Raw genomic sequence first — 115343 nt, 5'->3', positions numbered from 1 at the left:
CTGAGTGTGTGAACTTCCCGAGGAGAACCGTGGCTGAGACCACCGCCATCGCCGAGCTGGATGAGGACAACGCTCCCAGCTCCTACACCACAGAGACCGAGTCGGCGCCCGCCGGCGCCGGTCAGTCCCTCACCGCTCCGGGCGCCGGCCTCGGCCGCCGCAAGGAGGCCGTGGCGCGCGTGCGCCTGGTCCCCGGCACCGGCCAGTGGACCATCAACGGCCGCACCCTGGAGGAATACTTCCCCAACAAGCTGCATCAGCAGCTCGTGAAGGCGCCGTTCGTCTTGCTGGACCTGGAGGGCCGTTTCGACGTCCTCGCCCGCATCAACGGCGGCGGCATCTCCGGCCAGGCCGGCGCCCTGCGCCTGGGCATCGCCCGCGCCCTCAACGAGATCGACCGCGACGCGAACCGCCCGGCCCTGAAGAAGGCCGGCTTCCTCACCCGTGACGCCCGCGCCACCGAGCGCAAGAAGGCCGGTCTGAAGAAGGCGCGCAAGGCGCCCCAGTACTCCAAGCGCTGATCGCCTCCGATCGCCCAGCCAAGGGCGGTCATCGCAAGGACCCCGTCCCGCATGGCGCAGGACGGGGTCCTTGCGCATCCCCGTCCTCCCCCGACCCCGGCACGGCGGCCGGGAGACGGCGGGGGAGAGGGACCGCCGCGGTATCCTGGTGCGCGGCGTGCCCGCCCGGGCCCGCGAGGCGGTGTGGAGAGGGACCCGAGGATGGGCAGACTGTTCGGAACCGATGGCGTGCGAGGGCTCGCCAACAAGGAGCTGACGGCGGAACTCGCCCTGCAGCTGGGCGAGGCCGCGGCCCGGCGGATCGGCGGAGGACCGCGGGCGGACGGGTCGAAGCCGCGCGCGGTGATCGGGCGCGACACGCGCATCTCCGGGGAGTTCCTCGACCACGCCCTGGCCGCGGGGCTCGCCTCCGCGGGAATGGACGTGGTGCGCATCGGCGTCGTCACGACGCCGACGGTGGCGCATCTGACGGCCACGCAGGACGATGTCGACCTCGGGGTGATGATCTCCGCCTCCCACAACCCGATGCCGGACAACGGCATCAAGTTCTTCGGGCGCGGGGGCTTCAAGCTGGCCGACGCCGTGGAGGACGAGATCCAGGAGCTGCTGGGCTCCCCGTGGGAACGTCCCACCGGCGCCGACGTCGGCGAGGTCGACTATGAGGACGACTGGGCGGAGAAGTCCTACGTCACCCACCTGATGGAGGCGGCGGGAACGGACCTGCGTGGCCTGCGCATCGCCGTGGACTGCGCGAACGGGGGCGCCTCCTTCCTCGGACCCCAGGCCCTGCGCGAGGCCGGGGCGGACGTGGTCGTCATCAACGCCTCCCCGGACGGGCGCAACATCAACGCGCGCGCCGGCTCCACCCATCCCGAGCAGATCCAGGCGGCCACCGTCGCGGCGCGCGCCGACTTCGGGGTGGCCTTCGACGGAGACGCAGACCGGTGCCTGGCGGTCGACCGCGCGGGCCGGCTCATCGACGGCGACAAGATCATGGGATCCCTCGCGGTGTTCATGCGGGACGCCGGGACGCTCGACCACGACACGCTGGTGGTCACCGTCATGTCGAACCTCGGCCTCATCCTGGCGATGCGCGACGTCGGCATCCGGACGATCCAGACCGCGGTGGGGGACCGCTACGTCCTGGAGAAGATGCTCGAGGGCGGGTACGCGCTGGGCGGGGAGCAGTCGGGCCACGTCATCGCCCGCCACCACGCGACGACGGGTGACGGCGTGCTCACCGCCCTGCTGCTGGCCCGCATGGTCCACCAGACCGGGCGCGACCTGGGGGATCTCACGGCGTTCGTGCGCCGCCTGCCCCAGACGCTCATCAATGTGCGGGGCGTCGACAAGACCCGCGTCGCCGCGGACGGGCCCCTCTCCGAGGCCGTCGCCGCCGCCGAGCGGGACCTGGGGGAGACCGGGCGGGTCGTCCTGCGGTCCTCGGGAACCGAGCCCCTGGTGCGCGTCATGGTCGAGGCCCCCACCCAGGAGTCGGCCGACGCCGTGGCCTCCTCCCTGGCCGGCATCGTCAAGGAGCGCCTCAGCCTCTGACGGCGCGCCCCGGACGGGACCGCTCCCCGGTTGCGCTCACCTGTCCTCGAGGGTCGGGTCCGTGGGCAGGGGGATGCCGGAACGGCGGGGGGCCGGCGGGATCGGCACGGGCGCGCGTCCGCCGGACGGAGCGGGGGCCGAGCCCGACTGGGCCGGCTCATCGGCGGGGAGGGGCTCCCCGCCGTGCGACCCGCAGGCGGCGAGCAGAGCGGCCGCGATGGCCGCGCACGCCGCACCCGCGATCACGCACCTCCCGCGCCTCCCGCGTCCCGGCGCCATGGGACCTCCCTCGCCTCGCCGTCACTCCTTGCGCAGCCACAGGGTCTCGACCCGATGGTCGGGCCCCTTCGTGAAGACCATCGTCGCACGCGGGCGCGTGGGGAGGATGTTGTCCCTCAGGTTCGGGAGGTTGATGTCGTCCCAGTACCCCCGCGCCGTGGTGACGGCCTGGTCGTCGTCGAGATCCGCGTAGGTGCGGAAGTAGGAGTCCGGCTCGGTGAAGGCGGTCCGGCGCAGCTGGAGGAAGCGCCGGATGTACCAGTCCTCGATCGCCTGCTCGTCGGCGTCGACGTAGATCGAGAAGTCGAAGTAGTCGGAGACGACCACGCCGCTGCCCGGGCGGCCGCCGGGCCGCAGGTGCGGGGGCTGAAGGACATTGAGCCCCTCGACGATGAGGATGTCCGGGCGTCCCACGCTCATCCACCGCCCTGGCACGATGTCGTACACGATGTGGGAGTACACCGGCGTGCGCAGGCCCCCCCGCCCAGCCTTGACGCCCGAGAGGAAACGCAGCAGCGCCTCGCGGTCGTAGGACTCGGGGAAGCCCTTGCGCCCGAGGATCCCGCGCTGCTCCAGGACGGCGTTGGGGTGGAGGAACCCGTCCGTGGTCACGAGCTCGACCTGGGGCGTGCCCGGCCACCGGCTGAGCAGCAGGCGCAGCAGCCGTGCGACCGTGGACTTGCCCACGGCCACCGACCCCGCGATGCCGATGACGAAGGGGACGGGCGGGGAGGCCTGCTCCCCCAGGAACGCCCGCCGCTCCGCCGTGGTGCGCCGGCGCCCGTCGACATAGAGCTGGAGCAGAGCCGACAGGGGGCGGTAGATGGCGTCGACCTCGCGCATGTCGATGGGATCCCCCAACGAGGCGATGTCCGTGATGTCCTCCTGCGTGAGGGGGAGGGGAGTCCGGGAGGCCAGCCGGTCCCACTCGACGCGATCGAAGCGGACGAACGGGCCCGCATCGGCGGACGAGGGTGCAGGAGGGTCACACGTCACCCCGGTATTGTGCCGCACTTCGGGCGCCCCCGTTCCCGGCGGCCACGCGGCGCCCGCCCGCCGAGTCGCGACCGGCCCACCCCTCCGGTTGGAGCGAGGGCCGGACCTGTGCTGCAATGGCTGGCATGTGTGGAATCGTCGGGTACGTCTCCCGGACCTGTTCGCCGCGTCCCCTGCAGATCGTCATGGAGGGGCTCTCGCGCATGGAGTACCGCGGGTACGACTCCGCCGGGGTGGCGCTGGCCCACGAGGGCGCCCCGGGCGATCCGGACGGCCCGGCCACGGGCGGCCTGACCGTCGTGCGGGCCGTCGGCAAGCTGGCGAACCTGCGTTCGGCCCTGGAACAGGCCGACATGCCGCCCTCGCGCTCCGCGATCGGTCACACCCGATGGGCGACCCACGGCCAGCCCACCGTCGCCAACGCCCACCCCCATGTCTCGCGCGACGGCCGTCTCGCCCTGGTGCACAACGGCATCATCGAGAACGCCGACGCCCTGCGCGCCGAGCTGCGGGAGGCGGGCATCGTGCCGGTGTCCGACACCGACACCGAGGTCGTCGTCCACCTCCTGGACCTGGCCTTCCACGACGCGGGGACGCCCTCGTGGGAGGGGGATCTCCCCGGCCTCGGCGGGGAGGATCTGCGCACCGGCCGCGCGCTGGTGTCCGCGATGCTGGCCGTCACCCCGCGCCTTCAGGGCACCTACACCCTGCTCGCCCTCTCCGAGGAGGTCCCCGGGCTCCTCGTCGCCGCGCGCCGGTCCTCGCCCCTGGTCGTCGGCGTCGGGGAGGGGGAGAACTTCCTCGGCTCCGATGCGCTGGCCTTCGCCGAGCACACCACCGACGCGGTCGAGGTCGGCCAGGACCAGGTCGTGGCGGTGACGTCCGAGGGCGTCGTGGTCCTGGACCGCGGGGGCCGCCCCGTGGAGCCGCGCCACTTCAGCGCCGACTTCGCCCACGATCGCGCCGACAAGGAGGGCTGGCCGACCTTCATGGAGAAGGAGATCCACGAGCAGCCCGCCGCCATCGCCGCCACGCTGGCGGGCCGCTGCGACGCCGACGGGCGCCTCGCCCTCGACGAGGTCCGCATCCCCGAGGCGATTCTGCGCGGGGCCGACAAGGTCGTCGTCGTGGCCTGCGGGACGGCGTTCTACGCGGGCCTCGTCGCTCGCTACGCCATCGAACACTGGTGCCGGATCCCGGTCGAGGTGGAGCTGGCCAGCGAGTTCCGCTACCGCGACCCCGTCGTCACCGAGAAGACGCTGGTCGTGGCCATCTCCCAGTCCGGGGAGACCATGGACACGATCATGGCGATCCGCCACGCCCGAGAGCAGGGGGCGAAGGTCGTCGCCATCGTCAACACGCCGGGCTCGACGATCTCGCGTGAGTCCGACGCGGTGCTGCTCACGCACGCGGGCCCGGAGATCGCGGTCGCCTCCACGAAGGCGTTCACCGCCCAGATCACCGCCACCTACATCCTGGGCCTGTACCTGGCCCAGATCCGCGGCAACAAGTTCTCCGACGAGATCCAGGACTACATGGACAAGCTCGCCCTTGTCCCGGACAAGGTGCAGCGGATCCTCGACCGGGCCGAGTCCGTGCGCCAGGTCGCGCGGACGATGACCGGGGCGACGTCGGTGATCTACCTGGGCCGACACGTCGGCTACCCGGTGGCGCTGGAAGGGGCGCTGAAGCTCAAGGAGCTGTGCTACATCCACGCCGAGGGCTTCGCCGCCGGCGAGCTCAAGCACGGGCCCATCGCCCTCATCGACGAGGGGCAGCCCGTCATCGTCGTCGTCCCCACCCCCAGGCGTCCGGAGCTCCACCGCAAGGTCCTCTCCAACATCCAGGAGGTCCGCACCCGGGGAGCGCGCACCATCGTCGTCGCGGAGGAGGGGGACTCCTCCGTCGACGCCTATTCGGAGGTCGTCTTCCGGATCCCGCCGGCTCCGACCCTCTACCTGCCCCTGCTGGACGTCGTCCCCCTGCAGCTGTTCGCCTGCGAGCTGGCGGGCGCCATGGGCCACGACGTCGACCAGCCGCGCAACCTCGCCAAGTCCGTCACCGTCGAGTGAGCCGCCGCGCCCCGGCCGGGAGCACAATGGGAGCGTGATCCACGCCCTGCCTCCTCAGACGGTCCGCGAGGCGGAACGACGGGCCGTCGCCCGGGCTCCCCGGGACGCGCTGATGCTGCGCGCCGCCCGCGGGGTGGCCGACGCCGTGGAACGCCTGGCGGGCGGGCGCGTCGGGGAGGGGCCCGTCGGCGTCGTCGCCCTCGCGGGCGGCGGCGACAACGGCGGAGACGCGCTGTACGCGGCGGCCATGCTGGCCAGGGATGGGCTAGAGGTGCGTGCGGCCCTGCTCAGCGACCACCCCCACGCCCGAGCGCTCGCGGAGGCGCAGGCCGCCGGCGTCGACGTCCGCCGCCTCCCCCTTCCCCTCGACGAGGGCGTCCCCGGCTGGCTGACGGCGGATCTGTGGGTGGATGGACTGACCGGGACCGGGCTGAGGGGCCCCCTCAGGGAGCCGCTGGCCGCAGCCGTGCGCGAGCTCGGGCGGGCCGCCCGGCTCGCGGGCACGCGCATCGTGGCCGTGGACGTGCCCTCCGGCTCCGGTGCGGAGGACGGGACCGTGCCGGGCGCGGTGCTGCCGGCCGACCACACCGTCACCATGGGGGCCGTCAAGACGCCGCTGCTGCTGCCCCCTGCCGCCCAGTACGCGGGCTCCGTGGAGACGGTGGACCTGGGCCTCGACGCCGGCGCGTACGGGGAGGGCGCGCCTTCCGCGGAGGTGCTGCGCCCCGAGGCGTCGGACGTGTCGCTGATGCTGAGGGTCCCCGGCCCCTTCGACCACAAGTACACGCGCGGGGTGGTCACCGTGGCCGCCGGCTCGGACACCTACCCGGGCGCCGGAGTCCTGGCGGTCATGGGCGCCCTCGGAGCCGGGCCGGGCATGGTGCGCCTGGAGTCCAGTGGGAGGACCTCCCGCATCGTCCTCGACCGCCACCCCGGCGTGGTCACCGCGTCGGGGCGCTCCCAGGCGGCGGTGGTCGGCTCCGGCCTCGACTCCGAGATCGAGCACCGGGCGCTGTCGGTCGCCCGGCGGGCTCTCGGCCGCGGCATCCCGTTGGTGCTCGACGCCGGGGCGCTGGGGTTCGTCTCCGCGCTGAGGACGGATCCGGGGCCGCTGGCGGGTGTCGTCCTGACCCCCCACGCCGGCGAGGCCGCGACCCTGCTGGCGGAGCTCGAGGACCGGCCGGTCGAGCGGGACGACGTCGAGGCGAGGCCCCTGGCCGGTGCGCGGCGCCTGACGGAGCTCACCGGGGCCACCGTCGTCCTCAAGGGATCGGTGACGCTGGTGGTCGGCACCGACGGGAGGGTCTTCTCCCTGGAGGGGACGACCGGATGGGCCGGGGTCGCGGGCAGCGGCGACGTCCTGGCCGGCGTCATGGGCTCGCTCCTGGCCCAGCGCCGCGCGGAAGAGGAACGCGGAGGGGATCCCCTGGACGTGGCGCTCACCGCGGCGTGCGCGGTGTGGATCCATGCGGAGGCCGCCCGCCTCGCGGCCGGGGCGGACCCCGCGGGGCCGGCGCAGGCCCTGGGCGCGCCCATCCAGGCCGACGAATTGGCGAGCGCGGTCCCCGCGGTCATCGGCGGGCTGGTGCGCGTGGCACAGGAGGAGCGGCGCACCCGGCGCCGCCGGACCTGGGCTCAGACTCGCGACGAGGCGCCGTCCGCCCCGGCCGCTCGGCTGTAAGGTGACGCGGTGGCCGACTTCCTCATCGCGCTGGCGCCCTCGCTGATCTTCGGCGCCATGTCGCTGCTCCTGGTCGCCCTGGGAGGGAACTACCGGCAGCAGACGATGGGCGAGGTCACGGGCGCCCTCCTCGTCTCCGTGGTGCTGGCCCCCTTCCTCCACGTGGACTGGGACCTGCGCACCGTCGCGGTCTCCTTCCTGACGGGCGCGGTCCTGGGCATCGGGATCCAGTACCAGGTCCAGGGACTCAACCACGTCGGGGTCTCCCGCACGATGCCGATCTCCACCGGAGGGCAACTCGTGGGCATGGCGCTGGGCGGGATCCTCCTCTTCGGGGAGTGGCGCGGGCCGGGGGCGATGCCGGTCGGCATCCTGGCCCTCGTCCTGCTGACGGCCGGGGTGACGTGCACGACGTGGACGGAGGGCGCACCCGCCCTGGCGGGCGTGGACTGGGCCCGCGGGCGGGTGGACCTCGCGGTCTCGACCGTCTGCCTGGTCGGCTACCTGCTGGTCCAGCGCGCCTTCGGCATCGGCGGGGAGGAGGCCATGCTCCCTCAGTTCGCCGGATGCGTCGTCGCCTGCCTGATCCTCACCTCTCCGAGGCTGACGCCGGACCTCGGGGCCCGGGACACCCGCTGGTCCCGCATGACGGCGCGCCAGCTCGTCCCCGGCGCCCTGTGGGGCATCGGCGTGCTGCTCATGCAGACCAATGCGGCGCGTGTCGGGGTGGCCATGGGGTTCTCCCTGTCCCAGCTCGGGGTCATCATCTCCACCCTGGGCGGGATCTTCCTCCTCGGGGAGCGGCGCACGCCCCGGGAGCTTGCGGCGACCCTCGCCGGCGTGGTCCTGGTCGTGGCCGGCGCGGGACTGATCGGATGGGCGAAGGCGCTCGACGGCTGAGGGGCGGGGACGGCGTCCGGAGCCCACGGCGCGACCCCGGGGTGGAGCCGCGATCCCGCGGTGGGATACTGGGGCCCGTGAGCGCCTGCGACCCGATCACCTTCGGCATACCCGATCCGGCCCCCTCGGACTACCCCGGCCGGGCGGTCGTCGACGCGGGCGCCATCGCGCACAACCTCGCCGTGCTGCGCGCCGCCGCGCCTCACAGCCTGCAGATGGCCGTCGTCAAGGCCGGCGCCTACGGGCACGGGACGCTGCCGAGCGCCCTCGCCGCCCTCAGGGCCGGCGCCGACTGGCTCGGCGTCGCCCAGCTGGAGGAGGCGCTCGATCTGCGCCGCGGGCTCGACCAGGCCGGCATCCCCCGCCGACAGTCGCCGGTCCTCGCCTGGATCGCCCCCAGCGGCGCCGACTGGCGCGCCGCCATCGAGGCGGACATCGACCTGTCCGTGTCCTGGACGTGGGCCCTCCTCGAGATCGCCGCGGCGGCGCGGGCGGCCGGACGCCCCGCGCGCATCCACGTCAAGATCGACACCGGCATGTCGCGGGCCGGGGCCACCCTCCGCGACCTGCCGGCGCTCGCGGCCGCGGTCCGGCAGTCCGTCGACCAGGGGCAGGTCGAGCTCGTCGGCGCCTGGTCGCACTTCTCCCGTGCCGACGACCCGAGTCCCGAGGGGCGGGCCTCCACCGCCGAGCACCTCGCGATCTTCGAGGAGGGCCTCCGCGTCCTCTCCGAGGCGGGCCTGGCGCCCCAGATCCGCCACATCAGCGCGACCTCCGGCATCCTGTGGCACCCCGAGGCCCACTATGACCTGGTCCGCGCCGGGATCGGCATGTACGGCCTGAGCCCCGACCCCGCCGTCGCGACCGCGCGCGAGCTCGGGCTGCGTCCCGCGATGCGCCTGGAGGCGCCGCTCACCTCCGTGAAGGCCGTGGACGCCGGGCGCCCGGTGTCTTACGGCGGCACGTGGCGCGCGCCGGACCGGCGCTGGCTCGGCCTCGTCCCCCTGGGCTACGGCGACGGCATCCTGCGCGCGGCGTCGAACCACGGTCCCGTCACGGTCCTCACCGCCTCCGGGCCGCTGCCTACCCACGTGGTCGGGCGCGTGTGCATGGACCAGTTCGTCGTCGACCTGGGGCCCGTCCAGTCCGGCGAGGCCGTCCCTCCGGCGCGGGTCGGCGACACCGCCGTGCTCTTCGGCGATCCGCTCGTCACGCCGGGCGTCCCGATGGCCGACGACTGGGCCCGTGTCTGCGGCACCATCAACTATGAGATCGTCACGCGCCTGGGGGAGCGGATCCCGCGCGTCTGGACCGAAGCCGCGGTGGCGACCCCGCGGTTCACGGTCCGCGACGCCCGGCAGACCCGGGCCCTCGGGCAGGCGCTCGCCGCCCACCTGCGCGCCGGCGACCTCGTGATGCTGCGCGGCGAACTCGGAGCCGGCAAGACCACCTTCGCCCAGGGGATCGGGGCGGGCCTCCACGTCCGCGGGCGCATCGCGTCCCCCACCTTCATCGTCGCCCGCGTCCACCCCTCGCTCGTCGGCGGACCGGACCTCATCCACGCCGACGCCTACCGCATCACCGACCTGGACGACCTGGAGACCCTCGACCTGGACTCCACCCTGGCCGATTCGGTGACCGTCGTCGAATGGGGCGAGGGCAAGACGGAGGCCCTGTCGGAGGAACGCCTCGAGGTGGACATCGCGCGTCCCACCGGAGGCGAGGTGAGGCGCGGGCCGGATGCCGTCATCGACCTGGAGGACCTGGACGACGGGCTCCGGGAGATCTCCCTGCGCCCCATCGGCGCCCGATGGGACGGCGAGCTCGCGCACCTGGGCGAGGAGGCCCGGGCGCTCGGCGACTCCGTCGGCACGGCCGGCCGCGCCCCCACCGAGTAGGATCGGCAGCCGTGATCGGACTCTGCCTGGACACCTCATCCGCCACCTCCGTCGCCGTCGTGCGCGACGGACGGACCGTGGCCCGAGCCCGGAACGACTCCGCGCGCCACCACGCCGAGTCGATCGCCCCGATGCTGCGGGGCGCCCTGGACGAGGCCGGGCTCACCGGCGCGCTCACGCAGGCCGGGATCACCCAGGTCCTCGTCGGCACCGGGCCGGCCCCCTACACGGGGCTGCGGGCCGGTCTGGTCACCGCGCGTGCCCTCGCCCGGGCCTGCGGCGCGCCCGTGCACGGCGCGTCCAGCCTGGACATCCTGGCCCGTCAGGCGCTGGACGTGCTCCCCCCCGACGCGGAGGTCCTCGTCGTCTCCGACGCCCGACGCAGGGAGCTGTACTGGGCGCTGTACCGCGCCCAGGGCCCCGATGACGTCGCCGTCGTCTCCGGGCCGCGTGTCGACGCGCCCCGGCAGGTGGCCAACGCGCTGCGCGGCGCGGACGCCCTGCTGGTCTCCGGCGCCCCCCTGCCCGGCCATGCCCGCGAGGCGCTCTCCCAGGCGCCCACGGGGCCCGAGGTCGTTTTGGACCCCGCGGTCCTCGCCCGGCTGGTCGCCGCGCGGCTCGATCGCGGCGAGGCCGGCCGGCTGGGCACCGAACCGCTCTACCTGCGCCGCCCTGACATCCAGGGGCAGTCGCCACGCCCCCTGTGAGCGGCCCTGGTGCGGGCCCCGCGCCCGATGGTCCGGCCGCGCCGTTCGCCCTGCGCGCCCTGGGCCCCGATGACGCGGAGACGATCGCCGACCTGGAGGGCGAGGTCTTCGCGGAGGACCCCTGGTCGCGCGCGGCCGTGGAGGAGGAGCTGCGCGTCCCGGACCGCCGCTACGTCGCGGCCGTGGAGGGCGGGGAGGTCCTCGGCTATGCCGGGATCCGGCTGGGACCCGACGCGGACATCATGACGATCGGCGTGCGCGAGGGCCGGCGGGGCAGCGGCGTGGGGCGGGCGCTGCTGGCCGACCTCCTGCGCGCCGCGCGCGAGTCCGGGTCCCAGCGCGTCTTCCTGGAGGTCCGGCCCTCCAACGAGGCGGCCCTGGGCCTCTACGCCCGAGCCGGCTTCCGTCCGATCGGCCGCGTGCGCCGCTACTTCCGCAACCCCAGCGAGGACGCGGTGACGATGCGGCTGGACATCATGGGCGCGCGGCGGTCCTGACGCCTTTCCGGCCCCGGTCCGCCGGGCGGGGCCGCCCTCGTCGCGAGGCGGGCGGGGGAGCATGACGAAAGTCATATTCACAACGTGACGTTTGCGCAATTCTCGGCTCGGCACGGCGCCGGAGGTGACGCCGTGTCGCGAACGGGTCGGAGGAGGCCCGCACGATTCCGCATGCGGCGCCCCTAGCCGCCAGATGAGGCCCCGAAGTCCCACCGGGGGCCCCGGAGGTGCGGATACTGTGGGCCACATGGCCACATCCACAGTCGTGACGAAGAAGCGACGCGCCTGGACCACCACGGTCTTCGTCAAGCAATTGATGGCGATCTCCGGGCTGGTCTTCGTCCTCTTCCTCCTCTTCCACTCCTACGGCAACCTCAAGATGTTCCTCGGCCAGGAGGCGTACGACCACTACGCCGAATGGCTCAAGGGAGACGCGTTCGTCCCGATCTTCCCGCACGGCGGATTCATCTGGGTCTTCCGCCTCGCGATGGTCCTGTTCCTGGTCATCCACGTGGCCTCGGCGTTCATCGTGTGGTACCGGTCGAAGAAGGCGCGCCACACCCGCTACGTCATCAAGAAGAACGTCGCGAACTCCTACGCCGCGCGCACCATGCGCGTGTCCGGCGTGCTGATCCTCGCTCTCCTGGTCTTCCACATCCTGCACTTCACCACGGGGACCGTGAAGACGGGCTTCACCGCGGACTCGACGCCCTACGAGCGGATGATCGCCACCTTCCAGTCGCCGTGGATGGTCCTGCTGTACGCCGTGTTCGTGGCAGCGGCCTGCCTCCACGTCTCCCACGGGTTCTGGTCGGCGTTCCAGTCACTGGGATGGGTCCGCTCCAACACGCGGACGTTCATGGTGGTCCTGTCCGGGATCATCGGCGGGCTGATCTTCGTGATGTTCATGGCGCCGCCCGTCTCCATCGCGTTCGGGATCATCCCCTGAGGAAGGCATTGAGGAAAACAATGACTGACACACTCGTCAAGGGCCTCTACCGCGAGGGCGAGCCCATCGCCGACTCGAAGGCCCCGCTGGACGTGCCGATCTCCCAGTGCTGGGAGCAGCGCAAGTTCACCGCCGCCCTGGTCAATCCCGCGAACCGCCGCAAGCTGCGCGTCCTCATCGTCGGCACCGGCCTGGCGGGCGGCGCGGCCGCCGCCTCGCTGGGCGAGATGGGCTACAACGTCGACGTGTTCTTCTACCAGGACTCCGCCCGGCGCGCGCACTCCATCGCCGCCCAGGGCGGGATCAACGCGGCGAAGGACTACCGCAACGACAACGACTCCGTCTACCGGCTCTTCTACGACACGGTCAAGGGCGGGGACTACCGGGCCCGCGAGACCAACGTCTACCGCCTGGCTGAGGTCAGCGCGAACATCATCGACCAGTGCGTCGCCCAGGGCGTCCCCTTCGCCCGCGAGTACGGCGGGCTGCTCGACAACCGCTCCTTCGGCGGCGTGCAGGTCTCCCGCACGTTCTACGCCCGCGGCCAGACCGGCCAGCAGCTTCTCATCGGCGCCTACCAGGCGCTGGAGCGCCAGGTCGCGGCCGGCACCGTCACCGAGCACTCCCGCCACGAGATGGTGGAGCTCATCGTGTCCGAGGGCCGCGCCCGGGGTCTGGTCGCCCGCAACATGGTGACCGGCGAGCTCGAGACCTACATCGGCGACGCGGTGGTCCTGGCCAGCGGCGGCTACGGCAACGTGTTCTTCCTGTCGACGAATGCGATGGGTTGCAACGCGACGGCCATCTGGCGTGCGCACCGCAAGGGCGCCTACTTCGCGAACCCCTGCTTCACGCAGATCCACCCGACCTGCATCCCCCAGCACGGGGACCAGCAGTCCAAGCTCACGCTGATGTCGGAGTCGCTGCGCAACGACGGGCGGATCTGGGTGCCGAAGAAGGCCGAGGACTGCGAGAAGGACCCGCGCGAGATCCCCGAGGAGGACCGCGACTACTACCTCGAGCGCATCTACCCGTCCTTCGGCAACCTGGTGCCCCGCGACATCGCCTCGCGCCAGGCGAAGAACATGTGCGACGAGGGACGCGGCGTCGGCCCGAAGATCGGCGGCGTGGCGCGCGGCGTCTACCTGGACTTCGCCGAGGCCATCGGGCGGATGGGCGTCGAGAAGGTCTCCGAGAAGTACGGGAACCTCTTCGACATGTACGAGCGCATCACCGGCGACAACCCCTACAAGGTCCCGATGCGCATCTACCCCGCCGTCCACTACACGATGGGCGGACTGTGGGTCGACTACGACCTGGAGTCCAACGTCCCCGGGCTCTACGTCATCGGCGAGGCCAACTTCTCCGACCACGGCGCGAACCGCTTGGGCGCCTCGGCCCTCATGCAGGGCCTGTCCGACGGCTATTTCGTCTTGCCGAACACGATCAGCGACTACCTCGCCCACGCTTTCAGCCTGCCGAAGCTCGACGAGTCCTCCCCGGACGTGCTCGCTGCGCGCCAGGAGGCCCAGGACCGCATCGACCGCCTGATGTCGGTGGGCGGCACCCGCTCCGTCGACTCCTTCCACAAGGAGCTCGGACAGATCATGTGGGAGTACTGCGGGATGTCGCGCACCGAGGAGGGCCTGCGCACCGCCATCGACCTCATCCGGAAGCTGCGCGCGGACTATTGGAAGAACGTGCGGGTTCCCGGGAAGTCCGTGGGCGAGCTCAACCAGTCCCTCGAGAAGGCGGGGCGCGTCGCCGACTTCATGGAACTGGGCGAGCTGATGTGCGTCGACGCCCTGCACCGCGCGGAGTCGTGCGGCGGGCACTTCCGCGAGGAGTCCCAGACTCCCGAGGGTGAGGCCCTGCGCGACGACAAGGACTACCTCTACGTCGCCGCCTGGGAGTGGGCTGGAGAGGGGCAGTCCCCGATCCTCCACAAGGAAGACCTCATCTATCACAACATCGAGCTGAAGCAGCGGAGCTACAAGTGAACCTCACACTGAGAATCTGGCGTCAGAGCGGTCCGGAGGACCCCGGCGCCATGCACGAGTACCAGGTCCGCGGCGTCGCCGAGGAGTCTTCGTTCCTCGAGATGCTCGATATCCTCAACGAGGAGCTCTTCGCCCGCGGCGAGGAGCCCATCGCCTTCGACTCGGACTGCCGCGAGGGCATCTGCGGCCAGTGCGGCCTCGTCATCAACGGGGTCGCCCACGGGCCGCAGGTCACCACGACGTGCCAGCTCCACATGCGCCATTTCCACGACGGCGACGTCATCACGATCGAGCCGTGGCGCGCGGAGGCCTTCCCCGTCATCAAGGACCTCGTGGTCAACCGCTCGGCCCTGGACCGCATCGTCCAGGCGGGTGGCTACATCTCGGTCAACACGGGCGGGGCTCCCGATGCCCATGCGACGCCCGTCCCGAAGCAGGACGCGGACAAGGCGTTCGAGGCCGCCGCCTGCATCGGGTGCGGCGCCTGCGTGGCGGCCTGCCCGAACGCCTCGGCGATGCTGTTCACCTCGGCGAAGGTCACGCACCTGGGCCTGCTCCCGCAGGGCAAGCCGGAGAACTTCACGCGCGTGGTCGGCATGCTCAACCAGATGGACGAGGAGGGCTTCGGCTCCTGCACGAACATCGGCGAGTGCGCCGCCGTGTGCCCCAAGCAGATCCCGCTGGACGTCATCGCGACGCTCAACCGCCAGCTGGGCAAGTCCGTGCTCAAGGGGGTCTGACCCTCTCTCGCCGACGCCTCGGCCGGGCCCCGGAGCCGCCCCCCTTGGGGGAGGACTCCGGGGCCCGGTTCGCCGTCAGGAACCCTCGCGGGCAGCGATGCTGGGCCACAGCGCGGCGACGATCTGCTCCGGCCACGCGTCGGGCACGTCGCCGGTCAGGGCGTCCCGGATCACCATGGAACCGGTGATGGCGTCCAGGATGACGGCATAGTCCGCGTCGGCGCGGAAGACGCCGGAGCGCACGCCGCGCCGGAAGAAGCCGAGGATCGCGTCGTGCTGCGGGCGGACGAGCCGGTCGACGACGAGGGCGAGGAACGCCGAGTCGGCCGAGAGCAGCCGGCCGAGCCGGCCCAGCCCGATCCGGTCCTCGAAGAAGGCCTGGGCGGTCCGGATGATCTCGGTGAGTCCCTCGCGGCCGGGCGCCATGGAGGCGTCGATGCGGGTGACCTCGATCGTCTCGGCCACGCGCGCGAGCAGTTCGTCGCGGTTCGCGAAGCGGCGGTAGAGCGTGGTCTTGGCGACTCCCGATCTCTGCGACACCGATTCGATGGTGACGGCGTCCGTGCCGGATTCGAGGGTGAGGGCGAGAGTCGCCCGCGTGATCTTCTCGTCCGTGAGGCGGCGCGTGAGCGCCGCGTGTTCATTGGGCATGGTCCGAGCCGTCCTTTCCGGAGCAGTGTGACGGGGCCGGACCGGGCGGCCCGACCCCGTCGCCTCCGCGCGCACGCCGGAGGCGTCGCCCCAGCATAGGCATGCCCGCCGCGGTCTCATGCCTCCTTGTGCCGGTTCATCGACCAGGCCGCCAGGATGACGACCGCGAGGCCGAGGATCCACGCGGTCCATCCGGCCCCGCCGGAGGCGAACCCGGCGAACCAGGGCGAGAGGAACACGAGGGCTCCGGCGACGATCTGCGCCCATTCGGCCGCGGACGATGCGGCCGTGCCGAGGGCCCACAGTGAGACCACACCGATGACGATGCCGAGGGAGATCGCCCAACCGGCGGCGATGTCCGTGATGAAGAGGGGCGTGAAGGCGAGGAACACGCCGAGGACCAGGTTCACCCAGTCCTGCCACGTCTGCCAGGCGTGGGTGTTGGTGCCGGATGTCGTGGTGGTGGGCATTGTCGATTCCTTTCTCTATCGCTACGCATTCCGTAGCGCTACGAATATCGTAGCGCTATTGGGGGCGCGTCGGGCGATGCCGCAAGACGCGATCGGGAGACAGACCTCGGTCCCCTCTCCCGCGCGGCGGGGCGGGTAGGTTGGACGCGTAGAGAATCGACACGGACGACGCGTCAAGGAGAGAGCATGAGCCAGCAGGACCAGGGGCAGGCCGGAGCCGCCGAGGAACAGCCGGCTCCGCGCACGACCCGGTGGCGGGTCGGCACGGGGATCGGCATCGGGGGGCTGGTGGCCTTCGCCGTGCTCGGACTGGTCCTGGTCATCGGCATGTTCATGCCCGACTCCGAGATCGCCTCCTTCGCCGTCGGGCTGTTCCCCACGGCCCTGGGCGCGCTCGCGGTGGGGATCCTCGGAATCGCGGTCGCAGGCTTCCGTCGGCCCGGCTCCGGGGACGAGGACGCGGCCTGATCCTCCGGCTCCGGGGTCGGGGCGAAAACGGTGTTGCCCATCGGTCGCTCAGGGGCCCGTCGAGGGCCACTGTCACGCTCGCGTGGAGGGAGATGGCAGCGCACGGCTACTCGCCGGAGCTTTCGACGATGCCGGAGGATGTCTTCAGCATGTTCCTCGTCGAGGATCTTCTCCAGTCGGCATTCTCGGCGATGGCAGACGCCGACGAGGTATCGGCATGTGCCAGGGACCAGCCCAGGTAGGACAGATCGGTCGGGAAACCGTTGCCGACCTGCTTTCCACCGGAAGGCTTGGCATTTGTCCGTTGTCGGTTGAAGAAAAGGACTCGTGATCGAGGTGCTTCGGGTGGGAGCACGCACTCAGCGCGAGCGCACACGCGATGACGAGGCCTGTCGGGCTCTTCGCGGTCCAACTGTGGTTGCACTGAGTTCCCATGAGAGTTGGCTACGACGCCGCGATCGAAATGCCCGACGGGCTGACGACCCGGGGACTCCTGTCAAAAACATCGGCCTTCCTTCGTCGGCCTGGCCACCGATGAGGCCTGCGTACCGAGTCTGTCCTCCCGTCGTGTGAATCGAGGAGGCTGAGATGCTCGAACCGTCCGTCCTTTCGATTCTCTGCGGCGACGAGGACGAGGGCGTCGCTCTCGCCTCCGCGCTCCGACCGAACACACAGAGGGCGAGCACAAGGGGACGAACGCACGTGCCAGTGTGGTGGGAAAACGGCGGGGAGAGGGACTCCCCGCCCAGGGGAGCCCGACACCGCTGGATAGCACTTCGCCGTCTGCGCGCGGACGATCCCGTTTTTTGGGGCGCGCGCTGCCTGTACGAGCCGCGTCGAACACGCGGTGGCCTGCTGTCCTGGTGGTCTGCCGAGTGTCTCGATCGGCGTTTGGGAGGCTGTCGATCCTTGCCGTGCTGGCCGGTTAGCTACCCTTGCACTCCGGTGGCTAGGGTGACTATATTCGCGGGGCGACGAAGCCGATGCGCTACCGCGACCTCGCTTGCCTGTTGCGCGCCGCCGGGTTCGTGTCCCGCCAGGGGAAGGGGGATCACGAGGTCTGGTCGAACGGCTCGGTGTCGGTGTCGATCACTCAGACCCGAGAGATTTCCCCAGGACTCACGCAGAAGGCGCTCAAGGCGATCGAGAGGAGCAAGCAATGAGCAAGACGATCCGCATTACCGCGAAGCGCTGGGCGGGCGGCTGGGAACTGTGGAACGGCGACGACGTGTGGACACAGGTCGACGTTCTCAGCAGGGCGCGTCAACAGGTCGTCGACTACCTCGACACCGTCGAGGATGGGATCGAGCACTCCGGCTGGAGTATTGAGATCGTCCCCGATGTGGACGGTGTCGATGAGGCGTTGAGGGCCCGTGAGGCTGTGCGCGCCGCCGAGACGGCTCGCCGTGAGGCCGCCCGCCTGTCCAGTGACGCGGCCCGCCGCCTCCGCTCTAATGGCCTCTCTCTGGCCGACACGGCGGACATCATGGGCGTCTCCCGCGGGCGCGTCTCCCAACTGGTGAAGGCGAAGTAGCGCGCACCCGGCAGTGTCCGTGCCGAGGTCGGAGCCGACGTCCCCGATCCGGGGGATACCCCCTTTCCGTCCTCTCTGGCCGGACCGCATGAGAAGGCTGTCGGGTCGTGGACTGGTTCAAAATCTCCGGACTGGGACCTGTCGCCGTGGTCCCCGATGTCGTGCCTGTCGGTCGTGCCCACCAGAGTGGTGTCTCGTTAGCTCGGCGCTCGTGTCGTCGGATGTGGCGATGGCCACCGTGTGACCCTTCGAGGAAACTCTCACATCCCACTCGAAAGGCATCATCACGATGACCGTCGTTCCCAGTATCGACCCTGCCCGCTTCCTTGAGGAGCACCTGTCTCGGTCCTCAGTCTGTACGACCAGTAGAATCGGACGGGTGAGCGACTCCGACCCCCTGATCCTCGGCATCGAGTCGACGTGCGACGAGACAGGCGTGGGCCTCGTGCGCGGCGACGACCTCCTGGTCGACCGCACGGCGACCTCGATGGACCAGTACGCCCGCTACGGGGGGATCATCCCCGAGATCGCCTCGCGCGCCCACCTGGAGGCCTTCGTGCCCACGCTGGATTCGGCGCTGGACGAGGCCGGGGTGTCGCTGGGCGACGTCGATGCCATCGCCGTGTCCGCGGGACCCGGACTGGTCGGTTCCCTCACCGTCGGCATCTGCGCGGCGAAGGCCCTGGCGCTGGCCCTGGACCGGCCGCTCTACGGCGTCAACCATGTGATCGGCCACCTGGCCGTGGACAAGCTGGCCGAGGGCCCGCTCCCGGAGCACTTCATCGGACTGGTCGTCTCGGGGGGCCACTCGAACCTGCTGGACGTCCACGACATCGCCACTGACGTGCGCGAGCTCGGTGGGACCCTGGACGACGCCGCCGGAGAGGCGTTCGACAAGGTCGGCCGCCTCCTCGGGCTCCCCTACCCGGGAGGGCCCCATGTCGACCGGCTCTCCCAGCGGGGCGATCGCGAGGCCATCCGCTTCCCGCGGGGCCTGGCAGCGCCGAAGGACCGGGACCGCCACGCCTACGACTTCAGCTTCTCCGGCCTCAAGACGGCCGTCGCCCGCTATGTCGAGGGGGCCCGGCAGTGCGGGGAGGAGGTGAGCGCCGAGGACGTGTGCGCCGCCTTCTCGGAGGCGGTCAACGACTCCCTGACCTCCAAGGCGGTGCGCGCCTGCCAGGACACGGGGTGCGGCACCATCGTCATCGGGGGCGGATTCTCAGCGAATTCGCGCCTGCGGGCCCTGATCCGGGAGCGCGCCGACGCCGCCGGGCTCACGGTGCGGATGCCCCCGTTGCGCTTCTGCACGGACAACGGAGCCCAGATCGCGGCGATCGGCGCCGAGCTGGTCCGCGCCGGCGTCGCGCCCTCGGATCCGGGATTCTCCCCGGATTCGGGCATGCCGCTCACCCAGACCTGGATGGCTCCCCGCCCAGTGCCCGCCGCCGCGCCGAGCTGATCCGGGCGCCGCGGGGCACGGCTCTCAGGCTGGCGCTCCATGGGCGGATCCCGGAACCCGTGAGGGACGGGCGTTGAGGAACTCGGCGGGGTCCAGGGGGCGGTCGGCGCGCATCTCGGCGCGCATCAGCTCGACGACGGCGTCCAGGCCCGCTCGGCCCGCATGGGCGGCGACGTAGCGCTGGCGCTGATAGCCGGCCCCCATCCGCAGAATCGTCTCCACCCCCTCCAGCTCCCGTTCGCAGCCGAGGTCGCGGGCGACGGGCGCGAGCTCCTCGAGCATGCGCTCGACGGTGGCGACGACCGGCTCCTCCCGGCCCGACCGGTCCAGGATGAGCTCCGCGTCCATGCCGTAGCGGGCGGAGCGCCACTTGTTCTCCGCGACGAACCAGTCCGGCAGGGACGCCAGCCCCTCGTCGTCGTCGAGACGCCGGGAGAAGTACTCGACCAGGCAATGGGTGAGGGCCGCGAAGGCGCCGACCTCCTGGATGTTCGTCGCGGCGTCGAAGACGCGGTTCTCGACCGTCCCCCACTTGGGGGCCGGGCGGACGTCCCACCGGATCTCGTCGAAACCGCCGATCACGCCTGTGCGCGTCATGTCGTCGACGTATCGCTCGAGCTCCTCCCACTCGCCGAATTGGCGGGGGATCCCGGCGGTGGGGAGCTGCTGGAAGACCATCGCGCGGTTCGAGGCGTAGCCGGTGTCCTGCCCCGCCCAGAAGGGCGAGGAGGCTGACAGGGCCTGCATCTGCCCGAGACGGGTGACCAGGGCCGACTGGATGGGGAGGACCTTCGCCCGGTCCTCGACTCCGACGTGGACGTGGATGCCGTACAGCAGCATCTGGCGTCCCCAGTACTGGGTGCGCTCGACCAGCTCCTCGTAGCGGTGCGAGTTCGTCACCCGCTGGTAGGCCGGGCGCGCGAAGGGATGGGTGCCCGCCGTGGCCAGGTCGATGCGCAGGGGATTCGTGATGCCACGCAGGAAGGCACCCGTGCCCACGATGTCGTCGAGGCACTCGGCGACGGTGCGGCGGGCGCCCGAGGTGATCTCGATGGTGTTGAGCATCATCTCGCGCTGGACGAAGGGGTGGAGGGAGCCGTCGACGGTCGCGCGCTCGATGACGGCATCGGCCGCCTGGCGCAGGTCGTTGGAGTCCTGGTCGATGAGCTGGAGCTCCCATTCGACGCCGATGGTCGAGCGGGCCGAGGGGGTGAAGGGCAGAGCCATGCGAGGGTCCCATCTGCCGGCGTCGGGCGGTCCGCCGCGGGCGCAGCGGACCCAGGGCACCATTGTGTCAGTCATGCGGAGCCGACGAGCGGCATCTTCTCGCGATGACCGCGCGGTGGCGGCCGGCGACGCGGGTCGCGATGACGGTGGCCTCCCCGCTGCCCGTGAGCCGCAGACCCGCGCGGATCGCCTGGGGATCCACGTCCGCCCCGCGCTTCTTCACCTCGACGCGCCCGATGTCGAGGAGGGCCAGCGCCCGATCGATCGCCGCGATGCGCAGGGGGACGACGTCGAGGACCTCGAACCGGGAGGCGAAGGCGGTGCCGGGCAGGTCGTCGCCGGTCAGCCAGGCGATGCCCGGGGACAGCAGGTGCGCGTCCAGGTCTTCGGCCAGGCGGGCCACCAGGCCGGCGCGGATCACGGCGGGATCGGGCTCGGCGACCATCGACGCGATCGGACCGTCGGGGGCCCGTCGGACCTCGCTGCTTGCGCCGTGAGCTCGGAGGTCGCGCGCATCACCTTCGGCGGCGCCCCCGTCGCCCGTCCGGGCCTCCCTCAGAATGTGGGAGCGTCCCGAGCGGATGACCCGCGCGGAGCGTCCGGGGCCCTCGGGGGCCAGCGCCGGCGTCCATAGGGCCGCCTCCACCAGGTCGCCGTCGACGGACGTCCACTGGACGTGGCAGTCGTCGGGCAGTGCCGCGTGGGGGACGCCGGGAGCCAGCTTCACGCCGATGCGGTCGAAGGAGCCGCGCCACCCGAGCACCCAGGACAGAGGCGGGGACCACTGCTCGGGAGCCAGCAGCCGCCTGGCGCCGAGCGCCTGCCCGGTCCGGCGGGCCGGGTCGGCGAACAAGGCGTCGACGCCCTCCGCGACGAGGCCCCCGGGTTCCAGGTCGCGCGCGTCCCCGCGCCTGACCGAGGCCCCGGGGAAGGCGCGGAGGTTGGCGGCCGCGGCCACGGCGGCGTCCTCGTCGACGTCGAAGGCGAGGACGCCGAGGCCCAGCCCGGCCATGGCCAGAGCGTCACCCCCGATTCCGCATCCCAGGTCCGCGACCCGGGTGGCGCCCGCGTCGAGGAACCGCTGGGCGTGCAAGGCGGCGACGACCATGCGGGTGGCCTGCTCCAGTCCGTCGCGCGTGAGGACCATGGTGCGGGCGAAGCGGCCGAACTTCGACTCAGCCCGGTCGCGGAGGCTCAGTTGCGCGAGCACTCCGGCGGCGACGTCCGGGGCGACGCCCTGCTCGCGCAGGGATCGGCCCAGGCGCATCGGGTCCATGTCGGCGCGGTCGGGCATCGCCTCCAGCGCGGCGAGGAGCTCCCAGCCCGGGGAGGAGATGACGGGGGTCAGGGTCGAGGTCACGGGGCCCATCGTCCCACGACATGCCGTCGGGGCGCGGAGCGGGCGCTGCTGGCACTCGGGTTGTCAGAGTGCCAGTACGGACCTAAGCTTGACGGCGGAACGCGGCCCTCGGGCCGCGACCGCGTCCTGGGTCCTGACCCCCGCGACGGCAGGCGCACGGGACACATGAATCTGCCACCATCAGAAAGGGAGTCACGACAGTGTCGATCTCCATCAAGCCGCTTGAGGACCGCATTGTGATCCGTCAGCTCGAGGCCGAGCGTACGACCGCCTCCGGGCTGGTCATTCCGGACACCGCCAAGGAGAAGCCGCAGGAGGGTGAGGTCATGGCCGTGGGCCCCGGCCGCATCGATGACAACGGCAAGCGCGTGCCCGTCGACGTCAAGGTCGGCGACACCGTGATCTACAGCCGTTACGGCGGCACGGAGGTCAAGTTCGAGGGCGAGGAGTACCAGATCCTCTCCTCGCGCGACGTCCTGGCCATCGTCGAGCACTGAGTCGACAAGCCGGTCGACACCGGAGGGGGTCCGCACCATGTGGTGCGGACCCCCTCCGTGTCATGCTCGCGGGGCCTGCGCCCGGTGGGCTCCCGCGCACCGGACCGCCCGTGCCGGTCGCCGTCTCAGGCGGTGCGTCGGCGCGACCGCAGGATCTCCTCGCGGCGCTCCTCCTCCGTCATGCCGCCCCAGATGCCGTACGGCTCCTGGGCGCGCAACGCGTACTCGCGGCACTGCTCGATGACGGGGCAGGTCGCGCAGATGGCCTTGGCGTTCTCCGCGCGGCGGCGGCGCGTCGATCCGCGCTCGCCCTCGGGGTGGAAGAACAACTCCGTGTCCATGTCACGGCACGCGCCCTGGTACTGCCACTCCCAGGCGTCCAGCATCGGACCGGGCAGTCGAGAGACATCGGTCATGATCACATCCCCTTCCGCTTCGGACGGGCCGCTGTCGCGGGCCGTCGCTCCTGGTCTTCGATCTGCAGCCACAGTACAGATCTACGCATTGCTTGTTCAAGACTGAGGCACAAACTCTCCGGAAATTCTCAGGTTGGGTGGCCAAGCTGAATGAAAGCTGAATGCGGTCGACGACCTCCGAGTGGCGGGAGGGACCCGGGCAGATGACAATCGTCAGTGAGTCCCGTCGCCCGCCGGTCCGGGCGGGCGACGCGGGCGAGGGGAGCCTGACGCGGATGTGCGGGGGAGGGAATCGGATGGCGCGGGAGCGGGGCGGGATGCTCATGCCGGAGGTCCCTCTGTCCGTCACGGCGGTGTCGGCGCGGCTGGGCGTGTCTGCCTCGACCCTGCGCACCTGGGAGCGCCGATACGGCTTGGGCCCGGGTGAGAGGCGCGCGGGGGCCCATCGACGCTACCGTCCCGAGGACGTCGAGCGCATCGCCCGCATGGTCGAGCTCATCCACTCGGGCGTCGGCGCCGGGGACGCGGCCGCCAGCGCGCTGGCCATGCCCGTCGACGTGCTGGGCACGGGCGGAGGGCAGCGCGACGCCCCCTCGTCCCCGGGTGAGCTGGCCCGGGCCGCGCGCGGAGGAGACGCCCGGACCGTGCGGCAGGCGCTCGCGGCCGCCATCGCGTCGAAGGACCTTCCCCACGTCTGGAGCGACCTCATCGCGCCGGCGATGGAGAGCGTCCTGGCGGACTCGGACGGGGACAGGCCGGGCGCGGGGTCCTCGGTGCTGCTGATGACCGTCGCCTGGGACGTCCTGCGCGAGACGGCGACGCTCGATCCGCCGCCCGGTCTTCCCGAGGCCTCCCGCGTCGTCGTCCTGACGGACCTCATGCACACCCTGCCGGCTCATGTCGTCGGCGTGTCGTTGGAGAGGGCGGGAGTGCCCACGACGATCCTGGCCACGGACCACCACCGGGGGATGGACGGCGCGCGGCGCTTTGAGGAGTACCGCGATCGTCATCCGGCGCCGATCGCCGTCGTGATGGGCGCCGGGACGACCTGCGAGTCCCTCCTGTCGACGATCGCGGCAGACCAGTGCGTGGACGTCGTGCTGGTCGGCGCCGACGCCCCCGCCTTCCTGGACGTGCGCGTCCAGCGCGTGCGCACGGTGGCCGCCTGCGTGGAGGAGACCGTCGCCCTGGCGCGTGCCACCGCGGCGGCGGAGGTGCGCGGCGGCGGAGGCGCGTCCTAGACTTCCAGCACGGGGACTACCATGGCAGCGGCGCTATGACAACGCTGACAGAAGTGTGTCGCCGGCGCCCGACCTGTTCGCCCCCAGTGAGGAGCATTGACCATGCCCAGCCCTTGGTCCGATTCTGAGATCCGCGCCGAGTACGACGCCGATTTCCGTGCCATCGTTGACTTCGCCCGCGGATCGCGGGTGGACACCGGGTTCGGCTACATGGGTCCCGACGGCCGGGTCGACGCCTCTCGGCCGGTGGAATTGTGGATCACCTGCCGGATGACGCACGTCTTCTGCCTGGCGGCCCTCCAGGGCATCGAGGGCGCGGCCGAGCTGGCAGACCATGGGCTGGCCGCTCTGAGGGGGCCGCTGCACGATCCGGTCCACGGAGGCTGGTACTCGCAGATCGGCCACGCGGCGGATGGGACGGGCGCCGGCGTCCCGGTTCCCGGAAGTCGCAAGGAGGCCTACGCCCATGCCTTCGTGGTGCTCGCCGCGACCTCGGCGGTGGCGGCCGGCCGGGCAGGGGCCGGGGACCTCCTGTCCGAGGCCCTGGAGGCCGAGGAGCGCTGGTGGTGGGAGCCGGAGTACGGGCGCGTGCGCGAGTCCTGGGACCTGGCCTTCACGCAGTCCGAGGACTACCGGGGCGTGAATGCGAACATGCACACCACGGAGTGCTTCCTTTCCGCCTTCGACGTGACGGGCGACCGGACGTGGCTGGACCGCGCCTGCGGCATCCTCCGTTTCGTCCATGACCAGGCCGGGCGTCACGACTGGCGCATCCCTGAGCACTTCAGCGCCACCTGGGAGGCTCTGCCCGACTACAACCGCGACCAGCCGGCCCACCCGTTCCGCCCCTTCGGCGTCACCCCGGGGCACGGGCTCGAATGGTCGCGCCTGATGCTGCAGGCCAGGGCCGCTCTCGTCGCGAGGGGAGAGACGCCCGGGGAGTGGATGCTCGAGGGCGCCCGGCATCTGTTCCGCCGGGCGGTCGAGGACGGCTGGGCCGTCGACGGGGCTCCCGGATTCGTCTACACCACTGACTTCGAGGGGCGTCCCGTGGTGCGCGAGCGGATGCACTGGGTGCTGTGCGAGGCGATCGGCGCCGCTGTCGTCCAGGGCAAGGTCCTCGCGGCGGAGGACGAGGCGCGGGGCACGTCGGCGTATCGGGAGGACATCGAGGGACTGGGGCGCGACTTCACGATCTGGGACGGCTACGCCCGCCAGTACCTGCGCGAGGCGCCCGGACGCTGGTTCCACGAGCTCACGCCCCGGAACACGCCGGGCACCCGCACCTGGCCCGGCAAGCCGGACGCCTACCACGTCGCCCAGATGCTGCTCCTGCCGCGCCTGCCCGCCACGCCGACCTTCGCGACGGCCCTGAGGGATGGCCTGCTGGAGTCCCTGGGCCGCGACTGACGGAGCCGCCCGCCTCTCCCGTGGTTTCGCGCGTGACAGCTAATGCGAATTAGTCTAGGGTTGCCCCCAGCGGACGATGTCGCCTGGAATGCGGCGGAGGCATCCGCTGGCCGATGATTCAGTCAACCATGTGGGAGAACCGCGAACGCCCGGGCGCCGCGCCGTCTGCGACGCCGCTATGCGCGCGCCCCGACCATGGACGGTCGAAGGCGGTGGGCGTTGCGGCGAGGAGGAGGTTCGATGGGGAACAAGATGGCACTCGCGTCTCAGCGGGGTAGTGCCCCCGGCGATCGGCGCCGGGCTAGATCGCGCGCGGCGCTCGCCGCGGCGCTGGCGGTGACGGTGGCGGCGCTGGCCCAGCCCCCCGCCCACGCCACCGACACCCTGCCATGGGCTGGGGACCAAGCGGCGGGGGAGAACCAGCCCTACGGCCATGGCTACACGGGGCTGGACATCCTCAACTGGTCGCCGCAGGCGGACGAGGGATCGGAGTACCTGCGCGCCCGCGTGCCGCTGCAGGAGCGCAACGCGGCACTGGCGGCGACCCAGCGCGACCCGGGGCTGTCCCCGGGCACGCAGCTGTTCGATCTGGCGGGGGACTACGGCAACGCCTTCTTCGAGTCGTTCCAGGACACGAACGTCTTCTCCCAATACCTGTTCAATTACTGGCAGTACACGGACTACTACGCCTCGTGGCACGGGATGCCCACCCAGGGGATCGACTCGGCGCTCTACGATCCCGGCGCGGACTGGCCGCAGAAGTGGTTCGAGTTCGGCATGCTCAACCTGCCGAACCCGGCCTACACGAACGCCGCGCACAAGAACGGCGTGAGATCGATCGGCTGCCTCTTCTTCTCCGGCTCGGACCGGGGCGAGCAGACGTACGAGGACCTCCTGCGCGACCGCCGCGCGGACGGCACCTTCCCGGTGGCCGACAAGCTCGTCGAGGTCGCGCAGTACTACGGGTTCGACGGCTACTTCGTCAACCAGGAGTCCGCCGTCGGCGCCGACGACGTCGACGCCTACCGCGACTTCCTCCAGCAGATGCGTGACGGCGGGCTGTACGTTCAGTGGTACGACTCCGCGACTTACCCGAACGGGGGGATCGGTTACCAGAACGCCTTCAACCAGACGAACTCGCCATGGGTCGCCGACGCGGACAAGGGCCGCGTCTCCGACTCGATCTTCCTCAACTACTGGTTCAACGGTTCCATGCTCTCCGTTTCGAAGGAACACGCGACCTCGCTGGGGCTCGACCCCTACGAAGCAGTCTTCGCGGGCATCGAGGCCGGCAAGGACCAGTTCTCCGGGACCAATGCCAACGCGCTGGCGGCGAACCTCGACGAGGACGGCACCCCGAAGGTGAGCCTGGCCACCCTGGGCGCCGACTTCGTCCTCCAGGAGCTCGGCGACGACAAGAAGACCAGGCCCGAACACCAGAACGAGGCCTTCGACCGCGAGCGGCGGTGGTGGACGGGCTTCTCGCAGGGGAGCGGCACCGCGGACACATCCTGGGCGGGGATCTCCTCCCAGATCGCGGAGCGCTCGGTCATCGGGGGACAGACGTTCTCGACCACGTTCAACACGGGCCACGGCCTGGAGTGGCGCGAGGACGGCGCCGTCTCGAACAGCTCCGAGTGGGGCAATATCAACCTGCAGGACGTCCCGGTGACCTGGCAGTGGTGGATCGATGCGGCCTCGGACCCCTTGCAGGCGGACTTCGACTATGGACCGGATTACACCCCGGCCTCGCGCTTCACCTATCAGAAGACCGGCGCCTGGGAAGGCGGCAGCTCGCTGGTCCTGTCCGGAACCGTGTCCTCGGACAACACGATCCGGCTGTTCAAGACGGATCTCGGCGTCACCGCGGATTCGACCGTCTCCGTCACCTATGCCAAGCCCGCCTCCGACGACTCGGCGCTGGCCGTCGCGGCCGTCTTCGAGGATGACCCGAGCACGGTGGTCGAACTTCCCGTGGCAGACGGCGCGGCGACCGACGGGTGGACGACCGCCACCATCGATCTCTCGGCGTACGCCGGGCACATGATCGCGACGCTGGGCCTCGTCGTCCAGGCGGGAGACGACGCGATCGCCGACTACCAGGTGAACATCGGCCGGCTCGCGGTCTCCGACGGGGCGGACCACACGCCGGCGACGCCCTCGGGACTGAGAATCGACAGCCTGCTGGCATCGACCGGAGAGGCGACGGTCTCGTGGGACATCGCCGATTACGGCTCGGTGACGAACTACCTGCTGTACCTCGACGACGTCTTCCTCGGCGGACGCTATGACGACCACTACTACATCAAGAAGCTGCCGGCGGCGTCTGGGACGCTGCGCCTCATTGCCGTGGCGCCGGACGGCCGCCGCAGCCAGGCGGCGACCCTCGACCTCGACACCGCGACGGCCGCCACCGACGTCACCGTGACGCCGGGCGCCGACGGGACGGCGACCATCACGTGGACGCCTCCCGCTACGGGCGCGACGGGAGCGACGGTGACGCTGGAGACGGACACGGGATCCTGGCGCTACGCGAGTCAGGCGTACTCCGCCACCGTGGAGGCGCCTGCGGGCGCCTTGAGCGCGACGATCGAGGGAGTGCCGGTCGATGGCTCCAGATTTCGGGCAACCGTTACGGCCAACGGCGTGGCGTCGGCCGCCACCGGCCGGTTCGCGGACGCGACGATCGAGCCGCCTCCCGTCTGCGACGTCACGTGGTCCGGCGACGGCGCGACGCTCACCCTGGCGCGGCCCGAGACGCAGGACTGGCGCTACCTCCGCGTCACGGAGAAATGGACGGAGGCCGGCCAGGAGAAGAGAGCCCCGCGCACCTTCAGGTACACCTATTCCGGATCGGGCGACAAGGTCATCCGGGGTCGCACGCCCGCCGCGCAGTACTCCCTCACCCGGGAGCACGACGACTCTCGCTTCGAGGTGCAGGTCGAGGACTACCGCGGCGTGACGACCGACCCGGTGGAGATTCCCGGACCGGATGACCTGGCTTCCTGCACGATCGACGACCCGTCGCTCCCCGACGCGCAGACCTCGTCGGTGGAGACCGTTCCGGGGGAAGCCGTCGCCGACGGCTCGGCGACCCGCGAGATCCGCGTCAGCGTCAAGGACTCCTTCGGCAATCCCCTGACGGACCGGACCGTATCGTTCACGCTGCCCGTCGAGCTGTCCGCGGCCGGGAGCCCGGCCGCGGCGGGCGGACGGTCCCCGGGAGCGGCGGCGCAGGAACCGGCGCAGGTCGCCGTGGACTCACAAGGGAACGCCGCGCTGACGGTGACCTCCTTGACAGCGGGCAGCTTCGACGTCGCCGTCGCTGCAGACGGGCGGTCGCTGGGGCAGGCGGCGGTCGAGTTCGCCGCTGCCGCGGCCGAGCCCCCTCAGTCGGGCTCCGAGGGGACGGGAGGCTCCCAGCCGGGCTCCGATGGCTCCGATGGCTCGAAGGGCCCGGCGGCCCAGCCCTCGGGCGTGGCGCCGGCGGGAGAGGAGTCCTCGTTGGCCGACACCGGGGCGTCAGCGGGACCGCTCCTCGCCGTGGGCGCGCTCCTGCTGGCGGCGGGTGCCGTCGCCGCGGCGACAGCGCGGTCCGGCAGGCGGCGGCCATGACCGCTCCGACCCCGGCCGGTCCCCGCCGCCCCCGCCTGCCCGCCGTGGAGGCGGCCGAGGTCGAGTAACCTCATGGGAGTATTCCGAGAGGGGAGTCGGCGTGGCGGGTGGCACGAACAGGGCGGGCGGGCAGGGCCGTCGCCCTCGGGCACGCGACATCGCCGACGTCCTGGGTGTCTCCCAGACCGCCGTGTCGTTCGCCCTCAACGGGAGGCCCGGGATCTCGGAGGAGACCCGGGAGCGGATCCTCAGCAAGGTCCGTGAGATGGGATGGTCCCCCAACTCCGCGGCGCGGGCACTCACCGGCGCGCGATCCTCCACGCTGGGTTTCGCCGTGGCGCGCGCGCCGGAGGACGTGGGGTCCGAGGCGTTCTTCCTGCAGCTCATCGCCGGGATGCAGTCGGTCCTCTCCGCGCAGCGTTATGGTCTTCTCTTCCAGGTGGTCCCCTCGATCAAGGAGGAGATCGCCCTCTACCGTCGCTGGTCGGAGGAGAACCGCGTCGACGGCGTCGTCGTGGTCGACCTTCGTGTGGACGACGACAGGCCCCGCGTCCTCAAGGAGCTCGGCCTGCCTGCCCTCATCGCGGGCGCGCGGGACCCCCTGGGGAGGATCCCCTCGGTCTCGTTCGACGACGCGGTGGCCATGCGGACCGTGGTCGACCACCTGGTCTCCCTGGGGCACCGGGCCATCGCCTACGTGAGCGGCGAGCCCGCCTTCGAGCACATCCGGCGTCGTCGGGAGGCCTTCACCGCAGCGACGGAGGAGGGGGGCGTGGCCGCGGCCGTGGAGACGGCCGACTTCACGGCCGAGGACTCGGCACGGGCCACCCTGGCGGCCTTGGCCCACATGGACTCCCCGGGCGCGCTGGTCTTCGAGAACGAGGTCATGGCCGTCGCCGGCATCGAGACCCTGCGCACGCGGGGCCGGTCGGTTCCCGGCGACCTGGCCGTCGTCAGCATGGAGGACAGCCTGATCTGCACGGCGATGCGCCCCCAGATCACGGCCCTGCATCGCGACACGCTGCGTTTCGGCGCCGTTGCGGCCCAACAGCTGCGCCGCGCGGTCGACGGGGAGGATGTCCGCACACGGGACATGCCGCCCTCGCGCCTGATGATCCGCGGCAGCACGGACCCCTCGGTCGAGGCCGGATGACCGAGGGCGGGGCCGCGAAAGACCCGGTCCCGCCCGCAAGGTCACAATTCTGTCACGGTCTTTGCGCTCGAAACTAATGCGCATTAGTCTACTGGGAGACGGCAGGGCCGGACCCGCACGACAGCGCGTGGCGTCCAGGGAGCCCGGCGCGGCGTGAGGGAGGCATGTCATGCACGGTGGCACGGAGCACGTCATCGCACGGGCGCAGCGCGTGCTGCGCGAGCGGGTCCTTCCCCGCATCCACCGACCGGTGTCGGCGCTGGACGTCGCCGTGCGCGAGCTGTCCGGGGAGCCCGTCCCCGTCCAATCGGTGCTCGGCCCCCGCGCCCAGGCGCAGTCTTTCGCGGACTTCCGCGTCCCCGGCCCGTGGGGCGGGGCGTGGACCACGACATGGTTCCGGATGAGCGGCACCGTGCCGCAGCCGCCGCCCGGACGGCCCCTGGAGGCCGTCATCGACCTCGGCTGGTTCGACCACTCGGTGGGCGGCCACGTCGAGGCTATGGTCTACGACCGGGAGGGCCGCGCCCTCAAGGCGCTGCACCCGCGCAACGGCTGGGTGAGGGTCAGCGGACCGGGAGCGCCCACGGGCCTCGTCGGGCCGGACGGCTCATTCACCCTCTATATCGAGGCCGCGGCGAACCCGCTGCTCCTAGGCGTGCCGCCCTTCGTCGAGACGGAGTTGGGCGACGGCGTCCACGCCCAGGTCGACGAGCCCTACATCCTGCGGTCGGCCGCCCTGTGCGTGTTCGACGACGACGTCTGGCAGCTCGCCCGCGACATCGAGGTGGTGTCGGGGCTCATCGAGGAGGTGGACGCCGAGGAACCGCGGCACTGGAAGCTCGCGCGCGCCCTCGAGAATTGCCTGGACCTCTACGACGAGCAGGACCTGGACTCCGTGGAACCCGCCCGCAGCGCGCTGAGCGGCGTCCTGTCGGCGCCAGCGCACGCCTCCGCGCACGAGGTGAGCGCGGTCGGGCACGCCCACATCGACTCCGCCTGGCTGTGGCCCGTGCGGGAGGCCAGGCGCAAGGTCGCGCGCACGGTCGCCAACGTGCTCGCCCTCATGGACCAGGGCCTGCCCCTCATCTTCGCCATGAGCTCCGCCCAACAGTACGCGTGGCTGGAGGAGGACCACCCCGACCTCTACGCCCGCCTGGAGGAGCGCGTGCGCCGCGGCGACATCGTGCCGGTGGGAGGCACCTGGGTCGAGATGGACGGGATGCTTCCCGCCGGCGAGGCGATCGTGCGCCAGATCCTGCTGGGCGTGCGCGACTTCACCGACCGCTTCGGCTGGCGGCCGCGCGAGATGTGGCTGCCCGACAGCTTCGGCTACAACGCGGCGCTGCCTCAGCTGGCCCGCCGAGCCGGGTTCCGGTGGTTCCTCACCCAGAAGCTCTCGTGGAACGACACCACGCAGTTCCCTCACCACTCGTTCTGGTGGCAGGGGCTGGACGGCACCCGTGTGTTCACGCACTTCCCTCCCTCGGACACCTATGCGGCGGAGGTGACGGCCTGGGAGCTCCACCACTCGGTGGCGTCCTTCAAGGAGAAAGCGATCGCCGACCACTCGCTGCTGCTCTTCGGATACGGGGACGGCGGAGGCGGCCCCACCCGGGAGATGATCGGGCGCCTCGACCGGTTCCGCGATCTCGAGGGCGCGCCGCGCGTGGTCGAGGAGACCCCGGCCGCGTTCTTCGAGAAGGCGGCCGCCCAGTTCGAGGGCGCCGACGCGCCCGCCTGGTCCGGCGAGCTCTACCTGGAGCTTCATCGCGCGACGCTCACCACACAGGCGGGCATCAAGCAGGGCAACCGGCGGTGCGAGGCCCTCCTGCGGGCGGCCGAGTACCTCAGCGCCGCCGCCCACCTGCGGGCCGGGCATCCCTACCCCCTTGCCCGCCTGGAGCGGATGTGGAAGACGCTCCTGCTCAACCAGTTCCACGACATCCTGCCGGGCTCCTCCATCGAGTGGGTGAACCGGGAGGCGCGCCGCGACCTCACCTCCGTCGAGGAGGAGGCGCGGGACCTCGTCCGCTCGGCGCTGGCCGCGATGGGGGCTGACGGCGGCGGGGAGGGCCGCATCGTGCCCTTCGCCGCGCGCCCGCAGGAGGACTGGGCCGTCACCCGTCCCGGGGACGCCGCGGGGTGCGCCGCCTGGGAGGACGAGGACGGCCACATCCTGTCCAACGGCCTCCTGCGCGTGCGGGTCGACCGGTCGGGGCACGTCACCTCCGTCCGCGACCTCGACGCCGACCGGGAGCTCGTGCCCGAGGGCAGCGCCTTCGGAGCGCTCCAGGTGTTCCGCGACCAGCCCGTCCGCTGGGACGCCTGGGACCTCGACCGCCATGTGTTCCACACCCTGCGCGAGGTCGGGGACGCCGACAGCGTCGAGGCGGTCCGCGAGCCGGGCCGCGTCGGCGTCCGCGTCCACATGACGCTAGGGTCGTCCTCGTTCCGCCAGACATGGTGGCTGGAGGCCGCGCGGCGCGCGGTCGACGTCGAATGCGAGGCGGACTGGCAGGAACGCGAGCATCTGCTGAAGATCGCCTTCCCCCTGGCCGTCTCCTGCACCCACGTGGCGCACGAGACCCAGTACGGGTGGGTCGAGCGGCCCGTCCACCCGAACACGGCCCATGACGAGGCGCAGTTCGAGACCTGCACGCAGCGCGTCACCCACGTCGCCGATTCGGGCTACGGCGTGGCCGTGGTCAACGACTCCACCTACGGAGCCGACGTCTCCCCCCTGCGCGGCGGCACTCTGGTCCGGCCGTCGCTCGTGCGCTCGCCCCGTTTCCCCGAACCCCGCACGGACTTGGGTCCTCACCGTTTCGCCTGGTCCATCGTCGTCGGCGCCGACCGGTGCCAGGCCCTGGCCCGGGCCTTCGAGTTCAACGCGGCGCCCATCGCGGGCATCGGGGACGTGGAACCGCTGGCCCGGGTGGAGCCCTTGCGAGGCCGGATCGCGATCGACTGGATCAAGCTGGCCGAGGACGGGTCGGACGACGTCATCATGCGCGTCTACGAGCCGTTCGGCGCCCAGGCCCGGGGCACGCTCCGGCTGAGCCGGGAGCTGGCGCCGCGCACGGTGACGGAGACCTCCGTGTTGGAGTCCCCGGATGACGGGAGCGAGCTGGCCGGTGTCCTGCCCGACGGCGCCGTGGAGGCCCAGGGGGCGGTCCTGCGCCTGCGGCCCTTCCAGATGGCGACGCTGCGATTCACTTCCTGACGGCGCCCGCCGTCAGGTCCCCGATGAAGAGGATCACCAGGAGAGAACATGAGGACACAACGAACTGTCGGACTCGTCGGAGGGGCAGCCGCCTTCGCGCTGCTGCTCTCGGCCTGTGGGGGAGGATCGTCGGCCAGCGGCGGGCAGAGCGCGTCGGGCGGGGAGTCCGGCGACCTGAGCGGCTCCATCACCTTCCAGACGTGGAATCTCAAGAACGAGAAGTACACCCCCTACTTCGAGGGCCTCGTCTCGGACTTCGAGGCGGCCAATCCGGGCACCGAGATCACCTGGGTGGACCAGCCGGCCGAGGGATACCAGGACAAGCTCTCGGCGGACGCCGCCGCGGGATCCCTGCCCGACGTCGTCGACATGGGCCCCGAGGCCGCCTACACCCTGGCATCGGCCGGGGTCGCCCTGGACGTCGCGAAGGCGGACCCGGGCGCTGAGGATCTGTACCTGCCCAAGGCATGGGAGGCGATGACCTTCCAAGGCATCGACGGCGGGACCTACGGCTTCCCATGGTACCTGAACACCGGCCCCTCCTTCTACAACGGCGATCTCCTGGACCAGTGCGGGCTCGACTCGTCGACGCTCCCGGAGACCTACGACGAGCTCTTCGATGCGGCGGCGACCTTCACGCAGAGCTGCCCCGATGACACGTTCCTGGCCCGCACGCCGGTCATCGAGATGTTCGGCGAGTATGGCGTGCAGCTGATGAACGAGGACCACACGGAGTTCACGTTCAACGAGTCCAAGGGCGTCGAGCTGGTCCAGCGTTTCGCGGACCTCTACCAGAGCAAGGGACTGGACGAGGAGGCCCTCAACAAGCTCCAGACCGATGAGGTCACGGACTTCAAGGCGGGGACGCTGGCCTACATGTCAGGCAGCTCCTACACCCTAGGAGACCTCAAGGACACGGCCCCGACCATCTACGACGCGGTGAAGATCGGGCCCCGGATCAACAACGCCTCGCCGAACATGTACATCGAGTCGCTCGTGGTGAACTCCAAGTCGGAGAACCAGGACCTCGCGATCGCCTTCGCGAAGTACGTGACGGACGACGCCAACCAGCTGGCCTTCGCGAAGGCCGCCAATGTGTTCCCGTCCTCGGCGGGGACGCTGGACGATGAGTACTACACGAAGTCGGACGGCACGCCCGAGTCCGAGCTGATCGTCGAGACCGCCCAGACGGTCAAGGACGCGACCGTGTGGTGGCCGCCGGAGTTCTCCAGCGCCGACGCGGACTACCTCAAGGACCAGATCGCCCAGGCGCTCCTCGGCCAGAAGGACGTCCAGGCGGCGCTCGACGACGCCGTGGACTACGCGAACCAGCGGCTGGGGGCAACAGGCAAGTGAGCGCATCGGCCGCAGCGGCGCCGATCCTCGACGGGGACGGGGGACGGACGACACCGCCGCCTACTCCCGTCCCCGCCGCGGGCTCGGCACCCATCGTCGTTGGTTCACGCCGTGGCTGTTCGTGGCGCTGGCGCTGGCCGTCGTCGGCGGCTTCCTGGTGCTGCCATTCCTCGGGACGCTCCGCCTGTCGGTGACCGATGCGACGCTGCTGCGACCCGGCAGCTTCATCGGACTGGAGAACTTCCGGGACCTCTTCGCCGACCCCAGGTTCCGCACGGCCCTGCTGAACTCCTCCCTGTACGTCGTGTGCGTCGTGCCGTTCATGATGGTGCTCCCGCTGATCCTGGCAGCGCTGCTGGCCAAGAGCGGCCCCCTCATCGGCTTCTTCCGCACGTCGATGTACCTCCCGGTGGTCATGTCCTCGGTGGTCGTCGGCCTGATCTGGACCTCTCTGCTGGACAAGCGCGGCCTCATCAACGAGTCTCTCGCCACGCTCAAGGCCATCACCGAGCCGATCCCCTTCCTCACCGACCGCTGGCTCCTGCTGTTCTCCGCGATGGTCGTCACGATCTGGACGGGCCTGGGCTACTACATGGTGATCTACCTATCGGCGCTGGCCAACATCGATCCCGCCCTCTACGAGGCGGCCGCCCTCGACGGGGCCGGAACCGTCCAGCAGTTCCTCCATGTGACGATGCCGGGAGTGCGCTCCACGATGGGCCTCATCGGCATCCTGTCCTCCGTGGCCGCGTTCCGCGTCTTCGGGGAGATCTACGTCCTGTCCAACGGGACCGGCGGCGTGGGCGGCCAGGACCTCACGATGACGATGCTCATCCAGCTGGAGGGCACGGGCCTGCAGGCCCGCACGGGGTACGCGGCCGCGATCTCGATGGTGATGTTCGTGGTCCTGGGAACGTTGCTGGCCGTCCAGCTGTACGCGCAGAACCGAGGTGACGAGCAATGAGCCGGATCGCTGTTCGCAGGGCCGGCGAGGCCCCGTCGCGGAGCTGGCGCCGGGTGTCCGGCGGGCAGGCCCTGCGCTACCTCGTGCTGGTCCTGGGTTTCGCGGCCATCGTCGGCCCGCTGCTGTGGCAGGTGTCCCTGGCCTTCAAGGGGGCCGGCGACGACCTGTACGCCCGCCCGCCGTACCTGATCCCCCACGACCCCACCTTCGAGAACTTCACCGAGGCCTTCAGCCGCGTCCCGATCCTGCGCTACGTCGCGAACTCGGTGATCGTCGCGGCCATCGACATCGCGGGCAACGTGGTGGGTGCGAGCTGCGCGGGATACGCCCTGGCGCGGCTGCGGTTCCGCGGACGGGGACTGGTCACCGGCGTGTTCGTGGTCGGGCTGCTGGTCCCCGTCGAGGCCGTGATCGTCTCGCAGTTCCTCATCGTGCGCGACCTGGGGCTGGCGAACACGCTGTTCGCCGTCGCCCTTCCCGGCCTGGTCACCCCGATCAACGTGCTGCTCATGCGCAACGCGTTCCTCGGGATCCCGAAGGAACTCGAGGAGGCGGCGATCATCGACGGCGCGAACGCGTGGCAGCGCTTCGCCCGCGTGTGTCTGCCCCAGGTCAAGGGGGTCGTTGCGGTGACGGCGATCTTCGCCTTCATGGGCGCCTGGAACGACTTCCTGTGGCCGCTGATCGTGGCCTCCGACGAGAGCATCTACACCCTGACCCTGGGCCTGAACCGCCTGCGCGGCACGTTCTACTCGGATCCCCGGCTCATCGCCGCCGGCACGATCATCGCCCTCGTCCCGATCATCGTGGTGTTCGCCCTGGCGCAGAAACAGTTCTTCAGAGGCCTGGAAGCAGGAGGAATCAAGGGATGAACGAGCCCCGGACCCGGGTCCGAGCCGGCGTGAACTACACCCCCTCGCACGGGTGGTTCCACTCGTGGAGGCATGTCGACTGGGGCGCGGCGCGCGAGGACCTCCAGGCGATCGCCTCCCTCGGCGCCGATCACGTGAGGATCCTCCCGATGTGGGAGATCCTCCAGCCCAATCGGACCTACATCGACCCGTCGGCCGTCGAGGACGTGGCGCGGATGGTGGCGATCGCCGGAGAGGCGGGGCTCGGCGCGAGCGTCGACGTCTTCCAGGGGCACCTGTCGAGCTTCGACTTCGTGCCCGCCTGGCTGACCAGCTGGCACCGGCGCAACCTGTTCACGGACGCGGAGGTCGTGGCCGCCGAGGCCGACCTCGTGCGGACTCTGGATGCGGCTTTGGCCGGCATCCCCGCTTACGAGGCGCTCACTCTGGGCAACGAGGTCAACCAGTTCGCCGACGAGCCGCATCCCACGCCGATGCGCATCGACTCCGCGCAGGCGGGCGCGTGGCTGAGGACGCTGCTGGGCGCCGGTTCCCCGCGCGGCGGGGCTCGGCGCGCGCTCGTCCACGCGGCGTACGACGCGATCTGGTTCAAGGACAGGCATCCGTTCCTCCCCGCGCACGCCTCGAGGCTCGGAGACCTCACCGTCATCCACTCCTGGGTCTTCAACGGCACCGCCCAGAGGTATGGGAGCTCGTCGACGGAGAGCCGCCGGCTGGCGGAGTACCTCATCGAGCTGTCGGCGGCCTTCGCCGAGGATCCGCTGCGGGGGGTGTGGCTGCAGGAGATCGGGGCTCCGGGCAACGTCATCCCCGAGGACGAGGCCGGCGACTTCTGCCGGCACTCACTGCTCAACGCCGCCGGATGCGCGTCGTTGCGGGGCGTGACCTGGTGGTGCTCTCATGACATCGACGAGGGGCTCGCGGACTTCCCGCCCTTCGAGCATCGGCTGGGGCTGTTCGACACCCGGGGGAGGGTCAAGCCGCTGGGCGAGGCCTTCGCTGAGGTGGCGCGCGATCTGCGTGGCTGTCCGGCGCCCGAGGCCCGGACCCGCGCCATTGTGATCCCCGTGGACGAGGAGGACGTGCCGGTGTCGCGGGGCGCGCTCGGCCCGGGAGGATCCGTCTTCGAGGCGTGGATGGAGCGGGCGCGGGCCGGCGAGCGGCCGGCCCTCGTGACCTCCAGGACGGCGGAGGACCCGGCGGATCTCACGCGACGCGGGATCGCGGACGCGCACACCGTGGCGGGAGGGCTCTCCGGGTCCTACTCGGGGGTGTCGGATCCGTCCGTCCCGAGGATGGCGCGGCCATGACGCGGGCGGCCGCGGGCGAGCCGGGCCGTGGGACGGCCCGGGCGGGCGACGACGTCGAGTCCCTCGTGGCACGGACCCTGAGCGAACTCTCGCTGCGGGAGAAGGTCGGACAGCTCAACCAGCGCCTCCTCGGGTGGGAGGCCGTCGAGAGGCGAGGGGGCCGCTGGCGGCTGACGGACGCGTTCCTCCGCGAGGCCGAGAGGTGGTCCGGGATCGGCGCCCTGTACGGGGTCCTGCGCGCCGACGCCTGGTCGGGCCGTTCCTGGGACGACGGGATCGGGCCCGACGACCGCCGCGAGGTGGTGGAACTGGTCCAGGACGCCGTGCGCGGGGCATCGCCCCGGTCGATCGGCGCGCTGATCGTCGAGGAGGCCCCCCACGGGCACCAGGCCCTGGGAGGGACCGTGCTCCCGACGAACCTGGCGCTCGCGGCGACATGGGACCCCGACCTGGTCCGTGAGGCCGGTGAGGCGGTCGCCGCGGAGCTCTGGTCCTCGGGCGTGGACATCGCGCTGGTCTCTGGGCTCGACGTGCTCCGGGACCCCCGGTGGGGACGCGGCGAGGAGTGCTTCGGCGAGAGCGCCGCCCTGGCGGCCGAGATGGCGCGGGCCGTCGTCGAGGGCATGCAGGGACGGGACCGGGGCCGGCTGGGCGCGGGCGGTGTCGGCGTGGTGATGAAGCACTTCGCCGCCCAGGGCGAGGCCGCCGGCGGGCGCAACGGACAGTCCTCGATCATCGGGGCGCGGGACCTGGAGGAGATCCACCTGCGGCCCGCCCGCACCGCCGTCAGCGCCGGCGCGGTCGGGCTGATGGCCGCCTACAACGACATCGATGGCGTGCCGTGCTGTGCGAATCCCTGGCTGCTCACCACGTGGCTGCGGGAACAGGAAGGGTTCGACGGCATCGTCATGGCCGACGGCCTGGCCGTCGACCGTCTCGCCGCCCTGGCGGGGACGCTGCGGGGCGCCGGACGCCTCGCGCTGCTCAGCGGCGTCGACATGTCGCTGTGGGACGAGGGGTTCACGACCCTAGTGGAGACGGCCGTGGAGGATGCCGCCGTCGCGAACGCGGTCGACGAGGCCTGCCGGCGGGTCCTCAGGCTCAAGGCGAGGCTCGGGCTGCTGCGCGCGCCGGACCCGGCCGCGGCCCCCGGAGCCGGAGCGGAGCCGTTCTCACGCACGGGCGCCGACCTGGACACGGCCAGACGGAACACGGAGCGGATCTCTGCGCGCGCCGCGCGGGAGTCCCTGGTCGCGCTGACCGGGGATCTGTGCCCCCTGGCGGGCATCGGTGGGCCGGTCGCCGTGCTCGGCCCCTACGCGGAGGACATGGAGTGCTTCCTCGGGGACTACGTCTCCCCTCTACCTCCTGAACGCCGCACGAGCGTGCGGGCGGAACTCGGCCGGATGCGTCCCGTCATCGACGGCCCCGCCGGCTTCGAGGAAAATCCTGGAGCCTTCCGCGAGGCCTCGGCGGTCGTCCTCGTCCTCGGCGGCACCAGCCAGCGCTCCTACGCCGACGAGTTCGACGCGAACGGCGCGGCCCGAGCCACCGTCGCCACCTCGGGGGAGGGCGTGGACCTGGCCGATGTGTCCCTGCCGGAGGACCAGGTTGACCTGGTCTGGCGGGTCCGAGCCGCGACGGCCGCGCCCCTCGCCGTCGTCATCGTCTCAGGGAGGCCGCTGGTCCTCACCGGCATCGAGGAACCGGCCGACTCGATCCTGTGGGCCGGCTACGCCGGCCCACACGGCCCGGCTGCCGTGGCCGAGGCGCTGACGGGCGCATACAGGCCGGCCGGTCGGCTGCCGGTGACACTCCTGGCGGACCCGGGGGCGATCCCGCTCCACCACGACGACCGCCATCCGGGTGAGGACGTTTACCGGGACACCCCCCGCCCGGTCCTCCATGCCTTCGCCGATCACCGGCTGGGCGCCGGCGACCCGGCGGTCGACAACCTCACGGTCGAATGGCCCGAACGGAACAGGGCGACGATCCGCGTCCACCTCGATGGCGGGCGCCCGGAGGGCGGAGAGGCCGTGGTCGCGGTCTTCGCCAGACGCACCGGGGGTTCGGTCGTCCCCCGTCTGTCGGAGTTGCTGGCCTTCGGCCGACTGAAGGTCCCCGGTGAGGGGCTGGCCTGCGAGTGGTCCGTCTCGGCGACCGACCTGTTCGGCTCCGACGATGACGGCACGGCCTGCGAGCTGTGGACGGATCCGCGCCACCGGTGCGTGGTCACCAGCCGCCGGTGAGACGCGATCCGCCGCCGGCGTGGCCGGCGCTGCCCGTCCCCGGTAGCCGGGCCCTCACCGGCGGACAGTGGGTCCCGGGGGAGGCGACGCGCGTCGTGGTCGAAGCGTCCCGCCGCTGGGTGCTCCTGGCGGAGGCCCGCCGGATCGCGGACGAGCTCGGACGCCTCACAGGCCTCCCGGCGGCCGTCCTCGACGATGCGGAGGGACCGCCTCGTCCCGGTGACATCGTGCTCGGCATGCGCGGGGGAACCTCCGCGGCCCGCGAGGGCTTCGTCATCACGACGGGGCGGACCGTCGAGGTGATCGGCGGCTCCGCGACCGCGGTCTTCCGCGCGACGAGGCAACTGCTCCAGGTTCTGCGCGCGACCGGGGGCGTGCCTCGAGGGCGGGTCGCCAGCGCCCCCCAGGTGGCGGAGCGGGCGCTCAACCTCGACATCGCTCGCAAACGCTACACGGTGGGCTGGATCGGGGACCGGATCTGGGAGATGGCCGACGTCGGACTCACCGCTCTCCAGCTCCACTTTTCGGAGAACGAGGGGGTGGGGGTCCTCAGCGAGGATCTCCCGTCCGTCGCCTCGCCCGGGGCCTTGCGCCCCGGCGAGGTGGAGCGCCTGGTCGCACTGGCCGGGGATCTGCACGTCGAGGTGATCCCCTCGCTCGACATGCCCGGCCATCTCGGGCATGTGCTTCGGTCGTTCCCGGACCTGCGTCTGAGGGACGCCCGGGGAGCCCCTGTGCGCGGTGCCCTCAACCTGGCGGATTCCCGCGCGTGGGACCTGGCGGAGCGGCTGATTGACGCCTACCTGCCGCTGTTCCCCGGCTCCTCGCGCTGGGCGCTCGGCTGCGACGAGTTCGTGGACTTCGACGACGTCGCCCGCTATCCGGAGCTGTGGCGGGCGGCGGAGGAACGGTGGGGAATCGGCGCCACCCCCTTCGATCTGTTGACCGCCTTCGCGAACGCGATGGGCGAGCGCCTGAGGGCCCGAGGAGTCATCCCGCGCGTGTGGAACGACGGGATGTTCCGCTCCCGCCGAGTGAGGCCTGACGCGCGCACGGAGACGATGTGGTGGTCGAACTGGAGTGAGCGGATGGTCCCTCTGGCCCGGGCCCGGGAGGACATGGGCGCGGTGGTCAACGCCGATGACCGGCATCTCTACTACGTGCTGGGCGAGAACGCGGGGTACGCGCATCCGACGGCGGAACGCCTGTGGGCCGATGACTGGCACCCCGGCCTGTTCACCCCCGCCCGCGGCGGTCCCCAGGAGATTCCCCGCCCTTATCCCGCGCGGCTGAGGGGCGCGATGCTGTCCGTGTGGGGGGATCGTCCCGACGCGGAGGACCAGCAGGAGGTCGCGGAGCGGCTGGGCCCCCTGATGCGCGCCTTCGCCGAGCGCTCGTGGAACGGCGGATCGCAGGTCGGCGTGGAGGAGTTCCTCGCGATCAGCGCCCAGCTGGCGGGGTCCCCCGACCGGGTGTGACGGGGACGGAGCCGCGGCGGGGGAGGGGCCCGCGCCCGCGTGAGACTCACCACGGGGCGGCCGGAGGACCCGTCCGGCCAGGGGAGAGGGCGGAAGACCCCCCTACACTTGGCCCATGGGTGACTTTGACGCGACCGACCCCTTCGCCCTCATGGGCCTCACCTACGATGACGTCCTCCTCCTTCCTGAGATCACGGATGTCGTTCCCTCCGATGTGGACACCGCATCGCTGTTGACCAAGGGCATCAGCCTCCACGTGCCGCTGGCCTCGGCGGCTATGGACACCGTCACCGAGGCGCGCATGGCGATCGCCATGGCTCGCCAGGGGGGGATCGGGATCCTCCACCGGAACCTGTCCATCGAGGACCAGGCGCAGCAGGTGCGCCAGGTCAAGCGCTCGGAGTCCGGCATGGTCGAGGACCCCGTGACCATCGGCCCCGACGCCACCATCGAGGAGCTGGACGAGCAGTGCGGGCACTACCGCGTCTCCGGCCTCCCGGTGGTCGACGACGACGTGCTGGTCGGCATCATCACGAACCGCGACCTCCGATTCGTCCCGACCGACCAGTGGGCCACGCTGAGGGTCCGTGACTGCATGACGCCGCGCGAGCGTCTGATCACGGGGGGGACGGGGATCTCGCGCGAGGCCGCGAAGAGGCTGCTGGCCGACAACCGCATCGAGAAGCTCCCGCTGGTCGACGAGTCGGGCCGTCTGACGGGACTGATCACCGTCAAGGACTTCGTGAAGACCGAGCAGTACCCCTACGCCACGAAGGATGATCGGGGCAGGCTCGTGGTCGGCGCCGCCATCGGCTTCTGGGGCGACGCATGGGAGCGGGCCCAGGCGTTGGCCGAGGCCGGCGTCGACGTCCTCGTGGTCGACACGGCCAACGGCGGCGCGAAGCTGGAGCTTGAGATGGTCCGCCGCCTGAAGTCCGATCCCGCCTTCGCCGGCGTCCAGGTGATCGGCGGGAACGTCGCCACGACGGAGGGCGCCCAGGCGCTCATCGACGCGGGGGTCGACGCCGTGAAGGTGGGGGTCGGCCCCGGTTCCATCTGCACGACCCGGGTCGTGGCCGGTGTGGGCGTCCCGCAGATCACGGCGATCCATCTGGCAGCCCGGGCCTGTGGCCCCGCCGGCGTGCCGCTGATCGCGGACGGCGGTCTGCAGTACTCGGGCGACATCGGCAAGGCGTTGGTCGCCGGGGCGGACACCGTGATGCTCGGTTCGTTGCTGGCCGGGTGCGCGGAGTCGCCGGGAGAGCTGGTCTTCACCAACGGCAAGCAGTACAAGCGCTACCGCGGCATGGGCTCGCTGGGGGCCATGAGCTCGCGTGGGCGCAGGAGCTACTCCAAGGACCGCTACTTCCAGGCCGATGTCGCCTCCGATGACCAGATCGTGCCGGAGGGGATCGAGGGGCAGGTGCCCTACAGCGGTTCCCTGGCGGCTGTGGCCTACCAGCTTGTCGGCGGGCTGCACCAGACGATGTTCTATTTGGGCGCCGCGACGATCCCGCAGCTCAAGGCCCGCGGCCGCTTCGTCCGCATCACCTCCGCGGGCCTGCGGGAGTCCCATCCCCACGACGTCCAGATGACGACGGAGGCCCCGAACTACCACGGCGCCGGAGCGAAGTGACCGCCTGACCTCAGGCCTGGGGCCAGGTCCGGCAGACGTCGTCCGTGCGTCCCCGGGAGCGCAGCCACTCGCCGAAGCGGTCCGCCCACCTGCGGTGGGCCTCGACCTGGAAGCGGTGGATCCCCGCGCCGTCCATCTGGGCGATCCGGGGGAACCGCGCGGCCATCGCGGCCAGGACGTCCAGGGTCATCTCCACGTCGACCTCCGCCGTGTGGGCGTCGGGCGCCAGCGCCACGCCGTAGGCCGGGGCCATGAGCGCCAGCGTCTTCTTGCCCTTCCTGTAGCGGTCAAGCTCGCGGTCCAGCACCAGCGGGTCGATGACGGGTGCGGGGTCCGACCCCAGCCGCTCCTCCAGGGAGCCCAGGTCGTGGCGGCGCAGCTCGTTGTCGACGAGGGAGAGATCGTAGGCCGCGTTGAAGGCGACCACCGGGTGCCCCTGACGCCAGTGGTCGATCAACGCCGTCGCGACCTCGTCGAGCACCTCGACGACGGGGCGCCCCTCGGCGCGGGCCCGTTCGGTCGAGATGCCGTGGACGGCGGTGGCCCGGGCGGGGATCTCGACACCGGGGTCGGCTAGCCATGTGCGCTGAACGTCGGGCGCGTGCGGGGAGCGCCCGCCCTCGGCGCGCAGGACCAGGGCGGCGGTGACGAGGCGGTCGGTGCGCACGTCCACGCCCGTCGTCTCCGTGTCGAACCCCAGCCAGGGGGCATCGGTCCAGTTCATGACGTCTCCTTCGTCGGGTGGTCCCAGTGTGCTCCCCCGCACCGGCATCTGGGGCATCCGGGTCCACCGGCCGGGCGCGTAGTCTGTCCTCGGTGTGACGTCGTGGGGAGGCTCGTGCGCGAGACAGGAGGAGCCATGCCGGAGCCGGGGGATTCCAAGGTGACCCGGGTGATTGCCCATCTGCGCGCGATGGTCGCCGAGGGGCGGATGAGGCAGGGGGACCGCTTCCCGTCGGAACGGATCCTCGCCCAGGATCTCAAGCTCTCGCGGGCGGTCGTGCGCGAGGCCCTGTCGGCGCTGGAGCTGTCGGGAGATGTCGAGCGCTGCACCGGTGACGGGTCGTACCTGGCCGTCGCCCCCGAGAGCTTCGGCGAGTCGTCCTCGATCCGGATGGCGGCGGGCCTCGACCTGGTCGATGCCATGGAACTGCGCATGGACCTGGAGATCGCCGCGGCGGCGCTGGCGTGCAGCCGCGCGAGGAGATCCGACATCCTGCGCCTGGAGGCCGGGGTCGAGGCGATGAGCGAGTACCTCGAGGAAGAGGACTACGAGGCCTATCTGGACGCGTCGATGGACGTCCATGTGGCCATCGGGCGCGCCGCGCACTCCCGGCCCCTGGCCGACTCCCAGATGGAGATCACGGAGACGGCCCGATGCGACCAGTGGCTCCTGGCGGAGCACTACACCCCGGCGATCGCGCAGACCTCCTTCGAGGAGCACAGCGCGATCGTCCAGGCGATCAGCGCCAGGGACGTCGCGGCCGCCGTGGAGGCGGTCAAGCGCCACTACGAGAACTATCCGACATTCGCCAAACTCGACCACGTCGAGAGGTGATCCCGGCTCCGCCCGTCCGAGCCTCCTGCGAGGTCGCTCCCGCCTGAGACGCCTGCATTCGGTGATGTTCCTCTCATCAAATGGTCAGGCCGTTTGTCCCGGTCGGAGCCGATTCTGGGATGCCCGCCGGTGTCTGCCACCTCGCGTTCCCCCGAGAATCGCCGAATTGGCGTGTCTTCGAGAAGAACGACCTACACTGGTCAGACCGGTTGCCCGTTGGTAGGCCAATGGCCGGCCAATGAGCGGGCGGTGCGCAACGACGCGTGGTTCTGCCCACTGAATGATCAGGAGATGACATGAAGGGCCAATCAGAGCCGGGGACACGGATCGAAGTGGATCTGCTCGGGAGCAAGCCTGTTCCTGTGGATGCCTATTACGGGGTCCACACAGAGCGCGCGAAGGAGAACTTCCGGATCTCGGGGCGCCAGATCCGCGACTACCCGGAGTTCGTCCGAGCCATGGTGATGGTGAAGAAGGCGGAGGCGCTGGCCAACGGAGACCTGCACGTCCTGCCGGCGGCGACCGTCGAGGTCATCGTCCGGGCCTGCGACCTGGTTCTCACGGAGGGCCGGTGCCTCGACCAGTTCCCCGTGGACGTTTTCCAGGGCGGAGCCGGGACCTCCGTCAACATGAACACCAACGAGGTCATCGCGAACCTCGCCCTTGAGTTGCTGGGCAGGCCCAAGGGCGAGTACTCGGTGATCAACCCCAATGACGACGTCAACAAGTCGCAGTCGACCAACGACACCTATCCGACGGGGTTCCGTCTCGCGGTGTACCAGATGGTCGAGCCGCTCAAGGATCAACTGCGGCTGCTGGCCGCGGACTTCCGCGATGTCGGCTCGAAGCACGCGAAGGCGCTGAAGATGGGCCGCACGCAGCTGCAGGACGCCGTGCCGATGACGGTCGGCCAGGAGTTCAACGCGTTCGCCTCGACGGTGGAGGAGGAGATCCGCCACCTCGAGTACGTCTGCAAGCTGCTGCTGGAGATCAACCTGGGGGCCACGGCGATCGGCACGGGCCTCAACACGCCCGACGGGTTCCCCGAGGTCGTCACCCGCCGTCTGTCCGAGGTCAGCGGGCTCGAGGTCGTGCGCGCTCCGAACCTCATCGAGGCCACGTCCGACACGGGCGCCTACATCGCCGTCCATGCCGCCTTCAACCGGGTGGCGGCCAAGCTCTCGAAGATCTGCAACGATCTGCGCCTGCTGTCCTCGGGGCCGCGCGCGGGCCTGGGCGAGATCAATCTGCCCGAGATGCAGGCGGGCTCCTCCATCATGCCGGCCAAGGTCAACCCTGTCATCCCCGAAGTCGTCAACCAGGTGTGCTTCAAGATCATCGGCAACGACGTGACGGTGACGCTGGCGGCCGAAGCCGGACAGCTCCAGCTCAACGTCATGGAGCCCGTCATCGCCCAGTGCATGTTCGAGAGCGTCGAGCTGCTGACCAACGCCGTGCGCACGCTGCGGGAGAAGTGCGTCCAGGGCATCGTCGTCAATGAGGACCGCTGCCGGGACTACGTGATGAACTCGATCGGCATCGTCACCTACCTCAACGACCTCATCGGCCACCACGAGGGCGACCTGGTGGGCAAGGAGTGCGCGGCCACGGGCAAGTCCGTCCGCGAGGTCGTCCTGGAGAAGGGGCTGCTCACGGAGAAGGAGATCGACGAGGCCCTCTCCGTCGAGAATCTCATGCACCCGCGCTACATGGGCGAGACCTTCACCGACAAACCGGAGACGGAGATCGTGCCATGATCTGGATCCAGTTCATCGTCGTCCTGGTCTTCATCCTCATCGGTGCCAGGATCGGGTCGATCGGCATCGGCCTGGCCGGCGGCGCGGGCGTCATCGTCCTCGGCCTGCTGGGGCTGCCGGTCGACCCCGAGACGGGCATCCCGTGGACGGTCCTCGGCATCATCATGACCGTCATCGTCGCGGCCTCGGCCATGCAGGCCGCCGGCGGCCTGGACTACCTGGTCGGTCTCTCCGAACGGATGCTTCGCAGAAACCCGAGGCGCATCACGTTCTACGCCCCGATGGTCACCTACCTGATGACGCTGCTGTGCGGGACGGGCCATGTGGCCTTCTCGACGCTGCCCGTCATCTCCGAGGTGGCGAAGGAGGAGGGGATCCGCCCCTCACGGCCCCTGTCGATCTCGGTCGTAGCCTCGCAGGTGGCCATCGCGGCCTCGCCGATCTCCGCGGCGACGATCGCCATGACCGCCGCGGCCCAGCCCGCGGGAGTCGAGTACTACCAGATCCTCCTCGTCGCGATCCCCACGACCTTCGTCGGGTGCATGGTCGGTGCCCTGGTGGCCTCCCATCAGGGCTGCGAGCTGCAGGACGATCCGGTCTACCAGGAGCGCGAGGCCAAGGGCCTGGTGTCGCACACGAAAACCGAGATCGCCAAGGCCCCGGTCGGCGCGAAGCGCTCGGTCGGCGTGTTCCTGGTGGCCATCATCATCGTCATGCTCTACGCGATCCTGATCTCGGACAACCTGGGACTGGTGGAGAACCCGCCGTACCCCCGTGAGGCCGCGATCATGATCATCATGCTGACGGCCGCGATGGTCATCGTCCTGTGGTGCAGGACGGATCCGACCAAGGTCGCCACCGGATCCGTCTTCCGCGGCGGGATGTCCGCGGCGGTGTGCATCCTGGGCGTCGCCTGGCTGGGCAACACCTTCGTCAACGGGAACCTGGACGCCATCAAGGCGGCGGGCGGCGGGATCGTCGAGAGCGCGCCGTGGCTCCTCGCCGTGGTCCTGTTCTTCGCCTCCGCGCTGCTGTACTCGCAGGGCGCGACGACTGCCACGCTCATGCCAGTCGCCCAGGCGCTGGGGGTCGCCGGCTCCGTGATGGTGGCCTCGTTCCCGGCCGTCACGGGCCTGTACCTCCTGCCGACCTACCCGACGACGGTCGCCGCCGTCGAACTGGACGACACGGGATCGACCCGTATCGGGAAGTACGTGTTCAACCACCCGTTCATCCTGCCCGGCACCGTGTCCGTCATCGTGGCCGTGCTGATCGGCTTCCCCCTGGCGAAGCTGGTGGTCGGCTGATGGAGCGGGAAGGACCCGTGGTCGGCATCCTCGGGGGGATGGGCCCGGCCGCCACCGCGGAGTTCCTCAAGGAGCTCACGGAGGCGACGCCCGCCGATCGGGATCAGGACCACCTGGTGTCGATCACCCTGAGCGACTGCTCGATCCCGGACCGGACCGACTCGATCCTCTCCGGCAGGGACACCGTCAGCGGGCCGCTCGAGGCGGACTGCCTGAGGTTGGCGCGGTGGGGGGCGGACCTGATCGCGATCCCCTGCAACACCGCGCACTACTTCCTGCCGAAGTTCCACGACGAGGTGCCCGTCCCGATCATCTCGATCGTCGAGTCGACACTGGACGCCCTCGATGACCTGCACGCCCCGACCTCGGGTCAACCCTTCGACTGCTGGCTGACCGGGACGCAGGGCACGTTGCGCACCGGCCTCTACCAGGAGGCGGCGGCGCGCCGAGGCGTGCGGGTCGGCGTTCCCGGCGAGGAGGAGATCGACGCCTTCATGCGAGCGATACGGCTGGTGAAAGCCGGTCGTGTGGAGGAGTCGGTGGCGGAATGGGAACCGGTGAGGCGGCGTCTGACCGACCGGGCGCCCGTGCCGATCCTGCTCGCCTGCACCGAGCTCCCGCTGGCCGCGGAGGAGTCCCAGCGCGTCCACGGCACGCCGCCGGTCCCCGAGATCTCCTCGATCCGGGCGCTGGCGTCGGCGGTGGTCGCGGCCTGCGGGAGGGCTCCGCGGATGGCGGCCTTCCTCGCCTCGCACAACTGAGCCGAGCGGTGCCCACGGGCGCCCCTCCCTCCGTGGATCTCCTAGAAGGTCGCGGGCCGCGTGGGGGAGGGGGCCGGCGGGCGTCAGGGAGGCATCGCCCTCGGTGCCGCCAGATTCCTCCGCGATCTCGGGCGCTGAGGGGGCGCGGCCGACGAAGACGTCCGCCCCGGCGGGACAACCGGGGCGCGACGGCAGGGACGCCCTCGTCGGCAGGCCGATAGGATCGTGACGTGAGCAACGAAGTGGAGATCGGCCGCGGCAAGCGGGGACGGCGCGCCTACTCGCTGGACGACATCGCGCTGGTGCCCAGCAGGCGCACACGCGACCCGGAGGACGTGCAAGTCGGGTGGCAGATCGACGCCTACCATGTGGACATCCCTGTGATGGCCGCGCCGATGGACTCGGTGATGAGCCCGGCCACCGCCATCCAGTTCGGCCGCTTGGGCGGCATCGGGGTCCTCGACCTGGACGGGCTGTGGACGCGCTACGAGGATCCCGAGCCGATCCTCGAGGAGATCGCCGGCCTGCCCGAGGAGGCCTCCATCGCCCGGCTCCAGCAGATCTACTCCGAGCCGATCAAACCCGAGCTCATCACCCAGCGGCTCCACGAGGTCCGCGACGCCGGCGTCGTCGTCGCCGGGAAGCTCTCCCCTCAGCGCACGCAGAAGTACTGGCGCACGGTGGTCGATGCGGGCGTCGACCTGTTCGTCATCCGCGGCACCACCGTCTCGGCCGAGCACGTGTCCTCGCGATCCGAGCCGCTTAATCTCAAACGCTTCATCTATGAGCTCGACGTCCCCGTCATCGTCGGCGGCGTGTGCACGGACACGGCCGCCCTCCATCTCATGCGCACGGGCGCGGCGGGCGTGCTGGTGGGATTCGGCGGGGGCGCGGCCCACTCCACCCGCCAGTCCCTAGGCGTCCACGCCCCCATGGCCACCGCCATCGCGGATGTGGCGGCGGCGCGGCGCGACTACATGGACGAGTCGGGCGGGCGCTATGTCCATGTCATCGCCGACGGAGGGATCGGGCGTTCGGGCGATCTTCCGCGCGCGATCGCCTGCGGGGCGGACGCGGTGATGCTGGGCGCGGCCCTCGCGCGCGCGACCGAGGCGCCGGGGCGGGGCTGGCACTGGGGGTCGGAGGCGACGCACCCGGAGGTCCCCCGCGGGCACCGCGCGCATGTGGGCACGGTCGGGACGATGGAGCAGATCCTCTATGGCCCTTCCGCGCGTGCTGACGGGTCCCTGAACTTCATCGGCGCGCTCAAGCGGACCATGGCGTCCACCGGGTACAGCGAGGTCAAGGACCTCCAGCGCGTCGAGGTCGTTGTCAGCCCGTACCAGCCCTCCTGAAGCGCGCGGCGGCGCGGGGGAACCGGACGGGGTCGGCTGCCTGCATTCCGGAGCAATCGTTCGCAACCGGTTCTGACCGCCACGATGCTGACCGTGGACGGCCGCCGATCGCGATTCCTCATCTCGTTGAGAAGACGACGGGCGCCTCGAGTCCTGGCAGGTGTCTGATCAGGGCGTATGGGCGCCTACTGTGAGGTTAGGTGAGAAGCGGCGCGACTTCGCTGGACAGCTCGTCGCAGATCCAGGGTGCATTATGGGTTCCGATGCGTTGGACGCCGAGCAGCAGGCATCCGAGTGCGACCATTGGAGTCCAGAAGTTCCCGGTGCCGGCGACCTTGACCTTGACGCCTTCCGGTGCGGTGTCGCACATGAGCTTGACCTGGCGGAGCTGGGGTCCGCCGTGGCGTCCTGTCGAGGACTTCACCCAGTCTGCTCCGGCCTCGCTGGCGAGCTCCACGGCGGCGGCGATCTGGGCGTCCGTGAGCAACTGGACCTCAAGGATCGCCTTGCATTCGGCGCCAGCGTCGTGGGCGACCTTGGCGACCTCGGCGATGTCCTTCTTGTAAAAGTCGTAGTCCCCGCTCTTCAGCTTGCCATGGTTAGCCACCATATCAATGACCCATGGCCGGCCGTTGAGCGTCCGGACTCCCTCCTTGGCCTCGGCGACCTTGGCCGCGGTGGAGACCGCGCCGAAGGGAAAGGCGAGGACCCACCCCGTCTCGATACCGGTGCCCTCAAGCCGATCGGCCGCGTAGGACGCCCAGAACGTGTTCGTGTGGAATCCTTTGAAATGATAACGCCGGGCTGTCTCGATTCCGTGATCGACGTCCTCTTGGCTGGCATCCGGATTGAGGACTGAGAAGTCCATGAGTTGTGCCAGCCCCTCTCGGGAAAGATCAAGATCGCTGAGATGAATCGACTTCGGCATGGTGATCACTCTCCTGCTCTCGTCTTCTCGCCCCTCGGTGGCGCGTTGTGGGCACGTCCGTCCCGTATGGTCAGGCCCCGGTCTCTCCTGTCGGTGTGATGAGGCTCTGCGTCCGCTTCGGTGCGTGCGCAGCGATCGTCTGATCGACATTCCCATCATCGGGTTGACTATACTTGTATGGACTGATCTTATGGTAGGTGGAAGCCCCGTGGCGGTCAAGGCGGTTCCGGAACAGCACCGGGCTCTCGACGCAGCGGATGATGAAGGTAGCCGGCGCCTCGGGAATCGGGGGAAGGCGGAAACGGAAGGAGTCGCGACAAGATGAGGACATCGACTGTGTCTATGATGCGGCACGCCCAAGAACACGGTTACGCCGTGCCCGCCCTCAATGTGGTCGACGATCTGAGCCTGCGCGCGGTGGTGGCTGCGGCCCGCCGCCTCGCCTCGCCGGTCATCGTCCAGGCGTCGGTGAAGACGGCGCGCGCGATCGGGGTGGACCTGCTCACGCGCATGTTCGAAACCGCGAGCGCCGCGGCCGGAGTTCCCATCGCCTTACACCTCGACCACTGCCCCGACGAGGGGCTGATCCGCGAGGTCGTGGAGGCGGGATGGTCCTCCGTCCTCTTCGACGCATCCTCGCTGGACTACGACGAGGCGGTAACGCGGACGCGGCGCGTCGTCGACTATGCGCACGCGCACGGGGTCGATGTGGAGTCCGAGATCGAGAACATCGTCGGCGTCGAAGACGGTGTGGGCTCGGACTCGCTCGTCCACTCCTACTCGCCGGAGCGTCTCGTCGAGGCCGCGGAGAAGACCGGGGCGGATCTTCTCGCGCCCCAACTCGGCACCCAGCACGGCCAGTACACGCGTCGCCCGCGCCTTCTCCCCGAGCGTGTGCACGACATTCGCCGTCTGACCGACCGCCCCATCGTGCTGCATGGTGGGACGGGCCTTACCGGCGACCAGTTCCGTGCGTTCATTGAGGCGGGGATCTCGAAGATCAACGTCTCGACGGCGCTCAAGCGCTCTTATATGGGGTCCGCGCTGGAGAGTCTGCGCGAGGCGGAGGCGGGAGACGTGTGGGATCCACCGGTGTTGTTCCGGGCGATCGAGACGTCTGTGGAACAGACGGTCGGTGAGCACATCGCCATGTTCGGCGCGGGGGGATGGGCCGTGGACTCGGCTTCGGCGTGTTCGGCGGGCGGTCGGATGCAGGGTCGCCGGCGATGAGCTCTCAGCGGGCGCTCATCCTCGACTGTGACGGGGTCTTGGCCGATACCGAGCGTGATGGCCATCTCGTGGCTTTCAACCGGATGTTCCAGCGCGTGCGGGCACCCCTGCACTGGAGCGACGACGAGTACGCCTCGCTGGTGAAGATCGGCGGGGGAAAAGAGAGACTGGCCCGTGCTCTGCCGTTGCGGCGCGCGCGCGAACTGGGCGTCGCCCGGACGGAGGAGGAACTGGCCTCCACGATCGCCCGGTGGCATCGAGTGAAGACGGAGATTTACCGCGATCTCGTCGTCTCCGGCGCGCTGTCACCGCGCCCGGGGGTGCGCCGCCTGGTCGGGAAGTGCGTAGAGGCCGGATGGGCGGTGGCTGTCGCCTCGACGTCGGCTCCGGAGTCCGTGCGCTCGGTCGTCGAGCAGGTACTGGGAGGGGGGACGGCGAGCCGGGTGCGTATCGTCGCCGGAGACGAAGTGCCTCGCAAGAAGCCTGCGCCGGATGCCTATCGCATGGCGCTGGAGGCATTGGGGGCGTCCGCCGGGTGTGCGGTCGCGATCGAGGATTCGGGCATTGGGTGCCGGGCGGCGGTGGGCGCGGGGATCTCGACGCTGATCACGGTCTCCGCCTATACGGGACGCGACGATTTCACGGGGGCTGCCGCCGTGCTCTCCGACTTGGGGGAGCCGGGCTGCCCGGCCCGGGTCTTGGCAGACGCGCAGGGACTGGCGACCCGAGGGGTCGTCGATGTGTCGGTGCTCGAGGCGGTGATGGGAGGGTAGGCGTGAAGGTGCGGCTGGAGGGGCATTTCATCCGTCCCGCCCGTTCCGCCCCGCTCCCTTCCGACGACCGGCTCGCCCGGGCGTCTTGCCGCTTGGCGTTCCTCTTGTCTCTTGTGAGCTAGACCGGTATAGTCCACTTGGGGCGCAACGGGTGCGCTTCTTCCCTTCTTCTCTGTCCTGCCAAGGAGGCAGTCGATGAAATCGACGACGACATCGCGGGCCGCGCCGCTCCCCCTCGTGCTCGAGGATCTTGGTCTTCCGATTGAGCGGAGTCATGAGGATGATGCCCGGCGCGTCCTCGACACCGCGATCGACCGCGAGACATTCGCCTTCCTCTCCTCCCGGGCCCATGGGCTCGACGTCACGGGAGAACTGCGTGCGGTGGTCCGCTACTTCAAAACCGCGTCGGGGCACACGCCTGAGGGATTCCGCAGGGAACTGCACCTGGGCGCGGATGGCGTCCTGCGCGTCGATCTGCAGCGCGACATCGGCTATGGGGCCGATGGCCGTCTGCGTCCCACCAATGTGCTTTACTCGGCGGACTCCGCCGATCCTGGTGAGGTCGCCCCGATCGCCCCCTTCATCTCAAACCTGACCTGCAACCCGGGCATCATCTACGACCTGTTCATCAACAATCCGAGCGCCAACATCGGAGGAAAGTACAAGAACCGTGACGAGGTGATGGCTGAACTCGGGAGGGTCCTCGGGCCCGGCTGTGATATCTCGGTCGAGCTGAACAATCCATTCGAGGAGGACTTCTCGAAGCTGCTCGACGAGGCTGCGAAGTTCCGGGAGATCCTCTCGCCCTGGCGCGTTGTCATCAAGGTGCCCCATACGGGGCCTGTCAACGGGGCTAATGCCCGTCGGCTGTTAGAGGGCGACCGGCGTCTCGGGGTGCGTTACACGCGTGGAGCCACCACCGACCTCCTACGCGGGCACAATCTCGCTCTTCGGCTGCGAGAAGCCGGGTATCGGGTCAACTTCACCCTGATGTTCGAGCCCTACCAGACCCAGATGGCGCTTCAGGCCAAACCTTATTTCATCAACTCTTTCGTCCGGCATCGCAAGATGCAGACGCACCGCCTTGCGGGCTTCGTCGCCGGGTATGAGGCCTCTGGCGATGAGGAGTTCCTGAGGATGCTGCGCAGCTACATGGTCGAGACCGACTATCTGGGTGGTGAGGACGACGGGGTCACCCCCCTGGAGGCGTTGCTCATGGCGCGCGACGTCCTGCGCACGCGGGACGCGGATGGCTCCGAGGGTCCTGGGGATGGGCTGGACGCTGTGCGGCACAACCTGCGAGCGCTACGCAATGCGAACCTGCCGGAGACACGGCTGATCGTCTGCTCGATGGAGGGGGAGCGAAACTACCCTGACATCGACCGTCTGCTCGCCGATCCCGAGTTCGCAGATATGAGCCGCCGGATCGTGGTGACGGCTGAGCCTCGCTACCTGGCGCGTTTCACCTCGACGAACCAGGTCGTCACCTACCAGCGGCGCTTTCTCAACGCAGCGAACGGAGAGTCCTGAGGGAGCGAGAAGAGCAGCACTCTTCCCGGAAGGGCAACAAGGCCAGACTTTAGATATAGTCTGGTCTAGTCAAGATAAGACATGTTGTCGTGCGAGTGACTTCCGCACCAGCGCGGACGACATGGGACACCAGGCAACGGAGCCAGGAGGAACACACGATGGCAATGACGGCAGAGGAGTACGCCAAGCACTTCGATATGGCGCTCCATTTGCAGAGTTCGAAAGAGGAAGACATTCGCCGGCATGCCCGTCAGGCGCGTCAGGCGGGCGTGGACGGGTGCTACACGAATTCATTCTGGACGTCCGTGGTGGCCGAGGAGCTCCGAGGCTCCGACGTCCACATCGGCACCGCGATCTCGTTCCCTTACGGCTGTACCTCGACGGCGATGAAGTTCGCGGAGATCGACGAGGGCCTCGACGTCGGCGCGACGGCCGTGGACATGGTCGTCAACGTCGGCAAGGTCTGTGACGGCGATTGGGCGTTCGTGCGCCGAGAGGTCGAGGGGCTGCGCGAGAAGACGGCCGCGCGCCATGCTCTGTGCAAATTGATCTTCGAGGTCTGTTATCTCACTGACGAGGAGATCGCCTCGCTGACCAGACTGTGCTGTGAGGCCGGGGTCGACTATGTGAAGACCGCGACCGGCTCGCAGGGTTTCCCAACGGAGCATCAGATCAAGGTCATGCGCTCTAATCTCACGAATCCGCAGACCCGGATCAAGGTCTCGGGCGTCCCGCGGACCTTCACGATGCCAGCAAGCCTGTGGATGATCGACAAGCTCGGCGTCTCCTTGATCGGAACCCGCATGGCTGCGGACCTGGTCGACCAGTATCGCGACTACCTCGTCGGCAAGTGACTGCCGCGAAAGGGTGTGAAGCACATGGCGGAATACCTGGTCGGCATCGACGCCGGCACGACAGGCTGCAAGACGATCGTCTTCGATCTCGAGGGCACAGTCCTCGGACAAGACTACCGTGAGTACCCCTGCGTCTATCCCGGGCCCGGATTGGTCGAGCAGCGTGATGAGGACATCATCCCTCCGCTCGTGGACTCCTGCCGGGCGGCGGTGACGGCCTCGGGAGTCGAGGCAGAGGACATCAAGGCGGTCGCCTTCTCCACCCAGGCGCCGTTGCTGGCAATGGTGGACGACGAAGGTCGATTGGTCCGGCCCTTCGTCGGATGGCAAGATCTGCGCGGCGCCCCTTACATCCTGAAACTGCGCGAGAGCTACGGAGCTCAGCGATACTACGAGGAGACGGGCGATCTGCCCGGAACGAACTCTGCTGCGCCGAAGTGGGCGTGGCTGCGCGACCACGAGCCGGAGAACTGGAAGCGGACGCGGTGGTTCCTCTCGGAGCAGGAGTTCCTGCTCCATGAGTGGGGCGCCCCCGAGTACTGGACTGACCTCTCCACCGCCTCACGCGAGGGCATGCTCGATGTCGATGCCCGGCAGTGGTCCGAGGGCGTCCATGACCTCATCGGAATCCCGTTGTCGAAGCGGGCGACCGTGGTGTCGGAGCCGGGCAAGGTCGCCGGAGAGATCGGGCCGGACCTCGCGAAGCGCACGGGCCTGTCCCCCCGCACGCTGCTCTGCCTCGGCGCGCACGATCAGAACTGCTCAAGCCTCGGGGGCGGTGCGGTCCATGGCGGGGACTGCGTGATGGTCATGGGGACTTTCGGCTCGTGCTACGTGGTCATGGACCGGCCAATGCGTGATCCGCGCCGCACGCTGGTCGTCAAACCGAACCACGGCATGGGCAACTGGACCATCGAGGCGTTCTCCAACACCTCGGCGTCCTCTTTCCGCTGGTACCGGGACACGTTCTGCGATCTCGAGTGCGCGGCGGGCCGAGTCAGCGGCGTCGATCCCTACGACCTCATCACCCGCCAGGCGTCCCACTCCTCGATTGGAGCAAACGGCGTGACCTTCCTTCCCTTCCTGGGCGGCGCGTCAGGCGCGCGGCAGAATCCGTCGGCGCGCGGCAACCTCAACGGCATGACGTTGGGGACGACGAAGGCGGATGTGGCCCGGGCCGTGCTGGAAGGCGTCAGTTTCGAGATGCGCGACATTCTCCATGCTCAGGCTGCGGCCGGGATCGACGCGTCCGTCATCCGTCTGGTGGGGGGCGCGGCGAAGTCACCGATGTGGTCGCAGATGCTCGCCAACGTCTTCCAGGTGCCCATCGAGATCCTGAGAACCAGCGAGGCCGGGTGCCTGGGCGCGGCGATGTACGCAGGCGTGGGGATCGGGCTGTACGGATCGTGCGAGGAGGCGGCGGCCCGGGCAGTCAAAGTGGTTCATCGCTATGAGCCGGATCCGGAGACAGAAACCTCCTATGACGAAGCCTTTCATCGCTTCGTCGATCTTTACGGAGCGCTGGACGGCCGGGTGTTCGCATAGAGCGCATCGTGCCGTCGCTCGTCGCGAACGAGTCTGGCGGGGTGAGAGTCGAGCCATCGGTTCCCATCCCGCCAGACCTTTTCAGGACTGGTACTCGAAGTGCAGCTTCATACGGTCGCCGCGGAAGCAGATCTTCGAGTACTCGAAGACGGTCCCCTTCTGGTCAGTGATGATGTCCTCAAGCATGAGGATCGGGTCGCGTTCGGCGACCTCAAGCAGCTCCGCTTCCTCAGAGGTGGCCGCGACGGCCTCCAACTGTTCCGAGGTGCGCGCGGCGCGTAGTCCGTACTGCTTGTCGAGGATCACGCACAGCTGCTCGCCGACCACGTCGTCACGATCGAGACCAGGGGCCAGTCGCACCGGGACAAAGCTCCGATGGAGGCTGACCGGCACGCCGTTGACGAGGCGGCGTCTGAGGATCTCGTAGACGGGGACGCTCCGGTCCACGCCGAGGCGCCGGCGTACCGACTCCGTCGGGATCATGGTGCGCAGGCCGACCAGTTCTGTGACGGTGGCGAACCCCTGTTCCTCCAGTTGTTCACGTATGCCCTGGTAGGCGGGAGAACGAGTCGCGATCTTCTCCTCGGTGACGAACGTCCCTTTGCCGGGGACGCGGTAAAGGACGCCGTCGTCGACGAGACTGTTGAGGACTCCGCGCACTGTCATCCGCGAGACCCCGAACATCTCGTTGAGCGCCGTCTCGGAGGGAATCCGATCCCCGGGACGCCACTCGCCATCGCCGATCTTCTGACGGATCACCTGTTCGATCTGGACGTAAAGCGGGATCGAGGAGTTGCGGTCGAGCGGTTTAGCCATGACTAGTCCTCTCGGGGGAAGCCTTTCCCTCGCATCGTTTTGGGGGAGTTCCGGCGCCTTGTGCCGGGCCTCCCCCAATCTATCCCGTTCGACCGATCATCCGCGGCCTGCCTCTGCCGCCCGGGGGTATGACCGCTCGCACACCGGCCGCGCTCCCGTCGCCGGGACCGTCGAAGGCTCAGCTCCCGGGCCCTCGTGAGACCGGGGAACTCGTCTCCAGCATGAGGATGCGTTCAACGCCGACATCGCCCTCGACTCCTGGCGATTCGGCAGCCGTCTCCGGTGCTCGCACGAATGCGAGGGACTGTGTGGACTCGCCATCGCACCTGCGGTGTCGTGGTGCTTGCGCTGCCTGTCAGCTCCGTCGTCTCAATCTGCCAGGGGAGGTCCCGGCTTCCCGAGAGACATGCCCTCGGTCTTGGGGTCCCACGTGGTGGACCCGTACGAGTCCGCGGGTTGCTGGATGTGATCGACGCCCTCAAGCGGACCGTGAGGTCTGCGTTGGAAACCTCGAGGTTGAGGACATCCAGAACGGGGCCAGCGCTGCCGACGAGAAACTATGTCGAAGATTACGTCATGGATGTGTCGGGTGAATGTCGAGCGGTGAGCCGGCGTGACCTGGATGCCTATAGGCGTTCGCGCGCTTGTTCCATGGCGCGTGGCATGGACGAACTCGCGACGCCGGTCTTCCCGGAGGGGTCGGGCGGAAACCGTGCGCGACGCGGTGCGCGCGCTGGCGGGTGCCGCATTCCGGGACGCGAGGTGCCGGCCACCTGGTGCGAGGTGCATCGCGTCTCGGTGTGGGCGCGGGGTGCGGACGCACGCCGGCAACGGGGTCCTGCTGTGTCGGCACTGCCACCGCGAACTTGACCGGCTCGGGTGAGGAAGCGAGAGAGGGCAGCGGGTCCTTCCGATACGAGCGCGTCTTCGGGACCGCGGCGAGATTGCCGATGACGGCGGAACCGTGGTGGCTCGCCGGCTGGACCCGGGCGGCTGACATCGGCTCTCCCCTCGGGAGGTCGCTCAGGAGGGGCCTTTCGCGCTCTGAGGATGGTGCTCGCGGAATACCCGGATGCGCGCGGTCACCAGTCGACGGGCCCCAGATCCGGCGACTCCAGGAACGACCAGGTCATCGCCGGCACCGGGTCGGTCTCCAGGACCAGGAGCTCGTTGTCCCCCGCCCGCAGGTAGGGCGCCGGAACATACATCGTGCGGCTCGGTCCGCGCCGGTTGTAGCGTCCGAGCAGATGCCCGTTCATCCACACCAGCCCGTGGCCCCATCTACGGGTGTCCAGGAACAGATCCTCCGCGCGGGCGAGACGCACGGTGGCTCCCAGGAACGATGCGCGGCCGACATCCGGCGGCCCGGCCTGTCCGGCGCGCGGGAGCGGAGTCCCGTCTGGCAGAGCCTCCCGCTCCAGCGCCTCCCTCACGGGGGACAGATCTGAGAGGTCCAGGGCCAGCACCTCCCAGCCGGTCACCTCACGGCCTCCGACGAGGACCGGGCCGACGAGCCCCTTGTGCTCCCCGATACGCGGCCCGTAGTCGACGCGTCCCATGTCCTCCACCAGGATCTCGAGGACGCGGGTGCCCGCGGGCAGGGCCACGGACGTGTCGTGGTCCATGCGTTCGAGGACGCCCAGCCGCCGCCCCTGCGACTCGACGATCGCGCGGTCGCGGACCTCGCTCACGGTCAGCAGGGCAGGGGCGCCCTCGGCGATGGGGGCGGGCAGGGTCGCGCGGCAGGCGAGGAATCCCCGGTACTGGCCGAGGGCGTCCATCGTGGGGAGGACGCGGGAGCTGCGCCACGAGCCGAGCCGTCCGAGGACCTCCGAGAGGGAGATGACGGCGGAGAAGGCCCCGGAGGGCGTGGGCGCCGGCGGGCGCGGGCAGGGGACCTCGTCGGGGAGGTCTGTGAAACGGCCCAGCACTTCGCGGAACGCCCAGTACTTCTCGGTGGGGTGGCCGGACTCGTCGAGGGGAGCGTCGTAGTCGTAGCTCGTCGTGATGGGACGGTAGAGTCCCTTGTCGTTCGCCCCGTTCGTCAGCCCCAGGTTGGTGCCGCCATGGAACATGTAGAGCGTGACGGAGGCGCCCAGGCCCAGCAGCTCGGCGAGGCTCCGAGCGGAGTCCACGGCCGGTGTGGTGTGGTGATGGTCGCCCCACTGGTCGAACCAGCCGTCCCAGAACTCCGAGCACATCAGCGGGCCCGTGGGCTGGGCGCGGCGCACGGCGGCCATGCGCTCCGTGGCCCGGGAGCCGAAGGAGCCCGTCGTCAGCAGATCGGGGAGCGTCCCATCCTCGAGCATGCGCCCGCTCGGCTGGTCGACGGTGGTGAGGGGGACGGTGACGCCCGCCGCCCGGGTGAGCTCGGCGAGGGCGCGCAGGTAGCCATGGTCGCGGCCGTAGGCCCCGTATTCGTTCTCGATCTGGACGAGGATCACCGGCCCCCCGCGGTCGACCTGGCGGGGGACGATGATGTCGTAGACGCGGCGGAGGTAGTCGCCGGCAGGCTCGATGAACCGTGGATCCAGGGACCGCACAGGCGTCGCCGTGCCGGCTGAGGCGACGTCGGGGTCTGTGGGATCCGCATCCGAGAAGAGCCAGGCGGGCAGCCCGCCGCCGTCGAACTCGGCGCAGATGTAGGGGCCGGGCCGAACAATCGCCTGCATCCCCTCCTCGGCGACGGCGTCGAGGAAACCGCCCAGGTCGAGGCGTCCCTCGGCGACCCACGTCCCAGGCGCCGGTTGATGCAGGTTCCACGGCACGTAGGTCTCGATGGCGTTGAGGCCCATCAGGCGGGCCTTGTGGATGCGATCGGCCCAGTAGGCCCGCGGGACGCGGAAGTAGTGCAGGGTCCCTGCCAGGATGCGATGCGGACGTCCGTCCAGGACGAAGTCGTCGCCGATGATCTGGAAGGTGGTCACGGTGAATCGCTCCTCGGGTCGTCCCAGGTGGGGGCGGAGTGTCGGTCGGATGGCAGGGACGCGGGGCCGCGGGCGGGCCCGCATCGTGATGAAACGGTGATCATCGGCGCCCCGGTCGGGGTGTTATGGTTACGTAACCGGACGATACATCATGGTCCATCAACGAGGAGGTCTCTGGAGTGTCGGCACCTTCCATCGCGGCGGGGAACGCAGGGCGGACCGCACCCGCCGTCCCGATGAACAGACGCAGGCGCGACTGGCGCGGCTGGATGTTCGTCGGCCCGTTCGTCGTCGTCTTCGTCTTGGTGCTCATCGTGCCGTTGATCTACTCGCTGGTCGAGAGCATGTTCCAGTACCAGGCGTTCTTCGGCACGAACAAGTTCATCGGCGCGGACAACTACGTCAAGCTCTTCCACGACGAGCTGTTCTGGGCGGGCCTGGGGCGCGTCGCCCTGATCCTGGTCGTCCAGGTCCCGATCATGCTCGGCATCGCGATGCTCGTGGCCCTGGCGATCGACTCGGGCCGCCTCCACGGCAGCGACTTCTTCCGCATCTCCGTGTACCTGCCCTACCTCATCCCGACGGTGGTCGCGGCCCTGATGTGGGGCTTCCTCTATGGGACGAACTACGGACTCGTCAGCCAGATCAACGACGCCTTCGGCTGGCATCTGAATCCCTTCTCCCCGGACTGGATCCTGGTGTCGATCGGCAACGTCATCACGTGGACCTACATCGGGTACAACATGCTGATCTTCTACTCCTCCCTGCGCACGATCGACACGAGCGTCTACGAGGCCGCCGTGCTTGACGGCGCCAATGAGTGGCAGATCGTCAAGTCGATCAAGATCCCCCACATGTCCGGCTCGATCGCGATCACCGTGATCTTCTCGATCATCGGCACCTTCCAACTGTTCAACGAGCCCAGCATCATGCAGCGCATGGCGCCGTCGGTCATCACGAACTCCTTCACTCCCAACCTCTACGCGTACAACCTCTCTTTCAGCTCGGGCCAGCAGGGGTACGCGGCGGCGCTCGCCATCGTCATGGGCGTGATCACGGTCGTGATCGCCTACACGGTCCAGCTGCGCGGCATGCGCGTGGACGACTGAGAGGACCTGACATGACTGTTGCCGCTGAGCCGCGTCGACACGCGCGCCGGAGCCCCGGCCGGGAGGCCGGCGCCCCGCGGAAGCGCAGAGGCTGGAATCCCGCCCAGCCGCCCAAGAGCTGGCTGTACACCCTGGTCCTGGGCATCACGGTCGTCTACGCGTTCTTCCCGCTGGCGTGGCTGCTCATCAACACGACGAAGACGCAGAAGGACTTCATCTCGACATTCGGATTCGCCCCGGGCTCGTCGTTCGCCTTCTGGGACAACCTGGTCCAGGTCTTCACCTACTCGAACGGCGCCTTCGCCCGCTGGCTGCTCAACACCGTCCTCTACGTCGTCGTCGGCGGGGGCGGAGCCGTGTTCCTCGCGGTCCTGGGCGGCTACGGACTGGCGATGTACCGGTTCCCGGGGAGGAAGGCCGTCTTCCTCGTCGTCATGGGGGCCATGGCCGTCCCCTCCGCCGTGCTTGCCGTGCCCCAGTTCCTCATGTTCGCGAAGATCGGGCTGACCAACAACCCGTTCTCGGTGATCATCCCGTCTCTGGTCGCTCCCTTCGCCTTCTACCTCATGTACACGTTCTCCCAAGAGTCCGTGCCCAAGGAACTGCTGGAGGCCGCGCGGATGGACGGATCCGGGGAGTTCCGGACGTTCTTCCGGATCAGCCTGCCCCTGCTCGCCCCCGGCATCGTCACCGTCTCCCTGTTCACGGCGACGACGACGTGGAACAACTACTTCATCCCGTTGATCATGCTCAAGGACTCGTCGTGGTACCCGCTGACGATCGGGCTCAACCAGTGGAACCAGCAGGCCTACATCCCGGGCGCCGAACCCGTGCAGAACCTGGTGGTCATGGGGTCCCTCATCACGATCGTCCCGCTGATCGCGACGTTCCTGTTCCTCCAGAGGTACTGGCAGGCAGGGCTCTCCGCGGGCAGCGTCAAGGCCTGAGCGGACCGGCGCGCAGGGGGACTCCCCGCACAACAGCTTTCCGACCCGTTCCCAACACCCAACAAGAGATAGAGGAAGAAATGCGATCAATCGGCAAACGCGCGCTGTCGGGCGTCGTCGCCCTGAGCGCCGTCGTGGCGCTGGCCGCCTGCTCCAACGGAGGCGGCGCGGCATCGGGCGAGTCCGCCGGCTCAGCCGGCGAGGCGACCTCGCCCGCCTACGACGAGAACACCGACTACGACATCACCGTGTGGGCATGGGAGCCCACCATCCAGCAGGACTCCGACGTCGTCAAGGCGTTCGAGGAGAAGTACCCGAACATCCACGTCACCGTGACGAACGTCGGGGGCGCCGCGGACACCTACACGGCGCTGTCCAACGCGCTGCAGGCCGGTTCCGGCCTGCCGGACGCCGCCCAGATCGAGTACTACGCACTGCCGCAGTACGCCACCGGGTCCTCCCTGGCCGACCTCACCGAGTTCGGCGCGGGCGACCTGGAGGGCCAGTACACGCCGGGCACCTGGAACTCCATCAACCAGACGACGGCGAAGGGCGTCTCCGGCATCTTCGGCCTGCCCGTCGACTCCGGCCCCATGGCGCTGTTCTACAACCAGGCGACCTTCGAGAAGGCCGGCATCAGCGAGCCTCCGACCACGTGGGACGCGTTCTACGAGGACGCCAAGAAGATCCACGCCCTCGGTGACAACTACTACATCACGAGCGATTCCGGGAACGACGCGGGCTTCCTCACCTCCATCATGTGGCAGCTCTCGCCCAGCGCCTTCCAGGTCGACGGGCAGAACATCACGGTGGACTTCACGGATCCCAACTTCCAGAAGTTCGTCGACATCTGGCAGAAGCTCATCGACGAGGATCTGATCTCCACGAGCATCGTGGGGTGGTCCGACGAGTGGTTCAAGGGCCTGGGCGACGGCACGCTGGCCTCGCTGCCGACTGGAGCCTGGATGCCCGCCAACCTGCTGGCCAACTCCTCGGAGGCCAGCGGCGACTTCCGGGTCGCCCCGATGCCGAGCATCGACGGCTCCGCGGTCAACGCGGAGAACGGCGGCAGCTCGCTCGCCATCATGGACGCCTCCGGGAACAAGGCCGCGGCCTACAAGTTCCTGGAATTCGTGAGCAACGGCGACGGGGCCACGCTGCGCGTGAAGGGCGGGAACTTCCCGTCGTTGCAGTCCACCCTGGATGACACGGACTTCCAGGAGTCCACGGGCGACTTCGCCAATCAGGAGCTCCTCGACTACTTCGGCGGCCAGACGTACAACTCTGTCCTCGCCGAGGGCGCCTCGGCCGTCAACACGGGGTGGACCTACCTGCCCTACGAGGTGGCCGCGAACTCGAAGTTCGGCGACACCGTGGGCCAGGCCTACAACGGGTCCGGCACGAAGCTGACGGACGCCCTCGCCCAGTGGGCGCAGGCGATCGAGGACTACGGCAACGAGCAGGGCTACTCTGTGACGGTGAAGTGAGGTGAACTCCCCGGATCGGGGAAGCAGGTGAGGGGTGCCCGCCGGGAACGTGTTCCCGGCGGGCACCCCTCCCGGTCACAGACGACCGTCAGGCGCGGGTCATCACAGGAGGAGAGACGGACGTGACGGTGAGAGGACGCCGCAGACGCCCCTCGATGGCGGATGTCGCGAAGTTGGCGGGCGTGTCCCCGCAGACGGTGTCCCGGGTGTCCAACGGGGAGCCCTACGTCGTGGAGGAGAAGCGGCGGCGCGTGCTCCAGGCCATGCGCGAACTCGGCTACCGCCCGAACTCGGCGGCGCGCGCGATGAAACGGGGGGCGTTCAGGACCATCGGCGTCGTGTTCCACAGCCTCCATCCCGTGGGCACCCACCGCACCCTCGAGGCGATCTCCGAGGCCGCGGCCGTCGAGGGATATGCCACGACGCTGCTTCCCCTGGAGGCGTCCACCCGCCGGGCCACCGACGGGGCGTTCACCCGGCTGGGGGAGATGGCCGTCGACGCCGTCATCGCCATCATCTCCTCGCACTTCACCGGCGACACGGCGTTGCAGCTCCCGACCGGGGTCCCCACCGTCGTCCTGGGGCCGCCCCTGGTCCCCGGAGCGGCGTCGGTGGACTTCGACAACGCCGTCGGGGCGGAGGCGGCGGTCACGCACCTGCTGGGCCTTGGGCACCGCACCGTCCACCACATCGCGGGACCGGCGGAGTCCTTCTCCGCCCGCACCCGGCGGGACGTGTGGAAAAGCGTGCTCGAACGCGAGAACCGCCCGGTCCCGGAGACCGCGAGCGGCGACTGGTCCCCGGACTCGGGGTACCGGGCGATGCGCGAACTCCTCGCGCGGGGCGAGCGCCCCAGCGCGCTGTTCGTCGCGAACGACCAGATGGCGCTCGGCGCCTTCCGGGCCATGCTCGAGGCCGGGCTGCGGATCCCCGAGGACGTGTCCGTCGTGGGCTTCGATGACATCGACGAGGCGGTCGCCTTCCCGACCCCGCTCACCACGGTCTCCCAGGACTGGGACGAACTGGGGTGCGACGCCCTGCGGGTCGCCGTGGACATGGTCGAGGGCAGGGAGCCGTCGACCGTGTCGATCCCGACCCGCCTCGTCGTGAGGGACTCGGCCGGACCCGCGCCCGCGCGCCCCTGAGGCGCGGCGAGAGCAGGGCCCGGCCGGGGCAGCGTCACAGACCGGGGCGCTTCCCCAGGGTGAGCGTGACCTCGCCCGTGTGGGCGAAGAAGTCGTTGCCCTTGTCGTCGACGACGATGAAGGCCGGGAAGTCGCGGACCGAGATCTGCCACACGGCCTCCATGCCCAGCTCCGGGTACTCCAGCAGCGTGACGTCCGTGATGCAGTTCGCGGCGAGCTCGGCGGCGGGCCCGCCAATGGAGCCCAGGTAGAAGCCGCCGTGGCGCTGACAGGCCTCGGTGACGGCCTTCGAACGGTTGCCCTTGGCGACCATCACCATCGACCCGCCCAGTGCCTGGAACTCGTCGACGTAGGAGTCCATGCGGCCCGCCGTCGTCGGTCCGAAGGAACCGGAGGGCATTCCCTCCGGCGTCTTGGCCGGTCCGGCATAGTACACGGGGTGATCCCGGAGGTACTGCGGCATCTCTGCGCCGGAGGCGATGAGCTCGCGGATCCGCGCGTGCGCGATGTCGCGGGCGACCACCATCGTGCCGTTGAGGGACAACCGCGTGCCCACCGGGTGCTTCGACAGATCCCCGAGGACCTCCTCCATCGGGCGGTCGAGATCGATCTCGACGGCCTCGTCACCCTCGCCGTGGCCGATCTGGGCGTCGGTGGTGTCGGGCAGGAAGCGGCCCGGATCTCTGTCGAGCTGCTCGAGGAAGACGCCCTCGGGCGTGATCTTCGCCTTCGCCTGGCGGTCCGCCGAGCAGGACACCGCGATGGCGACGGGCAGCGACGCCCCGTGGCGCGGCAGACGCACGACCCGGACGTCGTGGCAGAAGTACTTGCCGCCGAACTGGGCGCCGATGCCCATCTGCCGGGTGAGGCCGAGGACTTGCTCCTCCATGTCGAGGTCGCGGAATCCGTGTGCCGTCGGGTCGCCGTGGGTGGGCAGTTCGTCCAGGTAGTGGGCAGAGGCGTACTTCGCGGTCTTGAGGGTGTACTCGGCAGAGGTCCCGCCGATGACGATGGCCAGGTGATACGGCGGGCAGGCCGCGGTTCCCAGTGAGCGGATCTTCTCCTCGAGGAACCGCATCATGTGGGTGGGGTCCAGGATAGCCTTCGTCATCTGGTAGAGGTAGGACTTGTTCGCGGAACCGCCGCCCTTGGCCATGAAGAGGAAATGGTACTCGGTCTCGTGCCCCGGCGCGGTGTCCGCGTACAGCTCGATCTGGGCGGGCAGGTTGCAACCGGTGTTGACCTCCTCGTACATGCTCAGCGGCGCGTTCTGCGAGTAACGGAGGTTGAGCTGCGTGTACGCGTCGAACACGCCCCGGGCCAGGGGTCTCTCGTCGGTGCCGGGGGTGAGCACGCGCTGACCGCGCTCGCCCTTGATGATGGCGGTTCCCGTGTCTTGGCACATCGGCAGGACGCCCGCGGCGGCCACGTTCGCGTTCCTCAGCAGGTCCAGGGCGACGAAACGGTCGTTGGGGGAGGCCTCCGGGTCGTCGACGATACGGCGGACCTGCTCAAGATGGGAGGTGCGCAGGTAGAAGGCGATGTCGTGGTAGGCGGTGCGCGACAGCAGTTCGAGCGCCTCGGGGGAGACCTTGAGGTAAGCGGCCCCGTCCGGGCCCTCCACCGTCTCCACCCCCTCGGCGGTGAGCAGACGGTACTGCGTGGGGTCCTCGCCCAGCGGCAGCATGTCCTCGTAGAAGAACTCGGTCACGGTCACTCCTTTTGCCTTGTGCGCGTCTTGCCTGATGCGCGGCCTCGCCTCGTGCGCAGGTCCTGCCGCGCGCGTGCGCGACGGGCCCACGCTAGGGGAGGGGGCCGGACGGCCCCGGGGACGGCGGTCCCGGGTGGGGACGCGTTGACGAGGGCGGCCCTGCTGTCGTCGCAGATCAGACTGTATTTTGAGATCTGCCGGTGGCTTGCCGGCCAGGCTCCGGGCCTCGGCGGAAGCGACGGTTCGCCGAGCAGGGGGCGCCCTCGTGAACGCAAATGCGCGAAGGTCCCATGACGCAAATCGATTGGGGGCGGACAATGGAACCCGGGCACGTCCGCACACGAAGGAGAGTCGACATGACGGAGTACCGCATCGAGCACGACACCATGGGAGAGGTCCGCGTCCCGGCCGACGCGCTCTACCGGGCCCAGACCCAGCGAGCGGTCGAGAACTTCCCGATCTCGGGGCAGACGCTCAGCCCCCATCACATCGCGGCGCTGGGCCAGATCAAACGCGCGGCGGCGCTGGCGAACCGGGAGCTCGGCGTCATCGACCAGGCGACGTCCGACGCGATCGTCGCCGCAGCCGACGAGGTCATCGCCGGGCGGCACGACGACCAGTTCCCCATCGACGTCTTCCAGACGGGGTCGGGCACGTCCTCGAACATGAACGCGAACGAGGTCATCGCGACCCTCGCCTCGCGTGCCTCGGGGCTGGCCATCCACCCGAACGACCACGTCAACGCCTCGCAGTCGTCCAACGACGTCTTCCCGTCCTCGATCCACATCGCGGCCTACCAGGCGGTCGACGAGGTCCTGCTGCCCGGGTTGCGCACGCTGCGGACCTCGCTGGCCGCCAAGGCGCAGGAGTTCGCCGACGTCGTGAAGTCCGGGCGCACCCACCTCATGGACGCGACCCCGATCACGCTCGGCCAGGAGTTCAGCGGGTACGCCGCCCAGATCACCCAGGGCATCGCGCGCGTCGAGGCCACACTGCCCCGGCTGGCGGAACTCCCGCTGGGGGGACGGCCGTCGGCACGGGCATCAACACACCCGAGGGCTTCTCCGCTCGCGTCATCGAGCTGATCGCCCAGAACACGGGCCTGCCGTTGCACGAGGCTGACAACCACTTCGAGGCCCAGGCCGCCCAGGACTCGCTCGTCGAGCTGTCCGGAGCTGTGCGCACCGTCGCCGTGTCGCTCGTCAAGATCGCCAACGACCTGCGGTGGATGTCCTCGGGGCCGCGCACCGGCATCGGCGAGATCCACCTGCCCGACCTCCAGCCGGGATCCTCGATCATGCCGGGCAAGGTCAACCCGGTGCTGCCAGAGGCCACGGTCCAGGTCGCCGCGCAGGTGATCGGCAATGACGCGGCCATCGCCTTCGCGGGCGCCCAGGGCAACTTCGACCTGCTGGTCATGCTGCCCGTGATGGCGGCGAACCTGCTGCAGTCGCTGACGATCGTCGGCCACGTCACGCGCGTGCTGGCGGAGCGCTGCGTCGACGGGATCATCGCCAACGAGGAGGCCTGCCTGCGGCACGCCGAGTCTTCCCCCTCGATCGTCACGCCGCTCAACCGCCTGATCGGCTACGAGTCGGCCGCGAAGATCGCGAAGCACTCCGTGAAGACCGGGGTGACGGTGCGACAGGCCGCGCTGGACCTCGGCTTCGTCGACCGCGGTGAGCTCACCCTGGAACAGCTCGACGCGGCGCTGGACGTTCGGTCGATGACCGGGAGGCACTGAGGGCCGCGGGGCGCCCGGGGCGCGCAAGCCCCGGGCGGGCGGACCGATGGACAGCGGGCGCCCGGGCTCTAGACTGGTGGAAATAGGCCGGGGAGTCGATTTCTCCCGGCGCCTCCGCACCCGCACCGATCACGAGGACCGATGGCCGCCCCTCTCATCACCCCCTCCCCGGCCGTCCGGCGCGCGCGGGGAGCGGTGTTCGCCCTGTTCTTCACCAACGGCGCGCTGTTCGCCAACATCATCCCGCGGTATCCGGAGATCAAGGACACCTTCGCGCTGTCGGACTTCTGGTACGGGGCGACGATCGCGCTGTTCCCCCTGGGCGCGATCTGCTCGGGGCCGTTCGCGGCGCGGCTGATCCGGCGGATCACGTCGGCCCGGACGGCGACCATGGGAACGGTGGGCATCGGCGTCTCGCTGACGATGGTGGGCGCCATCACCGTATGGCGCGCGTCGATGGGCGGGGCCGCGGCAACGGCGGGCGGGGGCTCGCCGTGGTCGCAGGGTATGGCGGCAGTCGTCGCCTATGTCCTGTTCGGAGTCGTCTACTTCGCGGGCGGGGCCTTCGACTCCCTGACCGATGTCGGCCAGAACGCCCACGGCCTGCGCGTCCAGCGCTCCTATGGGCGCTCGATCATCAGCTCCTTCCACGGCGGGTGGTCGCTGGGCGCCGTCACCGGCGGGCTGATGGGCGTCGCGGCCACCCAGGCCGGGCTGCCGCTGGGCTGGCACCTGATGGCCGCCGCGATCCTGTTCATCGTGGTGGGGGCCGTCGCCTACCGGTTCACCCTGCCAGGATCGGACGACGGCCGCCCGGAGGGCGGCGTGGACGCCGCGGCCGCGCACGCTGACGCCGTGGGCGCGGCGGAGGTCCGTTCGGGCGGCGCCGCGGGACCGGCGGAGACCGGGGTGGGCACGCTGCGCCTCAGTCCCACGCTGGTCGTGGCGCTGCTGACGGTCATGGCACTGGCGGGCGGCTTGATCGAGGACGCGGCGTCCACGTGGTCGACCCTCTACATGCGCGATGAGCTGGGCGTCGTCGGCGGCATGGCGGGCCTGGCCTACGTCACGCTGCTCGCGTCCCAGACGGCGGGGCGGCTGAGCGCCGACCGGGTGGTCGACGCCCTGGGGCCGCGCAACACCCTGTTCATCGGCGGCGCGCTGATCACCGTCTCCACCGGCGTCGCCGTGCTCTGGCCCTCGGTGGCGTCCACCCTGGTCGGCATGGTGCTGGCGGGCGTCGGCTGCGCCTCGATCGTGCCGCTGGCCATGAACGCGGCCGACGACATCCCCGGCCTTCCGGCCGGGTCGGGGCTGACGGTCGTCACCTGGCTGATGCGCCTGTCGTTCCTCCTGTCGCCGCCGCTGGTCGGCCTGGTCGTCCAGGCCACATCGCTGCGCGCTGCGATGGCCGTGATCCCGATCGCGGGCCTCCTCACGCTGGCCACCGCCTGGGTGCTGGCGCCCCGGGCCCGGGCGCGGTCGGGCGGGCGGACGCCCGACCTCAGGCCCGCAGCGCGCCTCTGACGGCGGCGGACAGGCGCAGCGCCCGAGGATCGGCGCCTCCGGGCACGCTCATCCGCCGCTGGACGTAGCCGAAGGCAAGTTCATACTCGGGATCCGCGTACCCGAGCGAGCCGCCGGCCCCGTCATGACCGATCGCGCGGAACGAGCCGAAGGGCATACCGGGATGCGGTTTCTGGAAGACCGTTCCGAAGCAGCCGGGTACGCCGAGTACACGGTCCACACCCCAGCATTGCTGGGTGCCGAACTCCTCGACGGTCGCGGCGGAGAGGAACGGGCGCCCGCCGTCCACGTCCTGCACCCCGGTCACCGCCGCGGCGTAGACGCGGGCGAGCCCCCAGGCGCTCCCGACGCCGCCGATCGAGGCGATGCCGGCGGCGCGCAGATGCGCCAGGTTGGGCTCGATCTCTCCCTCCGGATCCATGGGACCTCCCCCGAAGAAGGCGATCGAGGCGAGGTCGTCGCTCGGGTCGCGACCTGGGTTCGCGCTTTCGGGCGGGGAAACGCCTTCCTCAGAGTCGGGCGGAGGCGGATCCTGTGCCAGGGGCGGGAGCACAGGACGGTAGCGAGCCTCGGCGGGTTCGTCGGTCCCGATGAAGAAATCGACACCGTAGCGCCCACGCACGTCGCGGGCGTAGTACTCCTGGAGCTCCTCATGGGCGACACGTCGGAACAGCTCCTCCATCAGCGGGCCGATGGACGTGCCGTGGTATCCGAAGCAGGACCCGGGCCGCCATAGCGGGCGCATCGCGGCAAGAGCGGCCGCGACCTCCCGCGAGTCGTATCGGGTTCGGATCCGCATTCCCGGCACGCCGACCAGGCCGGCCTGGTGGGAGAGAAGCTGCCTCACGGTGATCCGGTCCTTGCCGCGCGCCGCGAACTCGGGCCAGTATCGGGACACGGGAGCGTTGAGTTCGAGGAGCCCCGCTTCCACAAGACGGGCCAGGGTGAGCGCGGAGACGCCCTTGGTGGAGGAGAAAACGCCGGTGAGCGTGTCCTCATCCATGTGGGGACCTCCCCACAGGTGGATTGCCTCTCGACCTCCCACGTAGGCGCTGAGCTGGGCGGAGTAATCAGGATCCTCAGCCAGCATCGCGGCGAACATCTCGCGGACGGGTTCGAAGACCAGGTCGGCCCATCCCAGGGCGTCCGCGCTCATCGGAAGGACTCCATGGCGAAGGCGTCGACGATGTCGAGGACCTCGGGCTGCCAGAACGGGGGACCGGCGTGATCCGCGCCCCTGAGCTGGTAGAACGTGACGTCCTGACCGGCGGCCGCGAGTTTTTCGCAGAACTGGGCGGATTGCGCGAAGGGAACGATCCGGTCCTTCGAGCCGTGGATCACCAGCAGCGGTTGGAGCCGACGGTCGGCGGCGTCGGGCACATGCGAGGCGACGACCGTGGGCCCGACCAGCTCCGGATGGTCCAGCACGTCGTGACCCCCGATCAGCATTCCCTCGGGGCTGCCGGGAGAGCGATGGTCCTGGATGGAGGGTTCCTCGTTCATCCGTGAGATATCGGTGGGCCCGTAGTAGTCGATGAAGCACCGGAGGCCCAGGCCTCCGTCGAGGCCGGGGCCGACCGGTTCGTCGGAGTAGTCCTGGGAGTCCTGCGTCGCGTACGTCATCAGGGTGGTGTGCCCGCCCGAGGAGTCCCCCCACAGACCGATCTTGCCGGGATCCACGTGCAACTCGGCGGCATGGGCGCGCACATACCGGATCGCGGTCTTGACGTCGGCGACCTGCGCGGGGAAAGGCGCGAGATCGCTCGGACGGTACTCGACGATGGCAATGACGTATCCGCGCCGCGCGAAATCAGCCAGGGCGGGCAGGTTCTGGCCCAGCGCTTGCTCGCGCCAGGCTGAGCCCTGGACATAGAGCAAGCACGGATAGGCGCCGCCTGCGCCCGTCTCGTCCCCATCCGGCGGCGTCGCGTCAACGCCTGGTGGCAGGATCACCTGGAGGCGGAGGCGGCGTCCGGACTTCTCCGCGTAGACCACGTCGAGGAGCGCGGTGGCGTGGATCGGGGTGAGATTCGCCTCGAGGACGGCCATACCGGCGGTTCGGGCTGACGACTCCGGGAACTCCTCCGGCGGGACGATGCGAGGTTCGATGAAGGTCATTGATGTCCTTTCTGACGGAGCGATCGGTGGTGCGGTGCGCGGCCGCCTCGGTGGGTTCAGTGTGCGCCAGGTGCCGCCGCCTCGGTGGCGGTGGCAGACTGCCGGATCGCCCAGCGCGCGTCGATCTGGTAATAGACGGTCGCGGCGAGAGCCGTGGCCAAAGTCGTGACGGCCGCCGTGGCGAACTGGGTGCCGGCGCTGGTGGAGGCGAGGAACCGGTCGACGAGGCCGAAGTAATAGGGTGCGCAGAACCCGGCCAAAGCGGCGCCGGAGAAGACGAGAGCTGTCGCGGCCGCCGAGTTGTCCGCGGTCGCGCGGGCGTTGATCGCGTTGATGGCGAAGGGCATGAACGTGCCGAATCCCAAGCCGACGAGCACGGCCATGATGAACAGGACGGCCAGGTTCTGGGCGACCACGCCCAGTCCGAGACCGGCTGCCAGAATCAGCAGGGCCGCCGTGCCTGTCCACTGGCGGAGGGCTCGGAAGGTCGAGCCGAACACGACACCGGCGAGCACCGAGGCGATGCCGAAGACCGTCATGACCAGCGAGACCTGAGAGCCGCTGGCGATTGCGCGTTCGGAGGCGAGGAACGGCGTCGAGATGCCAAGGGCTTGGAATGAGATCGTCATGAGGAACATCAGGGCGACGGCGCCCCACGTCCCGACTGGCAGGCGTGGGAGTCCGGATGCCGTCAGAGAGGAGTCCTTCGCAGGGGGCTCCGGAGCGTCGGTCGGAGCCTGGGGCTCGGGGACGTTGCGCCAGACGAGAGCGAGGATGATGAGAGGCAGGAGGTAAGCCAGGAACGCCGACATCCACCCCATCAGCATGAGCGCGGAGACGACGAGACCCCACACGATGTTGCCGGCACCGACGATGCTCGACTGCCATCCGAGCATCGTGCTGCGTTCCCTGCCCTGGTAGAAGTCCGCGACCAGACTCGCGGACAGGGGCTGCAACAGGCCCATGCCGAATCCAGCCAGGAGCCGGAACGCAATGACCAGCGGGTAGGACCCGGTGGGGATTAGCGCCAGGGGGGAGGTGCCTCCGATGATGATGAGCAGGATCCCGACGAGGACCAGGCGTCGTTTGCCCACGCGGTTCGCCAGCGCTCCCGCGACCAGGGTGGCGATGAGCGCGGCGATGGCAGGCATGGACACGAATCCTTGGATGGTCGATTGGCTCTCGTCGGGAAACTGCCGAGCGAGGTCGGCCAGGACGGGTGAGACGGCACCCGTCTCAGACAGCATGAGCGCGATGGACAACACGGAAGCCTTGAAGACCGGGGAGTCCGTGCGGGGGGAACGGAGGGTCATGAGCATGCCTTTCACAAAGGGTTCCCGATCCGATGGCCTCGTCCTTCTCTGGGCGGCCTCGGATGATCATCGTCGATGATGACGGCGTCGCGATGGAGCGATGGTCGTCAGGCTATCCGCCGCAGATCGCTTTTGTCAATGGATGATTTAAGTAGGGGGCGATGTGTCATCGGGAGCGGGGAGGCACGGAGGAAGTGCCGTGGCCGGGAGTCGGGTCCGACGTGTTTCGAGGTTGCCGGTGGCGCGATCCTCGTCAATCGAGAAGCGGAACAGCCAGAGGATCCGCGACCACGCGCGAGCGCATCATGAGCCACGCTCCGCGCATCTCGGCGTCGGCCGCGAACCGGGCGTCGCGCACGACGGGGTTGAAGACCGGGGAGACAGCAGCCCGTCGAGCGATCAAATTGTCGATCGCGCCGTGCAACCAGGGACGGAGCCGCGGCAGATGCCCCCCGAGGACCACCAGGTCGACGTCTGCCAGATTCGACAGCGTCGCCACGGCGGCCTCCAGGGCCTCGGCTCCCGCGGCGACCGCCGCCAGGGCCGCCGGATCCACCTGCTCTAAAAGCCCCGCCAAGCGGTCGAGCGGACGTGAACCGCGGGTGTCGGCCTCGTCGAGAACCACTCCCGCCTTCGCGAGCATCACCGAGGTGCGGAGGAACGTGGTGAGGCAGCCGCGCGCCCCACATGTGCAGCGAGGCCCGTTCTTGTCCACGACGATGTGCCCGACCTCCCCGGCCAGGCCGTGCCCGCCGCCGAGGACCGCTCCGTCCTGGACCACCCCGCCCGAGACGCCGGAGAACCCGGAGTTGATGTAGGCCATCGTGTGCGAGCGGACCCCGGCGGGCAGTGACCAGTACTCCGCCAAGGCGCCCAGGCGCCCGTCGTTGACGACGCGGACATCATGGGAAGGGGACAGGCGCTGCTGGATCGCGGTTCGCAGATCGAGGCCAGCCAAGGGCAGGTCGAGGGAGACAACCACCGTGGATTCGCGCGCCACGGGGCCCAACGTGATGACGATGGATCCCGCGAACCAGGCGCCGTCGATCCGGCCTGCCCGGTCCTGTGCCTCTTGGAGGCCTTGACACAGGGCCGCGACGAGGCCATGCGGGCCCTCGGTGGCAGCATGGTGCCCGACGGTGCGGCCCCACAGCCGCCTCCCGGCCAGGTCGATCAGATCGACCTCGAGATCGGTTGGATGGATGCGGGCGCGGGCCCCGAGGACACGGCCGGAAGCGACGGCGAGGATGCGGCGGGGACGCCCCGCCGTGGGGACGGTGTCGCCCTCCTCGACGACCAGGCCGCGCGCGATCAGATCGTGGACAATGGCGCCGACCGTCCCAGAGACCAGACCGGTGGCTTCGCGGATCTCGGTGCGCGACGCCGGCCCCGTGTCGAGAAGGTGCCCGAACACGCGGGAGGCATTGGCGCGACGCACATCGGCCGTTGCGGCGATCGTGTGAGTCATGGTTTCCACCGGCCCGTCATGATTCCGGCGGCAGGCGCTTGACCGCGTTGACACCGGCGGCGGAGGCCACGAACCACAGGGCCATGATCACGATCAACCCGGAGAACACGAGCGCCTGCGAGAAGGAGGCGCCGTCGGCGCCCATGCCGAGTCCCGCGATGAGGCAGCCCGCGGCATGGAACGCGGCAACGGCGGCAGCCGCGGCGAGGATCGGCCAAGCCGCGCGATGGGCGGCCCGCCACGCCCGCTCGGAAGCCTCGACCTCGCGGTTGTGCAGCCCCAGGACCGACCCCTTCGGCAGCGTCCCCGCCCGGCCCCGCACCGCGGCGACGGCGAGGACGACGGACAGGACGGCGAAACCGACGACGCCGATGAGCGGCAGCGCGCTCACGACCATCGCCCCTTGGCCCGGGGCGCGGCCGGACCGGTCCCGTTCCCCAGGATCCCCTCGAGCTCGGCGAGCCACTCCTCGGCGGACGCGTCCGCCGGCATCCGCCAGTCCCCCCGCGGGGAGAGGGAGCCCCCGGCCATGACCTTGGGGCCGTTCGGGATCGCGGTGCGTTTGAACTGGTTGGCGAAGAAGCGGCGCAGGAACAGGCGCTCCCACCGCACGATCTCCTCCAGCGAGTAGGCGGCGCGCTTGTCCGCGGGGAAGCCCGTGGGCCACGAGCCCGCCTCCGCGTCCGCCCAGGCGTGCTCCGCGAGGAACGCGATCTTCGAGGGCCGGTAGCCGCGCCGCAGCAGGTAGTACAGCGTGAAGTCCTGGAGGTTGTACGGGCCGATGGAGGCCTCGGTCGACTGCGGGGCCTCGCCGGGCTTCGTCGGGATCAGCTCGGGGGTGATCTCCGTGTCGAGGATGGACAGGAGGACCTCGCCGACCTCCCCGCTGAACTGGCCGGACGCGACGACCCAGCGGATGAGATGTTGGATCATCGTCTTCGGCACCCCGGTGTTCACCGCGTAGTGGCTCATCTGATCGCCCACGCCGTAGGTGCACCACCCGAGGGCGAGCTCCGACAGGTCGCCCGTGCCGATGACGATGCCACTGTGGTGGTTCGCCAGGCGGAACAGGTAATCGGTGCGCAGGCCCGCCTGGACGTTCTCGAAGGTGACGTCGTAGTCGTCGGCGCCCTCGGCCCACGGGTGGCGGAGATCGGCGAGCATCTGGCGCGCGGCCGGGGTGATGTCGATCTCCTCGAAGGAGACGCCGAGACGTTCGCACAGCAGGGTCGCGTTCGTCCGCGTGCGTTCCGAGGTGGCGAACCCCGGCAGGGTGTAGGCCAGGATGTCGCTGCGGGGACGGCCGAGCCGGTCCATCGCCTTCGCCGCGACGATGAGGGCGTGGGTGGAGTCGAGTCCGCCTGACACGCCGATGACGGCCTTCGGCGCCCCGATCGCCCTCAGGCGCTTCTCCAGTCCCGACACCTGGATGTTGTAGGCCTCGTAGCAGTCCTGGGAGAGCCGTTCGGGATCGTCCGGGACGAAGGGAAAGCGGTCGACGACGCGTTCCAGGCCGATGTCCCCGCGCGGGGGATCGAGGCGGATGCCGAGGCGCGGGACGGGGGGCCAGGATCCGGGCGCTCCGAAGGTCTGGGCGTTGTCGTCGAAGGACCCCTGCCGCAGGCGCTCCTGGCGCAGCCGGTCCAGGTCGACGTCGGCGACGGTGAGGCGGGCTCCGTCGGGGAAGCGCTCGCCCTCGGCGAGCAGGTCGCCCATCTCGTAGACCATCGTCTGGCCGTCCCACGACAGGTCCGTCGTGGACTCGCCCTGCCCGGCCGCGCAGTAGACGTAAGCGGTGTTCGTGCGGGCGGAGGCCGAGCGCACCAGGAGGCGCCGGTCCTCGGCGCGCCCCACCGTGATCGGGGAGGCCGACAGGTTGACGATGACGGTGGCGCCCGCCAGGGCCGCCAGGGACGAGGGCGGCACAGGAACCCACATGTCCTCGCAGATGTCGATGCCGACCGCCAGGCCGGGGACGTCCTCGACGTCGATGACGGTCGCCCCGAACCGCGCGGAGAAGGGGCGGCCGGCCTCGTCCGCCCCCAGCCAGGGCCGCTCGATCCGCGTGCCGGTGGAGGGAGCGGGGACCGCGAAGTACCTCTTCTCATAGAACTCTCGGTAGGTGGGCAGGTGCTGCTTGGGGACCACGGCCGCGACGCGCCCGCGGTGGATCGCGACGGCGCAGTTGTAGAGGCGGCTGCCCACCCGCAGCGGCGCGCCGACGACGAGGAGGGGCAGGAGATCGCGGGAGGCCTCGCGGATGCGGTCGAGAGCCGCCTCGACGCCGTCGAGCAGCACGTCCTGGAGGAGGAGGTCGTCGATGGCGTACCCGGACACGCACAACTCGGGGAAGACGGCCACGGCCACGCCCCGCTCGGAGCACTCATGGGCCGCGAGGAGGATCTCCTCGGCGTTGCGCGCGGGCTGGGCCGGATGGGAGGGGATCGTCACGGCGGCGACGCGCGCGAAGCCCTGGTCGTAGATCGAACGGAATTCCACGGGACCTCCTGGGACCGGGCCGCCCGGTCGGGGCGGACGCATCTGCCCCTATTGTGCCGCCTCATGCCCTCCCGGTTTCGCCGAGTGGTCACGCGCACGCGACCACTCGCGAGGGGCGGGGCGGAGGCGCGGACCGTGGTGAGCGGCCTCACCGTCCAGCCGAACCGGGACGCAGGTCCTGGCCTGTATCGTTGACGTGTCACAGTGAGCTGTCCGGCCGCTGTGTGGTCCCGGCCGAAACGAGGGGACACAACCTGTTGTTCCGAGCGAATAGGCGCTGGGGCCGAACTCAAGACTCGTGACCTGGAAGGATCACTTTGATGAGTGAGGATCTGGACTGCCTGTTCCAGCCGAAGCGGGTGGCCGTCGTTGGCGCCAGCACGAAACCCACCAATCTGGGGCACATGGTCGTGCGCAATCTGCTGGAGGGGAACTTCCCCGGCGTCGTCTATCCCATCAACCCCAAGCACGAGTCGATCGGCGGCGTCCCGGCGTTCCCCAGTGTGGCGGAGACTCCGGCCGTTCCGGATCTCGCCATCATCTGCATCCCGGCCAAGGGCGTCCTCGACGTGGTCGAGCAGTGCGCCAAGCTGGGCACGAAGGGCCTCATCATCCTCACCGCCGGCTTCCGCGAGACGGGCCCCGAGGGGCGCGCCGTCGAGGACCAGATCGTCGAGACGGCCCGCGCCAACGGCATGAGGATCCTCGGCCCGAACTGCCTGGGCCTTCAGGTCCCCGGCCTGTCACTCAACGCCTCCTTCGCGGCCCACATGCCCGGCGCCGGTCATGTCGCGTTCATCTCGCAGTCCGGGGCGCTCACCGCCGGCGCCATCGAGTGGGCGATCGGCAAGGGGATCGGGTTCTCCAAGATCGTGTCGCTGGGCAACGCGGCCGACGTCGACCTGGCGGCCGTCCTCGACTACCTGGCCGACGACGAGGACACCCACTCCGCGGTCGTCTATGCGGAGTCCATCTCGGATCCGCAGGCGTTCACCTCCGCGGCGGCCCGTTTCTCGGCGAAGAAGCCCATCATCGCCTACAAGGCAGGGCGTTTCGCGGCTTCGGCGAAGGCCGCCGTGTCCCATACGGGCGCGATGGCGGGGGCCGACTCGGTCTATGACGCCGCCTTCGAGCGCGTCGGCGTCACCCGCGTCCTGCGCATCTCCGATCTCTACCACGCCATCGAGCTGCTGGACGCCGGGCGCGTCGCGCGGCAGCCGTCCCTCGCCATCGTCACGAACGCCGGCGGTCCCGGCGTGATGTCCGCCGACGCCCTCATCGCGCGCAAGGGCAAGCTGGCCGACCTCTCCCAGGGGACCCTGGACGCCCTCAACGAGGTACTGCCCGCGGCGTGGTCGCATTCGAACCCGATCGACGTGCTCGGCGACGCGCCGGCGGCGCGCTACCAGGCGGCGATCAAGGCCGCGGTGGCGGACTCGAACGTCGACGCCGTCCTCGTGATCCTCACCCCCCAGTCGATGACGGACATCCTGGGCTCCGCCGACGCGGTGATCGAGGCCGCCAAGACCACGGACAAGCCGATCCTCGGCGTCTGGATGGGCGGCGGGGACACCAACGAGGAGGCCATCGCCCGCCTCGACGCGGCCGGCGTGCCGGCCTACGAGTTCCCGGAGAACGCGGTCGACGCGTTCATGGACATCGTCGCCTCCCACCGCGGACCCCTGCCCTCGGTGTCCGTGACGCCCGCGGACGGCTTCGAGCCGGATCGCGGGCGCGCGAGGGAGCTCATCGCCTCCGTGCCCGAGGAGGGCGTGCTCTCCGAGCTGGCGGGCAAGGAGCTCTTCGACGCCTATGGGATCTCCGTGGCGCTGTCGCGGCTGGCCGCGACCGCCGACGAGGCCGTCGCGCTCGCCGACGAGTTCGGGTACCCGGTCGTCATCAAGATCGCCTCGCCCGACATCACCCACAAGACGGACGTCGGCGGCGTCGTCATCGACGTGAACAGCGCCGAGGAGGTGCGCGAGGTCTTCGCGCGGGTCGTGGCCTCGGCCCGCGAGAAGCGCCCCGACGCCGCGATCGACGGCGTCACCGTGCAGCCGATGATCCCGGCCGGCGGACAGGAGCTCATCCTGGGCTCGCGCCAGGATCCGTCCTTCGGGGCGATCATCATGGTCGCCGCGGGCGGCACGTCGGCGGAGATCCTCGGCGACTCCGCGATCCAGCTCGCGCCGGTGGACTCGGACATGGCGCTGTCGATGTTGAAGTCCCTGAGGATCTGGCCGATCCTCGAGGGGTACCGCGGGCGTCCCGGGGCCGATCTGGACCAGCTCACGACCATCATCGAGCGCTTCTCGCGTCTGGTGTGCGAGCACCCGGAGATCACGGAGATCGAGATCAACCCGGTGCTCGCCTCCTCCCCGCGCGGGGCCATCGCCATCGACGCGCGGGCTGTGGTCGATCGGGACGCGCTGGCCAACCCGCCGGCCCCGTACTCGCACCTCGGGATCGCGGTCGGCCAGGCCCCCCAGGCCTGAGGCCCTCCGAGCGGAGCGTGCGCCCCCGGATCTCCTCGGCCGCGGCCGGGCCGGTCCGGGGGCGTCGCGCGTGCCCGGGGACGGCGTTCAGGAGAGCAGCTGGGACAGCTCGGCGGGCGCGGGAGGGCAGGCGAGGACCGGCACGCCGCCGGCGTCGATCCGGCTGAGGGCGGCCCCCCGCACCAGCGCCGCGGTGATCGCGGTGCCGTGGGCGGCGGCCCGGGCGCCTGCCACGAGGATGTCCTGGGCGACCAGCTCCGGGGGGACCCCTTCGGCATCGAGGGCGAGCAGGACGCGCGCGCCCGTGGACGCGGCGACATCGAGGTTCCATCCGAGGACGTCGAAGGTGCTCACCGGCAGCTCCTCGACCTGATCGACGAGGACGGCCTCCGCCTCGAGTTCCCGGATGCGGCGGCTGAGGCCGTCGAGCGCCGCCGCCGGATCGCGCGACAGGTCCTCGACGGACACCCCGTCCATCGCAGAGATGCGGCGCATGTCGCCTCGTGCGGCGAGCGCTTCGGCGACTTCTTCCGCGGTCGTGGCCGGGGCGGGTTGGATGACGATGAAGCGCGTTGTCACGGTCTCTCCTCGGGGTGCGCGGCAGTCGGGCGGTCCGGCCCGGCGGATGCCTGTCCCGCCCCGCGGCCGGGAGCGCACCGACCATGCTAGTCCCGGCCCGGGCGGGAGGACGGGTAGGGTGTGGGTCGATGGACCTCGACCAGCCCCCCGAACGCAGACGCGCCGACGCCGCGGAGATCGCGAGCGTCGCCGTCGCGCTGGCCGGGCTGGCCGGCGTCGTCATCCTCTCGCTGACGGACCACCCTCACCGGGCGGTCCTCCTCACGGCGGGTCTGTTGTTCCTGCTGTCGGGCGCGCGGGCGCTGTGGCCGGGGCGGCCGTGGTTCGCCTCGCGCTGGCGGTGGCTGGATGTCGCGTTCTACGCGGGCGTCGGCGCCCTCGTCTGGTTCTTCTCGCCCTTCACCGCGACGATGGGGGTCGTCTGAGGGCCGGCTTCGTCACCGGGAGGGGCCGGCGGGCTCGGTGCCGTCCGCGGCCGGCAGGAAAGCCAGCCGGTAGTCGTAGCGGCGCAGTCCGCTGTCCTGGTTCGCGCCGTGCCCGCGGGAGATCTCCGTGGCGCGGTTGATCAGGCCGACCAGCTGTTCCACCAGGGCGTCCGCCTCCTCGCGGGTGAAGAGCAGCGGACCGTCTGCACGGATGCCGGGCCATCCCGTCCGGTCGGCTGCCTCGGACCGGGCGAGGGAGAAGAGGTCGAGGATCGACTCGGCTTCGGACTCGTCGAAGGCGTGGAGCACCGCGTCCCCTCCGGGGAGCGCCCGCAGGGCGGCGATGTCGAAGGAGAGCCCCTTCCAGTGGGGGACGACCCACCAGGTCTCGCGGCCGTCCCGGCCGGGGGCGGGGTCAGCATGCCGGGCGATGCCCGCCCGCTCCAGCTGGCGCAGGTGGTAGGAGACGGAGTTGGGGGCCTCGCCGACCGCCGCCGCGACATCGCTGACCCGCATCGCCTGCCCGTTCACCATGGCGCGCAGGATCTTCGTGCGCACGGGCTGGGAGAGGACGCGCAGCAGTTCCAGGGCGCGCTCGGGGGCGGGCTGGTCCGATGCCAAGCGGAGTTCGGTCACGCTCCCACCGTACCGGCCCCCGCAGCCGGGTCGCGGTCCGGAAGCGGTTCGGGGGCCTGCTGATCCCCGATGCTCCACCGGTCCGGGGTCGGCAGCGCGCGCAGCTCGCGGTGGGTGAGGACCAGGACCGCCGCCGCGGGGAAGAGGATGGCGGTGGCGAGCATGGTGGGCCCGGCACCGAGGTACTGCAACCCGAGTCCCACGGCGGCTGGCATGAGGGCGGGGAGCGTTTGCTGGATCAGCTGCATCGCCGACAGCGCCCGACCCTGGAGCCGGTTGGGGATGAGGGCCTGGAAGTAGCCTCCCATCGCGCCGTTGAGCGCGGGCATCATGATCCCGAGCAGAGCGAGGACGATGAGGGCGAGCGGGAGATCCTGGACGAACGACAACGGCATGAGCACCGCGGCGCAGCCCACGAACAGGGTGACGCATAGCCGTCCCGTGGGCACGCGCCGGATGAGCCGCGGAGCGAAGACGGAGCCCGCCAGCATGCCCGCTCCGATCGCGGTGTCCAGCAACCCGATGCGCCAGGGCTCGACGCCCTGGCCCTGAAGGATCAGCTGGACGCCGACGAAGAGCGCGTTGACGCCGCAATTGACGAGGATGAGCGCGGGGAGCATCCGCGCCAGGACGGGGATGTCGCGGTAGACGGAGAACCCGGCGCCGAGCTCTCGGAGGAATGCGCGCCGCGCGTGCGCCGATGTGGCAGCGGGCTCGCGCGCGGGCCGGAGATCCGCGCGGATGAACCGCGTGCCGATCACTTGGAGCAGGGAACCCAGAGCCGCGGCGGCGAAGGGGAGGGCGTAGGAGAGCCCCATGAGCACCCCGGACACGGGGGAGGCGGAGAGGCTGACCGCCGCGTCGCGCCCCTGGTTGGCGGCGATCGCCCGGGGGAGGTCGCGGGTGGGCACGACGGACTTCAGAGCCGCATCGGAGGCGGTGGAGAACAGGCCGGCGATGAGACCCGAGGCGACGCCGACAGCGTAGAGGACCCCGATCGTCATCGCCCCCGTCCACCAGGTCAGCGTCGCGGCCCCGTAGACCAGGGCCCGGGCCAGGCCCGACACCGTGAGCGACACCCGCCTGTCCCACCGGTCGACCAGAACGCCTCCCGGGAGCATGGCGACGGCCGAGACGATCGTCGACACGGTCGAGACGGCACCCGCCTGCGCGTAGGAGCCGGTCACGGCGTAGGTGATGAGCAGCGTGGCGAAGGCTCGGATCGAGGCTCCGAACTGCCAGGACGTGTCTGCCGCGAGCCAGGCGACGTAGTCGCGGTCGCGCCACAGGGAGCGCTGCGGCGCGGGGTCGGGGGTCGATGCGGGCATGGGGCGAGGATAATCCAGCAAGACGCATTGTGCAAAATATCTTGCGTAATTCGTGGCGCCCCGTCCGCCCGTGTCGACGCCCTCGCCCCCGGAGGAGGCGCGGTCGGCGCTGACAGATCTCTCGACATCGAGTAATCTGGCGACGGCTCCGCGCGTGGAGGCGCGGGAGGCCGCATCGGACGGACAGCCGGGCGGAAGCCGGGCGAGGGGGAGGGCCGCAATGGGCAGGATCAAGGTCGCGGGACCGGTCGTCGAACTGGACGGCGACGAGATGACGCGGATCATCTGGCAGTTCATCAAGGACCGTTTGATCCACCCCTATCTGGACATCGACCTGCGCTACTACGACCTGTCGATCCAGAACCGCGACGCCACCGACGACCAGGTGACGATCGACGCCGCGAACGCCATCAAGGAGCACGGCGTGGGCGTCAAATGCGCCACCATCACCCCCGACGAGGCCCGAGTCCGCGAGTTCGGGCTGAAGAGGATGTGGCGTTCGCCCAACGGCACCATCCGCAACATCCTGGGAGGGGTGATCTTCCGGGAGCCGATCATCATCTCGAACGTCCCGCGCCTGGTCCCCGGGTGGACGAAACCGATCGTCGTCGGGCGCCATGCCTTCGGCGACCAGTACCGCGCCACCGACTTCAAGGTCCCTGGCGCCGGCACGGTGACCCTCACGTTCACGCCCGAGGACGGTTCCGAACCGATCGTCCACGAGGTCGTCCGGATGCCCGAGGGCGGCGGCGTGACGATGGGCATGTACAACTTCAACGCCTCGATCCGTGACTTCGCGCGCGCGACCTTCGCCTACGGCCTGCAGCGAGGCTACCCCGTGTACCTGTCGACGAAGAACACGATCCTCAAGGCCTACGACGGCGCCTTCAAGGACATCTTCCAGGAGGTGTTCGACGCCGAGTTCAAGACGCGTTTCGAGGAGGCCGGGCTGACGTACGAGCACCGACTCATCGACGACATGGTCGCGAGCTCCCTGAAGTGGGAGGGTGGCTACATCTGGGCGTGCAAGAACTACGACGGGGACGTCCAGTCCGACACCGTGGCTCAGGGCTTCGGGTCGCTGGGGCTCATGACCTCGGTGCTCCTCACCCCTGACGGCCGCACGATGGAGGCGGAGGCCGCACACGGCACCGTCACCCGTCACTACCGCCAGCACCAGGCGGGGCGTCCCACCTCCACCAACCCGATCGCCTCGATCTTCGCCTGGACGCGGGGCCTGGCCCATCGCGGCGAGCTGGACGCCACGCCCGAGGTGTCGGGTTTCGCGCGGACCCTGGAGGACGTCGTGATCCGCACCGTCGAGTCGGGCCGGATGACGAAGGATCTCGCGCTGTTGATCGGGCCCGATCAGGAGTGGCTGACGACCGAGCAGTTCCTGGCCGCACTCGACGGCGACCTCGAGGCGCGGCTGGCGTGAGGCGCCCGACCCGGAGGCGGGTCATGGCCGCGCTGGGGCCTCCCGCACGCGGATGAGCGTGGGGATGAGGACGGGGAGGAGCCGGTCGATGAGCTCGCCCTCCAGATGGTCCGTCGACACCAGCTGGGAGCGCGTCGAACGGGCTCCGATGGCGATGACCAGGTCCACGATGTCCCCGGGGTCGATGGCGGGCTCCAGGCCCAGGGCGTCCAGGGCGTCGACCAGGTACTCGGCCATGCCGTCGTGGAAGTCGATGAAGGCGGCGCGCAGGTGGGCGGATCCCTCCGGGAAGCGCACCATGAAGTTCGACAGGGACGTCCACAGCAGGTAGAACTCGCGGTCGCGGGGGACGGCGGCCAGCAGCGCCTGGGCGAACCGGGTGAGGTTGTCGAGATCGGCATCCGCCCGGCCCGCGAGCAGCAGGGGGCGCGTGGACTCCAGCAGTCCTGTCGCAACGCGGTCGGCGACGTGGCTGGAAGAGCGCTCCGAGGATGTCGCGCGGGCCGCGCCCGGCGCGGGCCCGGCGCCCGTCCCGGGAGCGGCGACCCCCTCGTCGTCGGGGGCGCCCTCTCCGCCGGCCGGGGATTGGTCGAGGGCCGCGTTCAGGCTCCGGCCGATGACGACCAGGACGGACTCCCACTCGCGGTGGGCGACCTGCTCGACGAAATGGTCCATGTCCTGGAAGTTGGAGTAGAACGCCCCTCGCGAGAATCCCGCCGCGGAGGTGATGAGGCCCACCGAGGCCCCTCCGACGCCGTTCTCGGCGATCACGGTGCGTCCGGCGTCCAGCAGACGTCGCTGCGTCTGCGCGCGCCGGTCGGTCGTGGGGGCGCCGGCGAGGCGCCTGACGGCCGCGCGCCTGGCCGACATCCTCTCTGTCATCGTCATCATCATCGCCCGTTCCTGTGTTTTGGGATACATCAGTGTATCGGCCCTGTTGCAAGCAACGATACACACATGTATCGTCTGTGTCGACCGTTGAATACATACCTGTATCGAAGCGGGGCGACCTCGTCCCCCCACACACGACCCGCGCCGGACGCTCGACCCCCCGCGGGCCCGCAGGGGAACCCGCTTCCCAGAAGGACGCTCTCATGAGAAAACTGACCGGCTCGACGTTCGCGAACGTCATCGTCGTGGTCGCCATCGCCATCATCCCGCTGCTCTACGCCGGGCTGCTGACCTCCGCCTACCAGAACCCCACCAACCGGCTCGACACGATGACGGCCGCGGTGGTCGACCTGGACACCCCTGCCGATGTCACCCTGGCGACAGGGGAGACCCGGCACTTCGCGCTGGGCGACGAGCTGGCCGACCGGCTGACGGACCCCCAGGAGGGACAGGACGTCGGGTTCACCTGGGTCCGGATGGACAGCGAGGACGAAGCCCGCGCCGCGATGACTTCCGAGGACATCCGCGCGATGCTCGTCATCCCGGCCGACTTCACCCAGGCGACGACCCGCGTGGCCGCCGGCGACCCTCAGGACGCGGCCCAGCAGACCCTCAGCCTCGAGACCGACGACGGGGTCAACTACCTGGCCGGCACGATGGCGAAGACGGTCGCCTCCGAGATGGAGAACGTGATGACGGCCCGCGGCGTCGACGAGTACGTCGACAACATCGTGATGTCCCTGGGGACGATCCGCGACGGGATGGACGACGCCCAGTCGGGCGCCTCGGCGCTCGCCGAAGGGGCGGACGACCTGCAGTCGGGGCTCTCCTCCCTCGAGGACGGCGCGTCGACGGCGCGGTCCGGTGCGTCACAGCTGGCCGACGGCGCCGGACAGGTGGCCTCCGGCGCCCAGAGCGCCGCCTCGGGGGCCGACGCCCTGAGCAGCGGGGTCGCCGCCCTCTCCCAGGGGGCATCGACCCTGGACTCGGGCGTCTCCCGGTACACGGCAGGCGTGGACCAGGCGGCCTCCGGGGCCCGGCAGATCGCCTCGGGAGCCGAAGGCCTGACGACGCTGGCCGACGGCGTCGGCACCTACACCGCTGGCGTCGACCAACTGCGCGCGACCGTCGTCGCCGGAACCTCCCAGACGCCCTCACTCGTCAGCGGCGCCTCCGCGCTGAGCACCGGGCTCGCGCAGCTGGTGGGCGACGGGAGCGGGGCGAATCCGGGGCTGACCGCGCTCGCGAACGGGCTCGGAAACGCGAGCGACGCCGGGGACCTGATGGACCCCTCGCAGAACGACACCCTGGTCAAGGGCGTCGACGCCTACACCGCGGGCGTCGACAGCCTGAGCGGACAGCTCAATGATCCGGCGGCGACCCAGAAGCTCCAGGAGCTCACCGGCGGCGCGCAGAGCCTCTCCTCGGGCGTCGCAGCCTACACCGCGTCGATCGAGCAGATCCAGCAGCTCTGCGTGGGCGCGCACGGCGCCTCCGATCCCGTGTGCGCCGCCCTCACCCAGGCCGTCCAGCAGGACGCCGCCCTGACTGCCGGGGCATCCACAGTGGCCGACCGCACGAGCACGCTGGCCGGACAGATGGGCCAAACGGCCAGGGGCGCCCAAGTTCTGAGCTCCCAGAGCGCCGAACTGCTCGGGAAGACGAAGGAGGCAGCGACCGGCGCCCAGACGGCGCTCGCCGGCGCTCAAAAGCTGGCAGCCGGCGCCTCCACGCTCCAGGCCGGCATCGGCCAGGCGACAGACGCCTACAATCCGGCGACCGGTTCCGGGCGGAGCCTCGCCGGCGTCCTCACCACCCTCTCCTCGCAGTCCCAGACCCTGCGAGCAGGGGCGTCCTCGTCGACGCAGCTGATCGGCGCGACCTCCCAGCTGAGTTCCGGTCTGACCACCTTGACGCAGAACTCCTCCGCGCTGGCCTCCGGCGCGCGCCAGCTCGCCGAGGGCGCCTCGACCGCCTCCTCGGGGGCGGGCACCCTCACGGTCGGGCTGAAGGACCTCGCCGACGGCTCCGCCACGCTCGCGGACTCGACCTCGGCGCTCGCCGACGGTCTGGCCACGCTCGACAAGGGCGCCCGCACCGCCTCCGACGGCTCCTCCGCGCTGGCCACCGGTGCCGCGAAGCTCACCGAGGGCCTGAGCGACGGCGTCGACCGGATCCCGGCCTACACGGATGCCGACGCCGGCCACATCGCCGACGTCATCTCGACGCCCGTGGCCGTCGACGCGGTGCGCGACCACGCGGTGGCGAACAACGGCGCCGGGTTCACGCCGATGTTCATGTCGCTCGCGCTGTGGGTCGGCGGGATCGCGATCTTCCTCGTCCTGCCCGCGCTCGACCGCCGCCCCGGACCCACGGAGAAGTGGTGGCACGCGGCGCTGAGGCCCGCGACGACCGCCACCGTGCTCTCCGTCGCGCAGGCCGTCCTCATGATGACGATCGTCAACTGGACGATCGGGCTCAGCGCGGACAACGTCGGGGGCCTCGTGCTGCTGGCCATCGCCGCCTCCCTCACCTTCGTCGCGGTCAACCAGGCGGCGGTGGCGACCATGGCCTACCGTGGCCGGTTCGTCTCGATCATCCTCCTCAGCCTCCAGATCACCTCGATGGGCGCGACCTTCCCGGTCGAGACCGCTCCGAGGTTCTTCCAGTGGATCCACCCGTTCCTGCCGATGTCCTACACGCAGCTGGCGTTCCGAGACATGATCGCGGGCGCGGGCGCCGATCACGCCGTGCGCAACTGCCTGGCGATCCTGGCCGTCTGGTTCGTCGCGGCCGTCGCCTGCACCTTCCTGGGGGCCTACTTCCGGGGCGGGCGCCGCCCACTGCCCCGGGACAACGCCCTTCTGCAGGACCAGCTGGCCGCCGACGCCGAACAGCGGGCGGCCCAGGCCCGCGTCGAGCTGGAACGCGCCCGCCCCTCCTTCGGCGAATCCGCGACCGCCGGCGCACTCGGGGACGCGGGCTCCGGACCCGGTGACGCCTCCGGCGCCCCCGCCGCGCGCTGAGCGCCCTCGTCCCGCCTGGGCGGAGGCCTGTCGGCGCGGGCGCCTGGAGAGGGCACAATAGAGCCGGGGTTCGACGACCACCTCAGGAGGGGACAGATGACCGGTCAGACAGCAGCAGCCGCCAGCGATCCGGAGATGGCTGCCGCACCGGCGCCTGCGATGCGCATCGGCGTGCTCACCTCGGGCGGGGACGCCCAGGGCATGAACGCAGCGGTGCGCGCGGTCGCCCGCACGACCCTGGCCCGCGGGGCCGTCCCCTACGCGATCCGCGAGGGCTGGGAGGGCGCCGTCCAAGGCGGGGACTACATCCAGGAGCTCGCGTGGTCGGATGTGTCCGGCATCCTCGCCGAGGGCGGCACGGTCATCGGCACCGCCCGCTCGGTGGAGTTCCGGGAGTGGTCGGGCATGCACAAGGCGGCCCTCCACCTCCTCGAACGCGGCATCGACCGGCTGGTCGTCATCGGAGGGGACGGCTCTCTGGCCGGCACGGACGAGTTCCGCGAGGGCTGGGCCGCCCACGTCGCCCAGCTCCTCGAGGAGGGCGCGATCTCCCAGCAGGTCGCCGATGCCCACCCCAGCCTGATCGTCGTCGGCCTGGTGGGGTCCATCGACAACGACCTCGTGGGCACCGACATGACGATCGGGGCGGACACCGCCCTGCACCGCATCGTGGACGCGCTCGACCAGATCACGTCGACGGCCGCCTCTCACCAGCGCACCTTCATCGTCGAGGTCATGGGTCGGCACTGCGGCTACCTCCCGCTGATGGGGGCCGTCGCCGGGGGGGCCGACTACGTCTTCACCCCGGAGAACCCCGTGGGCCCGGGGTGGGAGGACGATCTGTGCGAGAAGCTTCGCCGCGGCCGCGCGGCCGGGAGGCGGGAGTCGATGATCCTGGTCGCCGAGGGGGCCACGGACCAGACGGGCGCCCACCTGGGCGCCCCCCAGATCGCCGAGGCCATCCGGGAGCGCACCGGCGAGGACGCGCGCATCACGATCCTCGGGCACGTCCAGCGCGGCGGCACGCCCTCGGCCTACGACCGGTGGATGTCGACGCTGCTGGGATACGCGGCTGTCCAGGAGATCACGCAGGCCGGACACGACTCCGAGCCCGTCGTCCTGGGCGTGCGCAACAACCGCGTCACCCGGATCCCGCTGATGAAGGCCGTGCGCGACACGCGCGCCGTCAAGGGCTACGTCGCCGACGGCGACTACCGGGCCGCCATGGCGGCGCGCGGCACGAGCTTCACGACGATGGTCGCGCTCAACGACATCCTGTCCGCCCCGCCCGCCCCCGAGCCCGCTCCGGAGGGCGGAGCCGGGGTCGAGCCGGGGAACGGCCCGGCGGACCCCGCGGAGGCGGGCGCCGCCGACTCGCCCGGCGTGATCCACCAGGTGGATGACCCGGCGCCGCGCGTGGCGATCCTCCACGCCGGCGGGCTCGCCCCCGGCATGAACACCGCCGCCCGGGCCGCCGTGCGCCTGGGCATCAACCGCGGGTGGGTGATGCTGGGGGTCGACGGCTCGTGGCCGGGGCTCATGGAGAACAAGGTGCACGAGTTGTCGTGGTCGGACGTGGAGGGCTGGGCCTTCCACGGCGGAGCCGAGCTCGGGACGCGGCGCATCCAGCCTTCGATCGAGGAGTACTACGGGATCGGGCGGGCCCTGGAGCGCAACCGGATCGACGCCCTCCTCGTCATCGGCGGGCTGGACGCCTACCTGGCCGTCGCCGGCATGACGGGGGAGCGCGACCGCTACCCGGCCTTCCGCATCCCGACGGTCCTCGTGCCCGCCACCATCGACAACAACCTGCCAGGCACGGAGCTGACGATCGGCGCGGACACCGCGCTCAACAACGCCGTGTGGGCCCTCGACCGCATCAAGGAGTCCGCGGCGGCCTCGAAACGCTGCTTCGTCGCGGAGGTGATGGGACGGCGCTGCGGCTATCTCACGCTGATGTCGGGGATCGCCTCCGGCGCCGAGCACGCCTACCTCAACGAGGTCCCGTTCACCATCACGGACATCAGCCGGGACGCGCGCCGCCTGCGAGAGGCCTTCGAGCACGGACGCCGCCTCTACCTCGTCCTCGCCAACGAGGAGGCCTCCCCCCACTACGACCGCGAGTTCCTCGGCCGCGTCTTCGAGGGCGAGGGCGACGGGCTCTACGACGTGCGCAACTGTGCGCTGGGCCATCTCCAGCAGGGCGGGGCGCCCACCCCCTTCGACCGGCTGCTGGCCACGCGCCTCATCGACGCCGCGATCACGCAGCTGGCCGGGCAGTTCGAGAAAGGCACGTCGAACGCCGTCTACATCGGCCAGACCACGCGTTCCATCGAGTCCCGCGCCGTCGAGCGCATGGACGACGACCTGGACCGGGAGAACGGCCGCCCCTCCCTGCAGTGGTGGATGGAACTGCGCCCCGTCCTCGAGGCGGTCTCGCAGCTGAACGCCGATGTGGAGCTCCGCCCGGTCACCGTCCTCGACGCGTCCGCCGCCGAAGGGCGGTAGCGGCCGCCCGGACGATCCCACGACCCCCGACAATCCGCACAGGAGCACAAAGATGAGCACTCTTCCCCCCGATCGACCCGACGACCACCCGGGCGTGGCAGTCGCTGGACGCCCGGGCCGACGCCTTCGACCCCGACCTGCGCGCCTGGTTCGACGCCGACCCCGACCGCGGCGCCCGCTGGACGCGCCAGGCCGGGGACCTGCACGTCGACCTGTCGAAGAACCTCGTCGACGACGCGGTGCTGGAGGACCTGCTCGCCCTGGCCGAGCAGACCCACGTGCTCCACCACCGCGACCGGATGCTCGAGGGCGAGCGGATCAACGTCACGGAGGGCCGCGCCGTCCTCCACACCGCGCTGCGCCGGCCCTCCGAGGATCATCTGGAGGTCGACGGCGCGGATGTCGTCGCCGAGGTCCACGCGGAGCTGGCGAAGATCTACGACTTCGCCCGCCGCGTGCGCAGCGGCGAGTGGACCGGGGCGAGTGGCAAACCGGTGCGGACCGTCGTCAACATCGGGATCGGCGGGTCGGACCTGGGTCCCGTCATGGCCTACGAGGCGCTCCGGCCCTTCGTCGCGCCGGGGCTGAGCTGCCGCTTCATCTCGAACATCGACCCCACCGACGCGGCCGAGAAGACCCGGGACCTCGACCCTGAGACCACCCTCGTCATCGTCGCCTCGAAGACCTTCACCACGCTGGAGACCCTGACGAACGCCCGCGTCGTGCGCGAGTGGCTCCTGGGGGCGATGCGCTCGCGGGGGCTCCTCGACGAGGGCGACGCGGCGGGCGAGGCGGCGGCGATCGCCCGGCACTTCGTGGCGGTGTCCACGGCGCTGGACAAGGTGGCGGCCTTCGGGATCGACCCGGCCAACGCCTTCGGCTTCTGGAACTGGGTGGGCGGGCGCTATTCGGTGGACTCCGCGGTGGGGACGTCGCTGGCCGTCGCGATCGGACCGGAGCGCTTCGAGGAGTTCCTCGGCGGCTTCCACACGATCGACCGCCACTTCGCCACGGCCGCGCCCCGCGACAATGTGCCGCTGCTCATGGGGCTGCTCAACGTCTGGTACGGGAACTTCCTGGGATCGGACACCCACGCGGTGCTGCCCTACTCCCAGTATCTCCACCGGTTCCCCGCCTACCTGCAGCAGCTGACCATGGAGTCCAACGGGAAGTCCGTGCGCTGGGACGGGACGCCCGTGTCCTACGACACCGGCGAGGTCTTCTGGGGAGAGCCCGGCACCAACGGGCAGCACGCCTTCTACCAGCTGATCCACCAGGGCACGCGCGTCGTGCCGGCCGATTTCATCGCCTTCGCGACTCCGACCTGGGGCACCCGCGACGGGGACGCCGACGTCCATGAGCTGTTCCTGTCGAATTTCTTTGCCCAGACCAAGGCCCTGGCCTTCGGGAGGACAGCCGACGAGGTCCGCGCCGAGGGCACTCCGGAGGCGGTCGTGCCGGCCCGGGTGTTCACGGGGAACCGGCCGACCACCTCCATCATGGCGCCCGCGCTCACGCCGTCGGTGCTCGGCCAGCTCATCGCCCTCTACGAGCACATCACCTTCGTCCAGGGGGCGGTGTGGGGCATCGATTCCTTCGACCAGTGGGGCGTCGAGCTGGGCAAGAAACTCGCGAGGGACCTGGTCCCCGCCATCGCCGGGGACACCGCCGTGCTGGCCGGGCAGGACTCCTCGACGCGCGGGCTCATCGAGTACTACCGGGGCCATCGGGTGTGAGCGACGGGCGGTGGACCGGGCGGGGACGCCCCTCCCGGCCGGGCGCGCCTCAGGACAGGGCGGCGTCCGAGCGGGAGTCGGCGTTCAGGGTGTCCACGGCGAAGGCCATGGCCTCGTCGTCGGCGATCCAGAGGTCCTCCTTCGCCGCCTTCTCCCGCGACCAGGCCCGCAGCGCCTCGGGCGTCATCGTCCGGTCCAGCCGGGTGCGCGAGGCCTCCACGTCCACGGTGGCGGAGGGCCACTGCGGGTCGATCTCGGCCAGGGTGCGCACGAGGATCTCGGTGACGGCCAGACGCGCGTACCACTTGCGGTCGGCGGGAACGACGTACCACGGGGCGACGCGCGTGGAGGTCCGGCGCAGGACCTCCTCATAGGCCGTCTGGTAGTGCGCCCAGTCGTCGCGGGTGTCCAGGTCGGAGTCGGAGAACTTCCACTGCTTGCCCATCCGGTCCAGCCGCTCGCGCAGGCGGCGCCCCTGCTCCTCGTAGGACACCATCAGGCAGACCTTGACGACGCGCGTGCCGGAGCGCGCGGCCTCCGCCTCCATGCGGGCGATGTCCCGTTCGCGGCGGTCGAGCTCCTCCCTCGGCACGGTCCAGGTCTGGCCGTGCTCGTCCGCGTGCCCGGTGAGAGCCTGCGCGGTCGGCACGAGGAGGTCCTCGTAGTGGGAGCGGTCGAAGACCCCGATGAACCCGGGGCGGGGCAGATGCGGGCGGACGCGCCACAGGAAATCGTGGGAGCGCTCCTCCTCGGTGGGCGCCTTGAAGGCGGCCAGCTGGACGCCCTGGGGGTCCACCTGCCCGACGACGTGGCGGACGATCCCGCCCTTGCCCGCGGTGTCCAGGCCCTGGAGGATCAGGAGGACGCTGTCCGTGGCCCCGCCCCGAGCGGCTGCGAAGAGCCGTTCCTGCTGTTCGGACAGCAGCTCGCAGCGTCGGACGGTGGCGCGCTCGCCGGCGGCCCGCCCAGCCTGCCACCCAGGGGTGGCGTCGCGGGCCAGGGCGGCGAGCGAGAATTCGGGGCTCGCCGCCAGCATCCCCCGGGGGTCGCGGTCCCACATTCGGGTGACGTCCTCGACGTCGCTGGCGGACTCGCGGGCGGCCTGATCCCGGCGTTCCCGGTCCTTGCGGGCCTTTTTCACCGCCTTCTTCGCGCGGTCGATCGCCCTGCGCCGCTGCTCGGCCTCGCGCCGGTCCTTCTTCTGGCCCATCGTGTCCCGTCCTCCGGCCCCTCCGGGGCCCGTCCGCCTGACCGTCCGCTTCATGGTATTGCGTACGTCACGTTGCGGGGGGCGGATATCTGGGACTGGCATCCCTGTCCGAGCGCGAACCGCTGACCTAGGCTGGGCATGTCGTGTCCGACGGAGTGGACGTCGGGCGAACAGGCGGCGCCGTTCGGCGTCGCGGAACAACCACCAAGGAGTTCCTCACATGGCAGACCCCCGCATCGTCACCGTCACCGGCGCCGCCGGGCACATCGGCTACGCTCTGCTCTTCCGCATCGCCTCCGGCCAGCTCTTCGGCCCGGATGTCCCCGTCAAGCTCAACCTGCTGGAGATCCCCCAGGCCGTGCATGCCGCGGAGGGCACCGCCATGGAACTCGACGACTGCGCCTTCCCCCTGCTGTCCGGCATCGACATCTTCGACGACGCGGCCAAGGCCTTCTCCGGCACGAACGTGGCCTATCTGGTCGGCGCCCGCCCGCGCACGAAGGGCATGGAGCGCGCGGACCTGCTGGAGGCCAACGCGGGCATCTTCGGGCCCCAGGGCGCGGCCATCAACGCCGGGGCCGCCGATGACGTGCGTGTCCTGGTCGTGGGAAACCCGGCCAACACGAACGCGGTCATCGCGCAGAACGCGGCGCCTGACGTCCCGGCCGACCGCTTCACCTCGATGATGCGCCTGGACCACAACCGCGCGATCTCCCAGCTGGCGCACAAGACGGGTGCGGCCGTGTCCGACATCAAGAACGTGGTCGTGTGGGGCAACCACTCCGCCGACCAGTACCCGGACGTCTCCTACGCGACGGTGGCCGGCAGGCCCGCCGCCGACCTGGTCGACGACGCCTGGCTGTCCGAGGAGTTCCGCCCGACCGTCGCCAAGCGCGGCGCGGCCATCATCGCCGCGCGCGGCGCCTCCTCGGCCGCGTCCGCCGCCAACGCCGCCATCGACCACATGCACTCCTGGATCCACGGCACTCCCGAGGGCGAGTGGGTCACCGCCGGCGTCTACTCGGACGGATCGCACTACGGCGTGCCCGCGGGCCTGTCCTTCGGGTTCCCGGTCACCTCGGCCGACGGCGAGTACCACGTCGTCGACGGCCTGGAGATCTCCGACGCCACGCGCGCCGGCATCGACCACAACATCGAGGCGCTCCGCGAGGAGTACGACGCCGTCAAGGCGCTCGGCTTCATCAAGTGAGGCGCGCGGCCGGATCCGTCGTCCGGCCGTCCCCCGGCCCCGTCGTCCACGAACCTGGGCGGCGGGGCTCTCGTATGCGGTGCGCCGACGGCGCCGATGCTGTCACCAATTCCGTGACAAATCACACTCTGGATGTTACGTTGTCGCCTATGGGCGGCCCGCGCGGGAGCGGGCCGGCCGGTTGATCGCCCAGGGACGGGAGTGATCTGCCCGGAGAGAAGGAGAACCGCTCGATGAGCGAGGCTATCGATCAGGCACTGCGCGAGGCGACGGAGACGAGGGCGATCGAGTTCGGCCCAGGCGCGGTGCATCGCGCCGGGGCGATGTTCGCGAGGCTCTTTCCCGGCAAGCGGGCGCAGATCGTCGCCGATGAGAACACCTTCGGCGCCGCGGGGGCCGCCGTCGGGCACTCGCTGCGCGAAGCGGGCGTGCCGATGGGGGACCCGTACGTGCTCCCGGGCAGGCCGACCCTCTACGGCGACTACACGGAGGTCGAGAAGCTGCGCGAGTTCCTGCGGCCCCGCGCGGATGCGGCCGTGTGCTCGATCGGGTCCGGCACGCTCAACGACATCGCGAAACTCGCCGCGGCCGAGCTGGGGCGCTCCTACATGCATGTGTGCACTGCGGCCTCCGTGGACGGGTACACGGCGTACGGCGCGTCGATCTCGCGCGACGGCTTCAAGATCACGAGACCGTGCCCCGCCCCTGCCGGCCTGGTCGCCGACACGGACATCATGGCGGCGGCCCCGCAGCGCCTGACATCGACGGGCTACGGCGACCTGATCGAGAAGATCCCGGCGGGGGCCGACTGGATCCTCGCGGACGAGCTGGGCATTGAGCCCATCGTCGCCCCCGTGTGGGAGCTCGTCCAGGGGCCGTTGCGCGAGACGCTCTCGCAGCCCCGGCGCGTCGGCCGAGCGGATCCGCAGGCCGTCGCGGCGCTGGCCCAGGGGAACATCATGTCGGGCCTGGCCATGCAGGCGCTGCGGTCCTCGCGTTCGGCATCGGGTGCCGGCCACCAGTTCTCCCATGTGTGGGAGATGGAGGGGCACGGGCTCGACTGGGAGCCGCCGCTCTCCCACGGGTTCAAGGTCGGCGTCGGCACCGTCGCCTCCTGCGCGTTGTGGCAGGAGGCGCTGGCGCTGGATGTGGGCTCCATCGACGTGGATGCCCGGGTCGCGCGCGCCCCGAGCGACGCGGAGGTCGAGGAACGCGTGCGGATGCTCCTGCAGCCGCGCATCGCCGGCGAGTCCGTCCCCCACGCGGTCGGGAAGAACCTGCAGGGCGACCGTCTGCGCGAGCGCATCCAGGTGATCCGCAGCCACTGGGAGGCGATCACGGCGCGATGCGCGCCGCAGCTCCTCACTCCGGACGAGGCGGCGGAACACCTGCGCGAGGCGGGCGCCCCCTCCCATCCCGAGGCGATCCGGATCGAATGGGACCGCTTCCGCCTCACGCATTTCAAGGCGCAGATGATCCGCCCGCGCTACACGGTCCTCGACCTGTTGGCGGACCTGGGGGAGCTCACCGCCGTGGTGAACCGCCTCTTCGGCCCCGCCGGGTACTGGGGCAGGCACCGGCATCCGGGGGCAGCGGAGGGCACCCTGTCCGCCGACGTCGCGGGGGGACGGCCATGAGCCACGTGATCGGCATCGATTTCGGCACCCTCTCGGCGCGCGCCGTGATCGCGAGCATCGAGGACGGAACCGTCGTGTCGGATGCGGTCGCCGACTACCCGCATGGCGTCATGGCGCAGCGCCTCGATGTGGCGGACGGCCGGGACCTGCCGCCCGACTTCGCGCTCCAGGAGCCGGCCGACTATCTGGACGCCCTGCGGCGCTCCGTGCGCGGCGCCCTCGCGGGATCGGACGTCGACCCCCAGGACATCGTCGGCATCGGGCTCGATGCGACGAGCGCCTCCGTCCTCGTGACGGACTCCCGGGGGACGCCCCTGTGTGAGACGCCCGGGTTCCGGACGAACCCGCATGCCTACCTCAAACTGTGGAAGCACCACGGCGGGAGCCGGCAGGCGGAGCGCATCGTGGCAGCCGCTCGGGAGAGGAGGGAGGGGTGGCTGGAGCGCTACGGCGGGACCCTCTCGGCGGAGATGCTGCTGCCGAAGGCCCTGGAGACCCTCGAGGAGGCGCCGGAGGTCTATCGCGCGGCCTCGGAGATCGTCGATGCGGCAGACTGGCTGACGTGGCAGTTGACGGGCCATCTGGTCTACGCCGCGGGCGACTCCGGATACAAACGGATGTACCAGGACGGTCGCTACCCGTCGAGGGAGTTCCTGGAGTCGGTGAACCGGGAGTTCGGCGGTGTCTTCGAGGACAAGATGCGCCACCCCGTCGTGCCTCTGGGGTCCAGGGTCGGAGGACTGACCGCGACCTGGGCGCGGACGCTGGGTCTGCGCCCGGGCACGCCCGTGGCAGCGGGCAACATCGACGCGCATGTCCATGCGGCGGCCGTCGACGCGGTGCGTCCGGGGCAGCTGACCGGGGTGCTGGGCACCTCGGTGTGCTGGATCGTCCAGGCCGAGCGCCTGCGCAGCGTCCCCGGGATCTTCGGGGTGGTCGACGGGGGCGTGGCGGAGGGCCTGTGGGCGTATGAGGGCGGCCAGAGCTCGGTGGGCGACACGTTCCAGTGGTTCATCGACCGCAGCCTGCCGGAGTCCTACCGGGCGGAGGCGCGCCGGCGCGGCATCAGCGAGTTCCAGCTGCTGGGCGAGCGCGCGTCGAGGCAGGGGATCGGCGAGAACGGACTGCTCGCCCTTGACTGGTTCAACGGCAACCGCTCGATCCTGGTGGACGCGGAGCTCACCGGCATGATCGTGGGCCAGACCCTGCAGACGAGGCCGGAGGACCAGTATCGGGCGCTCATGGAGGCTTGCGTCTTCGGCGCCCGCGTCATCATCGAGAACTTCGAATCCCATGGCGTGCCGGTCGACGAGATCCGGGCCGCCGGGGGACTGCTCAAGGAGCCGTTCCTCATGCAGATGTACGCGGACATCACGCGGCGGCCCATCTCGGTGGCCACGGTCGCCCAGGCGGGTGCGCTGGGTTCGGCGATCTTCGCGGCGGTGGCGGCGGGGGCCTACCCCACCGTCGTCGCGGCCGCCGACGCGATGGGCGGCGTGCGCGAGCGGGCCTACGTCCCCCGCGAGGAGGCCTCCCGCCGGTACGACCGCCTCTGGGAGCTCTACCGCCACCTGTATTTCCTGATGGGCCGCGAGGACGACGTGATGCACCGGCTGAAGGGGATCCAGCGTGAGGCCCTGTCGGAGAGCCAGGCCCAGGCGGCGCCGGCGAGAACGGAGCGGTGAGATGACGACCGTGGCGGTTCTCGGAGCGGGGATCATGGCGAGCGCCCTGACGTTCCCGCTGGCCGAGAACGGGGACGACGTCCGCCTGGTCGGGACGCATCTGGACCGGGACCTCATCGACTCCCTCCAGAGGACGGGGGTGCACCCGGGCCTCGGACTGGCGGTGAACCCCGCCGTCCGGGCATACCAGCTGGAGGACGCGCCCCGGGCGTTCGAGGGGGCGGACGTCGCGATGTCCGGCGTGAACTCGTTCGGCGTGCACTGGGCCGGCCGCCAGTTCGCCCGCCTCCTGCGACCGGGCATGCGGGTCCTTTCTATCACCAAGGGGATGGAGGCCGACGACGAGGGGACGTTGCGCATCCTGCCGGACGTCATGAGGTCCCTCGTGCCCGCCGACGTCGCGGACGGCGTCACATGGTCTGCGGTCGTGGGCCCTTCGATCGCCGGAGAGGTGGCGGTGCACCGCGACACCTGCGTCGTCTTCTGCGGGGAGGACCAGGTCTCACTCGACGGCCTGGCGGATCTCTTCCGCACGCCCTACTACCACGTGTGGACCTCCACCGACTTCGTGGGCCACGAGGTCGGGGCCGCCGTCAAGAACATCTACGCGTTCGCCGCCGGCTTCGGCCAGGGCCTGCTCGACCGCGAGGGAGAGGCGGAGGCGCGCTACCGGCGCTTCAACTACGGGGCCGCCGTCTTCGCCGAGGGGCAGAAGGAGATCCGGCAGTTCGTCTCGATGCTCGGGGGCAGACCGGAGACGGCGGACGGACTGGGAGGGGTCGGCGACATGTTCGTCACCTCGATGGGCGGGAGGAACGTCCGAGCCGGACGCTACGTCGGCGCAGGCATCCCGTTCTCCGAGGTGCGCGGGCGCCTGATGAAGGGCGTGACGCTGGAGGGCGTCCACGCCATCAGCGTGATCGGCGCGGCGCTGGAGCGGCTGACGGAGCGCGGACTCGTCGGCGCGTCGGACTTCCCCCTCTGCCGCCACCTGTACCGGGTGGTCGAGCAGGACGCCCCCATCGACATGCCCTTCGAGGAGTTCTTCGGAGGCATGCGGTAGGCGTCACGCGTCCGGGCCCGCTGTGAGGCGGATGCGCTCGAACATGTCCTTGACCGCGGGGTAAAACTCGCGCTGGATCGCGTGCCATCGCCGGTACTCGGCGGCGCGGCCGGGGTCCGGATCGGTCCTCTCCCCGCGATGGCACATCCCCTCCGCCGCCGCCTCCGCACTCGGGTAGGCGCCCACTGCCGCCATCGCGAGGACGGCCGCGCCGTGCGCCGACACCTCGGCGACCGAGGAGAGGATGAGGGGGAGGCCTGTCGCGTCGGCGAGGATGGACCGCCACAGCGCCGAGCGCGATCCGCCTCCCATCGCGTGGAGCTCCGTGACCGGGTGGCCGAGGTCGTCGGCCATCCTCTCGAGGTTGGAGCAGAGCTCGAAGGCCATGCCCTCCATGAGCGAGCGGTAGGCGTGGGCGCGGGTGTGCCCCGAGCCGAACCCGATCATCGCCCCCCGTGCGAAGGGATTCCAGAAGGGGGTCTGGACGGCGTTCCAGTAGGGCAGGGTGATCAGCCCCTCGCTGCCGGGGGCGACAGCGGACGCCTCCCGCTCGAGGTCCGGATCGACGGATCCGCCCAGACCCGGGTCCCCGAGCTCCTCACGGAACCAGTTGAGCAGGACCGAACCGGAGTTCTGGACCGACTCGAGGACGTAGCGGCCGGGGATGCCGGAGACGAGCGTGCGGTACGCGCTGCCGAGGAGGCAGCCGGACGCGTGCACCCCGCAGACGATGGAGGTCCCCACGTTGAGGTAGGCAATGCCGGGCCGGATGGCCGCGGCCCCGAGTCCCGCCGCCTGGCCGTCCCCGAGCCCCGCGATCAGGGGGATGCCGTCCGCAAGCCCCCAACGGTGCTGCAGCTCCGGTCGGATCGGAGCGATCGGCGCCCCCGGTTCTGCGAGCCCGGGCATCTGGGAGGGGCGCAGCCCGGCGAGCCGCAGCAGTTCCGGGGCCCAGGTCCTGCGCCGCACATCGAAGAGCCCCAGCGAGTCGGCGCTCGCGGTCGAGGACACCCACCGCCCGGTGAGCCGGTGGGCCAGGAAGGCATGGACATCGACGATGCGTTCGGCATGCTCGATGTTCGACGGCTCGTTCTGCGCGATCCACGCGATCTTGTAGAGCGCCGGGGTCGTGTCCGGCTGTTTTCCGGACAACTCATGGACGTGCGGCGATCCCAGGCGGCGGATCTGGTCGCCAGCCCGCGAGTCGAGCCAGAGGATGGCGGGGCGCTGCGCGGCCCCGTCCCGGTCGAGCAGCGCGAACGTCTCGCGCTGATGGGTGAGGCACATCGCCGCGATGCGGCGCCGGTCGTCTCCGGGCACCTTCGCCACGGCCTCGTCGACTGCCGCGCGGACCGCCGCCCACCAGTCGGCGGGATCCTGCTCATAGCGGTCCATCCCCGGCGTGCGCAGGGGGATCGGCTGTCTGCCCGAGGCGCATACGTCTCCGTTGCGGGCCACGACGACGGCCTTGGCTGCGGATGTCGAGCAGTCGATGGCCACGACCAGGGGATCCTCGACGGCCCTCGGCGACGCTCCACGGCCGGCGCGTCGCGCGCTCGCGGGCGGGATGCCGCTGGGCGACGGGACAATCCTCTGGGGCTGCGGCATACCTGGACCTCTTCGCCCATCGGTTCGTGAGGCGGGTGCCGCGCTTCCTCGGAGCGGCCCCGTCGGCTCGATGCGGTCCCAGCATAGCCCGCCAGACGCCCGCCGCGCCGGCGAGGGGGCGCAGCGGGGCCGTTCGCGGGCCGAGCATCCGGCGCCCGGCTCCTTCCCGCCCGCCTACTCTGTGCGCCATGACGACTCCCGCCCCGGCATCGGCCGCCTCTGGCTCCGAGCAGCTGATCCTCACGCTGTCCTGTCCCGACCAGCCCGGCATCGTGCACGCCGTCTCCGGCGTCGTCACCGGGGTCGACGGCAATATCATCCAGTCCCAGCAGTTCGGCGATCCGGACTCGGGGCTGTTCTTCATGCGGGTGGAGGCCGACTCCCCATCCGGGCGCGGTCCCGTGGAGGCGGGCATGGCCGAGGTCGGGTCGCGCTTCGGGGGGACATGGCGCGTCGAAGAGTCCGGCCGCCCGCTGCGCACGGTCGTCATGGTCTCGCGCGAGGGGCACTGCCTGACGGACCTCCTGTACCGCCAGCGCTCCCAGGGCCTGCCCATCGACGTCGTCGCGGTCGTCGGCAACCACCCGGACCTGGCGCCCGTCGCCCAGTTCTACGGCGTCCCCTTCCTTCTGGTGCCCGTCACGAAGGACACCCGGCAACGCGCCGAGGACGAGTTGCTGGACCTCGTGCGCGCCGAGCGCGTCGAGCTCATCGTGCTGGCCCGGTACATGCAGGTCCTCTCGCCGGCCGTGTGCGAGGAAATGGCTGGGCGCGTCATCAACATCCATCATTCCTTCCTGCCCAGTTTCAAAGGGGCGCGCCCCTACGCCCAGGCCCATGAACGCGGCGTCAAACTCATCGGGGCGACCGCCCACTATGTCACTCCGGACCTCGACGAGGGGCCCATCATCGAGCAGGACGTCGCCCGCGTCACCCACGCCGACTCGACGGCGGACATGGTGGCGCTGGGCCAGGACGTCGAGCGCCGCGTCCTGGCGCAGGCCGTGCGCTGGCACTGCGAACACCGCGTCCTCATGGACGGCTCCCGCACCGTCGTGTTCTCGCGCTGACCGGCGGCCTCGGCGCGGAGACGCGCCGGGAGCGGGCGGCGACGCCCTCGTCGGGAGGGCTCCGCGGTGGACGCCGGAGGATCGGCCCGGGCGGGCTGCGCTAGGCTGACCGCAGTCGTGACTGGCGCACAGGTGGGGGACCACCGGGGAGCGATCGATCGGACGCCGCGGCCGCCCGCCTGGGCCGGGGCTCCACCCGGGAGACCGGTGAGTGAACCTGATCTGGAGAGAGCCCATGAGCGATTCCCTCAATGACATGACCCTGGCGGAGCTCGACCCCGAGATCCGCGCCGTGCTGGATGACGAGCTCGCCCGCCAGCGCGGGACGCTCGAGATGATCGCGTCGGAGAACTTCGTCCCCCGCGCCGTCCTGGAGGCGCAGGGGTCGGTCCTGACGAACAAGTACGCGGAGGGCTATCCCGGCCGGCGCTACTACGGGGGCTGCGAGTTCGTCGACGTCGCGGAGCAGCTGGCCATCGACCGCGCGAAGGCGGTGTTCGGCGCGGACTTCGTCAACGTCCAGCCCCATTCGGGCGCGCAGGCCAATGCCGCGGCGCTCATGGCGATGGCGGCGCCCGGGGACACGATCCTGGGGCTGTCCCTGGCCCACGGCGGCCACCTCACCCACGGGATGCGGATCAACTTCTCCGGCAAGCTCTACCACGCCACCGCCTACGAGGTGGATCGCGCGACGCAGCGTATCGAGCCCGATCGGGTCCGCGAGGTCGCTCTGCGCGAGCACCCGAAGGTCATCATCGCCGGATGGTCCGCCTACCCGCGCCACCTGGACTTCCAAGCCTTCCGCGACATCGCCGACGAGGTCGGGGCCGCGCTGTGGGTCGACATGGCGCACTTCGCCGGCCTGGTCGCCGCCGGCCTCCATCCCAGCCCCCTGCCCCACGCGGACATCGTGACGACGACGGTCCACAAGACGCTCGGCGGGCCGCGCTCGGGCATGATCCTCTCCTCGCGCGGCGAGCAGTGGGGGAAGCGGGTCAACTCCGCGGTCTTCCCCGGCCAGCAGGGCGGTCCCCTCATGCACGTCATCGCCGCCAAGGCGATCGCGATGAAGATCGCGCAGACGCCTGAGTTCCGCGACCGGCAGGTCCGCACCCTCGAGGGCGCCCAGAGGCTCGCCGAGCGCCTGGGCTCCCCCGATGCCCGGGCCGCCGGGATCCGGCTGGTGACTGGCGGCACCGACGTTCATCTCGTCCTCGTCGACCTCGTGGAGTCCCCGCTGGACGGGAAACAGGCCGAGGACCTGCTCCACGAGGTGGGCATCACCGTCAACCGCAACGCGGTGCCCTTCGACCCGCGCCCGCCGGCCGTCACCTCGGGTCTGCGCATCGGCACGCCGGCGCTGGCCACCCGCGGATTCGACGCGGAGGACTTCACCGAGGTCGCCGACATCATCGCGACGGCGCTCATCCAGGGCGCGGCCGGAGCGGGAGCCGTGGACGTCGAGGGACTGCGCGCCCGCGTCCGCGCGCTCACCGACGCCCATCCCCTCTACGCCGGACTCGACCGGTGAGAGCGCCGTGGGACGGCTCCGCCCAGGTCCTCGACGGCGCGGCCACGGCGGCGGCCATCAAGGCCGAGCTGGGGGAGCGGGTCGCGGCGCTGCGCTCCCGCGGCATCGTCGCCGGGCTGGGGACGATCCTCGTGGGGGAGGACCCGGGGTCCGTGGCCTACGTCGCCGGCAAGCACCGCGACTGCGCGGAGGTCGGTCTGGAGTCGATCCGCATCGACCTGCCGGCCACCGCCTCACAGCGTGAGATCGAGGCCGCGGTCGACCGCCTGAACGCCGATCCCGCCTGCACGGGCTACATCGTGCAGCTGCCCCTGCCCCGCGGCGTCGACGCCAACGCCGTGCTCGAGCGGATCGATCCGGCCAGGGACGCCGACGGCCTGCATCCGACGAACCTGGGGCGCTTGGTCCTGCGGGGGAGCGGCCCCATCGACTCGCCCCTGCCGTGCACGCCGCGCGCCGTCATCGAGCTCATGGCGCGTCACGGGATCTCGCTGGAGGGCGCGGACGTGTGCGTGATCGGGCGCGGCGTGACCGTCGGGCGCTCGATCGGGCTGCTGCTGACCCGGCGCGAGGTCAACGCGACCGTGACCCTGTGCCATACGGGGACGCGCGGCCTCGCGGAGAAGGTCCGCTCCGCCGACGTGGTGGTCGCCGCTGCGGGGTCGGCGGGGCTGGTGACGCCCGGCATGGTGCGCCCGGGGGCCGTCGTCCTGGACGTCGGCGTGTCTCGCGTGCCGACGGCCTCGGGGAGATCCCGCCTCCAGGGCGACGTCGCGGACGGCGTCGACCGGGTGGCGTCCTGGCTGTCCCCGAATCCGGGCGGGGTGGGCCCGATGACGAGGGCGCTGCTGCTGATGAACGTGGTGGAGGCCGCCGAGAGGTCTGCTTGAGGCGCGTCCGGCCCCGGGCGAGGCGAACGATCGATCTCCACGGTTCGGCGCACCAGCGGGCTGGCGCCCCGCCGCGGGTCAGTGCGCGAGGACCTCGTGGTCGCGGTGCCCGGGGGAGTCGATCTGGAAGGTCGAGTGGGCCACCGGCACCGCGAAATGGGTGGCGACGCACGTCTGCAGGGTGTGGACGAGGTCGCGGCACTCGTGCTCGGTGGCGTCCTCGTCGACGGTGACGTGGGCCGTCAGGGAGACGACGCCGGTCGCGATCGTCGTGGCGTGGAGGTCGTGGACGTCGCGGACCGCGGGCAGGGCCAGGATGTGGGTGCGGACCTGGGAGAGGTCGAGGGACTCCGGGGTCTCCTCCATGAGGATCCGCAGGGACCTCCGCAGCAGAGCGAACGCGCGGGGCGCCATGAGCGCGGCGATGAAAAGGGAGGCGACCGCGTCCCCGCCGTCCCACCCGGTGGCCAGGGCGAGAACCGAGGCGAGGATGACGGCCACGGACCCCAGCGCGTCATTGGCGACCTCGAGGACGGCCGCGCGCATGTTGAGCGACTCCCCGCGCCCGCCGGCCAGGATCCCCAGCGAGACGACGTTGGCGGCGAGGCCGACGATGCCGATGACGAGCATCGGGACGGGTTCCAGCGGGGTCGGGGCGAGGAGACGGTTGACCGCCTCCCAGGCGACCATCAGGCAGATGACGGCGAGCATGCCGGCCTGGAGGGCGGCGGCGACGACCTCGGAGCGCGCCCAGCCCCAGGTGTGGCGGTCGTCGCGCGGACGGGTCATCAGGTGGGCCGCGACGAGGGCGATGACCAGGCCCGCCGAGTCGACGAGCATGTGCCCGGCATCGGCGGCCAGGGAGAGCGATCCGGAGACCGCGGCCCCGACGAGCTCCGCGACGAGGACGCTCATCGTGACGAGCAGCGCCAGGGCGAGCCGGGTGCGCGAGCTCGAACCGTGCGAATGGGAGTGTCCGTCATCCTCGTGGGACGGGGCGTGGGACGGCCCGGCGGAGGCCGGTGCGCCGCCGCCGGACGCGCCGTCCCCGGAGGCGCCGGGCCCGCAGTGTGTGATCCGGCCGGTGGGCGGCTCCTTCTCGGTCATGACACTCCTTCTCATATACCCCAAGGGGGTATGTCGTCGGGTCTCCACGATAACCCGGAGCGGCGTCGGGGTCCAGATGCCGGTCCCCTCGGGCACAATGGGAGCCATGACCAGGATCTCGACCGTCAACCTCAACGGCATCAGGGCAGCCTCGCGGCGCGGGCTCGGACAATGGCTCGAGCGGGAGTCTCCCGACGTCCTCCTCATGCAGGAGGTCCGGGCCGACGCCCCGACCGCGCGCGAGCTCCTCGGCGGCTCCTGGCGGCTGAGCGTGGTGCCGTCGCGGATCAAGGGGCGAGCGGGCGTGGCCGTGGCGGTGCGCGCCGGAGCGGGGGAGGCGATCGAGGTCTCCGCCACCCGCGAGATCCTCGACGAGGAGGAGACCGACGCGGACTCCGGGCGTTGGCTGGAGGTGGACCTCGACCTCGCCTCGGGGACCCGGCTCACGGTGGTCTCCGCCTACTTCCACTCCGGCGAGGTCGGCTCGCCCAAGGAGGAGGCGAAGATGGCGCATCTGCCGCGCGTCGGCGCGCGCATGGCCGGACTCCTGGCCGAGGCCCGGCGTCCGGACGGGCGCCAGGCCCTCGTCGCCGGCGACTTCAACATCGTCCGCTCGCGCGCCGACATCAAGAACTGGACGTCCAACCACAACAAGCACGCCGGCGTCCTCGACGAGGAGATCGCGTTCCTCACGGGCTGGGTCGGGGCCGGCTGGCGCGACGTGACCCGCGACCTGGCCGGGGACGTGCAGGGGCCTTACACCTGGTGGTCGTGGCGGGGCAAGGCCTTCGACAACGACACGGGGTGGCGCATCGACTACCAGTTCGCCACGCCGCTCCTCGCGGAGCACGCGACGGGGCTGCGCATCGGGCGGGCGGACAGCTATGACGCCCGGTTCTCCGACCACGCGCCGCTCAGCATCGACTACGACCTCTGATCGGGTTCGCCGTCCGGGTCGGGGAGCTCGGGCAGGAGCTCGCCCGTGACCGGGTGGTGCGGCCAGTCGAGCGTGTGCGGGCTGGTCATCGTCACGTAATTCGGACGCTCGCGGAAATGGACGGCCGCGGGGCGCGTGACGGGCGTCGCCGCTGGCGGGTTCGCCATCCATGCGGAGACGGTGAGGACGACGCGGACCAGCAGGTGGATCCACAGGACCAGCGTGACCAGCGAGGCGGCCGTCGTCAGGAGCGGGCCCTTCACCGCTCCCACGGCAGCCGTCCCGAGCGTGCGGAGCACCAGGGCGGCGGCGGAGAACAGGGCCAACCCCCAGGCGAGGTCCGGTCCCGGGACTCGCACCCCGGCCACGACCCGGACGAGCAGCAGGAGGACGGCGGCGTCCACCACCAGCGCGAGGAGGTGGGAGCCCGCCTGGATGAACAGGCGCCCCGCTCCCATGCCGGCGCCGAGGCGGTCCATGGTCCAGTCCCCGAGGAGGTCCATGAGGATCCCCGCCCCGGCGCCCGCCGCCAGCCCGGCGGCCAGCCCCGCGGCTCCCACCGCGTTGCGGCCGAGGGTGAGGAGCCCGTTCTCCGGAAGCGAGACCACGCCGAACATCGCGCGGATCGAGGAAGCCAGCGATCCCACCAGGGAGATCGCGGACCACGCGGCCACCGCCAGGGCGAGGGCCCCCGCGAGCGACCAGACGTCGGAGCGGACCAGCGAGTCCGGATCCACCAGCCCGGTGGCGTCCGAGCCCGTTCGGAGCAGGCCCGGCAGAGCGGCGTTCACCGTCGACGCGACGGCGTCCCTGAGCTCTTGGTCCGCTCCGAGGACCGCCATGAGGACCGTCCACGCGAGGGTGAGCGCCGCGGTGAGGGAGAGCAGCGTCGTCAGCGCCAGCCCCGAGGCGAGCACCCCGCCGTTGCGCGCGCCGTAGCGTGAGAGCGCCCGGGCGACGCGGGTGCCGGTCCACCAGGTCGCGACCGCGCGGGCGCGCTGAAGGACGCCGGGGGTCGTGAGGGCCGCGCGCAGGCGCGGCGCCGGGCGCGGGGGCGTCCGCTGAGGGCTCATCCCCCTAACCTAGCGGCGGGCGGCCCTCTCGGGCACCGCGGGGCAAGCCGGATCAGGCCTGGGCGAAATCGAAGAGCGCCATGGAGGAGTACATGCCGGACTCGTCGACGCGGTCCAGCCGGAAGCCCGGGACGATCCAGGAGGCCTCGAAGTCCGCGCCGAGCTCGAGAGCGAGGTCGAGGGCGGGGTCGTCGACGCCCTGGGCGAGGGTGACGTGGGGGTGGTAGGGGAAGCGCAGGGGACGGTCCAGCGGTCCGGTGCGCACGTCGTCGGCCAGCAGTCGGCATTCCTGCGCCCCCTCGGCCACGGAGAGGTACGCGACCTGTGTGAGGGGACGGAAGGACCCGGTGCCGTGCAGGGTGAGCCGGAAATGGTGGTGGCGCTGGGCGACGGAACGCAGGTGGCGGATCACCCGGGTGCGGTCCTGGGCGGGCACGGGCACCGGGGGCAGCACCGTGACGTGGGCGGGCACCAGCGCGCCCTGGAGGTCGCCCAGCCCCAGCCGCAGTTCCGTGAGCTGGGTGACCCAGGGCTCGGGAATGGCGACGACCACGCCCAGCCACTCCTGGCCGCGCGAGCGTTCGGGAAGATACATGGGCCACCTGGGACTCGGGGACGGCTCGGGATCCCGGGCGGGACCCACGGCCCTCCATCGTAGGCGAGCCCGCGGAGGGGAGGATCGCCGGCCCGTCGGCACGACCGGTATGGTGACGCAACCATGCCGGTGTTCTAGACTGGTGCCCAGCCGATCGTGCGACCGCGCGGACGGCGGCTCAATGGAGCTGGAACTGTGGCGTGTGAGGCGTCGGAGGAGGGCCCGGACGTGGGTGCGAAGGTGCGCAAGACGGCGATGAGACTGGCCGACGGCCGGGATCTGTTCTACTTCGACGACAACCCGGAGTACGTGTCGGGCGCCAGGACCCGCCGCCTGGACGATCCCCGCCCGCTGGGCGATCGTTTCGCCCCCGTCACGGGCCCGGACGGCGAGCAGCGTCCCTTCGTCGGCCCGCAGATGCGCCACGATCCCCTCACGGGGGAGTGGATCCCCATGGCCACCCACCGCATGAACCGCACGTTCCTGCCGCCGGCCAGCGCGAACCCCTTCGCCCCGGCCCGGCCGGGCGCGGCGTACTCCGACGGGGAGATCCCCGACACAGACTACGACGTCGTCGTCTTCGAGAACCGCTTCCCCTCCCTCATGCGCACCCCGGACACCGCCATCGGCGCCGCCCCCTCCGTGTGCGAGGGCGAGCCGCTGTTCTTCTCTGCCCCGGCTGCGGGGCGCTGCGAGGTCATCTGTTTCACCCCGAACCTTGAGGACTCTCTGGCCACGGTCCCGCGCTCCCGCATGCGCACGGTCATCGAGGCCTGGGCCGACCGCACCGCCGAGCTGTCCGCGATGGAGGGGATCGAACAGGTCTTCTGCTTCGAGAACCACGGCAAGGAGATCGGCGTCACCCTCTCCCACCCCCACGGGCAGATCTACGCCTACCCCTACGTCCCGCCGAAGACCCACACGATGGCCACGCAGGCGGTGGCCTACCGCGAGTCCACCGGCGGGGACCTCGAGCGGGAGGTGCTCGCCGCGGAGCTGCGGTCGGGTCGGCGCATCATCGCCCAGACGGATCACTGGGTGCTCTACGTGCCCTTCGCCGCGCGCTGGCCCGTCGAGATGCACTTGGTGCCGCGCCGCGCCGTCGCAGACATCCCGGAGTTGTCGGACGAGGAGCGCGAGGACCTGGCTGACATCTATCTCCACATGCTCCAGGCCGGCAACCGCTTCTTCCAGGACCCCGACGGGATGGGGATCGAGCTGCCCTACATCGCGGCCTGGCATCAGGCCCCCGTCCGTCAGTTCCGCGACGACCTGCACCTGCACCTCGAGTTCTTCTCGGTGCTGCGGGCCCCCAACAAGCTCAAGTACCTGGCAGGCTCCGAGTCTGGGATGGCGGCGTGGATCTCCGACACGACGCCGGAGCAGATCGCCGACCGCCTGCGCGAGGTGTGGTGACCCCATGACCGACCGCATCGCGTCCTCCCCCGACTACCACCACGCGGCCACGCCCGAGCAGGGCGTCGCCGAGGCCGAGGCGTTGTTCGCCGGCGTCTTCGGCGGCCGGCCCGACGGCGTGTGGAGCGCGCCGGGACGGGTCAACGTCATCGGCGAGCACGTCGACTACAACGGCGGCCTGTGCCTGCCCATCGCCCTGCCCCACCGGGCCTATGTGGCGGTGCGCGTGCGCTCGGACCGGAGGATCCGCCTCGTGTCCCCCCAGACCCGCGACGCCGTCGACGAGCTGGACCTCGACGCGATCGGGCCGAAGGGCTCGGCGGGCGAGGTCCACGGCTGGGCCGCCTACCCGGCGGGCGTCGCCTGGGCCCTGGAGCAGGCGGGCCTGGGCCGCCTGCCCGGATTCGACGCCGCCCTGTGGTCGTGCGTCCCCCTCGGGTCGGGCCTCTCCTCCTCGGCGGCCCTGGAATGCTCGATGGCGGTCGCCCTGGACGACCTGGCCGGGCTGAGCCTGGCCGGAACGGCCGAACAGCCGGATGAGCGGGGACGGGGCGTGCTGGTGGACGCCTGCCGCCGCGCGGAGAACGACGTCGCCGGGGCGAACACAGGCGGGCTGGACCAGTCGGCGTCGCTGCGCTGCCGGACGGGGCACGCCCTCGAACTGGACTGCCGCGACATGTCGACCGCCCAGATCCCCTTCGACCTCCCGGCCGACGGCCTGGAGCTGCTGGTCATCAACACCCGCGCCCCCCACCAGCTGGTCGACGGGCAGTACGCCGAGCGGCGCGCCACCTGTGAGGAGGCGGCGCGCCTGCTCGGGGTCGGCCTGCTGGTCGAGGTCGCCGACCGCGACCTGGAGGAGACGCTGGCCATCCTGCCCGCCGACGTCATGCGCCGTCGCGTCCGCCACGTCGTCACCGAGATCCGGCGCACCCGGGACTTCGTCGCGATCCTGCGCGAGGGCGCACTCGAGGGCGGGCGCCTCGACCGCGCCGCCGCCCTCCTCGATGCCTCGCACGACTCGCTGCGCGACGACTACCAGGTGACGGTCCCCGAGCTGGACGTCGCCGTGGGCACGGCGCGGGAGCTGGGCGCCCACGGGGCGCGGATGACCGGCGGAGGCTTCGGGGGCTCGGCGATCGCGCTGGTCGACCGCTCGGAGAGCACCCGGATCGCCGCGGGCATCGCCGCGGCCTTCGCCGACAGGGGTTTCAACGCCCCGCAGTTCATCCCCACCGTCCCCGGCGGCCCCGCCGGCCGCGACGCATGATCGGCCGGTCCTCCGCGCGACCTCCACGTGACGTCGCCCGCACCCGGGCGCCGCGGGGCGGGGAGCCCGCCGGACGGGTGGCACAATCGGGACCATGACCGCAGATCGTGGACCCTGGCTGGTGGTCGGCTTGGGGAACCCGGGGGCGGAGTACGCCCACACCCGGCACAATGCGGGGCGCCTCGTCATCGAGGCGCTCTGCGCGCGTGCGGGCGCACGCCTGACCTCGCACCGTTCCCGCACACACACGGCGGACGTCCGCCTGGGGACGCTGCCGGGCGGCGCCCCGGGTCCGCGGGTGGTCCTGGCCCAGTCCGACTCGTACATGAACACCTCCGGCGGCCCCGTCTCCGCATTGGCCCGCTTCCTCGGCGTGGGCGCGGACCATCTGCTGGTCGTCCACGACGACCTCGATCTGCCCGCCCACGACCTGCGGCTGAAGAGGGGCGGGGGAGAGGGCGGGCACCGCGGCCTCCTCTCCATCTCGCAGGCCCTGGGCACACGCGACTACCATCGTCTGCGCGTCGGCATCGGGCGCCCCCCGGGGCGCCAGGATCCCGCCGACTTCGTGCTCGCCCCCCTCTCTCAGCGGGACCGACCCGACTGGGAGGTCACCTTCGAGCAGGCCGCTGACGTGGTCGAGGACGTCGTCGCGCACGGCTTCACGCAGGCCCAGCAGACGCTCCACTCCCGCTGAGCCGCGCCCCGCCCCACGGGCGGCGCTGCTCGCCGGCGGGGACGTCCGCCGCCCACACATCTGAGGAGAGCCATGACACTGAGCGGCCTGATCCCGCTCATCGCGCGCGACGCCGCGGTCGGAGAGGCGGTCGCCGGCATGGCGCGCCGCCGATCGGGCACGCTGGTCGCCCCGGTCGGCGTCCGCCCCGCCGTCGTGGCGCTGGCCTCCGAGCGCCTGGGCCCGTCCTCGACGATCGTGGTCGTCACGGCGAGCGGACGCGAGGCCGAGGCCGCGGCGAACGCGCTGGAGGGCTGGACGGAGGGCGTCGCCTCCTTCCCCTCGTGGGAGACGCTGCCGCACGAGCGCCTGAGCCCCCAGGCCGACACGATGGCCCGCCGGGCCGCCGTGCTGCGCCGCTTCGCCCACCCTGACGCCCGAGACCCGCGCACCGGGGCGATCCGGGTCCTCACCACCTCGGTGCGGGCGCTGCTCCAGCCCGTCATCCACGGCCTGGGGGACCTGCCGACGGTGCGCGTGCGCGTCGGCGACGTCGTCGACCTGCCCGACCTTGTGGCCCGGCTGCAGGCCCTGGGCTTCGAACGCGCCGACATGGTCGAGTCCCGCGGGCAGATGTCCGTGCGCGGCGGGATCCTCGACGTCTTCCCGCCCCAGGAGGCCCATCCCCTGCGCGTGGAGCTGTGGGGCGACGAGGTCGATGAGATCCGCTGGTTCTCGGTGTCCGACCAGCGCACCCTGGGCGCCGCCGACCAGGGTCTGTGGGCTGTGGCCTGCCGCGAGCTCCTCCTCACGCCCGAGGTCCGCGCCCGCGCCCGTGAGCGAGCCGCCGGCCTGCCTGGGGCCGCCGAGATGCTGGAGCTGGCGTCGGAGGGCATTCCGAGCCCGGGCCTCGAGTCGCTGGCCCCCGTCCTGTCCGAGGGCATGGACCGTCTCGTCGACCTGCTTCCCGACGACGCCGTCGTCATCGTCTCGGAGCCGGAGCGCGTCCGCGCCCGCGCCGCCGACCTCATCGCGACGACCGAGGAGTTCCTCACCGCCGCCTGGTCGGCCGCCGCCGGCGGGGGAGCCGTCCCCATCGAGGCCGGAAGCGCCTCCTTCCTGGATCTCGACGACGTCTGGGGAGCGGGGCCGGGCCGCGGATGGTGGCAGTTCACCGCCCTGCCCCCCGCGGCACTGGCCGAGGAGCTCGCCACGCCCGGACCCGATGCGGAGGGGAGCCCCTCCCAGGACCGCGGGGACGCCCCCAGAGGCTCCCGCGGCGGGCTGATGGCCCAGGAGCTGGGAGCGATCATCGCCTCGCCCTCGCTCATGCGGGCGGGGGCGCGCGAGGTGCGCCCCTACCGCGGCGATTTCGCCCAGGCGATCCGCGACCTGGGGGAGCTGGCCCGCGCCGGGTGGCGGCTGCTCGTCACCACCGAGGGACCTGGGCCGGGACGCCGCATCGCCTCGATCCTCAACGACGCGGGCGTGGCCGCCCAGGTCGCCGAGGGGGCGGAGCAAGTTCCGGAGCCCGGTGTCGTCCAGGTGACGACCGCCCAGGCCGGCGCGGGTTTCGTCATGGCCGAGCAGAGGCTCGCGGTCCTCACCGAGGGTGACCTGACCGGGCGCGCCGGGACCAGCACGCGGGACATGCGCCGCATGCCGTCCAGGCGGCGCAGGGGAGTCGACCCGTTGACGCTCCACGCGGGCGACCTCATCGTCCACGAGCAGCACGGCATCGGGCGCTTCGTCGAGCTCGTCTCGCGCACCATCGGGAGGGGGCCGCAGGCCGTCACCCGCGACTACCTGGTCGTCGAGTACGCGCCCTCGAGGCGCGGACAGCCCGGCGACCGGCTGTACGTGCCCACGGACTCCCTCGACCAGATCTCGAAGTACACCGGCTCCGACGAGCCGGCGCTGTCGAAGATGGGCGGCTCCGACTGGGCGAGGACGAAGGCGAGGGCGCGCAAGGCCGTCAAGGAGATCGCGGCCGAGCTCGTGCGGCTCTACGCCGTGCGCCAGTCGACGAGGGGCCACGCCTTCGCCCCCGACACCCCATGGCAGCAGGAGCTGGAGGACGCCTTCCCCTACGTCGAGACCCCCGACCAGCTGGTCACCATCGACGAGGTCAAGGCCGACATGGAGAGGCCCGTGCCGATGGACCGCCTGCTCACGGGCGACGTCGGATACGGCAAGACGGAGATCGCCGTGCGCGCGGCGTTCAAGGCCATCCAGGACGGCAAACAGGTCGCGATCCTCGTGCCGACGACCCTGCTGGTCCAGCAGCACCACGAGACCTTCACCGAGCGTTACGCCGGATTCCCCGTCGAGATCGGGACGCTCTCGCGTTTCTCGACCCCGAAGGAGGCCGAGGCCGTGCGCGAGGGCCTCGCCTCGGGGCGCGTCGACCTCGTCATCGGCACGCACTCCCTGCTCACCGGCACCGTCCGCTTCAAGGACCTGGGGTTGGTCGTCATCGACGAGGAACAGCGCTTCGGCGTCGAGCACAAGGAGACGCTGAAGGCGTTGCGCGCCGACGTCGACGTCCTGTCGATGTCCGCCACCCCGATCCCGCGCACCCTGGAGATGGCGGTCTCCGGGATCCGGGAGATGTCGATCCTCCAGACGCCCCCGGAGGAGCGCCAACCCGTCCTCACCTTCGTCGGCGCCTTCACGGACGCGCAGGTCACAGCCGCGATCCGGCGCGAGCTCCTGAGGGACGGGCAGGTGTTCTACGTCCACAACCGCGTCGACTCCATCTCCTCGGTGGCCGCCCACGTCAGCGAGCTCGTGCCCGAGGCCCGCGTGCGCGTCGCCCACGGCAGAATGACGCCCGACCAGCTCGAACGGGTGATCGTGGACTTCTGGAACCACGAGTTCGACGTGCTCGTGTGCACGACGATCGTTGAGACGGGCCTCGACATCTCCAACGCGAACACGCTGATCGTCGACCGCGCCGACGTGTTCGGCCTCTCCCAGCTGCACCAGTTGCGCGGGCGAGTGGGGCGCGGGCGGGAACGCGCCTACGCCTACTTCTTCTACCCCGGGGACCGGACCCTCACGGAGACGGCGCATGAGCGTCTGCGCACGATTGCGGAGAACACGGACCTGGGCGCGGGGCTGGCCGTCGCGGCGAAGGATCTGGAGATCCGCGGCGCCGGCAACCTGCTGGGCGGCGCCCAGTCCGGCCACATCGAGGGCGTGGGCTTCGACCTGTACGTGCGGATGGTCGCCGACGCGGTCGCCGAGTACAAGGGGGAGAGGCCCGCGGAGAAGACGGATGTGCGCCTGGAGCTCGCCGTCGACGCCCACATCCCCGAGGACTACATCCACGGCGAGCGGCTGCGCCTGGAGGTCTACGCGAAGATCGCGGGCGTGACCGGCCCCGCCCAGGAGAAGGATCTCCGCGAGGAGCTGGCCGACCGCTACGGGCCCGTGCCCCCCCAAGTGGATCTCCTGTTCGGCATCGCCCATCTGCGTGAGATCCTGCGCGGAGCGGGCCTCCAGG

Annotated in this window: 89 protein-coding genes, 2 pseudogenes and 1 riboswitch (1 of these 92 only partly in view); of the genes and pseudogenes, 64 read left to right on the top strand and 27 right to left on the bottom strand. The window is 70.7% G+C overall.

What is annotated here, in order from left to right:
* Positions 1-29 precede the first annotated feature (29 nt).
* Together rpsI and glmM are read left to right on the top strand one after the other, a co-directional pair.
* Positions 30-521 (top strand): 30S ribosomal protein S9, encoded by a 492-nt coding sequence (gene rpsI, locus ACFQWG_RS07870; RefSeq protein WP_291496423.1) that lies wholly within the window; start codon positions 30-32, stop codon positions 519-521.
* Positions 522-722: 201 nt separating this feature from the next.
* Entirely contained in the window at positions 723-2075 is a 1353-nt protein-coding gene (gene glmM / locus ACFQWG_RS07865) for a phosphoglucosamine mutase (RefSeq protein WP_380974046.1), read from the top strand.
* A 36-nt stretch (positions 2076-2111) separates the two neighbouring features.
* Here the strand turns inward: glmM and ACFQWG_RS07860 are convergent, their stop codons facing one another.
* Entirely contained in the window at positions 2112-2354 is a 243-nt protein-coding gene (locus ACFQWG_RS07860) for a hypothetical protein (protein ID WP_380974043.1), read from the bottom strand.
* A gap of 21 nt (positions 2355-2375) precedes the next feature.
* A complete protein-coding gene (coaA, locus tag ACFQWG_RS07855; protein ID WP_380974040.1) occupies positions 2376-3350 on the bottom strand; it encodes a type I pantothenate kinase in 975 nt (324 codons plus the stop codon).
* Positions 3351-3475: 125 nt separating this feature from the next.
* Here coaA and glmS point away from each other — a divergent pair, with 125 nt between their 5' ends.
* From glmS to ACFQWG_RS07805, 10 genes and pseudogenes are all read left to right on the top strand, one after another.
* Complete coding sequence (glmS, locus tag ACFQWG_RS07850; protein WP_380974037.1) at positions 3476-5422, top strand: glutamine--fructose-6-phosphate transaminase (isomerizing); 1947 nt, start codon at positions 3476-3478, stop codon at positions 5420-5422.
* A gap of 34 nt (positions 5423-5456) precedes the next feature.
* Positions 5457-7103 carry an NAD(P)H-hydrate epimerase gene (locus tag ACFQWG_RS07845; protein WP_380974034.1) on the top strand — a complete coding sequence of 549 codons (1647 nt, stop codon included), beginning with the start codon at positions 5457-5459 and terminating at the stop codon, positions 7101-7103.
* Between the two features lie 9 nt (positions 7104-7112).
* A complete protein-coding gene (locus ACFQWG_RS07840) occupies positions 7113-8003 on the top strand; it encodes a GRP family sugar transporter (protein ID WP_380974031.1) in 891 nt (296 codons plus the stop codon).
* Positions 8004-8098: 95 nt separating this feature from the next.
* Positions 8099-9334 (top strand): annotated as a pseudogene (alr, locus tag ACFQWG_RS07835) (alanine racemase); the annotation flags it as partial.
* Positions 9326-9901 carry a tRNA (adenosine(37)-N6)-threonylcarbamoyltransferase complex ATPase subunit type 1 TsaE gene (tsaE, locus tag ACFQWG_RS07830; protein WP_380976289.1) on the top strand — a complete coding sequence of 192 codons (576 nt, stop codon included), beginning with the start codon at positions 9326-9328 and terminating at the stop codon, positions 9899-9901. The pseudogene alr and the gene tsaE, both read left to right, overlap by 9 nt.
* Positions 9902-9912: 11 nt before the next feature.
* Complete coding sequence (gene tsaB, locus ACFQWG_RS07825) at positions 9913-10608, top strand: tRNA (adenosine(37)-N6)-threonylcarbamoyltransferase complex dimerization subunit type 1 TsaB (RefSeq protein WP_380974028.1); 696 nt, start codon at positions 9913-9915, stop codon at positions 10606-10608.
* Positions 10605-11105 carry a ribosomal protein S18-alanine N-acetyltransferase gene (gene rimI, locus ACFQWG_RS07820; protein WP_380974025.1) on the top strand — a complete coding sequence of 167 codons (501 nt, stop codon included), beginning with the start codon at positions 10605-10607 and terminating at the stop codon, positions 11103-11105. The genes tsaB and rimI overlap by 4 nt, the downstream gene beginning before the upstream one ends.
* Before the next feature lie 247 nt (positions 11106-11352).
* Positions 11353-12054 (top strand): succinate dehydrogenase cytochrome b subunit, encoded by a 702-nt coding sequence (locus ACFQWG_RS07815; RefSeq protein WP_380974023.1) that lies wholly within the window; start codon positions 11353-11355, stop codon positions 12052-12054.
* A gap of 20 nt (positions 12055-12074) precedes the next feature.
* On the top strand, positions 12075-14054 hold the full coding sequence (locus ACFQWG_RS07810) for a fumarate reductase/succinate dehydrogenase flavoprotein subunit (protein ID WP_380974020.1): 1980 nt from the start codon (positions 12075-12077) through the stop codon (positions 14052-14054).
* Positions 14051-14794 carry a succinate dehydrogenase/fumarate reductase iron-sulfur subunit gene (locus ACFQWG_RS07805; protein ID WP_380974017.1) on the top strand — a complete coding sequence of 248 codons (744 nt, stop codon included), beginning with the start codon at positions 14051-14053 and terminating at the stop codon, positions 14792-14794. The genes ACFQWG_RS07810 and ACFQWG_RS07805 overlap by 4 nt, the downstream gene beginning before the upstream one ends.
* 75 nt (positions 14795-14869) lie before the next feature.
* Here ACFQWG_RS07805 and ACFQWG_RS07800 read toward each other — a convergent pair whose 3' ends face one another.
* Both ACFQWG_RS07800 and ACFQWG_RS07795 read right to left on the bottom strand, forming a co-directional pair.
* The gene (locus ACFQWG_RS07800) at positions 14870-15445 is read right to left on the bottom strand and encodes a TetR/AcrR family transcriptional regulator (protein WP_380974014.1); all 576 of its coding nucleotides are present in this window, start codon (positions 15443-15445) and stop codon (positions 14870-14872) included.
* Positions 15446-15561: 116 nt separating this feature from the next.
* The gene (locus tag ACFQWG_RS07795; protein ID WP_380974011.1) at positions 15562-15915 is read right to left on the bottom strand and encodes an SPW repeat domain-containing protein; all 354 of its coding nucleotides are present in this window, start codon (positions 15913-15915) and stop codon (positions 15562-15564) included.
* 186 nt (positions 15916-16101) lie between these two features.
* On the opposite strand from ACFQWG_RS07795, the gene ACFQWG_RS07790 reads away from it, so the two are divergent.
* The 5 genes from ACFQWG_RS07790 to tsaD all read left to right on the top strand — a co-directional run bounded on the left by ACFQWG_RS07790 (position 16102) and on the right by tsaD (position 19379).
* Positions 16102-16383, top strand: coding sequence for a hypothetical protein (locus ACFQWG_RS07790; RefSeq protein ID WP_380974008.1), 282 nt, complete (start codon positions 16102-16104; stop codon positions 16381-16383).
* A 92-nt stretch (positions 16384-16475) separates the two neighbouring features.
* Positions 16476-16625 (top strand): hypothetical protein, encoded by a 150-nt coding sequence (locus ACFQWG_RS07785; protein ID WP_380974005.1) that lies wholly within the window; start codon positions 16476-16478, stop codon positions 16623-16625.
* Between the two features lie 741 nt (positions 16626-17366).
* On the top strand, positions 17367-17546 hold the full coding sequence (locus tag ACFQWG_RS07780) for a type II toxin-antitoxin system HicA family toxin (RefSeq protein WP_380974002.1): 180 nt from the start codon (positions 17367-17369) through the stop codon (positions 17544-17546).
* A complete protein-coding gene (locus tag ACFQWG_RS07775) occupies positions 17543-17917 on the top strand; it encodes an antitoxin HicB (protein ID WP_380973999.1) in 375 nt (124 codons plus the stop codon). Before ACFQWG_RS07780 ends, ACFQWG_RS07775 begins: the two co-directional genes overlap by 4 nt.
* A gap of 379 nt (positions 17918-18296) precedes the next feature.
* Positions 18297-19379 carry a tRNA (adenosine(37)-N6)-threonylcarbamoyltransferase complex transferase subunit TsaD gene (tsaD, locus tag ACFQWG_RS07770; RefSeq protein ID WP_380973996.1) on the top strand — a complete coding sequence of 361 codons (1083 nt, stop codon included), beginning with the start codon at positions 18297-18299 and terminating at the stop codon, positions 19377-19379.
* A 24-nt stretch (positions 19380-19403) separates the two neighbouring features.
* On the opposite strand, the gene ACFQWG_RS07765 is transcribed toward tsaD, so the two are convergent.
* Entirely contained in the window at positions 19404-20606 is a 1203-nt protein-coding gene (locus ACFQWG_RS07765; protein ID WP_380973994.1) for a glutamate--cysteine ligase, read from the bottom strand.
* Positions 20607-20673: 67 nt separating this feature from the next.
* Positions 20674-21966, bottom strand: a complete 1293-nt coding sequence (locus ACFQWG_RS07760; RefSeq protein ID WP_449329133.1) for a THUMP-like domain-containing protein — start codon at positions 21964-21966, stop codon at positions 20674-20676.
* A gap of 200 nt (positions 21967-22166) precedes the next feature.
* Here ACFQWG_RS07760 and groES point away from each other — a divergent pair, with 200 nt between their 5' ends.
* The gene (gene groES / locus ACFQWG_RS07755; protein WP_380973988.1) at positions 22167-22463 is read left to right on the top strand and encodes a co-chaperone GroES; all 297 of its coding nucleotides are present in this window, start codon (positions 22167-22169) and stop codon (positions 22461-22463) included.
* A 125-nt stretch (positions 22464-22588) separates the two neighbouring features.
* On the opposite strand, the gene ACFQWG_RS07750 is transcribed toward groES, so the two are convergent.
* Positions 22589-22879 (bottom strand): WhiB family transcriptional regulator, encoded by a 291-nt coding sequence (locus ACFQWG_RS07750; protein WP_380973985.1) that lies wholly within the window; start codon positions 22877-22879, stop codon positions 22589-22591.
* 296 nt (positions 22880-23175) lie between these two features.
* Here ACFQWG_RS07750 and ACFQWG_RS07745 point away from each other — a divergent pair, with 296 nt between their 5' ends.
* The 12 genes from ACFQWG_RS07745 to guaB all read left to right on the top strand — a co-directional run bounded on the left by ACFQWG_RS07745 (position 23176) and on the right by guaB (position 43386).
* Complete coding sequence (locus tag ACFQWG_RS07745) at positions 23176-24120, top strand: MerR family transcriptional regulator (protein ID WP_380973982.1); 945 nt, start codon at positions 23176-23178, stop codon at positions 24118-24120.
* A gap of 102 nt (positions 24121-24222) precedes the next feature.
* Entirely contained in the window at positions 24223-25530 is a 1308-nt protein-coding gene (locus ACFQWG_RS07740) for an AGE family epimerase/isomerase (RefSeq protein WP_380973979.1), read from the top strand.
* A gap of 240 nt (positions 25531-25770) precedes the next feature.
* Positions 25771-29145, top strand: coding sequence for an endo-beta-N-acetylglucosaminidase (locus ACFQWG_RS07735; RefSeq protein WP_380973977.1), 3375 nt, complete (start codon positions 25771-25773; stop codon positions 29143-29145).
* Positions 29146-29245: 100 nt separating this feature from the next.
* On the top strand, positions 29246-30298 hold the full coding sequence (locus tag ACFQWG_RS07730) for a LacI family DNA-binding transcriptional regulator (RefSeq protein WP_380973974.1): 1053 nt from the start codon (positions 29246-29248) through the stop codon (positions 30296-30298).
* Positions 30299-30467: 169 nt separating this feature from the next.
* Positions 30468-33521: an alpha-mannosidase gene (locus ACFQWG_RS07725; RefSeq protein ID WP_380973971.1), complete on the top strand. Its 3054-nt coding sequence runs from the start codon at positions 30468-30470 to the stop codon at positions 33519-33521.
* Positions 33522-33569: 48 nt separating this feature from the next.
* Positions 33570-34877 (top strand): ABC transporter substrate-binding protein, encoded by a 1308-nt coding sequence (locus tag ACFQWG_RS07720; protein WP_380973968.1) that lies wholly within the window; start codon positions 33570-33572, stop codon positions 34875-34877.
* Positions 34878-34998: 121 nt separating this feature from the next.
* A complete protein-coding gene (locus ACFQWG_RS07715; protein ID WP_380973965.1) occupies positions 34999-35841 on the top strand; it encodes a carbohydrate ABC transporter permease in 843 nt (280 codons plus the stop codon).
* A complete protein-coding gene (locus ACFQWG_RS07710; protein WP_380973962.1) occupies positions 35838-36713 on the top strand; it encodes a carbohydrate ABC transporter permease in 876 nt (291 codons plus the stop codon). The genes ACFQWG_RS07715 and ACFQWG_RS07710 overlap by 4 nt, the downstream gene beginning before the upstream one ends.
* A complete protein-coding gene (locus ACFQWG_RS07705; RefSeq protein WP_380973959.1) occupies positions 36710-38023 on the top strand; it encodes a glycoside hydrolase 5 family protein in 1314 nt (437 codons plus the stop codon). The genes ACFQWG_RS07710 and ACFQWG_RS07705 overlap by 4 nt, the downstream gene beginning before the upstream one ends.
* The gene (locus ACFQWG_RS07700) at positions 38020-40272 is read left to right on the top strand and encodes a glycoside hydrolase family 3 protein (protein ID WP_380973956.1); all 2253 of its coding nucleotides are present in this window, start codon (positions 38020-38022) and stop codon (positions 40270-40272) included. The genes ACFQWG_RS07705 and ACFQWG_RS07700 overlap by 4 nt, the downstream gene beginning before the upstream one ends.
* Positions 40269-41750: a family 20 glycosylhydrolase gene (locus ACFQWG_RS07695; protein ID WP_380973953.1), complete on the top strand. Its 1482-nt coding sequence runs from the start codon at positions 40269-40271 to the stop codon at positions 41748-41750. Before ACFQWG_RS07700 ends, ACFQWG_RS07695 begins: the two co-directional genes overlap by 4 nt.
* Before the next feature lie 115 nt (positions 41751-41865).
* A complete protein-coding gene (gene guaB, locus ACFQWG_RS07690; RefSeq protein WP_380973950.1) occupies positions 41866-43386 on the top strand; it encodes an IMP dehydrogenase in 1521 nt (506 codons plus the stop codon).
* A 10-nt stretch (positions 43387-43396) separates the two neighbouring features.
* On the opposite strand, the gene ACFQWG_RS07685 is transcribed toward guaB, so the two are convergent.
* Complete coding sequence (locus tag ACFQWG_RS07685; protein ID WP_380973947.1) at positions 43397-44110, bottom strand: exonuclease domain-containing protein; 714 nt, start codon at positions 44108-44110, stop codon at positions 43397-43399.
* A gap of 135 nt (positions 44111-44245) precedes the next feature.
* On the opposite strand from ACFQWG_RS07685, the gene ACFQWG_RS07680 reads away from it, so the two are divergent.
* The 5 genes from ACFQWG_RS07680 to ACFQWG_RS07660 all read left to right on the top strand — a co-directional run bounded on the left by ACFQWG_RS07680 (position 44246) and on the right by ACFQWG_RS07660 (position 50124).
* Entirely contained in the window at positions 44246-44944 is a 699-nt protein-coding gene (locus ACFQWG_RS07680; RefSeq protein WP_380973944.1) for a FadR/GntR family transcriptional regulator, read from the top strand.
* A gap of 296 nt (positions 44945-45240) precedes the next feature.
* Positions 45241-46701 carry an aspartate ammonia-lyase gene (gene aspA, locus ACFQWG_RS07675; RefSeq protein WP_380973941.1) on the top strand — a complete coding sequence of 487 codons (1461 nt, stop codon included), beginning with the start codon at positions 45241-45243 and terminating at the stop codon, positions 46699-46701.
* Entirely contained in the window at positions 46698-48008 is a 1311-nt protein-coding gene (locus ACFQWG_RS07670) for an anaerobic C4-dicarboxylate transporter (protein ID WP_380973938.1), read from the top strand. Before aspA ends, ACFQWG_RS07670 begins: the two co-directional genes overlap by 4 nt.
* A gap of 17 nt (positions 48009-48025) precedes the next feature.
* Complete coding sequence (locus tag ACFQWG_RS07665; protein WP_380973935.1) at positions 48026-48769, top strand: aspartate/glutamate racemase family protein; 744 nt, start codon at positions 48026-48028, stop codon at positions 48767-48769.
* A gap of 230 nt (positions 48770-48999) precedes the next feature.
* Entirely contained in the window at positions 49000-50124 is a 1125-nt protein-coding gene (locus tag ACFQWG_RS07660; RefSeq protein ID WP_291495719.1) for a GuaB3 family IMP dehydrogenase-related protein, read from the top strand.
* A gap of 196 nt (positions 50125-50320) precedes the next feature.
* Here the strand turns inward: ACFQWG_RS07660 and deoC (ACFQWG_RS07655) are convergent, their stop codons facing one another.
* Positions 50321-51052 carry a deoxyribose-phosphate aldolase gene (gene deoC, locus ACFQWG_RS07655; RefSeq protein ID WP_380976287.1) on the bottom strand — a complete coding sequence of 244 codons (732 nt, stop codon included), beginning with the start codon at positions 51050-51052 and terminating at the stop codon, positions 50321-50323.
* A 342-nt stretch (positions 51053-51394) separates the two neighbouring features.
* On the opposite strand from deoC (ACFQWG_RS07655), the gene ACFQWG_RS07650 reads away from it, so the two are divergent.
* The 5 genes from ACFQWG_RS07650 to ACFQWG_RS07630 all read left to right on the top strand — a co-directional run bounded on the left by ACFQWG_RS07650 (position 51395) and on the right by ACFQWG_RS07630 (position 56984).
* The gene (locus tag ACFQWG_RS07650) at positions 51395-52282 is read left to right on the top strand and encodes a class II fructose-bisphosphate aldolase (protein WP_380973932.1); all 888 of its coding nucleotides are present in this window, start codon (positions 51395-51397) and stop codon (positions 52280-52282) included.
* Complete coding sequence (locus ACFQWG_RS07645; RefSeq protein ID WP_380973929.1) at positions 52279-53055, top strand: HAD-IA family hydrolase; 777 nt, start codon at positions 52279-52281, stop codon at positions 53053-53055. Before ACFQWG_RS07650 ends, ACFQWG_RS07645 begins: the two co-directional genes overlap by 4 nt.
* Before the next feature lie 195 nt (positions 53056-53250).
* A complete protein-coding gene (locus ACFQWG_RS07640) occupies positions 53251-54585 on the top strand; it encodes a transaldolase family protein (protein WP_380973926.1) in 1335 nt (444 codons plus the stop codon).
* Between the two features lie 158 nt (positions 54586-54743).
* Positions 54744-55439 carry a deoxyribose-phosphate aldolase gene (gene deoC / locus ACFQWG_RS07635; RefSeq protein WP_380973923.1) on the top strand — a complete coding sequence of 232 codons (696 nt, stop codon included), beginning with the start codon at positions 54744-54746 and terminating at the stop codon, positions 55437-55439.
* Positions 55440-55463: 24 nt separating this feature from the next.
* Positions 55464-56984, top strand: a complete 1521-nt coding sequence (locus ACFQWG_RS07630; protein WP_380973920.1) for a xylulokinase — start codon at positions 55464-55466, stop codon at positions 56982-56984.
* An 81-nt stretch (positions 56985-57065) separates the two neighbouring features.
* Here ACFQWG_RS07630 and ACFQWG_RS07625 read toward each other — a convergent pair whose 3' ends face one another.
* A complete protein-coding gene (locus tag ACFQWG_RS07625; RefSeq protein ID WP_380973917.1) occupies positions 57066-57800 on the bottom strand; it encodes a GntR family transcriptional regulator in 735 nt (244 codons plus the stop codon).
* Positions 57801-58882: 1082 nt separating this feature from the next.
* Positions 58883-60727, bottom strand: coding sequence for a glycoside hydrolase family 35 protein (locus tag ACFQWG_RS07620; RefSeq protein WP_380973915.1), 1845 nt, complete (start codon positions 60725-60727; stop codon positions 58883-58885).
* A 179-nt stretch (positions 60728-60906) separates the two neighbouring features.
* Here ACFQWG_RS07620 and ACFQWG_RS07615 point away from each other — a divergent pair, with 179 nt between their 5' ends.
* The 4 genes from ACFQWG_RS07615 to ACFQWG_RS07600 all read left to right on the top strand — a co-directional run bounded on the left by ACFQWG_RS07615 (position 60907) and on the right by ACFQWG_RS07600 (position 65415).
* Positions 60907-61836, top strand: coding sequence for a carbohydrate ABC transporter permease (locus tag ACFQWG_RS07615; RefSeq protein ID WP_380973912.1), 930 nt, complete (start codon positions 60907-60909; stop codon positions 61834-61836).
* Positions 61837-61847: 11 nt separating this feature from the next.
* Complete coding sequence (locus ACFQWG_RS07610; protein ID WP_380973909.1) at positions 61848-62783, top strand: carbohydrate ABC transporter permease; 936 nt, start codon at positions 61848-61850, stop codon at positions 62781-62783.
* A gap of 80 nt (positions 62784-62863) precedes the next feature.
* Positions 62864-64270 (top strand): ABC transporter substrate-binding protein, encoded by a 1407-nt coding sequence (locus tag ACFQWG_RS07605; RefSeq protein ID WP_380973906.1) that lies wholly within the window; start codon positions 62864-62866, stop codon positions 64268-64270.
* 122 nt (positions 64271-64392) lie between these two features.
* Positions 64393-65415, top strand: coding sequence for a LacI family DNA-binding transcriptional regulator (locus ACFQWG_RS07600; protein ID WP_380973903.1), 1023 nt, complete (start codon positions 64393-64395; stop codon positions 65413-65415).
* 34 nt (positions 65416-65449) lie between these two features.
* On the opposite strand, the gene ACFQWG_RS07595 is transcribed toward ACFQWG_RS07600, so the two are convergent.
* Positions 65450-67126, bottom strand: a complete 1677-nt coding sequence (locus tag ACFQWG_RS07595) for a fumarate hydratase (protein ID WP_380973900.1) — start codon at positions 67124-67126, stop codon at positions 65450-65452.
* A gap of 356 nt (positions 67127-67482) precedes the next feature.
* On the opposite strand from ACFQWG_RS07595, the pseudogene ACFQWG_RS07590 reads away from it, so the two are divergent.
* Both ACFQWG_RS07590 and ACFQWG_RS07585 read left to right on the top strand, forming a co-directional pair.
* Positions 67483-68870 (top strand): annotated as a pseudogene (locus tag ACFQWG_RS07590) (class II fumarate hydratase).
* A 141-nt stretch (positions 68871-69011) separates the two neighbouring features.
* Positions 69012-70397, top strand: a complete 1386-nt coding sequence (locus ACFQWG_RS07585) for an MFS transporter (protein WP_380973897.1) — start codon at positions 69012-69014, stop codon at positions 70395-70397.
* Here ACFQWG_RS07585 and ACFQWG_RS07580 read toward each other — a convergent pair.
* The 6 genes from ACFQWG_RS07580 to ACFQWG_RS07555 form a co-directional block, all read right to left on the bottom strand.
* The gene (locus ACFQWG_RS07580; RefSeq protein ID WP_380973895.1) at positions 70375-71553 is read right to left on the bottom strand and encodes a serine hydrolase domain-containing protein; all 1179 of its coding nucleotides are present in this window, start codon (positions 71551-71553) and stop codon (positions 70375-70377) included. The genes ACFQWG_RS07585 and ACFQWG_RS07580 overlap by 23 nt on opposite strands.
* Positions 71550-72515, bottom strand: a complete 966-nt coding sequence (locus tag ACFQWG_RS07575; RefSeq protein ID WP_380973892.1) for an alpha/beta hydrolase fold domain-containing protein — start codon at positions 72513-72515, stop codon at positions 71550-71552. The genes ACFQWG_RS07580 and ACFQWG_RS07575 overlap by 4 nt, the downstream gene beginning before the upstream one ends.
* Before the next feature lie 56 nt (positions 72516-72571).
* Positions 72572-73828 carry an MFS transporter gene (locus ACFQWG_RS07570; RefSeq protein WP_380973889.1) on the bottom strand — a complete coding sequence of 419 codons (1257 nt, stop codon included), beginning with the start codon at positions 73826-73828 and terminating at the stop codon, positions 72572-72574.
* 253 nt (positions 73829-74081) lie between these two features.
* The gene (locus ACFQWG_RS07565; protein WP_380973886.1) at positions 74082-75296 is read right to left on the bottom strand and encodes an ROK family protein; all 1215 of its coding nucleotides are present in this window, start codon (positions 75294-75296) and stop codon (positions 74082-74084) included.
* A gap of 16 nt (positions 75297-75312) precedes the next feature.
* Complete coding sequence (locus ACFQWG_RS07560; RefSeq protein ID WP_380973883.1) at positions 75313-75687, bottom strand: hypothetical protein; 375 nt, start codon at positions 75685-75687, stop codon at positions 75313-75315.
* Positions 75684-77795, bottom strand: a complete 2112-nt coding sequence (locus ACFQWG_RS07555) for an NAD(+) synthase (RefSeq protein ID WP_380973880.1) — start codon at positions 77793-77795, stop codon at positions 75684-75686. Before ACFQWG_RS07555 ends, ACFQWG_RS07560 begins: the two co-directional genes overlap by 4 nt.
* Positions 77796-78115: 320 nt before the next feature.
* Between ACFQWG_RS07555 and ACFQWG_RS07550 the strand changes: the two genes are divergently transcribed.
* Positions 78116-80290, top strand: coding sequence for an acetate--CoA ligase family protein (locus ACFQWG_RS07550; RefSeq protein ID WP_380973877.1), 2175 nt, complete (start codon positions 78116-78118; stop codon positions 80288-80290).
* An 87-nt stretch (positions 80291-80377) separates the two neighbouring features.
* On the opposite strand, the gene ACFQWG_RS07545 is transcribed toward ACFQWG_RS07550, so the two are convergent.
* Entirely contained in the window at positions 80378-80869 is a 492-nt protein-coding gene (locus ACFQWG_RS07545; RefSeq protein WP_380973874.1) for a hypothetical protein, read from the bottom strand.
* 128 nt (positions 80870-80997) lie between these two features.
* Here ACFQWG_RS07545 and ACFQWG_RS07540 point away from each other — a divergent pair, with 128 nt between their 5' ends.
* A complete protein-coding gene (locus ACFQWG_RS07540) occupies positions 80998-81294 on the top strand; it encodes a DUF3017 domain-containing protein (protein WP_291495693.1) in 297 nt (98 codons plus the stop codon).
* A 12-nt stretch (positions 81295-81306) separates the two neighbouring features.
* Here ACFQWG_RS07540 and ACFQWG_RS07535 read toward each other — a convergent pair whose 3' ends face one another.
* Together ACFQWG_RS07535 and ACFQWG_RS07530 are read right to left on the bottom strand one after the other, a co-directional pair.
* Positions 81307-81930: an ArsR/SmtB family transcription factor gene (locus ACFQWG_RS07535; RefSeq protein WP_380973871.1), complete on the bottom strand. Its 624-nt coding sequence runs from the start codon at positions 81928-81930 to the stop codon at positions 81307-81309.
* Positions 81927-83258: an MFS transporter gene (locus ACFQWG_RS07530; protein ID WP_380973868.1), complete on the bottom strand. Its 1332-nt coding sequence runs from the start codon at positions 83256-83258 to the stop codon at positions 81927-81929. Before ACFQWG_RS07530 ends, ACFQWG_RS07535 begins: the two co-directional genes overlap by 4 nt.
* Before the next feature lie 220 nt (positions 83259-83478).
* Between ACFQWG_RS07530 and ACFQWG_RS07525 the strand changes: the two genes are divergently transcribed.
* Entirely contained in the window at positions 83479-84696 is a 1218-nt protein-coding gene (locus ACFQWG_RS07525; RefSeq protein ID WP_380973865.1) for an NADP-dependent isocitrate dehydrogenase, read from the top strand.
* A 21-nt stretch (positions 84697-84717) separates the two neighbouring features.
* On the opposite strand, the gene ACFQWG_RS07520 is transcribed toward ACFQWG_RS07525, so the two are convergent.
* Positions 84718-85578 carry a TetR/AcrR family transcriptional regulator gene (locus ACFQWG_RS07520; protein ID WP_380973863.1) on the bottom strand — a complete coding sequence of 287 codons (861 nt, stop codon included), beginning with the start codon at positions 85576-85578 and terminating at the stop codon, positions 84718-84720.
* A 212-nt stretch (positions 85579-85790) separates the two neighbouring features.
* Here ACFQWG_RS07520 and ACFQWG_RS07515 point away from each other — a divergent pair, with 212 nt between their 5' ends.
* From ACFQWG_RS07515 to pgi, 3 genes are all read left to right on the top strand, one after another.
* Positions 85791-88613, top strand: coding sequence for a YhgE/Pip family protein (locus ACFQWG_RS07515; RefSeq protein ID WP_380973861.1), 2823 nt, complete (start codon positions 85791-85793; stop codon positions 88611-88613).
* Between the two features lie 135 nt (positions 88614-88748).
* Complete coding sequence (locus tag ACFQWG_RS07510; protein WP_380976285.1) at positions 88749-91121, top strand: 6-phosphofructokinase; 2373 nt, start codon at positions 88749-88751, stop codon at positions 91119-91121.
* 71 nt (positions 91122-91192) lie between these two features.
* Positions 91193-92857: a glucose-6-phosphate isomerase gene (pgi, locus tag ACFQWG_RS07505; protein WP_380976283.1), complete on the top strand. Its 1665-nt coding sequence runs from the start codon at positions 91193-91195 to the stop codon at positions 92855-92857.
* Between the two features lie 49 nt (positions 92858-92906).
* Here the strand turns inward: pgi and ACFQWG_RS07500 are convergent, their stop codons facing one another.
* Positions 92907-94067, bottom strand: a complete 1161-nt coding sequence (locus tag ACFQWG_RS07500; protein ID WP_380973858.1) for a PPK2 family polyphosphate kinase — start codon at positions 94065-94067, stop codon at positions 92907-92909.
* Positions 94068-94287: 220 nt separating this feature from the next.
* Here ACFQWG_RS07500 and ACFQWG_RS07495 point away from each other — a divergent pair, with 220 nt between their 5' ends.
* From ACFQWG_RS07495 to ACFQWG_RS07480, 4 genes are all read left to right on the top strand, one after another.
* A complete protein-coding gene (locus tag ACFQWG_RS07495; protein WP_380973856.1) occupies positions 94288-95277 on the top strand; it encodes a malate dehydrogenase in 990 nt (329 codons plus the stop codon).
* A gap of 233 nt (positions 95278-95510) precedes the next feature.
* Positions 95511-96914 (top strand): sn-glycerol-1-phosphate dehydrogenase, encoded by a 1404-nt coding sequence (locus tag ACFQWG_RS07490; protein WP_380973853.1) that lies wholly within the window; start codon positions 95511-95513, stop codon positions 96912-96914.
* On the top strand, positions 96911-98599 hold the full coding sequence (locus ACFQWG_RS07485; protein WP_380973850.1) for a ribulokinase: 1689 nt from the start codon (positions 96911-96913) through the stop codon (positions 98597-98599). The genes ACFQWG_RS07490 and ACFQWG_RS07485 overlap by 4 nt, the downstream gene beginning before the upstream one ends.
* 1 nt (position 98600) lies before the next feature.
* Positions 98601-99662: an NAD(P)H-dependent glycerol-3-phosphate dehydrogenase gene (locus ACFQWG_RS07480; RefSeq protein ID WP_380973847.1), complete on the top strand. Its 1062-nt coding sequence runs from the start codon at positions 98601-98603 to the stop codon at positions 99660-99662.
* A gap of 3 nt (positions 99663-99665) precedes the next feature.
* Here the strand turns inward: ACFQWG_RS07480 and ACFQWG_RS07475 are convergent, their stop codons facing one another.
* Positions 99666-101162, bottom strand: coding sequence for a xylulokinase (locus ACFQWG_RS07475; RefSeq protein WP_380973844.1), 1497 nt, complete (start codon positions 101160-101162; stop codon positions 99666-99668).
* Between the two features lie 296 nt (positions 101163-101458).
* Here ACFQWG_RS07475 and purU point away from each other — a divergent pair, with 296 nt between their 5' ends.
* The 3 genes from purU (at position 101459) to ACFQWG_RS07460 (ending at position 104761) form a co-directional block, all read left to right on the top strand.
* Complete coding sequence (gene purU / locus ACFQWG_RS07470) at positions 101459-102340, top strand: formyltetrahydrofolate deformylase (protein ID WP_380973841.1); 882 nt, start codon at positions 101459-101461, stop codon at positions 102338-102340.
* 107 nt (positions 102341-102447) lie between these two features.
* Positions 102448-102532, top strand: a riboswitch (ZMP/ZTP riboswitch).
* 43 nt (positions 102533-102575) lie between these two features.
* The gene (glyA, locus tag ACFQWG_RS07465; protein ID WP_291495668.1) at positions 102576-103871 is read left to right on the top strand and encodes a serine hydroxymethyltransferase; all 1296 of its coding nucleotides are present in this window, start codon (positions 102576-102578) and stop codon (positions 103869-103871) included.
* The gene (locus tag ACFQWG_RS07460) at positions 103868-104761 is read left to right on the top strand and encodes a bifunctional methylenetetrahydrofolate dehydrogenase/methenyltetrahydrofolate cyclohydrolase (RefSeq protein ID WP_380973838.1); all 894 of its coding nucleotides are present in this window, start codon (positions 103868-103870) and stop codon (positions 104759-104761) included. Before glyA ends, ACFQWG_RS07460 begins: the two co-directional genes overlap by 4 nt.
* Positions 104762-104839: 78 nt before the next feature.
* On the opposite strand, the gene ACFQWG_RS07455 is transcribed toward ACFQWG_RS07460, so the two are convergent.
* A complete protein-coding gene (locus ACFQWG_RS07455; protein ID WP_380973835.1) occupies positions 104840-105868 on the bottom strand; it encodes a cation diffusion facilitator family transporter in 1029 nt (342 codons plus the stop codon).
* Between the two features lie 106 nt (positions 105869-105974).
* Here ACFQWG_RS07455 and ACFQWG_RS07450 point away from each other — a divergent pair, with 106 nt between their 5' ends.
* Positions 105975-106805, top strand: coding sequence for an exodeoxyribonuclease III (locus tag ACFQWG_RS07450; RefSeq protein WP_380973831.1), 831 nt, complete (start codon positions 105975-105977; stop codon positions 106803-106805).
* On the opposite strand, the gene ACFQWG_RS07445 is transcribed toward ACFQWG_RS07450, so the two are convergent.
* Entirely contained in the window at positions 106793-107878 is a 1086-nt protein-coding gene (locus ACFQWG_RS07445; RefSeq protein WP_380973828.1) for a YihY/virulence factor BrkB family protein, read from the bottom strand. The genes ACFQWG_RS07450 and ACFQWG_RS07445 overlap by 13 nt on opposite strands.
* Before the next feature lie 52 nt (positions 107879-107930).
* Positions 107931-108473: a 2'-5' RNA ligase family protein gene (locus tag ACFQWG_RS07440; RefSeq protein ID WP_291495656.1), complete on the bottom strand. Its 543-nt coding sequence runs from the start codon at positions 108471-108473 to the stop codon at positions 107931-107933.
* Positions 108474-108728: 255 nt separating this feature from the next.
* On the opposite strand from ACFQWG_RS07440, the gene galT reads away from it, so the two are divergent.
* From galT to mfd, 4 genes are all read left to right on the top strand, one after another.
* Positions 108729-109889 carry a galactose-1-phosphate uridylyltransferase gene (galT, locus tag ACFQWG_RS07435; RefSeq protein ID WP_380976281.1) on the top strand — a complete coding sequence of 387 codons (1161 nt, stop codon included), beginning with the start codon at positions 108729-108731 and terminating at the stop codon, positions 109887-109889.
* Positions 109890-109893: 4 nt separating this feature from the next.
* On the top strand, positions 109894-111159 hold the full coding sequence (gene galK, locus ACFQWG_RS07430; protein ID WP_380973825.1) for a galactokinase: 1266 nt from the start codon (positions 109894-109896) through the stop codon (positions 111157-111159).
* A gap of 94 nt (positions 111160-111253) precedes the next feature.
* A complete protein-coding gene (pth, locus tag ACFQWG_RS07425; RefSeq protein WP_380973822.1) occupies positions 111254-111856 on the top strand; it encodes an aminoacyl-tRNA hydrolase in 603 nt (200 codons plus the stop codon).
* A 72-nt stretch (positions 111857-111928) separates the two neighbouring features.
* Positions 111929-115343, top strand: the 5' portion of a protein-coding gene (gene mfd / locus ACFQWG_RS07420; protein WP_380973819.1) for a transcription-repair coupling factor. Its footprint extends 233 nt past the window's final position; 3415 of the gene's 3648 nt are visible here — the first part of the coding sequence; the start codon lies at positions 111929-111931; the stop codon falls past the right edge of the window.

It is taken from the genome of Schaalia naturae (assembly GCF_042665795.1).
GTDB classification, from domain to species: Bacteria; Actinomycetota; Actinomycetes; order Actinomycetales; family Actinomycetaceae; genus Pauljensenia; species Pauljensenia naturae.
The sequence above is the reverse complement of the archived record's forward strand: the minus strand, read 5'-3'. Positions and strand labels throughout refer to the sequence as shown.

Coding starts and splice junctions, on each gene's coding strand:
- galT (WP_380976281.1), top strand. CDS start 108,729: ATGAGACTGGCCGACGGCCGGGATCTGTTCTACTTCGACGACAACCCG.
- ACFQWG_RS07445 (WP_380973828.1), bottom strand. CDS start 107,878: ATGAGCCCTCAGCGGACGCCCCCGCGCCCGGCGCCGCGCCTGCGCGCG.
- ACFQWG_RS07650 (WP_380973932.1), top strand. CDS start 51,395: ATGATGCGGCACGCCCAAGAACACGGTTACGCCGTGCCCGCCCTCAAT.
- ACFQWG_RS07800 (WP_380974014.1), bottom strand. CDS start 15,445: ATGCCCAATGAACACGCGGCGCTCACGCGCCGCCTCACGGACGAGAAG.
- ACFQWG_RS07515 (WP_380973861.1), top strand. CDS start 85,791: ATGAGAAAACTGACCGGCTCGACGTTCGCGAACGTCATCGTCGTGGTC.
- ACFQWG_RS07775 (WP_380973999.1), top strand. CDS start 17,543: ATGAGCAAGACGATCCGCATTACCGCGAAGCGCTGGGCGGGCGGCTGG.
- ACFQWG_RS07575 (WP_380973892.1), bottom strand. CDS start 72,515: ATGACCTTCATCGAACCTCGCATCGTCCCGCCGGAGGAGTTCCCGGAG.
- ACFQWG_RS07550 (WP_380973877.1), top strand. CDS start 78,116: ATGAGTGAGGATCTGGACTGCCTGTTCCAGCCGAAGCGGGTGGCCGTC.
- ACFQWG_RS07765 (WP_380973994.1), bottom strand. CDS start 20,606: ATGGCTCTGCCCTTCACCCCCTCGGCCCGCTCGACCATCGGCGTCGAA.
- purU (WP_380973841.1), top strand. CDS start 101,459: ATGACGACTCCCGCCCCGGCATCGGCCGCCTCTGGCTCCGAGCAGCTG.
- ACFQWG_RS07745 (WP_380973982.1), top strand. CDS start 23,176: ATGGCGCGGGAGCGGGGCGGGATGCTCATGCCGGAGGTCCCTCTGTCC.
- ACFQWG_RS07810 (WP_380974020.1), top strand. CDS start 12,075: ATGACTGACACACTCGTCAAGGGCCTCTACCGCGAGGGCGAGCCCATC.
- ACFQWG_RS07540 (WP_291495693.1), top strand. CDS start 80,998: ATGGACCTCGACCAGCCCCCCGAACGCAGACGCGCCGACGCCGCGGAG.
- ACFQWG_RS07530 (WP_380973868.1), bottom strand. CDS start 83,258: ATGCCCGCATCGACCCCCGACCCCGCGCCGCAGCGCTCCCTGTGGCGC.
- ACFQWG_RS07455 (WP_380973835.1), bottom strand. CDS start 105,868: ATGACCGAGAAGGAGCCGCCCACCGGCCGGATCACACACTGCGGGCCC.
- ACFQWG_RS07720 (WP_380973968.1), top strand. CDS start 33,570: ATGAGGACACAACGAACTGTCGGACTCGTCGGAGGGGCAGCCGCCTTC.
- ACFQWG_RS07785 (WP_380974005.1), top strand. CDS start 16,476: ATGGCAGCGCACGGCTACTCGCCGGAGCTTTCGACGATGCCGGAGGAT.
- ACFQWG_RS07630 (WP_380973920.1), top strand. CDS start 55,464: ATGGCGGAATACCTGGTCGGCATCGACGCCGGCACGACAGGCTGCAAG.
- ACFQWG_RS07680 (WP_380973944.1), top strand. CDS start 44,246: ATGCCGGAGCCGGGGGATTCCAAGGTGACCCGGGTGATTGCCCATCTG.
- ACFQWG_RS07670 (WP_380973938.1), top strand. CDS start 46,698: ATGATCTGGATCCAGTTCATCGTCGTCCTGGTCTTCATCCTCATCGGT.
- ACFQWG_RS07700 (WP_380973956.1), top strand. CDS start 38,020: ATGACGCGGGCGGCCGCGGGCGAGCCGGGCCGTGGGACGGCCCGGGCG.
- ACFQWG_RS07495 (WP_380973856.1), top strand. CDS start 94,288: ATGGCAGACCCCCGCATCGTCACCGTCACCGGCGCCGCCGGGCACATC.
- ACFQWG_RS07500 (WP_380973858.1), bottom strand. CDS start 94,067: ATGGGCCAGAAGAAGGACCGGCGCGAGGCCGAGCAGCGGCGCAGGGCG.
- ACFQWG_RS07710 (WP_380973962.1), top strand. CDS start 35,838: ATGAGCCGGATCGCTGTTCGCAGGGCCGGCGAGGCCCCGTCGCGGAGC.
- ACFQWG_RS07790 (WP_380974008.1), top strand. CDS start 16,102: ATGAGCCAGCAGGACCAGGGGCAGGCCGGAGCCGCCGAGGAACAGCCG.
- ACFQWG_RS07610 (WP_380973909.1), top strand. CDS start 61,848: ATGACTGTTGCCGCTGAGCCGCGTCGACACGCGCGCCGGAGCCCCGGC.
- ACFQWG_RS07795 (WP_380974011.1), bottom strand. CDS start 15,915: ATGCCCACCACCACGACATCCGGCACCAACACCCACGCCTGGCAGACG.
- ACFQWG_RS07520 (WP_380973863.1), bottom strand. CDS start 85,578: ATGACAGAGAGGATGTCGGCCAGGCGCGCGGCCGTCAGGCGCCTCGCC.
- ACFQWG_RS07440 (WP_291495656.1), bottom strand. CDS start 108,473: ATGTATCTTCCCGAACGCTCGCGCGGCCAGGAGTGGCTGGGCGTGGTC.
- ACFQWG_RS07510 (WP_380976285.1), top strand. CDS start 88,749: ATGGCTGCCGCACCGGCGCCTGCGATGCGCATCGGCGTGCTCACCTCG.
- ACFQWG_RS07450 (WP_380973831.1), top strand. CDS start 105,975: ATGACCAGGATCTCGACCGTCAACCTCAACGGCATCAGGGCAGCCTCG.
- ACFQWG_RS07525 (WP_380973865.1), top strand. CDS start 83,479: ATGGGCAGGATCAAGGTCGCGGGACCGGTCGTCGAACTGGACGGCGAC.
- ACFQWG_RS07815 (WP_380974023.1), top strand. CDS start 11,353: ATGGCCACATCCACAGTCGTGACGAAGAAGCGACGCGCCTGGACCACC.
- ACFQWG_RS07860 (WP_380974043.1), bottom strand. CDS start 2,354: ATGGCGCCGGGACGCGGGAGGCGCGGGAGGTGCGTGATCGCGGGTGCG.
- ACFQWG_RS07490 (WP_380973853.1), top strand. CDS start 95,511: ATGAGCGAGGCTATCGATCAGGCACTGCGCGAGGCGACGGAGACGAGG.
- guaB (WP_380973950.1), top strand. CDS start 41,866: ATGGGTGACTTTGACGCGACCGACCCCTTCGCCCTCATGGGCCTCACC.
- ACFQWG_RS07485 (WP_380973850.1), top strand. CDS start 96,911: ATGAGCCACGTGATCGGCATCGATTTCGGCACCCTCTCGGCGCGCGCC.
- ACFQWG_RS07585 (WP_380973897.1), top strand. CDS start 69,012: ATGGCCGCCCCTCTCATCACCCCCTCCCCGGCCGTCCGGCGCGCGCGG.
- ACFQWG_RS07685 (WP_380973947.1), bottom strand. CDS start 44,110: ATGAACTGGACCGATGCCCCCTGGCTGGGGTTCGACACGGAGACGACG.
- aspA (WP_380973941.1), top strand. CDS start 45,241: ATGAAGGGCCAATCAGAGCCGGGGACACGGATCGAAGTGGATCTGCTC.
- ACFQWG_RS07565 (WP_380973886.1), bottom strand. CDS start 75,296: ATGACTCACACGATCGCCGCAACGGCCGATGTGCGTCGCGCCAATGCC.
- deoC (WP_380973923.1), top strand. CDS start 54,744: ATGGCAATGACGGCAGAGGAGTACGCCAAGCACTTCGATATGGCGCTC.
- ACFQWG_RS07640 (WP_380973926.1), top strand. CDS start 53,251: ATGAAATCGACGACGACATCGCGGGCCGCGCCGCTCCCCCTCGTGCTC.
- pth (WP_380973822.1), top strand. CDS start 111,254: ATGACCGCAGATCGTGGACCCTGGCTGGTGGTCGGCTTGGGGAACCCG.
- ACFQWG_RS07580 (WP_380973895.1), bottom strand. CDS start 71,553: ATGAGCGCGGACGCCCTGGGATGGGCCGACCTGGTCTTCGAACCCGTC.
- ACFQWG_RS07705 (WP_380973959.1), top strand. CDS start 36,710: ATGAACGAGCCCCGGACCCGGGTCCGAGCCGGCGTGAACTACACCCCC.
- ACFQWG_RS07605 (WP_380973906.1), top strand. CDS start 62,864: ATGCGATCAATCGGCAAACGCGCGCTGTCGGGCGTCGTCGCCCTGAGC.
- ACFQWG_RS07750 (WP_380973985.1), bottom strand. CDS start 22,879: ATGACCGATGTCTCTCGACTGCCCGGTCCGATGCTGGACGCCTGGGAG.
- ACFQWG_RS07480 (WP_380973847.1), top strand. CDS start 98,601: ATGACGACCGTGGCGGTTCTCGGAGCGGGGATCATGGCGAGCGCCCTG.
- ACFQWG_RS07780 (WP_380974002.1), top strand. CDS start 17,367: ATGCGCTACCGCGACCTCGCTTGCCTGTTGCGCGCCGCCGGGTTCGTG.
- glyA (WP_291495668.1), top strand. CDS start 102,576: ATGAGCGATTCCCTCAATGACATGACCCTGGCGGAGCTCGACCCCGAG.
- galK (WP_380973825.1), top strand. CDS start 109,894: ATGACCGACCGCATCGCGTCCTCCCCCGACTACCACCACGCGGCCACG.
- deoC (WP_380976287.1), bottom strand. CDS start 51,052: ATGCCGAAGTCGATTCATCTCAGCGATCTTGATCTTTCCCGAGAGGGG.
- ACFQWG_RS07725 (WP_380973971.1), top strand. CDS start 30,468: ATGCACGGTGGCACGGAGCACGTCATCGCACGGGCGCAGCGCGTGCTG.
- ACFQWG_RS07735 (WP_380973977.1), top strand. CDS start 25,771: ATGGGGAACAAGATGGCACTCGCGTCTCAGCGGGGTAGTGCCCCCGGC.
- ACFQWG_RS07625 (WP_380973917.1), bottom strand. CDS start 57,800: ATGGCTAAACCGCTCGACCGCAACTCCTCGATCCCGCTTTACGTCCAG.
- ACFQWG_RS07740 (WP_380973979.1), top strand. CDS start 24,223: ATGCCCAGCCCTTGGTCCGATTCTGAGATCCGCGCCGAGTACGACGCC.
- glmS (WP_380974037.1), top strand. CDS start 3,476: ATGTGTGGAATCGTCGGGTACGTCTCCCGGACCTGTTCGCCGCGTCCC.
- glmM (WP_380974046.1), top strand. CDS start 723: ATGGGCAGACTGTTCGGAACCGATGGCGTGCGAGGGCTCGCCAACAAG.
- ACFQWG_RS07645 (WP_380973929.1), top strand. CDS start 52,279: ATGAGCTCTCAGCGGGCGCTCATCCTCGACTGTGACGGGGTCTTGGCC.
- ACFQWG_RS07570 (WP_380973889.1), bottom strand. CDS start 73,828: ATGACCCTCCGTTCCCCCCGCACGGACTCCCCGGTCTTCAAGGCTTCC.